Here is a 115,343-nt window from a genome sequence, read left to right as displayed (position 1 = left end):
AGTAGCCTACTTGGTCAGCGACCAACCCGCCTCGCGCCTGAGACTCAAGCGTAGTCGAAAAGCCCGCTGCCCCTGGCAGCTCCCCTGCCGCGAAGCGCTATCAGCCGATGGCGCTCAGCAGTTTTTCCCATTCCTTATTTTCTTTCTTCGATACGCCGCCGAGCAGGTCGATAGCCTGGCGCAGACGGAAACGAGTCAGGTCCGGGCCAAGGATCTCCATGGCATCGAGCACCGACACCGAGCTGGCCTGGCCAGTGATCGCGGCGAACATCAGCGGCATCGCGTCACGCAGCTTCAGCTCCAAGGATTCGACCACTGCCTGAATGGTCGCGGTGATGCTGTCTTTCTCCCACTGGCGCAGGCTTTCGAGCTTCCACAAGATCAACTGCATCAGTTGCCGCACCTGATCGCCAGAGAGCTTCTTGGATTCGAACAGCTTGGCATCCGGGGTCACGCCACCGGCGAAGAAGAAGCCGGCCAACGGTGCGATCTGACTGAAGGTCTCCACCCGCCCTTGCACATGAGGCGCTATCTTCATCAGGTACTCAGGATTCAGCGCCCAGGTCTGCACACGGCTGGCGAACTCTTCCACCGGCAGGTCACGCAGCCACTGGCCGTTGAGCCAGGACAGTTTCTCGATATCGAAGATCGGCCCACCCAGGGATACCCGCGAAAGATCAAAGTTATCGACCATTTCCTGCAACGAGAACTTCTCGCGCTCGTCCGGCATCGACCAACCCATGCGCCCCAGGTAATTGAGCATGGCTTCCGGCATGAAGCCCATGCGCTCATAAAAGGTCACAGAGGTCGGATTCTTGCGCTTGGACAGCTTGCTCTTGTCCGGATTGCGCAGCAATGGCATGTAGCACAGCTGCGGCTGCTCCCAGCCGAAGTACTCGTAGAGCAGGATCAGCTTCGGTGCCGAAGGCAGCCACTCTTCGCCACGCAGCACGTGGGTGATGCCCATCAGGTGGTCATCGACCACGTTGGCCAGAAAGTAGGTCGGCAGGCCATCGGTCTTCATCAACACCTGCATGTCCATGCGATCCCACGGGATCTCGACATCGCCACGCAGCAGGTCTGGCACCACGCAGACACCTTCAGTCGGCACCTTCATGCGGATCACGTGAGGCTCGCCGGCCGCCAGACGCTGGGCCACTTCTTCCTTGGACAGCAGCAAGGCACGGCCGTCATAACGCGGGGTTTCGCCACGAGCCATCTGCTCGGCGCGCATCTGATCCAGCTCTTCAGCAGTGCAGAAGCACGGGAAGGCGTGGCCCAGGTCCACCAGTTGCTGAGCGTACTTCTGGTAGATGTCGCCGCGCTCGCTCTGGCGATACGGACCATGGGGACCGCCCACATCCGGCCCTTCGCTCCAGTTGATACCCAACCAGCGCAAGGCATCGAAAATCTGCTGCTCGGATTCGCGAGTCGAACGCAACTGATCGGTGTCTTCGATCCGCAGGATGAACTCACCGCCGTGCTGCTTGGCAAAGCAATAGTTGAACAAAGCGATGTAAGCGGTACCTACGTGGGGGTCCCCGGTAGGCGATGGCGCGATGCGCGTGCGGACGGTGGTCATGGCATGTCTCGAAAAGATAGAAAAACGAGGAATAAAACAGGGGGCGAATGGTAACAGGCGACCCCGGCCCGGCTCCAGTGAGGAGGGCATTTAAGCCAAGGTTGCGACTACAGACCGCTGCCGAGCCCATGAATGGCCAAATATCAGCACCTGGCATTTACCACCCACGAGCTATCTGACAGATTCGCCCACTGATAAATTTCCTTACACTTTTTGACTACAGCCTGCCCATGCCTGCCCAACTCAAGCGTCGCCTGTTCGTTTTCCTGTCCCTGGTGCTACTGGTCGTCCTGGGCTTCCTCGCCCACTGGTGGTTTCATGGGCGCTTTTATGAAACCACCGACAACGCCTATGTGCAGGGTGAAATCACCCGGGTCTCCAGCCAACTCAGTGCACGGATCGACGAAGTCCTGGTGCAAGACAACCAGCATGTGGCCAAGGGTCAATTGCTGGTACGCCTGGAGGGCAAGGATTTCCAACTGGCGGTGGACCGCGCCCAGGCCGCCCTCGCCACCCGTGAAGCCGAACGCCTGCAAGCCCAGAGCAAACTGACCCAACAAGCCAGCCTGATTGCCGCGAGCCAGGCCCAGGTTGCATCGAGCCAAGCCAGCCTCGGCCGTTCGCAGATCGACCTTTCCCGGGCCCAGGCTCTGCGCAAACCCGGTTATGTCTCTGAAGAACGGGTGACCACCCTGTCCGCCGACAACCATATCGCCCGCTCCCAGGTGACCAAGGCCGAGGCCGACCTGCAAGCCCAGCGCCAGCAAGTCAACGCACTGAGCGCCGAAATCAAGCGCCTCGATGCACAGATCGCCAATGCCCAGGCAGACTTGGCCCAAACCCAACTGAATCTGACCCGCAGCGAAATCCACGCCCCCATCGGCGGCATCATCGGCCAACGCGCCGCACGCAACGGCCAGGTGGTGCAAGCAGGCGCCTACCTGCTGTCGATCGTTCCGGACCAGGACATCTGGGTCCAGGCCAACTTCAAGGAGACCCAGATCGGCCACATGCTGCCCGGACAAAAGGCCGAACTGACCTTCGACGCCTACGGCGACACACCGATCCAGGCCCGGGTCGACAGCCTGTTCGCCGCCTCCGGCGCACAGTTCAGCCTGCTGCCACCGGACAATGCCACCGGCAACTTCACCAAGGTGGTACAGCGCATTCCGGTAAAGCTGACCTTCGCTGCCGATAATCCCCTACAGGGCAAGATCCGCCCGGGCATGTCGGTCACTGTCAAAGTGAATATCAAAGACCCTGTCGATGGCCGGTGATCAACTGCTGCGTCCGCAAGGCGAGCCCAGCCGGCGCGACTGGATCGCGGTGATGAGCGCCATGCTCGGCGCCTTCATGGCGGTGCTCGACATCCAGATCACCAACTCCTCGCTGAAGGACATCCAGGGCGCACTGTCCGCCACCCTGGAGGAAGGCTCGTGGATCTCCACCTCCTACCTGGTGGCGGAGATCATCATGATTCCCCTCACTGCCTGGCTGGTGCAGTTGCTATCGGCACGGCGGCTGGCGGTCTGGGTCTCGGTGGGTTTCCTGATCGCCTCCCTGCTCTGCTCTATGGCCTGGAGCCTGGAAAGCATGATCGTGTTCCGCGCCCTGCAGGGTTTTACCGGCGGCGCGCTGATTCCCCTGGCGTTCACCCTGACCCTGATCAAGCTCCCCGAGCACCATCGGGCCAAGGGCATGGCGATGTTCGCCATGACCGCCACCTTCGCCCCGTCTATCGGACCGACCCTGGGCGGCTGGCTCACGGAAAACTGGGGCTGGGAGTACATCTTCTATATCAATGTACCGCCAGGCTTGCTGATGATCGCCGGTCTGCTCTATGGCCTGGGGAAGAAGGAAGCCCACTGGGAGCTGCTGAAAAGCACCGATTACGTCGGCATTTTCACCCTCGGCCTGGGCCTGGGCTGCTTGCAGGTGTTCCTGGAAGAGGGGCATCGCAAGGACTGGCTGGAATCGAGCCTGATCGTGACCCTGGGCAGCATTGCCCTGATCAGCCTCATCACCTTCGTCATCGTGCAACTCTCCCGGCCCAATCCTCTGATCAACCTGGGCATCCTGCGCAATCGCAATTTCGGCCTGTCGAGCATTTCCAGCCTGGGCATGGGCGTTGGTCTGTACGGTTCGATCTACCTCTTGCCGCTGTACCTGGCGCAAATCCAGAACTACAACGCCCTGCAAATCGGCGAAGTGATCATGTGGATGGGCGTGCCGCAGCTGTTCCTGATTCCGCTGGTGCCCAAGCTGATGCAATTCGTTTCGCCAAAATGGCTATGCGCCCTGGGATTTGGCCTGTTCGGGCTGGCGAGCTTTTCTTCCGGGGTGCTCAACCCGGACTTCGCCGGGCCGCAGTTCAATCAGATCCAGATCATCCGCGCCCTGGGCCAGCCGCTGATCATGGTCACCATCTCGCTGATTGCCACGGCTTATATACAACCCCAGGACGCGGGATCGGCTTCCAGCCTGTTCAACATCCTGCGCAATCTCGGCGGTGCCATTGGCATCGCCCTGCTGGCAACATTGCTGGACGCCCGAACCAAGACCTACTTCGACTATCTGCGTGAAGCGTTGGTACCGAGTAATCCCCAGGTGGCGGAACGCCTGGCGAACCTCACCGACAAATTCGGCAATGAAACCGCGGCACTGGGCAAGCTCAGCGAGATCACCCATCAGCAGGCGATGATCATGGCCTACAACGACGCCTTCCACTTTGTCGGCATCGCCCTGGGCATCAGCATGCTGGCGGTGCTGTTGACCAAAGCCCTACCCAAGGGTCTGAAGGCAGGAGAAGCCCACTGACCCACGAATTGCCTGCTGGGGCTGGCTTGCCAGCGAAGAGACTCTCGATCCATGCACAGAACTTGAGCGCCTCTTCGCCGGCAAGCCGGCTCCTACGAGGGATTAAGCGGCGTTAAACGGTGAGCAAGCGCTCGCGCAACTTGGTGATTTCGTCGCGCATCTGCGCCGCCGCTTCGAACTCCAGGTCCCGGGCCAGTTGGTACATTTTCTCTTCGAGCTGGCGAATGCGCTTGGTGATCTCGCTGGGCGAACGCAGTTCGTTTTCGTAGCGGGCACTTTCTTCGGCGGCCTTGGCCATGCCCTTGCGCTTCTTGCTGCGCGACCCCGGCACTGTGGCGCCTTCCATGATGTCGGCGACATCCTTGAACACCCCTTTGGGGGTGATGCCGTTGGCCAGGTTGAAGGCAATCTGCTTGTCGCGCCGGCGTTCGGTCTCGCCAATCGCCCGCTCCATAGAGCCGGTGATGCGGTCAGCATAGAGAATCGCCCGGCCATTGAGGTTACGCGCGGCCCGGCCGATGGTCTGGATCAGCGAACGCTCGGAACGCAGGAAGCCTTCCTTGTCGGCATCGAGAATCGCCACCAGGGACACTTCCGGCATGTCCAGGCCTTCACGCAGCAGGTTGATCCCCACCAGCACATCGAAAGTGCCCAGGCGCAGATCGCGAATGATTTCCACCCGCTCCACGGTGTCGATGTCCGAGTGCAGGTAACGTACGCGCACGCCGTGGTCGGCCAAGTAATCGGTGAGGTCCTCGGCCATGCGCTTGGTCAGGGTGGTCACCAGCACTCGTTCTTCCACCGCCACGCGCTTGGTGATTTCCGATAGCAGATCGTCCACCTGGGTCAGGGCCGGGCGCACCTCCACTTGCGGGTCCACCAGACCGGTGGGGCGTACCACCTGCTCCACCACGCGCCCGGCGTGTTCAGCCTCATAGTTGCCCGGGGTGGCGGAAACAAAGATGGTCTGCGGGCTGACTCCTTCCCACTCATCAAAACGCATCGGCCGGTTGTCCAGCGCCGAAGGCAGGCGGAAGCCGTATTCCACCAGGGTTTCCTTGCGCGAGCGGTCGCCCTTATACATGGCACCGACCTGCGGCACGCTGACGTGGGATTCGTCGATCACCAGCAACGCATCCGCCGGCAGGTAGTCGTACAAGGTGGGTGGCGCGGCACCGGCGGGACGGCCGGAGAGGTAGCGCGAGTAGTTCTCGATGCCGTTGCAGTAGCCCAGTTCGAGAATCATCTCCAGGTCGAATCGGGTGCGTTGCTCCAGACGCTGGGCTTCCACCAGCTTGTTGTTGGAGCGCAGGTATTCCAAGCGTTCCTGCAGTTCCACCTTGATCCCCTCGATGGCGTCCAGCAGGGTTTCCCGCGGGGTCACGTAATGGCTCTTGGGGTAGAAGGTGAAACGCGGCAGCTTGCGAATCACTTCGCCGGTCAGGGGATCGAAGGCGCTGATGCTTTCCACCTCGTCGTCGAACAGCTCGATGCGGATCGCTTCCAGGTCGGATTCCGCCGGGTAGATGTCGATCACATCGCCGCGCACACGGAAGGTGGCGCGGGCAAAGTCCATGTCGTTGCGGGTGTATTGCAGGTCCGCCAGACGCCGCAGCAAAGCGCGCTGGTCAAGTTTGTCGCCGCGGTCCACGTGCAGGACCATTTTCAGGTAGGTTTCCGGACTGCCCAGACCATAGATGCAGGACACCGTGGTCACGATGATCGCGTCCTTGCGCTCCAGCAACGCCTTGGTGGCAGACAGGCGCATCTGCTCGATATGGTCGTTGATCGAGGCGTCCTTCTCGATAAAGGTGTCCGAGGACGGCACGTAAGCTTCGGGCTGGTAGTAGTCGTAGTAGGAAACGAAGTACTCAACCGCATTGTTCGGGAAGAAGGCCTTGAACTCTCCGTACAACTGCGCGGCCAAGGTCTTGTTCGGCGCCAGCACCAGGGTCGGGCGCTGTACCTGGGCGATCACGTTGGCGATGCTGAACGTCTTGCCCGAACCGGTCACACCGAGCAGGGTCTGGTGCGCCAGCCCGGCCTCGATGCCTTCGACCATCAGACGGATGGCTTCCGGCTGGTCGCCGGCGGGCTGGAAGCGGGTGACTAGCTGGAATTCGGACATAACGTACCTCTGGGATCATTCGTGCGCGGCGATACCGTACAGGAACGAGAAAGACCGCGTACGACCCATGTCGCCGAGGAAAAAACGGGAATGTGCTAGATGTGGAGCCAAATACTACGGCTTTCAAGGGAAAGGCCTGACACCCGCTAACACCCAGGATGTTGCAATAAGACTAACGGTCGAAAAATAAAGCGAAAAACTTGCCGCAAAAGGTCAATCGGCTGTCGCCCGCCGCGATGATGGCCTCTATACTAGCTCCCCGTTTGTGCACCGCTCTAGTGCATTCGGCTGGAGCGCGACACGTCCCTCCACACTCCATTCAGAGCCGCCGTAAAAATGAGCCTGTTCTCCGCTGTCGAAATGGCACCACGCGATCCAATCCTGGGCCTCAACGAAGCATTCAACGCCGACACCCGTACCAACAAGGTCAACCTTGGGGTGGGCGTGTACTGCAACGAGGAGGGACGCATTCCACTCCTGCGCGCCGTTGTCGAAGCCGAGACGATTCGCGCCGCTCAACACGCTTCCCGCGGCTACCTGCCGATCGACGGTATCGCTGCCTACGACCAGGCGGTACAGAAGCTGCTGTTCGGCAACGACTCGCCCCTGCTGGCCGCTGGCCGCGTAGTGACCACCCAGGCCGTCGGCGGTACTGGCGCACTGAAGATCGGTGCCGACTTCCTCAAGCAACTGCTGCCCAACGCCGTGGTCGCTATCAGTGATCCAAGCTGGGAAAACCACCGCGCGCTGTTCGAAACCGCCGGCTTCCCGGTGCAGAACTACCGTTATTACGACGCCAGCACCCACGATGTGAACCGTACCGGTCTGCTGGAAGACCTCAACGCCCTGCCGGCCCAGTCGATCGTGGTGCTGCACGCCTGCTGCCACAACCCGACCGGTGTCGACCTGAGCCCTCAGGACTGGAAAAACGTCTTGGAAGTGGTCAAGGCGAAAAACCTCGTGCCATTCCTCGACATGGCCTATCAGGGCTTTGGCGACGGCATCGACGAAGACGCCGCCGCAGTGCGCCTGTTCGCAGAGTCGGGCCTGACCTTCTTCGTCTCCAGCTCGTTCTCCAAGTCGTTCTCGCTGTACGGCGAGCGTGTCGGTGCCCTGTCCATCGTCAGCAGCTCGAAGGAAGAAAGCGCTCGCGTGCTGTCCCAGGTCAAGCGCGTGATCCGCACCAACTACTCCAACCCGCCAACCCATGGCGCAACCATCGTTGCCGCAGTGCTGAACAACCCGGAACTGCGCGCCCAGTGGGAGCAGGAACTGGCGGAAATGCGCCTGCGGATTCGCGGCATGCGCACCCAGATGGTCGACTTGCTGGCCAAAGGCGCCCCTGAGCACGACTTCAGCTTTGTCGGTCGCCAATGCGGCATGTTCTCCTACTCGGGCCTGACCGTTGAGCAAGTGACCCGCCTGCGCAACGAGTTCGGTATCTACGCCCTGGACACCGGCCGCATCTGCGTGGCCGCGCTGAACCAGAACAACATCGACGTGGTGACCAAGGCCATCCTGCAGGTGATCTGATTCACCGCAGCGCTAACAAAAGGGGAAGCCAACAGGCTTCCCCTTTTTTTTGTCGGCGTCGCGCCATTCCCCTGCCTGGCCCCACAGCCTCTAGACTGTGACCCTGTGTTCCCCTGCTGATCGAGAAACCGATGAAAAACGATGACCTGCGGGCCGACCGCGACGAACTGGAGCATTACCTGCCCCGTTCGCAAAAACGCGAGAAAAGCCTGGTACTGCAAATTGCTCTCGGCGTGTTTCTCGGCGGGCTGGCCTTGTGGCTGGTGCAACTGGCGGCCAGCTCGCTGATGGCCAAGCTGATGCTCGGCACCCTGACCTTTGGTGGCTGAGCAGCCTCAACCCTTCAGTTCAGCCAAGCGTTGGCTGGCGGCATCATCAAAGGCCACGTACAGCGCCTCGGCCACCTGGCTCTTGATGGCCTTGGCACTTTCCAGCCCGAGGACAAAACCTTCGGCCTTACCGCCGGCACGATTCAGATCGGGCGCCGATCCGGCCTGAACAATGGCGTCCAACAGCTTGCTGGCCTGAGGCCCCACCCCTTTGGGCAGATTGATCTGCTCGATGCTCATGACAGCACCCCGCAGCGAGGTGCGAAAAACCGGGAAGGAACCTGGGACAAATCGAAGCGAATCATAAAGGTTTACCTCTGCGACTTAAGGCCGGCAGCGCGTGAAACCACTTCCGGGGAGCCATGGTAGCCCCTATCGGATCACGTATAGGCCCGCTAGCCGATAAAACCCTCGAAGTAATGTCAGCAGATCATTCAAATCCTCGCTGCACTGAAAAAATATTCACGGCTTGTTGACTTCCCTTTCTGAATCAGTAAGATACGGCGCATTCCGCGATAGCTCAGTTGGTAGAGCAAGTGACTGTTAATCACTGGGTCCCTGGTTCGAGTCCAGGTCGTGGAGCCAGACAAGGTTCCAGAGAAGGCTTCCAAAATCTCTGAACCACCCGAAAAACCCGCCTTCTGGCGGGTTTTTTCGTTTTGGCGTTCCGTCGGATTCCGGTGGGTACCAGCCGTTTTAAGGGTAGAGTTTGGGATAAAGGTCAGTTCGATAATAGGGAGTACCCTTATGTCGCGCACCACTGCTCCACTCTCCGATTCCGCTTGCCGTTCGGCCAAGCCCACAGACCGCGCCTACAAGCTTTTCGACGGCGACGGCCTTTACCTTCTCGTCCAACCCAATGGCCGCAAAGGCTGGCGTCTCAGATACGTTAAACCTGATGGCCGGGAAGGACTGACCTCATTCGGCAACTATCCCATCGTTAGCCTCGCAGATGCGCGCCGCAAGCGCTTGGAGGTCAAGCGAATGCTGGCGGATGGCATTGATCCCATAGGAGCCAAGAACCAAGCCAAGACGCAAGCCCTGATCAAAGGCCGCACCTTTGAAAGCGTTGCCCTCGGCTGGCACACGGAAATGTCAGCCAAGTGGGCACCAGACTATTCCAAGACAGTGATGAGCCGCCTCAAAACCCATCTCTTCCCGCTAATCGGCGCCCGCGCCATTGTCGACCTAGACACCCACGACCTTATGCAGCCCTTGGAAGCGATCAAGAAGCGCGGAACGATAGACATTGCTTTAAGGGTACAAAACTACCTGCAGAGCATCATGCGCGAAGCAAAGCGCCTCCGGCTTATCACCGTGAACCCTGCGTATGACCTCGTAGGCTCGATCAAAGCCTCGCGAGTCGTCCACCGCCCCGCTTTATCCTTATCGCGCTTGCCTGAATTGCAGGAACGGATCGACACCCATAAAGGCCGCGCACTTACCCGGCTGACGGTCTTACTCTCGCTGCACGTGTTTGTACGCTCCAGCGAGCTGCGCTTCGCCCGCTGGAGCGAGTTCGACCTCAAGCGTGGCGTCTGGGAAATACCCGACACGCGACCAGCGTTGGAAGGCGTACCCTTTTCCACAAGGGGTACGAAGATGGCCGGGGACATCCACCTTGTACCCTTATCACCGCAAGCGGTCGCCCTACTCGAGCAGATCCACGCAATCACAGGCAAATTTGACTTGGTGTTCGCAGGCGATACCAAGTCTTGGAAACCGATGTCCGAAAACACTGTGAACAGCGCGCTTCGGAAGATGGGTTACGACACCAAAACTGAGATCTGCGGCCATGGCTTTCGTTCGATGGCCTGCAGCGCACTGATCGAGTCGGGTTTGTGGACGGATACAGCCATCGAGCGGCAGATGAGCCACAAGGAGCGCAACAACGTCCGAGCGGCCTACATCCACAAGGCCGAGTTCATCGAGGAGCGCAGGCTGATCATGAACTGGTGGAGTCGCTACCTTGAGGCTAATCAGCAGGAGCATGTCAGCCCACGCGAATTCGCCAATCAGACGGGTGTGAACGTCACTCGACTAAAAGCAAAACATGGCGCAACCGAGTAAGCGATCGGTCTTCATATCTCGGTGATCCGCTTGTCCACGCAGGTCCATCCAAAGAGGGCTGCAAAGCCGCCCTCTTTGGATGGACCTCACTTAAAAAATCTTAAAACTCCCGCAATCGTCTTTTGGAAACCACGAACTTCCATAGACGGCTAATGTCATTTTCAGCCGCAGAGTTCTCGGAAAATCGAGCCTTGACCCTGTCTATCCGTGGGCGTAGAAAAGATCGTACAAGTGCTGTCGTTGACAGCAACCCAGGTAGCCAGAACCTTTGAGGCTACGCCACTCAGTGGTGGTTCTCCCCCAAGTGCGATTAGCGTCCGGCGGCTCGCACAGTCACAGCGATGTGATGGATGCCTACTTCTACCAGAGTGCCCACTGCGGCAACTCATACCTCTACATTCCTGCCCTGCAGCAACCTATCCGCTTGGCCATTTCACTGCGCCAACCTGCGTTCGTCTCTTACTTCCTGGAAGAGACGAACGCTCCTACCGCTGCTGCAGCCCAACTCGTACAAGGCTTTGCGGCATTCCCCCTCGTGACAATCGGCGTGACAAACACCGAAGTCACCAGCAACAGCGATGCAGATGATGGTGCCGCAGCCCACGGAATGGACTGCACCTGACTGACAGTCAGGCATGCCCCGGTCATCGCACCACTGCCTTCACTCGACTCAGGATCTCGCGGCACTTGGTCTCGTCAGTCAGTGCAGCCTCCACCCGCCCACTTCTTCGGAAGTGCTCAGGAGGCCAGATCATGAGATGCCCATGCTCCCGGTCGTAAGGAGCCGCCAGTCCCGCGTTAGTGGACAACCCTCACAGGTCGCAGGGGCCTTGATCCCTGATAACACTCAACTTCCGTGGCGGGATGACGTGGGGAAGGTTTTAAGGGTTTGGCTTCGAGAGGAGTTTGATCATGGCATTGGTCGGTAGACGGGATGGGCGCAATTTCGGCTATGGCCGGCAGCTGAGCTATGCCGGGCCGCAGGCACTGCGTGATCTTTTTGGCGGCGGTCATTATGGCACGGTCAAAGCGCACAGTGATCGGTGGCAGGCGTTTGTACGCTGGTGTCGGTCGGAGGATGGTCCCGGGTTTAACGATGCGCGAAAAATTGATCGGCAGACCTTGCTAAACTACGCCGGACATCTGCGGCAGCAAGTTGAACAAGGGGCTATCTGCATCGCCACCGCGCAAAATCGGTTGTCCAGCGTGAACCGAACCATGGCCGCGCTTCGCGGTGATCAGTATGTGAAGGTGCCGAGTCCGAGCAAGGCCCTGGGAATGCGGCGCACCAGTGTTCGTCGTTCGGTGCCGCAAGGCCAAGACCGCGAACACGTGAAGCGGATCGTCGACGTGCTCTGCGAACACCAAATGCCGCGCGACGCGGCCATCGCTCAGTTGGCGCGAGCAACCGGTATGCGCTTGCGCGAGACCATCTTGGCCGACCTTCCGCGCCTCAAACGTGAGGCCGAACAATACGGAAAAATCAACATCCAGAATGGCACTAAGGGTGGCCGTTCAGGTGCGTCGGCACCCCGCTGGATCACAGTAGATGATCATATTCGTGATGCGCTGAGATTTGCCGAACAGGTCTCGCCTGGCGGTAGCCACAACCTGCTTGCACAAAACGAGAGCTACCTCGATTTTCAACGGGAAATCGTCCGCCCTGCCCGGGACATCCTCCATCAGCACAACCTCAATGGCTTCCACGAATTACGGGCGGCCTATGCGTGCGAACGCTATGAGCAGATCACCCATTACCTAGCGCCCATCAACGGTGGCAGGTGCAGGCACCTCGATCCGCGCCTTGATCGAGAGGCACGTTTACAAATCAGCTATGAGCTGGGGCACGGCCGCATCGGCGTGGTATCGGCGTATATTGGTGGTCGAGCATGAGCACGGCATTCGATATGGAACTCTTCCTGGCGAGCGTCTTGACTGGGTCACATACCACACGCCAACGCCACCTGCGTCAGGCGAAGACTATCCAAACAGCAGTCGCTGAGCGCTGGCAACGCGACAATCCATGGACTTGGCAGAGAAAACACCTTGCGTGGTTTTTGACTCACCACCTAAACCAGCGCACTGAATCGACGCGCTATTACTATTTGCTGACCATGCAATTACTCACTTATCGCCTAGGAAAATCCTGGCAGTTCAACCGCTAGGCGAAGGTCATAAATCACCAAAAGCAGACATTTTCGATCTGCCGCCGATCGCTATACGAATGGAAAACTCAGCGTTCATGCCGCAGCGCATCAACCACGACGCCGAACGCTGACGACTGCTCACGCCGGTTGGGGTAGTAGAGATGGTAGCCAGGAAATGGCTGACACCAATCCTCCATCACCCGAACCAACGCTCCCTCGGCAATTTCCTTCGCTACCATGTCTTCCGGCAAAAAAGCCAAACCACAGCCAGCTACCGCCGCGCGCAAAATCGGCACGCTGCTATTGAATGTCCATTGACCTTCGACACGTGCTTTGAGCTCGTGGCCGCCCTTTTCAAAGTCCCATTGCAGCAGGCTACCGTGGGTTGGCAAGCGCAGGTTGATGCAGTTGTGTGCCGCTAAATCTGCAGGGGCTTCAGGTGGGGTGTACTTGCGGAAGTATTCGGGTGATGCCACTACCGCCATGTGCAGCCGAGGGCCGATAGGTACGGCGATCATATCCTTTGCCACTTGGTCGCCCAGTCGTACGCCAGCATCGTAGCGCTGGGCGACGATGTCGGAGAGGGCGTAGTCCACGGTGATTTCCACGTGGATATCCGGATAGCCAGGAAGCACCTTCAACAGCTTTGGCCAGAGAATGTTGTTGGCTGCATGTTCGGACGCTGAAATGCGTACGGTGCCCGACGGGGTATCGCGAAACTCGCTGACTGCCGCCAATTCCAATTCGATCTCTTCGAACCGTGGAGCCATGGACTTGTACAAGCGCAAACCCGCTTCAGTGGGCGATACACTGCGCGTTGTCCGAGTCAGCAGGCGCACACCAAGGCGCGATTCAAGGGCGCGCATGGTGTGGCTAATTGCAGATTGCGAAACGCCTAGCTGAGCAGCAGCGCGGGTAAAGCTGCCTTCGCGAGCGATGATCACGAAGGCTTGCAGATCGTTGAGATTGGCGCGGGACATTGATGAGGACCCTTCATAAAGGTGCGCTGAATTGTCCTATCTAACCATGTCTCGAGTGCTTCGAGACAGTTGCAATCCTCTCAACATGTATCAATGGTTACTTCGCGAGGGTTCTTGCGTAAAACGGCGTGAGTTTGCTCAGTGCGGCGTCGACGTATTTGGGTACCCAGTAGGTTTCGATATGGGTTGCGCCTTCAATCTTGAAGAACTCTTTGTCCTTGGTGCCAGTGGCTTTGGCGAATGCATCCTCAGTCATGTACAGGCTATCGGCCTTGGTGCCGGCGATCATCAACAATGGTTGGCCAATCAGTTCGATTTGGTTGGTAGCGTCGAAGCGCATCAGGTCGAGCAAGCTGCTGGTGGTGTACTTGAAGGTCGAGTTCGGGTGCGCGTGGGTTTTCCAGTAGTACTCGTAACCTTGGCGGTAGAGATCAAACGGCAATTTGGCAATCTGCTCATCGGTCAGGTTGGCATCGCCCGAGTAACGAACCTCGCCACCGGCAGCTTCCAGGGCGCGTGCCTCAGACGCTTGCTTGAGGCGATCCTGTATGGTGTCCAGTTGGGAGTCGACGTAGCCGTTACGGCGCACACGGCCTGAGTTGAACATGCTGATTGTGGCAATCGATTTGAAGCGCTTGTCGGTCTCGGCAGCGGCCAGGGAGTAACCGCCCCCGCCGCAGATGCCGAGCAGGCCCAGACGCTGAGCATCAACTCCGGCGTACTGGGTAATGAAGTCCGCCATGCCGTGGATATCTTCGATACGGTTGGCTGGTTTGTCGACGCTGCGCGGTTGGCCGCCGCTGCCACCTTGATAGGCCGCATCGGCGGTAATAGTGATGTAGCCCTGTTCGGCCAGGCGCTGCGCGTACAGCCCCGCGACTTGCTCTTTCACACCGCCGTTAGGGTGCGCCACCACAACGGTGGGGTAGGCCTTTTTCGGGTCGTAGCTGGCCGGGGTGTAAACGTTGGCGACGATGTCCAGGCCGTTGAGCTTGTAGGTCACCGGATGGATGTTGACCTTGCCCGGCTCATTCTTGGTAATCGCACCGTCATAGACCAGCGTGAACGGGTTCTTCTTGTAGTCAGCCGCCATGCTCTTGCCGGCCGAAATGCCGATCATCGCGGCCATAAAAGTGGCTTTGAGAACAGTGTTTCTCATACGATTTCTCCAAACGATTGAAGTGTGAAGTAGCAGGTTTTTTTCTGATTCGGCAGGCCTGCATTCCAGATCAATTCAGATGTTTCTCGGCAAGGAACTTGGCCACCAAGTCCGCGATCTGAATGTTGTTCAGGTCTGACATAGGAAAGTGCGTGTTGCCCTTGATGCCAATTTCCGGAAGATGAATTAGCTTCACGTCACCGCCGTGTTTGTTAACGCTGTCGCGCCACAGCCGCGCCATCGCGAGTCGGGCCCGCCAGCTGTCTTGGGCCGGTAGGTCGATGGCGTGATCAGGAATGTTGTCACCGTAGAGGATCAGGATCGGAATCCGCGTCAATGCCATGAACTGGCTCATCGGCACCTCAGCGCCTTGCACCGTGTCGAAAGCGCTGGGTATCGGTGCCGGAACCTCTCCTGAAGGAAAGACAAAGCTGCTACCCGGCTCGAACGCGACGATGGCTTTCACCTTGTCGTTCTTGATCGCGGTGAGCCAGCCGGGGCCGCCGCCCTGGGAGTGAGTGAATAAAATGCCGGGGCCGATCCGGTTGAACGCAGCGGATACTCCATCGGAAACCACGTCCATATCGAACGGACCTGTGTTGGGGGTCATGGCGCGAAAGAACTGGTCGCGTGTTTGCTCATCGCGCGCGACCTGCACGCCATCAAAGTAGTTGGGCCACAAACCGATGCGGAACTGGTTAAACCACAGCTGTTCGTCCGGCGTGGGCTTGAGCGTTGCCTCTACCATGCTGCGACCGGCGTTACCGCGGCGGGGTTGGTCGATCAGGTACACGCTAAACTGACGGCGCAGAAAAATGTTCTGGAAGCCTTCGCGGCCATCGGCTGTGGTTTCCCAGGTTTTGGAAAACTGGCCGGCACCGTGCCACATGACGATCGGCAGTTTTCGCGCGTTGACCGGCAATTGGTAAAACACATAGGCGTGATCGCCATGGTAGGTCTGGCCATCGGGCGCCATGGGTTTGCGCGGGTCGAACGTACCCGGTGCAGTGATCAGGGTGCCGCCGGCGGCGAAGCTGCCTTGCTCCTGAATCTGCAACGGCGCGGCGGTGTTGCCAGGGCTGCTGATAGGCGCCGCACAGGCGGCAAGTAGGCACGTGATAGCGAGGGTCAGAACGTTCCTTGTGCTCTTCATGTTCAACTACCCGACGCCGCAAGGGCTTGAGTCAGCGCCGCACTCGCACGCGTGGCGACTGCTTCGTCTGCGTGTTTGGCGAGTATTTCGGTCACCTGGCGCAGTTGGCCAGCACTCAGGCCGACCCGCATGCTCGCCAGCATATGGGAGCGCAGCTGCGGCTCGGCACCCGGCGTTGCAGCCAAAGCGCCGACGGTGGCCAGTTCACGGCTTTGCCAGTCCAGGTTGTCACGCTCGAAGATGTCGCCGAACAGATGGGCCTGCAGGTACTGGTTGATGACCGGCGCAAAGTCGAACACCGGACTTTTCACCGCTCCACCGGATATGCGGGTCTGGTTAACAGTACCGACCTCAACCAATTCCTGGCCCGTTGGGGCGGGCCGACTGGGTTCGCGTCCTGTTACATCCTGAATACCTCGCGCTTTGCGCGCATCAACGACCTTCATCAGTTCGCCCAGCGCATTCAGGCTGCGTGGGAAGCCCGCGTACGCATAGAGCTGCACCAGAATTTCCTTGGCCTCACTGATGGTCAGGCCCGCATCCAATCCTTGATTCAACGCCTGGTTAAGGCGGGGAATGTCGCTGGATGCCATAAACGCAGCGATCAATGGAATGGCCTGTTGTCTGCTCGACAATGCTTCGGAGGGCGGTGCTGTATTGGCTGGGGTAGACGGTGCCACGCTTTCTTGGGCGACAACGCCGGGAACGTCCCCCAAGCCAAGGCACAATGCCAGGAAAGCGGCAATGGAGCGGGTTTCGCGATATCTCAGGGCACGCAAGATCGATGCAGTCATTTTGGCGCGCCTCCGTACTCGGCATCGGAGACCTTGTCGCCCCAGGTCACGGCGCTGCCATCCAGGGATTCTGCCAACGCGATATGGGTCATAGCTGTGGTAGCGGTAGCCCCATGCCAGTGACGCACGTTGGCCGGAATCCATACGGTGTCGCCTGGGCGAATTTCCTGGCGGGGGCCGCCTGCCTGCTGCACATAGCCCACGCCAGCGGTGACGATGAGCGTTTGGCCCAGCGGATGGGTATGCCAAGCCGTGCGTGCTCCAGGCTCGAAGGTCACTGTACCGCCGCCAATGCGTGCGGGAGCATCGCCCTTGAATAGGCCATCAACCCGCACGGTGCCGGTGAAGTTGTCAGCAGGGCCTTGAACGGAAGGCTGAGTGCCAACACGGGTGACGCGAACTTCCTTGGTGTCCTCGGCTGTGGCTTCGCCAGCCATAAGCGAAAGGGCAACCAGTGGGGCGATCAGGGGGTTCATAGCCGTAACTCCTGGCAGGGAAGGGATCAAAGCCCAGTCATCTTCAGTACGGCCTCAGGCAGGCGTTCGCCGAGGACCTGGACCTGCGAGATCTGCTCACGGATCGCACGCAGCTCATCGCGGCTCAATTCCAGCTCGATAGCGCCAAGGTTTTCATCAAGGCGATGCTGTTTCGTGGTGCCGGGGATTGGCACGATCCAAGGCTTCTGTGCCAGCAGCCAAGCCAATGCCACTTGGGCAGGCGTGGCATTTTTGCGCTGTGCGACTGCTTTCACCACCTCGACCAACGCCAGGTTGGCCTTGCGTGCCTCTACGGAGAAGCGCGGTACGAAGTTACGGAAGTCCGATGCATCAAACTGGGTGTTCTCATCGATCTTGCCGGTGAGAAAACCGGCGCCAAGTGGGCTGAACGGCACGAAGCCGATGCCCAACTCCTCCAGCACGGGCAGCAGCTCTTGCTCAGGGCCACGCCAGAACAACGAGTACTCGCTCTGCACCGCAGACAGCGGCTGCACCGCGTGTGCGCGGCGGATAGTCTCGACACCGGCTTCAGAGAGGCCAAAGTGTTTTACCTTGCCTTCAGCGATCAGGTCTTTGATTGTGCCCGCGACCTCTTCGATGGGCACCGCAGGATCGACACGGTGCTGGTAGAACAGATCGATACGGTCGGTGCGCAGTCGCTTCAACGCGGCGTCAGCCACTGCGCGGATATGCTCCGGTCGACTGTTGAGGCCAGCCCCTCGGGCGCCGGAAATCAAGTCGATGTCGAAACCGAATTTGGTGGCGATCACCACCTGGTCGCGGATTGGCTGCAGGGCCTCGCCGAGCAGCTCTTCATTGCTGAACGGTCCGTAGGCCTCGGCGGTGTCGAACAGGTTCACGCCACGTTCGTGGGCGGTGCGGATCAGTTTGATCATGTCCTGCTTGTCGGCGGCCGGGCCGTAGACCTGAGTCATGTTCATGCAGCCAAGACCGAGTGCGGACACTTCCAGGCCATTGCCCAAAATGCGGGTTTTCATTGGTGTCTCCTAGTTGGAAATGGGGGGGCGCAGCGGGTCGATGACTTGCGTCGCACGTTTAACGTTTGAAGTTGCTGTCGCTTATCCATTCGTTCACGCACTCCATGGTTTTGCGCTCTTGCTCGCCCTCCATCACGAACCCCACCAGCACCTTGGCCTTGGGTGCGTGACGGTCGAGCACGGCACGGCTGTTGCCTAAGCCATAGCCGCCATGGGTGTTGAATGGAATGATGGTCTTGCCCGCAAGGTCATGTGCCGAAAGAAACGCGCGCACCACTGGGGGCATGGTTTCACCCCAGATGGGAAAGCCGAGAAACAGGGTGTCGTACGCGTCCAAGTTGTGGACCCTGCTTTCCAGTGCCGGCTCGAAGCCGCTATCGCGCTCCCGGCGCGCCTGTTCCACCGTTTGCAGGTAGTCCTCAGGGTAGGCGGTGGCAGGGCGAATTTCGTACAGGTCAGCACCCAGGCCGCGCTGGATAAGCCCGGCCACGACCCGCGTGTTGCCAGAACGAGAGAAGTACGCCACCAAGGTGCGAGAGCCGGAAGGTGCAGAGCGCTCGTCGCTGGCGTCCGTGCTGGCCCGCGCCAGAAACGGCGAGCTGGCCAACGCAAAAACTACCGTGCGGCGTAGCGAGTCGTGGTCGTTCATTCAGCCTCCCTTAGCGTCCGACACGCGCTTTAAGCGCCTCGGGGTAGCGGTCACCTTGAATGCTGATCTGCGATAAGGCGCAGGCGATGGCTTCCAGCTCCGCTTCGGTAAGGTTGACCGACGCACTGCCGATGTTTTCTTGAAGGCGATGCAGCTTGGTCGTCCCCGGAATCGGTACGATGCACGGCGCCTGGGCGAGCAGCCAGGCGAGGGCGATCTGCGCAGGGGTTACCCCTTTTTGCGCGGCGATCTCGCGCAGTCGGATGACCAGGTTCTGATTGGCCAGCAGCGCCTCCTGGCCAAAGCGTGGAACGACGCTGCGAAAGTCATCGCTGCCAAACGATGCGTCGGATGAAATAGCACCGGTGAGAAAACCTTTGCCCAACGGGCTAAACGGTACGAAGCCGATGCCCAGCTCGGAGAGGGTTGGGAAAATCTCCAACTCGGGCTCTCGCCACCACATCGAATATTCACTTTGCAGCGCCGTGACCGGTTGCACGGCGTGCGCTCGGCGGATGGTCTGTGCGCCTGCTTCCGAGAGGCCGAAGTGCTTCACTTTGCCTTCTGCGATCAGGGCTTTGACGGTGCCGGCAACGTCTTCGATGGGCACATCCGGATCGACCCGATGCTGGTAAAGAAGATCGATGTAATCGGTCCTGAGCCGCCGCAGCGAGCCCTCAACGGCCTCGCGAATATGCTCTGGGCGGCTGTTGAGAATCTGCTGTTTGTTGTCCGCGCCAAAGGTGAAACCAAACTTGGTGGCGATCACCACTTGATCGCGCACGGGCGCCAAGGCCTGCCCCACCACGTCTTCGTTCAAGTAGGGGCCGTACACCTCTGCGGTGTCAAAGAAGGTAACGCCCAGGTCCACGGCGGCGCGGATCAGGGACACGGCATCCTGGGTGTTCGTGGCCGGACCATAGCCGTGGCTCAGGCCCATGCAGCCCAGGCCAAGGGCCGAGACTTCTAACGAACTGTTGCCCAAATAGCGCTTTTGCATTGCGTTCTCTCCCGGCGTAAGCAAACCCGCCTGGCCCTTGAGCCAAGGTGGGGGAGGGTTGCAGTCACTCGGCTGCAACCTCGATGGGAGGACGTTAAGTGATGACCTGCGATTGGACTACCCGGGTAAAACGGCAAGGACATATGAAGAGAACTAATCAATCCGAAGCTCCGTCGCTGCAAGCGCTGATGCACCGGGGCATTCATGAGCAGTGCTCATTTCCCCTTGCGGGATTAAGGGGTTAATCGAACATTCAGTAACACTTACGCTGGCGAGCTACTTACCGGCTATAGGCAAATTCCATGTCATCTCTTGGCCCTGCCGAGACAGAACGCAACGCTGGCAGCCCATCGGACGTGCCGCGCACAACCAACAACGTGCGGTTGATGCTTAACCTGAGTGCGTTGATGTCGTTCGCCTCGATTTCTACTGATATGTATCTGCCTGCCCTGCCCGCCATTAGTCGCGCGTTGCATACCGATTCAGCGGGCGTTGAGCTGACGTTTTCCGCCTTCCTGATCGGGTTCAGCCTTGGCCAGTTGATATGGGGGCCAATCAGCGACCGGTTTGGACGCAAGTTTCCGATCCTTATTGGGATGGTCCTTTTCATCATCGGCTCGGTTGGCTGTGCGCTGTCGACGACAGTCACTGAAATGATGGTGTGGCGGGTGGTTCAGGCACTGGGCGCCTGTGTGGGGCCGGTGCTGTCGCGGGCAATGGTGCGCGACCTGTACGGCAGGGAACAGTCGGCGAAGATGCTGTCGACGCTGATTTTGATCATGGGCGTAGCTCCGATTGCCGGCCCGCTGGTTGGCGGCCAGATCCTGTTGCTGTGGTCGTGGCCGGCAATCTTTTGGGCACTGGCTATCGTCGGGCTGGTGACGCTCTTTTCGTTCGGCAGGCTGCCAGAGAGTCTCCCTCCCAAGCACAGAACGCGTGAGCCACTGCGGCATACGTTTGCCACTTATCTGCAGCTAATCCGCGATCCTCGTCTGATCGGCTACGCGTTGTCGGGCGGATTTTTTTACGGCGGTGCCTACGCGTTTATCGTCGGAACACCGTTCGCCTACATCGACTTCTACCAGGTGTCACCTCAGGCCTACGGGTGGCTGTTCGGGGTAAATATCGTCGGCATGATGATCGCCAATTTCATCAATGGCCGATTGCTGAGCCGCATGAGTAGCGAGCAGCTTTTCTATCGCGGCGCATGGACGTTGGCTTTTTTCGGTGTGGTGCTCAGTGTTTGCGTGTTGTTTGGTTGGGGTGGGATTTGGGGCTTGGTCATCCCCATATTTTTCTACATGTCCATGAACGGGCTTATCGTCGCCAATTCCGTCGCGGGCGCGTTGGCCTTCTTTCCCCACAGAGCGGGTTCTGCTTCGTCGCTCGTCGGGGCCATGCACTACGGCAGCGGCATTTTCAGCGCAGCATTAGTCAGCTGGTTGGCGGATGGAACGCCGAAGGGCATGGCGCTGGTGATGGGTGGGGCTGGCATCGGCTGCCTGGTGGCGGCGTTGTGGTCGAAGGGAGCTCGCGGAGAGAGGTCCTGACCCAATCGCCATGTCCATCGATGCTGAAACCGAGCACAAATTGAACAATTGTTCTTATCGGGGTAAATCTCAACTGTCCTTCTGGCCGATTGCTTTCCTGTCACAACTCAACAGTTCGGATTGCCGTGCTCATGGGGATCCAAAGAGTTTGTATAAAATCCGGGCTTAATTAGGATAATAGTAGGGGTAAAGATTTTGGAGATCAGCACAATTTTATTGGAAAACAGGTACTTATTTTTCTATTCGAGTCCAGGTCGTGGAGCCATATTCCTATACTGATTTGCCTTTTTCATCATGAGAGCGCCCTGCTCTTTCGGCCAATCAGCTCAAGCAAAACTCCCCAACGAATAAATAATCCGCCTGTCAGTCAGACCTGCGGATGCATCAGCGTTGCACGGCAGAAACTCCCTCGCCCCCCCCCTGTTGCATTACCGCAAAGGCCTGACGTAGGCTGTGCGCCTCTCTATCCAAGCAGCCAGACGATGTGATGTTTCTGCCAGCACAGTCACCGTGCCCCTCCCCCTCGATGAGCCCCTCGGCAACCCTGGCTGTTGCCCAGCATGACTGCGCGATCAATCGTCGGCGCCGTAGCGTCCTGTTTGCCTTCACCTTCTCTCCGCACCCGGGCACTCGCTAGCCGCGATTGAGCCTGGCACCGCGCCGCCACCTTTGCGCCGGTTGCAGGAGCTGACTCGCTAGCGAAGACGTCCTGACGAGCAACTACCACTCGATGACTGCTTCGCCGGCAAGCCGGCTTCTACGCCAATGGCACATGCCCGGCCATCGCCCGTATCTCGGCGTGCGTTGTTACGCAGCGTGCGCAACACCTCTATTGTTTGCCGCCTGAACCTTCAGGCGCGAGTCTTGATCATGAACAAAGCCTTGCTAGCCGCCCTGATCCTGGGCATTTCCATTGTCGGCCTGAGCATCGGTTCCACAGTGCCGATCCTTGCCCTGCGCCTGTATCAGGCCGGCGCGTCGAACAACCAGATTGGCATCATGTCAGCCCTGCCTGCGGCGGGCATGATGCTTTCGGCATTCCTGGTCAATGCCCTGTGCCAGCGCCTGACCCGGCGCCAGATCTACCTGCTGTGTTTCAGTTTCTGTGCCCTGAGCGTGGCAGCCCTGGAACTGCCGGGCGCCAGCCTCTTCAGCCTGGGATTGGCCCGAGTCGCCATGGGACTTGGGGCGGGGCTGATCATCATTCTTGGGGAAACCTGGGTCAATGAAATGGCCGAAGACGCCACCCGCGGCCGCTTGGTGGCGGTCTACACCACCTGTTTCACCTTCTTCCAACTGCTGGGCCCTGGCCTGGTGTCACTGCTGGGCACCGAGGGACCGCTCGTACTCGCCATTGTCAGCCTAGGTTATGCCGTGGCGATCGCCGTGGTCTGGCTGACTCTGCCCCAGGAAGACACCCCAAGCCCTCACGAGGAAAGCCGGACCTTCTCGGTGCTGGGCTTTATCCGCATCGCCCCGGCGCTGTGCGTGGGCATATTGTTCTTCGCCTTCTTCGACAGCGTGGTGCTGTCACTATTTCCGGTGTACGCGGCTACGCATGGCTACAGCATCAAACTGGCGGCACTGATGGTGACCATCATTCTCCTGGGAGATACAGCGTTCCAGTTCCCCCTGGGCTGGCTCTCGGACAAGCTGGGGCGCCCGGGGATCTACCTCGGCTGCGGCATCATCGCCCTGCTGATCGGCCTGTGCCTGCCGCTGTTGATGGCGTCCCCCGGCCTGCTCTGGCCGAGCCTGGTCATCCTCGGCGCGGCGGCGGGCGGCATCTACACCCTGGCGATCGTGCTGATCGGGCAATCCTTCAGCGGAGCGGATCTGGTGACCGCCAATGCCAGCGCCGGTCTGCTCTGGGGCATCGGCAGCCTGCTGGGACCGCTGCTCAGTGGTGCCGCCATGAGTGGCGGCAGCTATGGCTTGCCCCTGACCCTGTCGGCCGCTGCCGCAGTGGTGGTGGTATTTGCTCTGTCCCTGGTGCGCCAGGGGCAGTTCAGCAAAGTCACGGAGTAAGTCACGCTTCTCGAAGAGGCGGCCTGGAAACATTCACAGGCGGCCTCTTTGTCATTACCATCGCGCCATCCGAATCCCCTGATGGAAACTCTGCGATGGACCGACCTCTGCGCCTGCTGTCCCTGTGCGGGCTGTTGTCTGTGTTACCCCTGCCGGCCCTGGCCGCCTCCACGGTGGATTGCGCCACTCTGAGCGACAACGCCTCCCTGGAAGCCGGCGAATACAGACCGCCCCTGGAAGCCAAGGTCATAGGCGAAGGACGGCTGCACTTTCACAGCGCGCCGAACGCCGCCTGCGTGAACCAGAAACTCTATGTGATTCCGGGCGACGGCCTGACCCTGTACGCCTCTACCGACAGCGGCTGGGCCCAAGTCATGTACATCGCCAAAAACGGCGAGGACTACAGTGGCTGGGTCGAGGAAAAACGCCTGCAACTGGGCGGTCACTACGGCGGCCCACAGCTGCCGGCCGAGGTCACGGCCTTTATCCAGCGTCACGAAGATTGCCAGCACTTTGCCGGCGAGGAAGCGTATGACGAGGAGCGCCGGGCCGAATTGGAGAAAGCCGTCAATGACGTCTGCGTCGGCCATGATCGCCAGCTCGCAACCTTGCGCGGGCAGTACAAGGACAACCCCGAGGTCTTGCAAGCCCTGGAGCCCCTGGACAACCTCGAATAATCACTCTTCCATAAAAAACGGCGCCTTTCAGGGCGCCGTTTTTTATGGCGAAACGATTGCACTCAGTGCGTGGTTTGCGCACTGCCTCGAGCATGGCTCGGTGCCGAACCGTCTCCTGGCGAATTCGACGACTGCCCCGAAACCTCAGCCACCAGCGGCACTTCATTGCCTTCGGCATCGTGCAGCTTGCCACCGCTGAAGTAGTCCCCTTCACGCAGCACGGCGATGTCCTGGAAGCGCAGGCTGCGCTCGGTGCCGGCGACGAACACCGACTGCTGGTCAGAGTTGCCCGCGGTGAAATGGTTGAACGCCAGGTTCAGCAGGATCGCCATGATCGCCGACGAGCTGATGCCCGAGTGGAAGATCGTCGCGAACCAGCTGGGGAAGTGATCGTAGAAGCTCGGCGCAGCAATCGGGATCATGCCGAAGCCGATGGAAGTTGCGACGATGATCAGGTTCATGTTGTTGCGGTAGTCGACCTTGGACAGGGTACGAATGCCACTGGCCGCCACGGTGCCAAACAGTACGATACCGGCACCGCCCAGCACCGAGGTGGGCACCGCAGCGATCACCCGCCCCATGAAGGGCAGCAGGCCGAGGATCACCAGAAACACGCCCCCGGTAGCCACCACAAAACGACTCTTGATTCCGGTGACCGCCACCAGCCCGACGTTCTGGGCAAAAGCACTCTGAGTAAAGGAACCGAAGATCGGCGCGATCATGCTCGACAGCATATCGGCACGCAGGCCATCTCCCAGGCGCTTGGAGTCGACCTTGGTATGGATGATTTCACCCACCGCCAGGATGTCCGCCGAGGTTTCCACCAGAGTCACCATGACCACGATGCACATCGACAGGATCGCCGCGACATGGAAAGTCGGCATACCGAAGTGGAACGGCGTGGGCAGGCCGAACATCGGCCCCTGGGCAACACCGGAGAAGTCCGCCATGCCCAGAAACACCGCGATCACCGTACCAATGACCATGGCCAGAAGAATCGACAGCCGGGAAATCGCCGCGCTGCCGATCTTGCTCAACAGCAGCACCAGCACCAGGGTGAGAGCCGCCAGACCGATGTTCGACATGCTGCCGAAATCCGCCGCGCGGCTATTGCCGCCCATGGCCCAGCGCGCCGCCACGGGCATCAGCGTCAAGCCGATGGTGGTGATGACAATGCCGGTGACCAGCGGGGGAAAGAACTTGGTAATGCGAGAGAACACCGGCGTAATCAGCAGGCCGATCAGCGAAGCCGCAATCACCGCCCCCAGAATTGACTGGAAGCCGCCCTCCCCGCTGCTGGTGACAATCGCCACCATGGTCGAAACGCCCGCAAAGGACACCCCTTGAACCAACGGCAGCTTGCAGCCGAAAAACGGCACACCAAGCGTTTGCAGCAAGGTTGCCAGCCCCCCTGCGAACAACGAAGCGGCGATCAGCAGGCCGATTTCCGCCGGCGACAGACCGGCTGCCTGGCCGACGATCAGTGGCACCGCAACGATACCGCCATACATGGTCAGAACGTGTTGCAGGCCATAAGCCATATTCGCGGCAATACCCAAATTTTCATCTTCGGGACGTTGCTGTGAAACCTGGGGCGTATTCATGGTGTGGGGTTCCCTGTTTTTGTTATGCGCACACTGTATGCAACAACAAAGACAACTGTCCATAGGATTGTATACAGTTTATCGGTCAACCTTCGGGCACTTTCCCCCTGCTGATTCACCGATAAAAAGCCCTGCTCGGACTGCGTGGATCACCCTCTTTCCAGCCTGAAAGGCCGCCCCAGAGCCACCACTCAACATCGGATTCACAGGGGCTGTGCAGCGCCCCTCCCCCCCCTCGACCCCAGACCCACCTTCTGAAACGCAACGCAAAAAAAAGGTCGATCCATTGGCTGGATCGACCCTTACTGCACACAAAAAGACGAATCAGTTGGCCGGCACGCGGATCTTGTACACATTAGGTGCGATACGAATCCACTGATCGCTGACCAGCGGATAGACCCGGGTCCGCGCCGACAAGCGCAGCAGCTGCGAGTTGATGTCGGCCAGGGTCTTCACGTTGCCGTCACGCTGATAGCTCAGCATGTTGTCGCGCACATTGATGATGGTGTTCCAGGTGTCCTTGTTGTTGATGATGTACTGGGCATTGGTTTCGAATTGCTCACCCGGGTCATCATTGCGACCATTCGGACCGAGAAACAGGTTCCAGGGCATCCAGGTGTAGAAGCCATGGAAGGTGTCCCAACCCAGAGGCCGTGGCGGCACGCCCGCATTGGCCCGCACCACGCCCCGACCGATCTCCTCGAGCAAAGTCTTGGCCTGGTCATAGTCCGCCGCTACCGGCGGGGTGACGTTGACCCGATTGTCCTGGCCATAGCTGAGGAAACGCCCGCCAAAACCGTCCCAGAAGCCCTTCAGCTCCTTCAAGTGCCCACGCTGCACCACGGACATGTAGAAATCCCGCAGTTGGTTATAGGCGATGATGTGGTGCCGGCTCACCGGCACCGTGAACGCTGGCCCGACTCCGGAAGTCTTGAGATCGGCGCTGTAGTTGTCGGACGGTGGATAGGGCGACCCGGCCCGGGCGTCCATGCTCAAGTTGTAGTTGCCGTCGGGGTTGGGGACCGCGAAGCTGCTGGTGGAACACAGGCTGACCACTGCCAGCAGCGCGGCGAACAGCCCCTGCTTGAAACGCCGCAGCGGTGTTGCGGTACTGCTGGACACCGTGGATCGATATATTTTCTGCATGATTCTCTCCATAGAAAATTGCCGGTTTGCCGGTGGATTCTATGGAGCGCCAGTCTGGGAATTTAATCGGGAAGCACTTCCGTATTCGGCTCCCACCCCCGGTGCGGCAGGTCGTGATCAGTCCTCCAGCAAGCCTTCGAGCACTCGCGACAGCTCGGGATGCTCCGGCAGACGCAAGGCAAACTCGTCTCGCAACAACTGCATCAGTTCCCCCGCATCGGTGATCTGCCGCCGCTCGCTGGGCAGCCCCATGCGATGCAAGGCGTAGTTGCCGTTATTCAGGGTTCGACGCACCCCCGGCCCGATCAGCGCCACCTTCAACTGGCCGAGGAAAGGTGAATCACGGTGAGTCGAGACGTACCAGTTGCCCATTTCGTAGTCCACATCGCCCTGTATCTGCAGATCGAAGACGTACAGGGCCCGCCACTCATCCATGACCTTGGCGCGCAGGGTGTAACTGCCGTCTCGCTGGGTAATGCGATAGGGCTCGTGGGGCGTCGCCTGCTCTGCTTCGGTATCCAGCAGCAAGGGCGCCGTGGGCACCATGCCGCCGAAGCCGACATCGGCGATGTAGCGCTGTCCGTCCAAGTGCACCAGCGTCAACCTGTGACTGCGCGCGGTGAGCGCATCTTCCGGCCCCCCCATGACCACCCGCCCGGTGATGCCTCGGGCCTCGTAGCCCAGATGCTGCAACAACACCAGGAAGGTCTGATTGAGTTCATAGCAATACCCACCGCGCCCTTCTTGGAGAATCTTGCGTTCCACCGTACCCAGGTCGATGGGCACCGGCAGCCGCAACAAGGTGGAAAGGCTCTCGAAGGCAAACTCGCAGACATGCCGCCATTGCAGCTCCCGCAGGGTTTCCAGGGTCGGCGGCGGCGCGCTGGGGTAACCCAGTCGGCGTAAATAGAGGTCAATGTTCATCAGGTGCGGCTGGCTCATGCACAAATCCTTGAAATGAGTGTCGCGCAGGGCTGCGGAGAATCTTGTGCCGATCCGTTTGTCCAGCACCGGCCCCTGCCAGGTCGAGGATATGTATAAGCCAGAAACGGGGTAATCCAACAATCGATTCGGCTGATATTTTTTATCGCATTGGCCCCGGATTGGCTCTTGCCAAGGCCTGGCGGTGATTCTGTAATAGCCAGCGCCCTGCCCCTTCGCCCCACCTGGAGAGCCACACGCCATGCCACCATTGGAAGGCCCGCGGATCATTCTGCGTCCCCTGCAAGCCAGCGATGCCGACGCCCTGGTCAATGCCGCACAAAACGGTGAACTGTGGAACCTGCCCTTCACCGTGGTGCCCTCTCCCAGCACCATCGATCATTACCTGGAGGTGGCGCTCAAGGGGCGCGAGGCCGGCAGCGTGCAACCCTTTGTCACCTTGCTCAAGTCCACAGGCGAAGTCATAGGCTGTACCCGCTTCTGGAAGATCGACCCGAACAACCGCAAGCTGGAAATCGGCAGCACCTGGATCGCCAGCCGCTGGCAGCGCAGCTTCGTCAACACCGAGGCCAAGTACCTGATGCTGCGTCACGCATTCGAAGACATGTCCTGCGTACGGGTGCAGTTCACCACCGACGAAATCAACCATAAATCCCGCGCGGCGATCCTGCGTCTCGGCGCACACCAGGAAGGCATTGTGCGTCACGAGCGCATCATGCCCGATGGCCGCAAGCGAAACTCCGTACGGTTCAGCATCATCGATGATGAGTGGCCCGCCGTACGCCAGCATCTGCAACACCTGCTCGGCCAGTCCTGGCCGCGCTGAATCTCGGCAATCACCTACAAGGATGCAGTCATGTCTACCCCCCTCTCCTTTCGTCAAGGCCGCCTTGAGGACGCCCTGTGTATCAGCGGCCTCGCCACCCAGGTCTTCCTCGACACCTATGCCACTGACGGCATGCGTGCCGATCTGGCCGAGGAAGCCTTGAGCGTCTACGCGCCTCAGCAGTTCCAGCAGCGCCTGGCGGACCCTCACAGAATCCTGCTGCTGGCAGAACGCAATGAACACGTGCTGGGCTTCGTGGAAATCGCCAACGGCACCCGGGCGCCCCAGGCACATCTGGCTCAAGGAATGGAGTTGGTGCGTTTGTATGTACAGCGACACGCTCATCGACAAGGCGTCGGCCAAGCGCTGTTGCGGCAAGCCGAAAACTTCGCCCGGACGCAACGGGCACCCTGCCTGTGGCTCACCGCCTGGTCGGAAAATCATTCGGCGCTGGCCTTCTACCGGGCCCAGGGATATGACGCTACAGGCACCACCACCTATGAGTTTGGTGGCAATACCTACGCCAATCAGATCTTTTGCAAAGCCTGGCAATGACTCAACGGTCGGAGCGCTGTAGCAGGTCCTCGGCGCTCTCCACAGCCAGGGCCATCACCCGGTTGCGACCCGTGGCCTTGGCCTGATACAGCGCAGCATCCGCCCGCTCAATGAAGACCTCGATGCTGTCACGCCCCGAGGGCACGAAGGAGTAGCAGCCCAGGCTGATGGTCACGCGCCCCACTGGAGAGCCGGAGTGGCTGATGTTGTGCTCCATGACGCTCTGGCGAATCTGTTCGGCCATGGCCAGGGCACCGTGTATATCGGTATCGGGCAGCAGCACCGCGAACTCTTCCCCGCCATAACGCACGGCCAGATCGGTCTTGCGTTGACAGCATCCCTTCAGCGCCTGAGCCACTTGCGCCAGACAATGGTCGCCGGCCACATGGCCGTAGGTGTCGTTGTAACGCTTGAAGTAATCGATATCGGCCATGATCAGGCTCAGCGCAGTGCCCTGCCGTGCCCCACGACCGAACTCGATCTCCAGGGAGCGTTCGAACAGACGCCGATTGCCCAGACCGGTCAGGCTGTCATGGGTGGCAATCACCTCCAACGCCTCCTGGGCCTTGCGCAGGTCGGTTTCGATCCGCTCGTTGTTGCGCACCTGGCTCACGAACACCCAGCCGAACAGCCCCACTCCCAGCAGCACCAGAGCGACGATGGCTGTGGATTGATAGGCCGAGGCGTACCAGCCCTTGAGAATAGAATCCTTGGAGTTTGCCGCCGCCACCACCAGCGGATACGCCTGCAACTGGCGATAGCCATACAAGCGCGTCACCCCATCCACGATCGAGGTGATCATGGCGTTGCCGGAGGTGGCCTCGGGCAGGTACTTGCTGAAGATCTCGCCCCGGGACAGGGAGGCGCCCACCTGCCGCTCCTCGAACGGCCGCCGTGCGATCAGGGTGCCATCGGACAACGCCAGGAACATCACGCCCTGCTCGTCGATATTGAAGCTTTTGAAGAATTGGTCGAAGTACGCCAGCTTGATGCCGGCCATCAGCACTCCCTGGAAATTCCCGTCCTGGTCATTGATCCGCCGCGAAATGGGGATGATCCACTCGCCATTGGCGCGACTGCGAATCGCCGGGCTGATATGCGCCTGCAGCGAAGCGTTCTGCTGGTGGAACCTGAAGTAGTCGCGGTCCGCCACATCCTTGCCGTGAGGCGAATCGTTAAAGGAACTGACAACCCACTGGCCTTCCTTGTCATAGAGAAACACCCCGCTGAGCTGCACCAGGGCCTGTACCCGGCGGGCAAAGATCTGTTGCAGGCGCTGGCGCTGACGGGGCCCTTCACCGATGGCCTGGATCCACTCGGAAAGGCTCATCAACACTAGGTCGGCTTCCATGAAGGTGTCCTCCGCCTGCTGGGCAATGGCCCGAGTCAGGTTGGTGGAGTTGACCTCTGCCTGCATCAGGTCATGGCGCCAGGACTGCTCCAGCTGGAGGTAGAGCAAACCGCACAGGCACAGGAACACCGTGGCGATGAAGGCCACCGCGGCCTTGAGCAGCGGCAAACGCTTCAGGGTGCCGCCCGGGGCGTGTTGAGAATCGTAAATGGGGACAGGCAAAAGGATCGTCCTGACGGGAAAGGCCTGAGCTACAGGGCAGATCCCTGGTTGTTTTCGAGACTGGCTCAATGACCAGCTCCCTGTAAAGCATCGGTTCCGTGGCATTCGAACGCAGGCTGGGGCCGCTCGCAACCGCATTCGATCTTGCCCCACCCAGGGGTTATCGGCCGCAGAAGGCGATGCCTAAAGCGCGGATCGCCGGCTGGAACAATATTCGACGATGACCTGAGTCAGCGCCGCCACAACGGCCGGGTCCGCGTCGGGGGCAGTAAACAGTCGAAACTGAGCCTGAGGCAACTCTGGCAAACCGTATTCCGCCCCCAGTGCACAGAGCCCGGCTCCCAACTGACTAACCGCCATGGGCGCCACGGCGAAGCCCGACAGCACCGCTGCACGCAAGGCCGAATTGCTGCTGCAGAGCATGGCGGTACGCTGGGCAATGCCGGCTTTGGCCAACCGCCCCAAGGCCACCGCCCGATAAGGACAAGGCTCAGGAAACAGCGCCAGAGGCAAAGGCTCGGGCAAGGGCGTCACTGATGGCGGCAGACCGGCCCAGACCAGGGGTTCGGACCAGAGCAACTGGCCCGGCGCTGCTGTTTCGCACAAGGACCCCACCACCAGCTGCAAACTGCCCTGGGCCAGAAGATCCAGGAGGGTACCAGGAATGCTCACCTGCACATCAAGCTGGATCCCCGGGAACTGCCCGGCAAAACCCAGCAATGCACGCAGCAGACGGGGCTCGGCAAAATCCTCCGACAATCCAATTCCTACACGTCCGTGGAACGGCACCCGGGTCAACTCGGTCCAGGCGTCGCGGTTCAACGCCAGAATGGCCCGGGCGTAGGCCATCAGCCGCTCGCCATCGGCTGTCAGTTGCTGTGAACGGGTGGTGCGTTGCAACAGCGGCTTGCCGACCTGCTGTTCCAGGCGCCGCAGATGGCCGCTGACCGCCGACTGGGTCAAATGCAGTTTGTGCGCCGCACGACTGAACCCCTGCTCATCGACAACCGCGACAAAGGTGCGGAGTAGCAAGGCATCAAACATATTTCAATACGCCATCAATAAGACTACAATCGACAATTTATATTTAAAAAACAACTATGTTGCAATAGCGGTCATCCCTGCCCACCAAGAGACTCGTTCATGACCCGGCTTCTGCACATCCAATGCTCCCCTCGCTTGCGTCGCTCCGCCTCCCAGGAAATCGCCCGCAGTTTTATCCAGCGCTATCAACAACAGGTACCCGACACCCAAGCCAGCACCCTGGACCTGTGGAGCCTGGAACTGCCGGAGCTCGATCAAACGGCAATGGACGCCAAGTACGCCCGACTCGCCGGCCAGCCGTTGAATGCTGGCGAGCAAGCCGCTTGGGACCGACTCCAGGAACTCGCCGCCCCTCTGCATCAAGCCGACCTGCTGGTGCTCTCCGTACCGCTGTGGAATTTCAGCATTCCCTACAAGCTCAAGCATTTCATTGACCTGGTATCGCACCAGGGAGTCCTCTTCAGCTTCGACCCCGAGCACGGGCTGCAGGGCCTGTTGCGCAACAAGACAGCGGTGGTGAGCTACGCCCGCGGCCTGGATTTTTCAGCCCAGTCGAACACTCCGGCCCAAGCGTTCGATTTCCAGAAACCCTACATCGAGGCCTGGCTGAACTTCATCGGCATTGCCGACCAGCACTCGCTGGTGGTGGAGAAAACCATTCTCGGGCCTGACATCGACCAGGCCTCCCGGCAAGCGACCGCGCGCCAGGCACAAGACCTGGCCGAGTATCTGGCAGCACGCCGCCCCTGATCCCCGTAAAAGGCCGGTGGAGCAGTTGACAGCTTCCGCCGGTTCCCGACCTGCCTGCGCCCCCTCACCCAGACGGAACTCCTTCCGCTTCTTCGTCTTTTCTCAACAGGCATCCCCTCATCGACGTGGGTCATCAAAAAGCTCACAAAAACACCGTCGAATCATGCATTTGTGGTCTATACACAACTCATAAAATATTCGATTCAAACCGCCGTCCCGTTCCTGTGAATTTCCAGGTCGTACGGATGGCGGTGTTGGAAGCTGATCACCAAGGAGCGGACGTTGATTGGGGGTAACACGCTTAACCGTTTCACGTTCAGGCCCTGGCACCATCGGGAACTGCTATTGGCACTGATCGAGCGTGAGGTCACAGGCCGCTATCGAGGATCGATCGCCGGCCTGCTCTGGTCCTTCCTCAACCCTCTGCTCATGCTGCTGGTGCTCACCGGCATGATGATCTTCAACCTATTTTCAGAATGCATCAGCCGTGCACCGGGACTGATCCCGAGTAACGTCAACTACGTGAAAGAAGGCCCACCAGGGGTTTGCCGATGTGCTCTGATCCAGTGATCAAGACCCAGGGCCTGGGCAAGTGCTATCAGATCTACGACCAGCCTCGGGATCGTCTGCTGCAATTGCTGCTGCCCCGCGGCAAACAGCGCTATCGCGAATTCTGGGCCTTGAAAGAGGTCTCCCTGGAGATTCGCAAAGGCGAAGCCCTGGGCATCATCGGGCGCAACGGCAGCGGCAAATCGACCTTGCTGCAACTGATTTGCGGCACCACCGGTGCCTCTTGCGGCAGCCTGACCCGCCACGGCCGGATCGCTGCCTTGCTGGAGCTGGGCTCGGGATTCAATCCGGAGTTCACCGGCCGCGAGAACGTCTACCTGAACGGTGCGGTGCTGGGGCTCAAGCGCGCGGAAATCGAAGCACGTTTCGAGGAAATCGCCGCCTTCGCCAATATTGGTGAGTTCATCGACCAGCCCACCCGGACCTACTCCAGCGGCATGCAGGTACGCTTGGCCTTTGCCGTCTCGGTGTGCGTGGAGCCGGACATCCTGATTGTCGATGAAGCCCTGGCCGTCGGCGACGCGTCCTTTCAGTTCAAGTGCCTGGAGCGCCTCGAGCGCCTGACGCGGCAAGGCATGACCCTGCTGTTCGTGTCTCACGACATGAGCCTGATCAAGCGCTTCTGCAACCGCGCTGTGTATCTGCGCAACGGCGAAATCCGCGCCAGTGGCGCGCCGGAAACGATGGCCGAGCTCTACCTGCTGGACATGCGCGACGAACAGCGACGCTGGGCCAGCGCCGGCGCCGTCCAGGTCACGGCCAAGACAGCGCTCAACCCGGAACACGGCATAGCTTTTGGCACCAATGAAGGACGCATCACTTCGGCGGTCTTCAGCAACACCGGGGCGTTGTACTCGAGCTTTGTCCATGGCGACACCATCGAGATCGCCATCGACACGCTCGTCAGCGACACCGTCACCCGCCCCAACATCAGCCTGACCATCCAGGAGGCCAGGCTGCTGGTGATCAGCGGAATCAATGCGCCTCTGCAGAGCAGCGCCTCGGAAGATGGCTGGCGCCGCGCTTCGATCCGTCTGCAGTTCGCAGCCAACCTGGCTGCCGGGCGTTACCACATCACCCTCAAGCTGATGGATGGCGAAACGGAAGAAACCTCCCACCTGATTGAAAAGCAGGTCGCCCTCCTGGCCTTCGACACTCTGCCGGGCAACAAGCACTTTCTGGGCATGGTCGACTTGCACATCAAGCCCGTCACCCGCGAAGGGCAAACAACCAGGACGATCGAGGAACACTCATGAAGGACAAGGAGTGGCAGGTAGCGATCTTCGGTACCTTTGACGTGGCCAACTACGGCGATCTGTTGTTTCCCCTCATCGCCGCAGCCGAGTTGCAGGCGCGCTTGGGCACTGTGCACCTGCATGCTTTCTCCTATAACGCCCGCACCACACCACAGTGGCCCTACACCGTCACCTCGGTCAGCGAGCTGCCCCGGTTGATCGAGACCCTGGACGGGGTACTGATCGGAGGGGGGTTCATCATCCGCTTCGACAAACTGGTGGCCCCGGGGTATTACCCGCCAGACCCGCAGATCCACCATCCCACGGGTTATTGGCTGTCCCCCGCACTGATTGCCCTGCAGCACGATGTACCACTGATCTGGAATGCCCCGGGCATGCACTGCAACAACGTGCCGACCTGGGCGGTCCCTCTGGTCAAACGGGCCCTGGAACTCAGCCCCCACGTACAAGTACGGGATACCTTGTCTCAAGACACCCTGTCGGCGCTGAGCGATCAGGCCCGGGTCGAGGTACTGCCGGATACCGCATTCGGCCTGCCCAACCTGATCGACCTGCAGCAGCCCTCCGTGGAATACCGCCAACTCTGTGAACAGGCCGGCTTGCACGGGCCCTATCTGGTGTTGCATGCGATTGCCGGCCTGGAGGGGTTCCTGCAACTGTGGAAAACCCACAACCCGCTGTTTGCCCAGTGGCAGTTGCTGCTGTTGCCCATCGGCCCGGTACTGGGAGATCACGAATCGATTCTTGGCGACGACCTGCCAAGGGCCATATGCCTGCCCACTTGGCCAGCACCGCTGCTGCTGGCCGAAATCCTCGGCCACGCCCAAGGCGTGATCGGCCACAGTTACCACCTGGCGATCACCGCCCTGGCCTTCGGTGTGCCCCTTTTCAGCTCGGCCCGCCTGGACCTGGGCAAGTACACCGCCCTCAGGGACTACGAGGGAATCCATCCCCTGCACGCTGTTCAAGAGATAGATCCCCAGTGGTTCCTGGAGCGCCTAGTGCGGCGTACGCCCTGCCCGCGCCGGGTCGATGCCCGAGAGCAATTGCAGCGCCATTGGGATCGAGTGGCCGAACTCATCAGCCAGGGCCGCCGCCCCACCCGCCAGTCAATGGACCGACTCTGGCAGACACTGCCTGGACTACTGGAAGAGAGTCATCTGGACTGGCGTGAGGAATGCCTGGAAAAACAGGCTGAGCTGGAGGCAATGCACAAGCAAATGGAACAGTTGAAACAACAACAGTGGCAACAACAGGAACTCATGGGACACGCCTGCGGCGAACTCGATCGGGTATATCGCTCCAGCTCCTTTCGCATCACTGCGCCACTGCGTTCCCTTCGACGCCGTTTCAACCATCTACTGGGAAGATGAACAGGATGCTAGATCTGACGATGCTCACCAAACGGCCGTTGCACAGCCAACCTTTTCGCTGGGGCCAGATCGATGGTCTGTACACAGCGCAAGACGCTGCTGCGTTGGCAGCGACCTACCCCCATGACGCCTTCAAGCGGGTCTATGGATATGGTGGCGAAAAAGACTATGAGTACCAGGCGCGGCAATTGGTGGAAATGGGCACTGGGCGCATCGTCCACCCCGAAGGGCTTAGCCCCGCATGGCTGGCGCTCGCTACAGAACTGACCTCAGCGGCCTATTGTCTGGCAATGTCGACACTGACTGACCTGGACCTGCGCACAGCCCCCATGGAAATCAATGTATTTCACTATGGACCGCAGGCCTGCCTGGGCCCCCATCCCGACCTCAGCGACAAGCTGGTGACCCATATCCTGTATTTCAACGAATCCTGGGACATCAAAGAGGGTGGCTGCCTGAACATCCTCGGCTCCGCGGATCCGACAGATGTGGTAGCAGTGATCCCGCCTCTGGTCGGTAACTCTGCCGTCCTGGTGCGTGCCGAGCATTCATGGCACGCCGTATCGCAGGTAGTGGACAACTGCCGGACCTCACGCCGCAGCATGACCGTGACCTTCTACCGTGCCGGCTCTCTCAGCTCGATGTGGCCAGCCGATGAACAGACTTCTCTGCATGACTATGAAGGGCCTCATGACTAAACCCTGCGCAAACCTGAATGGCAACGTCATAGCCCTAAAGGAAACCGGGAATGTCACGGCCTGACCCCAAAGCGATGTTCAGGCACCTGCACAACACCTATCGGAGACTGCCACTGCCCTATCCTCTGCGTGCCTTGCTGAGCCGAATTTATCGCCAAATGTCGTCAATGCGGCGAGCACTGCGCCGCCAGGCAATAACCGACCGTCTGTTTCAACCTCCCCTTTGCCCCTTGCAGGAGCCGCTGGAGAATTCGCCCGACTACATATTCTGGGGCGTCATCGACTGGGATTTTCGACACCAGCGCCCGCAACACCTGGCCGAGCAGTTGAGCCTTGGCGGACGCCGCGTGTTCTACATCGCGGCCGCTCTGGAGGATGACCCACGCGACGGTTTTACGCTGCGCCCTCTTGATGAAACGGGGCGCCTGTTCGAAGTGCGGCTCTTTGCCCACACCGCGCCGATCATTTACCACGCAGTACCGGATGAAACCTTGATCTGGCAGTTGCGGCGCAGCGTCGGTGAGCTCCTGAGTTGGGCGAACTCGCCCCAGGTGGTATCGCTGATCCAGCACCCTTTCTGGGCTCCCGTGGCTGGAGTGCTGCCCAACAGTCGCGTGGTCTATGACTGCATGGATCACCATCAGGGGTTTGGCAACAACGCCGCGCAGTTGCAACAAGTGGAGTGCAGTCTGATCCGCGAAGCCGATGTGGTGCTGTTTGCCTCGGCATGGCTTGAACAGCATTGGCACCCGCAGATTCCAAGCACACCTGCCCAGCAGCGAGCGGTTCTGCGAAACGCCGCCGACTTCGACTACTTCTCAACACCCACGGAGCACTGCTATCAAGATCCGGAGAAACGCCCTGTAATCGGCTACTACGGTGCATTGGCCCATTGGTTCGACGTGGACCTAGTGTCTGCCATAGCCGAAGCATTTGCCCACTGCAGCGTACTGCTGATCGGCGCTGATACCGCGCGTATCGGCGCACGGCTGCGGGGTCACACCAATATCAAGCTCACGGGCGAGATTCCTTATGCGCAGCTGTCCGCGTATCTGCAGGCTTTCGACGTCTGCATCCTGCCGTTCCGTATCGAACCGCTGACCCTGGCCACCAACCCGGTCAAGGTCTATGAGTACCTGAGCGCCGGTAAACCGGTAGTGACGGTGGATCTCCCTGAGCTGCACGAGTTCAAGCAACAGGTCGCCATCGCCGAAGACACGCCGGCTTTTATCAATGCCATCGCCCGAGCGTTGCAGGAGCCTGGATGCAGTGCTGCTTCTCGGCAACGCCAGGCCTTTGCCGCGCAGCAGACCTGGCAGCACCGGATACAGGTCCTACTCGCCCTGACTGAGAGCGTTGACCCGCAACCGCTGGTGAGCGTGATAGTGGTGACCTACAACAACCTGGCCTTCACTCGGGACTGCCTGGCGAGCCTGGCCGCCGATCCCCTGGGCGAGCCGCTGGAAGTCATCGTCGTGGACAACGCCTCCACCGATGGCAGCGTCGAGTTCCTCCAGCAGTGGTCAGCGAGCAGCGGACACTCGCTGATTCTCAACAGCAGCAACCTGGGTTTCGCCGCCGCCAACAATCAGGGCCTGGCCCTGGCCAAGGGCGAGTTCCTGGCACTGCTCAACAATGACACCCAGGTCACCTGCGGCTGGGCACAGACCCTGCGCCGCCACTTACAGCGCGACCCTGGGCTCGGTCTGATCGGACCGGTTACCAACAACATCGGCAATGAAGCAAAGATCGACATCCGCTATCAGGACTCACGGGAGATGGCCATCCGTGCCCGCCAATACACCTGGCGCCACGCCGGCCTGAGCGTGCCTTGCGCCACCCTCGGTTTCTTCGCGGTGATGATGTCCAGGTCGACCTATCAGCGCATAGGCCCCCTGGACGAAGCCTTCGGGCTGGGCTTTTTCGAGGACGACGATTATTGCCGCCGGGTCGAGCAAGCCGGCTTGTCCTGTGCCTTCGCTGAGGACGTGTTCGTTCATCACCACCTGTCCGCGTCCTTCGAGCAGATGCCCGAGAACCAGCGCCAGCAACTGTTCAACCGCAACAAGGCTTTCTATGAAGCCAAGTGGGACCGCCCATGGGTCCCGCACGCCTCCCGGGAGGAGCCATGAGACTGGTCTATCTGTCGCCTGTCAGTTGGCACAGTTTCGACCAGCGGCCCCATGAACTGGTTCGACAGTTCCATGCCAGCACCCAGGCTCCGGTGCTGTGGATCGAACCCTATCCCACTCGCCTCCCGGTTCCCCGTGACCTGTTGCAGCAGCACTCGCCCGCCCCTCCCAGTGAACCTCTGCCTGACTGGCTGACCTTGATCCGCCCTTGGGCCCTACCGATAGAGCCCCTGCCCGGTTCGGGGTGGTTGAATCGACTGTTCTGGGGACGCCTGATGCAGCAGGTCAGGGACTTCGCTCAGGAACCGACCCAGCTAGGCATCGGCAAGCCCTCGCGACTGGCCCTGCAACTGCTGCGTGAGCCGATCTTCGTCGGCAGTTTCTATGACGTGATGGACAACGTGCCGGCTTTCTATAGCGGCTGGTCCCGGCGCGCCATGCAGCAACGCCAGCTCGAAACGGCCAGAGCCGTGACCACCGCCCTGACCTCCTGCTCGAGCCTGCAGCACTATTGGTTGCAGCAACAGGTCAATGCACGCCTGCTGCTCAATGGCTGTGCCAGCGAACGGCTGCCGTCCCTGCCACTGTGCCGATCCACGGCCCATGCGGCTCGCCCCGTATTCGGCTACATCGGCACCCTCGCCAAGTGGTTCGACTGGGACTTCATCCTCGCCCTGGCCCAGGCCTTCCCCGAAGCCGAAGTACGCCTGATAGGTCCGCAACACGGCGCCTCTCCCGTCGTACTACCCGCCAATGTCCTGCGCTTACCGGCGCTATCGCACCCAGCCGCATTGGTGGCGATGAGCGAATTCGACGTCGGGCTGATTCCGTTCAAGAGAAACGACATCACCCGCTTTGTCGATCCGATCAAGTACTACGAATACCGAGCCCTGGGCCTGCCGGTGGTCAGCACCGTCTTTGGCGAAATGAACGTTCGCCGCCACACACCAGGAGTCTTTCTCAGTGACACCGCCGCGGACATCGCCCAAGTGATGCGCCAAGCCCTGGCGTTCAGCGAGCCGCTGGCGAATACCCTGCAGTTCCGCGAGGCCAACTCCTGGGCGAAACGTTTCGAGGTGGCCCATGCCGCAATCCTGTGATGTGGTGGTCCGCGCCCTCAACCTGTCGGGCCTGGCCTGGCTATCGCCCCGCTTGTTTTCCGACTTTCTCCAGCACCGCGAGCCCTGCCGGCCCGGCCAACCAACTTCGAAGCCATTTCCGGCGCCTGCATGCTGGTCAAGCGCATAGCCCTGGACAGCGTCGGCGGCTGGGACGAAGGTTCTTTCCTGGTGCATTTGCGCGGGGGTATGGCTGAGGTTCGGCGTCATGGTCGGGTATTACTCCGCGGTGCGATTGGGGCGGATAGTTGGCGTAACTCGTTAACTTGCCAATCACCACCCGTCGATCCCGGGGACAAACAAATTGCCCCTGCGCTTTCCTGATAAACTCCGCGCTATCAGATTTTTTTGTTCACGATGCGAAGAAGCTTGCTTCATTTGCCGCCGTAACGTCTCAAAGCAGAACCTCATGCCCTTGAACACCGAAGCTTCCCTACAGCAAACCTTTTCCCGTCGTTTCTCCGTGGCGCCGATGATGGATTGGACCGACCGTCACTGCCGATTCTTCCTCCGTCTACTGTCCAAACACACCCTGCTCTACACCGAGATGGTCACCACCGGCGCCTTGCTCAACGGCGATCATGAGCGCTTCCTGCGCTATCACCAGTCCGAACATCCTCTGGCGCTGCAACTGGGCGGCAGTACTCCAGCGGATCTGGCGGCCTGTGCGCGCATGGCCCAGGAGCACGGTTATGACGAGGTCAACCTGAATGTCGGTTGCCCCAGCGATCGGGTGCAGAACAATATGATCGGCGCCTGCCTGATGGGGCATCCGGCGCTGGTGGCCGATTGCGTGAAGGCCATGCGCGATGCGGTGTCGATTCCGGTGACGGTCAAGCATCGAATCGGGATCAACGGTCGCGACAGTTATGCCGAACTGTGTGATTTCGTCGGCCAGGTCCAGGATGCCGGCTGCACCAGTTTTACCGTGCATGCGCGAATCGCGATTCTCGAAGGGCTCTCGCCCAAGGAAAACCGGGATATTCCACCACTGCGCTATGACGTGGCGGCACAGTTGAAAGCGGATTTCCCGCAGTTGGAAGTCATCCTGAACGGTGGAATCAAGACCCTGGAGGCCTGCCATGAACATCTGCAGACCTTTGACGGTGTGATGCTGGGTCGCGAGGCTTATCACAATCCCTATCTGCTGGCCGAGGTGGACCAACAGCTGTTCGGCAGCACCGCACCGGTAATTTCCCGGGCCGAAGCTCTGGCGCAACTGCGACCTTATATTGCCGAGCATCTGGCTTGTGGTGGCGCGATGCACCACATCACTCGCCATGTGCTGGGACTCGGAACCGGGTTCCCCGGGGCTCGCAAGTTTCGCCAGTTGTTGTCGGTGGATATTCACAAGACCAAGGACCCGTTGGGCCTGCTGGATCAGGCTGGGCAACTGCTTGAAGGGCGTTAACCGTCAGCCGGGTTGAACCTGATCCGGCTTTTGGTATCTCAATTACCTGAATCACGCCCCTGCATTCAAACACCTGTTTTCAGGTCACAGCCCTCGGGGCCGCTGTAAGCCTTCCGCGCCCTTGAGCGCCTGACAGCGCTCGGGTAATGTCATCAGACCCATAGGACAGAGCACGCTCATGACTTCCAAGCTGGAACAACTGAAGAAAATCACTACCGTGGTAGCCGATACCGGCGACTTCGACGCCATCGCCCGGGTCAAGCCGGTGGATGCCACCACCAACCCTTCGCTACTGCTCAAGGCCGCGGCCATTCCTGGCTATGCCGACCTGTTGAACGCTTGTGTCAGTGACTGCAAGGGCGATGTTGGCCTGGCCAGCGATCGCTTTGGCGTGGCTGTCGGCCAGGAGATTCTCAAGGTCATTCCCGGTCGCATTTCCACCGAAGTGGACGCTCGGCTGTCGTTCGACACCGACGCGATGCTCAAGCGTGCCCATCGCTTGGTCGAACTCTATGAAAAAGCTGGCGTAGGGCGCGATCGAGTGCTGATCAAGATCGCTTCCACCTGGGAAGGCATCCGTGCCGCCGAGAAGCTGGAGCGCGAAGGCATCCAGACCAACCTGACCCTGCTGTTTTCCTTCGCCCAGGCCGTGGCCTGCGCCGAAGCCGGAGTTTTCCTGATCTCGCCATTCGTGGGTCGGATCTACGATTGGTACAAGAAAGCCAACGGCAGCGACTACACCGGCGCCGATGATCCGGGCGTACAGTCGGTAACCCGCATCTACAACTACTACAAGGCCAACGACTACAAGACCGTGGTCATGGGTGCCAGCTTCCGCAACCTGAACCAGATCGAGCAACTGGCCGGCTGTGACCGCCTGACCATCAGTCCGGACCTGATCGAGAAGCTCGCAGCCGACACTGGCAAGCTAGAGCGCAAGCTGAGCCCGGGCAAGCCCGGCGAAGCCCGTCAGAGCCTGAACGAATCCCAGTTCCGCTGGGCCTCCAATGAAGACGCCATGGCCACCGAGAAACTGGCCGAAGGCATTCGCCAGTTTGCCCGTGACCAGGAAAAGCTCGAAGCCCTGCTGGCTGCCAAGCTCTGATTGCTCAGTGGTAACGCAAAAAGGGCGAACCCTCACGGGTTCGCCCTTTTTTATGTCGTGCGTTTCAGCGAATCAGTGACGCTCCAGGGCGTTCACCAGATCGTGGAAGGCTTCGCGGTTGGAGTCGTTGAGGCCCATCAGGATCTTGTGAGCCTCCAGGACCTTGATCCGCACTACTTCTTCCGACTGGTCCTGGGAAGGCAAGTCAGCCAGGCATTCCGGGCAAGGAATCGGACGATCGACGATGTTGAACACCTGATCGAAACCCATGGACTGCAACAGCCGGGTAATGTCTTCGTGGGTGGTGACGACGGTGGGCAATAGACCTACCTTCTGCCGCGACAGAATCGACAACTTGGCCAGCAGGCCCAGAGTGGTGCTGTCGATGCTGCGGGTTTCAGTCAGGTCGATCACGATCGCCGAGAAGTTCAGCGCAGTGAAAATCCGCTCAATAGTTGCATCCAACGCCGAACACAGGGTCAGGCGCACTTCACCGATGAACTTCAGAACGAAGGTGCCGTCCTGCTCGGCGAACTGGATTCTACCGGTACTCATTAAAGGTTCCTGCTCAACACTAACAGGGCGATATCATCCGGCATCTCCCCTAGCGTGGCCAATCCAAAAACTTGCCGCAGGCCATCCAGGCTGCCGCCCGCCGCTCTCACCCGTTCAGGCAAGGCCGCTTCTTTTTCTTTGAGTGTAGGTTCGGGCAAAAGGTCCAGAATGCCGTCGGACATCAGCGTCAGGCTGAACACCGGGGGCAGTTCCAGAATGTGGTCCTCATAGGTAGCCTCGTTGAACAGGCCCACCGGCAAACCACGCCCTTCCAGATAACGCACACTGTCTGGGGTATACAACACCGGCAACGGCAAGTGCCCACCAATGCTATAGGTCAACAAACCAGTCTCCTCGTCGATGACTCCACCGACCATCGTGACGTGTTTGCCCAGCTTACAACTGATCAGGCCACGGTTGATATGGCCCAGTACTTCCGAAGGCTTGAATTCCGGCAAGGTACCGTTGCGCTTGGATTCGAACAGCAGGCGCGTGGTCATGAACTTCAACAGCACGGTGACGAAGGCTGATGACGCACCATGGCCGGAAACGTCAGCCAGGTAGAAGGCTACCCGACGCTCGTCGACACGGAAGTAGTCGACGAAATCCCCCGACAGGTAGAGCGAAGGGATGATCTGGTGCGCGAAATGAAACTCATCGATCGACCAGGGACTGGTGGGCAGCATGTTCATCTGCACCTGGCGACCGGCGTTCTGATCTTCCTGAAGCAGATTGAGGCTGGCCTCGAGTTCGCGGTTGGCGGCTTCGAGCTTTTCTCGATAACGCTGGTTTTCCAGCAGCAGGCGCGCACGATCCAGGGCTCGACGCACCGAGTGCTCGAGCACGGCCAAGTCTTCCAGAGGCTTGATCAGGTAGTCCGCCGCACCCAGGCGCAGCGCTTCAACCGCGTCGTTCATCACGCCCGCGCCCGAAACTACTATCACCGGGGTTTGCGGCGACAACTCGGTCACTTGACGGATAAGTTCGAGACCGCCCATCTGCGGCATGCGCAGATCGCAGATCACCAGATCGGGGTTGTCGCGCTGGAATACCTGAAGACCCTGCTGGCCGTTAGCAGCCTGCAGTACGCTGAAGCCACTGTCTTCCAAATAGGCCGCGAGACTCGCGCGTACTACTTCGTCGTCATCGATTATCAGCAGCGTGGCACTGGTTTTTTGCATGTGGGCAAACGGCGCCAGAATTAGGTTGGCGTAGGTGGCTCGGCCCGGGAGGCTGGCGCACGCTACTGGATTCGCTTTCTAGCCACTCTGGAAGTGGAGCCAGGACCTTCAGCCCTGCACGCCCGCTTATCAGAGGTGCCCTTCTAAGGCGCAGACGGTACTCCCATCCGCGGGGCGTTTCAAGCTCATGCCGATGGTCGCCTGACGTCTTTACACCGCAAATCACCGGGAGTTATAAAAACCGCTAAAACCGCAACTCAATCGCAGGATGGAACCCATGAATCAAAACCAGCGTGACTACAGTGAAAAGCGCGATTACATCCGTATGCGGGTGGATGCCGAGGTCACGCTGATCCACCAGGGACAGGTGATAGAAGCGGTCTGCATTGACCTTTCCAGCAGCGGTATGCAGGTCCAGGCACCCCGCTCATTCCAGGTCGGCGACCAACTGAGTGTGCGTATCGACTCGGAGCACGCAGCCCTCAGAGGCCTGGAAGCGGAGACGGAAGTGGTCTGGGTCAACTCACAGGAGGGTGGAAGCCAGAAACTTGGGCTTACAATCCTTAAGATGAAGTAAAACGTCTCCCCCATGAAAAAGGCGGCCTGAAGGCCGCCTTTTCAGTTTCTGCTGGACAATCGCCTGATCAGAAGTCGTCTTCGACCTGACCATCCTTGACCTTGAATTCGCGGTTCTGCAGATAGGCATTGCGAATGAAGGTATAGCGATCACCGCGGATCAGCTTGTCCGCAGCCAGCAGGCTGGCACGAGTATCAACCACGTTCACGCCCATGGTGATGTTGCGCGCGGGAATGTCGTTCATGTAGCGATAAGGCAAGGTGTAGCTGTCCACATACTTGGCCGGCGCATCACGCAGGGTACTAGGGCCCAGCAACGGCAACATCACGTAGGGACCGCTCCCCACGCCCCAGTAGCCGAGGGTCTGTCCGAAGTCTTCGTCGTTGCGCTGCAGCCCCATCTTGGTACCGACGTCAAAGAAGCCCGCCAGACCCAAAGTGGTGTTCATCAGCAGGCGCGCAGTATCCACACCGGCGGCACGGGGCTTGGCCTGGAGGACGTCGTTGGCCAGGTTGCCGACGTCACCGAGGTTGCGGAACATGTTGTGGATGCCGTCTTCCAGAAACTGCGGCGTTACAGCCTGATAGCCTTGAGCCAATGGCTTCAGGGCATAAGTGTCGAGGGTGTCGTTGAACGTGAAGATGGGACGGTTGATGCTTTCCCATGGGTCCTCTTCGGCCGCCTGGGCGACCAGGGGAGCCAGCGTCACACCGGCACTCATACATAGCGGAACTAGATAACGGCTCCAGCGCATAGCAGGAAACTCCTTGGATTGTTCTCTCGTGGGGCTATGCCCTGAGGTTAGGCTCAGGAGTATAAAACGGATAGGCCTGTTTAGGCAGCATCACTGCAAGCAGCCTTCACGCATCAGTCAGTCAATCCTGTTCGCATTCACCTCACTGTCACCTGCATGTCATCTTCCCCGGCTAGCCTCGAAAGGAATTTCAAGGACGTTGATATGCCCCACGCCGATGCCTTAGCCCAGACTGCAGCGCCTTTGACCGCCGTGCTCTTCGGCCTCAGTGGCTGCCTGGTGGATTTCGGTGCGCGCTCGCGCCTGCAAACCACCACGCGCCCTGGCCCGGAACAGGCCCGCACCACTCCCGGTGCGCTGGATACCTTGCGTGATCTGCAACAACTGGGCATTCCCTGTGCCTGGCTCGAGCAACTACCCTGCGCCAGCAGCAGCCACCTGGCAGCCGCCCTGCCCGACTGGATCAAACCCACTCCCGCCGTCCCCGCTCCCTGGCCCGCTCCCGACGCCTGCTGGCAGGCACTGATGACCCTCAAGGTGTCCCACCTCGATGGCTGCGTACTGGTCAGCGGCGAACCACAACTTCTGCAGTCGGGGCTCAACGCCGGTCTCTGGACCATTGGCCTGGCTTCCTGCGGCTCCCTGTGCGGCCTGACGCCCAGCGAATGGCAAGCGCTGAGCGAGCAAGAGCGCGAACTCAAGCGCGGCAAGGCCACCATGCAACTTTTCGGTCTGGGGGTGCACTCGGTTATCGACCACCTGGGGGACTTGAACACCTGCCTGGCGGACATCGAACTGCGCCGGCTCAAAGGCGAAAAACCCTGACATAAGCCTGTTGATCAGGATCATGCACAGTGCCTGGGAGTGGATTACTCTAAGCCGTGGGCATGGACCTTTGCCTCAACCGCGCGGTCCATCCCTGTGCCTATCAATAAAGGGAGAACGCCATGCCTGCCCGCGAACTGCAAGAACAACTCGATACCCTGCGCGAGCAATTGGAGCAGAACCCACCGCTTTCGGAAGCCGAGCGCGCCAATCTGCAGGAACTGATGCAGCAGATCGAGCTGCAACTCAAGCTGGAGACCAGCACCCACGACGCCAGCCTCGCCGACGGCGTCAACCTGGCAGTGGAACGCTTCGAACTGGAACATCCGGCCATCGCCGGAACCCTGCGCAATATCGTCCAGACCCTGGGCAACATCGGTATCTGATGGCGCCCGACAACACCACCCCATAAAAACAAAGCCCCGCATCATCTGCGGGGCTTCTGCTTACTGGCGAACCAATCGCTGATTGGCGAACTCCGCCGTTTCGGTACTGCGGTACGGATTGATATCCAGCCCGCCACGACGCACATAGCGAGCGTAGACGGTGAGTTTCTCGGGTTTGAGCAACCGCTGCAGATCAAGGAAGATCCGCTCCACGCATTGCTCATGAAAGTCCGAGTGCTGACGGAAACTCACCAGATAGGCCAGCAGGCTGGCGTGATCCAGCGCCGCACCACGGTACTCCACCACGACACTGCCCCAGTCCGGCTGGCTGGTCACAGGGCAATTGGATTTGAGCAAGTGGCTGTGCACGCTCTCCTCCACCACTTGCGAGTCATCGCAACGCAACAGTTCCGGTCGCGGATGCTCATAGCTGTCGACGCTGATATCCAGCTCGTCGATGCAGATGCCTGGCAGTGCCACTACACCTTGCGCCTCGACCTCCCCAAGGCTGCGAATACGCACACCCACAGGCTTGCCTGCCGCGGCTGAGAGATCCTGACGCAAAGTCGCCTCAAGCGTCGTTCGATCAGCGAATGGAGTCTGGTTCAGCGAATTGAGGTACAGCTTGAAAGACTTGGACTCGATGATATTCGGCGAATCAGCAGGAATGCTGAATTCGCCAATGGCCACCACCGGCTTGCCCGAAGGCAGCAGCCAGGACAATTCGAAGCAGTTCCAGAAATCCACTCCCTTATACGGCAGGGTATCGGCACTCAAGCCCAGCTCGGCCCATTTCGCCGCCCGAGGAATCGGGAACAGCAGGGATGGCGTGTAAGTGGAAACGTATTCACTGGACTTGCCCAGCGGCGAATGTTCGGCTGCGGGATGCATGGCGGAAACCTGACTGAAGAATCAGCGGATTCTACCAGCCTTTGCTTCCACCTTTGAGCCCCGAGCGCTTACGGACTGACCGTCAGCTTGCCGACCATGCCCGCCTGGTAGTGCCCGGGAATATTGCAGGCGAACTCCAGGCTGCCGCTTTTGCTGAAGGTCCAGGTCAGCTCGGCCTGCTTGCCCGGCTCCACCAGCACACTGTTGGGATCATCATGCTGCATGCCGTGATCCATGCCCGCCATGGAGCCGTGCCCCATGGCTGCGTGATCCATGGTTTTCATTGCCGTAGGCGTAAGCATCCCGCTTTGCTGCATCTTGAGCATCTCCTGCTGGTGCTCGGCATGCATCGCCGCATTGCCCAAGTTGAACTCATGGAGCAGCTGCCCCTTGTTGATCAACACAAAACGTACGGTCTCGCCGGCCTTGATCTCCAGGGCCTTGGGACTGAACGACATATCGCCCATCACCACCTCGACAACCCGAGTGGCCTTAGCGGCCGCGGCCGGCTGACCGAAGTCATAAGAGGCTGCCGGTGATGCCCATAGCGGAACGCTCAACAGCATCAGACAGCCTCCCACGGCCGAGCGGCTTCGCAACAACAGGTTTTGCAGATTCATCATCAGGCTCCAACAAGATCAGGATTGAGCATGTGGCAAACTCTAACGGCCCAGCGCTGCCAGCCAGCTGACGGCTAGATTACAACTTTGTCAGTTTGATCTGCCCAGGGGCCCCGGCAAGGTATAAAGCCCGGGCTCCACAAGCCACGAGTGCCACCATGAAACTGTTGATCGTCGAAGACCAGCCGAAAACCGGCCAGTACCTGCGCCAAGGCCTGAGCGAGGCCGGCTTCAATGCCGAGCTGGCGGCAGATGGCAATACCGGCCAGCACCTGGCGCTGACCGGTGACTACGCGCTGTTGATTCTCGACGTGATGCTTCCGGGGCGCGACGGCTGGCAGATCCTCCAGGCCGTACGCAGCGCCGGCCTGGACATGCCAGTGCTGTTTCTCACCGCCAGGGACGCCGTGGAGGACCGAGTCCACGGCCTGGAGCTGGGAGCCGACGACTATCTGGTCAAGCCCTTCGCCTTCTCCGAACTGCTGGCCCGGGTTCGCAGCCTGCTGCGCCGGGGCAGTGTGATTGCCCAGGAAACCACTCTGCAACTGGCTGACCTGCGCCTGGACCTGATCCGCCGCCGCGTAGAACGCAGCGGCCAGCGCATCGATCTGACCGCCAAGGAGTTCGCCCTGCTGGAAATGTTCCTGCGACGCCAGGGAGAAGTCCTGCCCAAATCGCTGATCGCCTCCCAGGTCTGGGACATGAACTTTGACAGCGACACCAACGTCATCGAAGTGGCGATCCGCCGCCTGCGCCTGAAAATCGATGACGATTACCCGAACAAGTTGATCCATACCGTACGCGGCATGGGTTATGTGCTCGAAGAGCATCCGGCCTGATGCGCCGCCTGTCACTCAGCGCACGCCTGGCGCTGCTGTTCGCCGCCTGCACTGCCGTGGTCTCGTTGTTGGCAGGGGTGCTGTTCAGTCGCGCCAGCGAAGCCCACTTCATCGAGCTGGACCAGCAACTGCTGGACGGCAAGCTGATCGCCCTGCGCAGCGTCTTGCGGGATGTGACCGAGGCCAGGGATTTTGCCCGGCATCAGGCAAGGCTGCAGGATGAGCTAAGCCATCAACCGGACCTGGCCCTGCGGATCATCGGCAGCGACGGCCAGCTCTGGTTCGACAGTGCTCCTGCCCTGCCCGCCTCCTTGCCCAGCGACACCGGCCTGCACAGCCTGAATCTGAGCAGCGCCGCCTACCGGATCTACACCGCGCCGCTCAAGCCAGATCAAGCCGACTCGCCACGGCTGGCCCTGCTGCTGGATATCACCCACCACCAGCACTTTCTGCAGCGCATGCAGCATCTGATCTGGCTCACCGTAGGCCTCTCGGCCCTGGCCACTGCCCTGCTTGGCGCCTGGTCCGCCCGCAGCGGTCTGCGCCCCTTGCGCCGCATGAGCGCAGTGGCCGCAGGAGTATCCGCCAGTTCCCTGACCCAGCGCCTGCCCCAGGCACAGATGCCCGCCGAACTGGCCGACCTGGCCAGCAGCTTCAACGCCATGCTCAGCCGCCTTGAGGAATCCTTCCAACGCCTTTCGGCCTTTTCCGCCGATATTGCCCACGAATTACGCACGCCCCTATCGAACCTGCTGACCCATACCCAAGTCACCCTGACCCGTCCGAGACCGATCGAAGACTACCGCGAAGCCTTGCACAGCAACCTCGAGGAACTGCAGTGGATGGCACAACTGGTCAACGACATGCTGTACCTGGCCAAGGCCGACCACGGGCTGCTGGCCCCGAAACGCGAAGCACTGGAGTTGGCCGAGGAAACCGACATGCTATTGGAGTTCTATGGGCCTCTGGCGGAAGACACGAACGTCAGCCTGAGTCGTGAAGGCCATGCCGGCTTTGTCGGCGATCGCAGCATGCTGCGCCGAGCGCTGTCCAACCTGCTGGACAATGCCCTGCGCTTCACTCCCCCTGGAGGATCGGTCCAGGTACGGATCAGCGACAGCCCACAGAACTTGAGCCTGAGCATCGAAAACAGTGGAGAGGGTATTGCCAGGGAGGTACTGCCGCGCTTGTTCGACCGCTTTTACCGGGCAGACCCGGCGCGGCGCGAGGGCAGCAGTGAACATGCGGGATTGGGGCTGGCGATCACGCAATCGATCATTCGTGCCCATGGCGGGCAGATCCGTTGCGAATCAGAGGCGGGCTGGACCCGCTTTGTGATCGAGTTGCCGAGCAAGCGTTAAGAGCCGGCTCCTACACCAATCAGGCAGGAGCCGGCTTGCCGGCGAAAGCGGATCTCAGGAATACCGCAAAGCGTGAGCCGGCTCGACTTTGGACGCGCGCCAGGCCGGATACACAGTCGCCAGGAAACTCAGAACGAAGCCGGCACCGCAGATCAGCGCCACATCCCCACCCTGCAGTTCGGAAGGCAGATTGCTGACGAAGTACACGTCGGAACTGAAAATCTGCTGGCCGCTGATCCGCTCCAGCCAGCCCACCAGCTCGCTCACGTTCAACGCCGCAATGACCCCCAGCACGCCACCAATCAAGGTACCGACAATCCCGATTACCGTGCCCTGAACCATGAAAATCGCCATCACTTGCCGCGGCGTGGCGCCAATAGTGCGCAGGATCGCGATGTCCGCGCCCTTGTCGTTCACCACCATGATCAGGGTGGCAATGATGTTGAACGCTGCCACTGCGACAATCATCAGCAGCAACAGACCGATCATGGTCTTTTCCATCTTCATCGCGCTGAACAGGCTGCCTTGGGTGTGGGTCCAGTCATCGGCCCGGAAGTCCGCACCCAAGCCCTTGGCGATATCCACCGCTACCTGTGGTGCGGCATACAGATCCTTGACCGCCAGGCGCACGCTCTGCACCTGATTGGGCTGCCAGTGCTGCATCTGCGCCGCATCGGCCATATGGATCAGGCCCATGGAGCCATCCAGTTCGGCGCCCACCTTGAACACCCCCACCACGTTCAGGCGCTGCATACGCGGGGTGATGCCCCCTGGCGCCGTGCTCACTTCAGGCACGATCAGGGTCAGCTTGTCGCCGACATTCAAGCGGAAACGCCGGGCCGTGATCTCGCCGATCACCACGCCGAATTCGCCGGGTTTCAGGTCTTGCAGGCTGCCCTGGACAATATGCTGGGCAACGATAGACACCTTGCCCTCCTGGGCCGGATCGATACCGCTGATCTGGATCGGTTGCATCGCCCCCTTGTAGGAGAGCATGCCCTCCATCTCGGTAAAGGGCACCGCCGCAGTGACTTCCGGATTCTTCAGCGCCGCAGCGGCTACTGGCTGCCAGTCATCGATGGGCTTGACCCCCACGATGGTGGCGTGAGGCACCATACCGAGGATGCGCGAGCTCATTTCCCGCTGGAAGCCGTTCATCACCGACAGCACCACGATCATCGCCAGCACGCCCAGGGCGAGGCCGATCATCGAGGTCATGGAAATGAACGAGACAAAACGATTGCGCCGCTTGGCGCGGGTGTAGCGCGTGCCGATAAAGATCGATAAGGGTCTGAACATGGGCAAGGCACCCTGGAAAAATTAATGACCCGGTGTCGACGGACAAGCCGCCGACACCGCGTGCGGCCGCATCAGATGGCGACCAGGTGACCTTCTTGCAGGTGCAGTACGCGATCCATCTGCCGGGCCAGGTTCATGTCGTGCGTCACCACCAGGAAGGCGGTACGCATCGAAGTGCTGAGCTCCAGCATCAGGTCCTGAATGCCCTGGGCAGTATGGGAGTCGAGGTTGCCGGTGGGTTCGTCGAGCATCACCAGCCCCGGCTGGTTCACCAGGGCCCGAGCGATGGCTACTCGCTGACGCTCACCGCCGGACAGCTCGGCCGGCTTGTGCTCCAGGCGATGACCCAGGCCGACTCGCTCCAGCAGCGCGGTTGCACGCTGACGGGCTTCAGGGATCGGCGTGCGGCCGATCAGCAGCGGCATGCAGACGTTTTCCAGAGCGGTGAACTCTGGCAACAAGTGGTGGAACTGATAAACAAAACCCAGAGCACGATTGCGCAATTGACCACGGGCCTTTTCACCCAGTGCCGAAAGCTCCTCGCCGGCCAGCCAGACACTGCCTTTGGTCGGTGTATCCAGACCGCCCAGCAGGTTGAGCAAGGTACTTTTGCCAGAACCGGACGTACCCACGATGGCCACTCGCTCCCCCGGATGCAGCTCCAGTTGCAGGCCGGAAAGGACCACCACAGACTCCGGGCCTTCCTCGTAGGACTTGCCCAGGTCACGGCAGCTCAGGATTGCTTTTTCACTCATGCCCAACTCACTCATAACGTAGCGCCTCCGCAGGCTGGGTGCGCGCTGCACGCCAGGCTGGATACAGGGTGGCGAGGAAACTCAGGACCAACGCCGCACCGCAGACCATCAACACGTCCTCGGCCATCAGTTGCGACGGCAGGTAGTCGATGAAGTACACGTCGGCGTTCAGGAATTTGTGTCCGATCAGGCCTTCGAGGGCGGAGATCGCGGCGCTGACATTCAACGCGGCAAGCATCCCCAGCACAGCGCCGATCAGGGTACCGACCACACCGATCACCGTGCCCTGGACCATGAAGATCGCCATGATGGTGCCCGGCGTGGCGCCCAGGGTGCGCAGAATGGCGATGTCGCCCTTCTTGTCGTTCACCACCATCACCAGGGTCGAGATAATGTTGAACGCAGCCACCGCGACGATCAGCAGCAACAGCAGGCCGATCATGGCTTTTTCCATGCGGATGGCCTGGTACAGGTTGCCGTGGGTACGGGTCCAGTCACGGGCGTAGAAATGATTCTCACCCAGTTGCTGGGCGATTTCCCAAGCAGTGCGTGGAGCCTGGAACAGGTCGTCGAACTTCAACCGCAGGCCCTGGACCTGATCCGGCTTCCAGCGATGCAGGCGCCCCAGGTCTTCAAGGTTGGTCAAGCCCAGGTAGCCGTCGATCTCGCCAGCGCCAACGTGAAAGATGCCCACCACGGTAAAACGCTTCATCCGCGGGAACATGCCGGCGGGGGTTACCGTGACCTCCGGGGCAACGAAGGTCAGCTTGTCTCCCAGGCCAACACCCAGCTTGGCGGCCGCCTTGTCGCCGATGACGATACCGAAACTGCCAGGAGCCAGAGCATCCAACTGCCCCTGCTGCATGAAGTGGTCGATGATCGACACCTGCCGCTCTTTGCCAGGATCTATGGCGTTGAGCAGCACCTTCTGCACCTGGCCATTGTTGGTCAGCAGGCCCTGCATCTGGGTGAAGGGTGCCACCGCCAGCACTTTCGGGTTCTGCTTGACCTTGTCGGCCAGGCTTTGCCAGTCGCTGATGGGTTCACCGGATTCGATGGTGGCGTGGGGAACCATGCCCAGCACGCGGGTGCGCATCTCATGATCGAAGCCGTTCATCACCGACAGCACCACGATCATCACGATCACGCCGAGGGCGAGTCCGATCATCGAGGTCAGGGAAATGAATGACACAAAATGATTGCGACGCTTTGCACGGGTGTAACGCGTGCCGATAAAAGCAAACAGAGGTCTGAACATGTCGGGGCTTGTGCAGAGGAAAAGAAGACGTCCTTGTGGCGGGGCCTGGTAAGCAGCTTTACACTCAGACCACTGCCTCTACCATGGGTTCGCCATGTCGACATTAGATGAAGAAGATCGCCGCGAATACTACCGTATCGAGGACACGATCGCACTGGAAATTAGCCCCTTGTCCGCCCACGACGCGGCGAGCAAGGAAGTGTTGCAGGATGAGTCTCCGCTGTTCAATTTGCTCAGCGAACTGCACCTGAGTGAATTCGAATCCCAGCACCTGCTGCGCCAGGTCAGCGAGCGCGATCGCACCCTGGCCAGCTACCTCAAGGCCATGAACAAGCGCATCGACCTGCTCAGCCAGGTGGTGGCGCAGACGGTGTTCGGCAAGTTCGGGGAGCCGCAGCGGGTCACCCTTTCCGAAGGCGGCATCGAGTTCAACCACCATCTTAGTTATCCCAGCGGCAGCCAACTGGCAGTGAAACTGCTCTTGATGCCGCAAGCCCTGGGCCTGCTGCTGCGAGCTCGGGTCACCCATTGCGAGCCACACAGCTTCGGCACCTTCGAGATCGGCACCGAATTCGAAGCATTGACCGATGCCCAGCGCCAGCTACTGGCGCGCTATATCCTGCAAAAACAGGCCCAGCAACGCCGCCTGGCCCGGGAACAGAGTGATCCCGCCGCTGGTTGAGCCGCAAGCCTGACCCCTCTTAAGGAACAACATCCGTGAAGGAGCAATTGTGACCCTGATCTATGGCCATCGCGGCGCTAAAGGCGAAGCACCGGAAAACACCCTGACCAGCTTTCAGGAATGTCTCAAGCACGGCGTGCGCCGTTGCGAGCTCGACCTGCACCTGTCCATGGACGGCGAGCTGATGGTGATTCACGACCCGACCCTCAAGCGCACCACCGACCGGCGCGGCAAGGTGGTAGAGCATTCCGCCGCCGAACTGGTGACCTACGATGCGCGCAAAGGCGGCCCGGGCTGGGTCAACCCCTGTCCCATTCCGCGCTTGGAAGAACTGTTCGAAAAATGCGATTTCGAACACTGGCAGCTGGAGGTCAAGAGCGCCTCGCGCACCCGCGCCGCCACCACCGTGCTGGCAATTCGGGAAATGGCCCAACGCTTCGGCCTGCTGGACAAGGTCACGGTGACCTCAAGTTCTCGGGAAGTGCTGAAAGCCGCAGTCGAGCTGACCCCGGACCTGTCTCGCGGGCTGGTAGCCGAATACGCCTGGCTCGACCCATTGAAGGTCGCCCAGAGCTATGGCTGCGAGATTCTTGCGCTGAACTGGACCCTGTGCACCCCGGAGCGGCTGCAACGAGCGCAGCGTCAGGGCTTGCATGTGTCGGTGTGGACAGTCAACGAGCCTGCGCTGATGCGCAGGCTCGCCGACTTCGGCGTAGATAGCCTGATTACAGACTTTCCCGGTTTGGCCAGCGCCACTCTCGAGAATTACTGAAATCGGTCTCCCCGGCCGGCTCAGGCCACCGGCCGGAGCCGCTCAAAAAAGCCGGTTGAGGCCGTCGTACGCCGCTACCCGATAGGCTTCGGCCATGGTCGGGTAGTTGAAGGTGGTGTTGACGAAGTACTTCAGGGTATTGAGCTCGCCCGGCTGGCTCATGATCGCCTGGCCGATATGCACGATCTCCGAAGCCTGGTAGCCGAAGCAGTGCACGCCAAGGACTTCCAGGGTTTCGCGGTGGAACAGGATCTTCAGCATGCCTTGCGGCTCGCCGGCGATCTGCGCACGGGCCATGCCCTTGAAGAACGCCTTCCCAACTTCGTATGGCACCTTGGCTTGGGTCAGCTCCTGCTCGTTCTTGCCGATGGAGCTGATCTCGGGAATGGTGTAGATCCCGGTCGGTACGTCGTTGACGAAGCGCCAGCTACCGTTGTCGACAATGCTGCCGGCAGCGGAGCGACCCTGGTCATGGGCGGCACTGGCCAGGCTCGGCCAGCCGATCACGTCACCGGCGCCATAGATGTTTGGCACGCAGGTGCGATAGTTCTCGTCAACTTCGATCTGGCCGCGGCTGTTGACCTTGACGCCGATATTCTCCATGCCCAGCTTGTCGGTGTTGCCGGTACGGCCGTTGCACCAGAGCAAGGCATCGGCCTTGATCTTCTTGCCCGACTTCAGATGCAGGATCACTCCGTTGTCGACACCCTCAACGCGGTCGTATTCCTCGTTGTGGCGCACGGTGATGTTGTTGTTGCTGAAGTGGTAGCTCAGGGCCTGGGAAATCTCCGAGTCCAGGAAACTCAGCAACTGGCCACGGTTGTCCACCAGCTCAACCAGCACGCCAAGACCACTGAAGATCGAGGCGTATTCGCAGCCAATGACCCCGGCGCCATAAACGATAAGTTTGCGCGGGGTGTGGCCGAGGCTGAGGATGGTGTCGCTATCGTAGATACGCGGGTGGCTGAAATCGATGTCCGCCGGGCGATACGGGCGCGAGCCGGTGGCGATGATGATGTGCTTGGCTACCAGCTTTTCCACCACGCCATTGGCACAGACCACTTCCACGGTCTGCTCGTCGGCAAAGCTGCCAGTACCGAAGAACACATCGACCCGGTTGCGGGCGTAGTAACCGGTGCGCGAAGCCACTTGTTTGGAGATGACCTTCTCGGCGCTCTTGAGCACGTCCGGGAAAGAGAACCAGCGCGGCTCGCCAATAGCCCGGAACATCGGGTTGGTGTTGAACTGCATGATCTGCCGGACCGAGTGACGCAGGGCCTTGGACGGAATGGTACCCAAGTGGGTGCAGTTACCGCCGACCTGGCGACGGCTATCGACCATCGCCACTTTGCGTCCTGCTTTCGCGGCGTTCATTGCCGCACCTTCTCCAGCGGGGCCTGAGCCCAGCACCACTACGTCGTAGTTGTAGACAGCCATGCGTACTCCTCAGAACAGGCCGAGATGCCCTTCTGGCATCTCCGGCTAAATCATGCCGCGGCCAGCGACATGAAGGATCAATTTGGCTCGGTTACGAACCCGGGCACAGTCTATAGAAGCGTCAACGCCGCGCACATTAACCCTTGGTCGCGTCGTAGGCTACTTTTGCCTGCACTACAGGACCCACAAGCGTGCGCAGAGTTATTGTTTTTGCCCGCCCAGAAACGCATCGAAGGCCGGGTTGCTGCGTGTGACGAAACCTTTATCGGCACGCATCACAAAAAATGCGCCAATGCGGTGTTTTTCCGCGTAGTCCCAGCCCGCTTCGGGCCCAAGAATCAGTAACAGCGTCGACAGGCCATCGGCCATGAGTGCCGAAGGATGAATCACTGTCACTGAGGCCAGCTTGTGAGTGATGGGCTTGCCGACCCGGGCATCGAACGTATGGGAAAAACGCTGACCGTCCTGCTCGAAATAATTACGGTAGTCGCCGGACGTGGATACGCCATAACCGTCCAGGGCGATCACCCGCTGGGCCACCTGCTGGTCGTCCCGCGGCTCCTCCAGGGCGATGCGCCAGGGCGAGCCGTCCACCTTGTGGCCCACCGCCTTGAGCTCGCCGGTGGCCTCAACCAGAAAGTTGTCGACGCCCAATTCCGTGAGCCGGGCAGCCATTCGATCCACAGCGTAACCAGCGGCAATGCTGTTGAAATCCACCTCCACGGCCGCGTCCTTGCACAGCTGCGCACCCTCGATACGCAAGTGTCCATGCCCAACCCGCTGCTGTACCTGCGCCAACGCCGGGGCACTGGGGACCTTTTCCTCACGCCCCTGGGGGCCAAAGCCCCAGAGATTCAGCAAGGGCTCCACTGTCAGGTCGAAGGCCCCGTCACTGTCACGAGACAACTGTTCGCCGACACGCACCAACTGCAGCACCGGCTCTGGCATCGACTGGCAGCTGTTGGCCGGCAGCTCATTGAAACGCTCGATATCCGAGTCACTGCGATAGGTGGACACCTGCCGGTCGACCTCAGCGAGGATCCCGTCGATTTCGCGCTTGACCAAAGACACTGCCGGGCCATTGGAATGACGCACGTACTGTACGGAGTAGGTGCTACCCATGGTCGGACCAGAGGTGCTTTCCAGGCGATCGCCACCGCATCCCTGCAAAAGCACTGCCGCCCCCCACAATGCGCCCCCTAGATACCGACACTTACCCAACAAGGCTATCCCTCCTGATCAACCGCCCCGGAGGGTCGATTCGCCACACAAGACGCCATTATGCGACAGACGGAACCTGCTCGCGCGCCTCCCCTCACCCCTCGTTTACTGCATAAGCCTTGACCTAGAGCCATCAAACCCATCCAAGAGTTTTTGTTGCCTGAAGGCCCTCATACACATATGGTTACAAAACTGTTCAGCGTGCAGCCTCGAGCCCCGACTTTGCAGTAAGGGACGCATAACGACCAGGGATTGCTAACAAGACAGCCAAAGTGAGTGAAAAAATGTCCACGACCACGGGCAAAGGCAAGGCGATCTTTCGCGTTGTCAGCGGCAACTTTCTCGAGATGTTCGACTTCATGGTCTATGGCTTCTACGCCACTGCAATCGCCAAGACCTTCTTTCCTGCCGACAGCGCCTTCGCCTCACTGATGCTGTCCCTGGCCACCTTTGGCGCCGGCTTCCTGATGCGCCCCCTGGGGGCGATCTTCCTCGGTGCCTACATCGACCGTCACGGCCGCCGCCAGGGCCTGATCATCACCCTGGCACTAATGGCCGCGGGCACCGTGCTGATTGCCTGTGTGCCGGGCTACGCCACCCTCGGCATCGCCGCCCCGCTGCTGGTGCTACTGGGTCGCTTGCTGCAGGGCTTCTCCGCGGGCGTGGAGCTGGGCGGCGTGTCGGTGTACCTGGCCGAGATCTCGACGCCAGGCCGCAAGGGCTTCTTCGTCAGCTGGCAATCGGCAAGCCAACAGGCGGCCGTGGTGTTTGCCGGCTTGCTGGGGGTGGGTCTGAACCACTGGCTGAGCCCCGAACAAATGGGTGAATGGGGCTGGCGCGTGCCGTTCCTGGTGGGCTGCATGATTGTTCCAGCGATCTTCATGATCCGCCGCTCTCTCGAGGAAACACCCGAGTTCCAGGCCCGCAAACATCGCCCTACCTTGCAGGAAATCATCCGCTCCATCGGCCAGAACTTCGGCATCGTCATCGCCGGCATGGCCCTGGTGGTAATGACCACCGTGTCCTTCTACCTGATCACCGCCTACACCCCGACCTTCGGCAAGGCCGAGCTGCACCTGTCGGACTTCGACGCCCTGCTGGTGACCGTGTGCATCGGCCTGTCGAACTTCTTCTGGCTGCCGGTCATGGGCTCGCTGTCGGACAAGATCGGCCGCAAGCCACTGCTACTGGGCGCGACCATCCTGGCCATCTTCACCGCTTACCCAGCGCTGTCCTGGCTGGTAGCCAACCCCAGCTTCAGTCACCTGCTGATCGTCGAGCTGTGGCTGTCCTTCCTTTATGGCTCGTATAACGGCGCGATGGTGGTGGCGCTGACTGAAATCATGCCAGTGGAAGTGCGCACCACCGGCTTCTCCCTGGCCTACAGCCTGGCCACTGCGACCTTCGGCGGCTTTACTCCAGCGGCCTGCACCTACCTGATCCATGTACTGGGTAACCAGGCAGCACCGGGCATCTGGCTCAGTGGCGCGGCGGTGCTGGGGCTGATCGCTACCCTGGTACTGTTCCGTGGCAACCGCCACGAACTGCGTACCGCGCAAGCGGCTGGCGGCGCCTGATACACAGCTTCGCCGGCAAGCCGGCTCCTAAGGGATCATGCCGGCGTGGCTTGTCGGCGAAACCTGCGGGAACGACGTTGTTGCAAGAATCGACTTGCCGGCGATAGCCGCAAACAAAAACGCCCCGACGAGTCGGGGCGTTTTCATTTCAGCTGTCGCTTAGCGTGGGAACGCTGGCGGGTTGACCCCAGCCATGTCTTCCATCACGCGTACTACCTGGCAGCTGTAACCGAACTCGTTGTCGTACCAGACATACAGAACAACGCGGTTGTCCTGAACGATGGTCGCTTCAGCGTCGACCACACCGGCGTGACGCGAACCCACGAAGTCGGTGGATACCACTTCCTGCGAGTTGACGAAGTCGATTTGCTTGTGCAGATCAGAATGCAGCGCCATGTAGCGCAAGTACTCGTTCATCTCTTCACGAGTGGCGGCTTTCTCAAGGTTCAGATTGAGAATAGCCATCGACACGTTTGGCGTCGGAACGCGGATCGCGTTACCGGTCAGCTTGCCGGCCAGCTCAGGCAGGGCCTTGGCAGCAGCGGTAGCAGCACCGGTCTCGGTGATGACCATGTTCAGCGCAGCGGAACGACCACGGCGATCGCCCTTGTGGAAGTTGTCAATCAGGTTCTGGTCGTTGGTGTACGAGTGAACGGTTTCGACGTGACCATTGATGATGCCGAACTTGTCATTCACAGCCTTCAGCACCGGCACGATGGCGTTGGTGGTGCAGGAAGCGGCGGACACGATCTTGTCGTCAGCGGTGATCTCGGCATGGTTGATACCGTGCACGATGTTCTTCAGCTTGCCTTTGCCAGGCGCGGTCAGAACAACGCGGTCGATACCCGGGCAGGCCAAGTGCTGACCCAGACCATCGGCGTCACGCCATACACCCGTGTTGTCCACCAGCAGCGCGTCTTTGATGCCGTACTGGGTGTAATCCACCTCGGTCGGGTTCTTCGCGTAGATCACCTGGATCAGGTTGCCGTTGGCAGTGATGGTGTTGTTTTCTTCGTCGATGGTGATGGTGCCGTTGAACGAACCGTGCACCGAATCGCGACGCAGCAGGCTGGCGCGCTTGGTCAGGTCGTTTTCGGCGCCTTTGCGCACGACGATGGCACGCAGACGCAGGCCGTCGCCACCACCGGTTTTCTCGATCAGGATGCGCGCCAGCAGACGGCCGATACGACCGAAACCGTACAGCACCACGTCAGTGCCTTTGCGAGCCGAAGCATTTTGCTGACCAACCACATCAGCCATTTCTTCGCGAACGAACTGCTCGGCGCTGCGGCCATTGCCTTCGTTACGGAATTTGAACGCCAACTTGCCCAGGTCTACCGAAGCCGCGCCGAGCTTGAGCTCGCTCATGGCTTTAAGCAGAGGGAATGTTTCGTGGACGGAGAGTTCGCTATCGTCGGAGGAACGGTGGCGAGCAAAGCGGTGGGCTTTGAGAATCGCGATGACAGACTGGTTGATCAGGCTGCGGCCATAGATCGAGCTCACCACATTGTTATTGCGGTAAAGCTGACCGATAAGCGGAATCATCGCTTCTGCGAGTGCTTCACGGTCGATCCATTCACCAAGACACTGGTCGGGCTTCTGAGTCACGGGAACCTTCCACATGTAGGGGCAGAAAAAAGGGGCTACATTATGACGCCGAGTCCCTCTCGTAGCAATGCGCGCCTGTCGTGCAGAAGGTAACAAAAAGCCCTTGCAAAAAAATATCACTGCGCTACAGCCCAGTAAAACCGGGGCTTCCAGCACCGTCAATTTTTTGAACATGCCGGCAACCTGTCTGTAACCCTCCGTAACACCAGCCCGATCCGGCACTACATTTCGCTGTAAAAAGCGCATTTTGTTGTCATAGCCACTACATTTCCCCTAACCGGCGTAATAGACGCATCAGCCACTGACAGTGGCCGCCCGGGACCGTTACAATTACCGACTTTGTCGCAACGCTTGGAGCTTGACCGTCCGTGCCCGTCCTGCGTCTACCGCTACTCCCTGCCGCCGCCGGTAAACAGCATTGGGGCAATCTGCCCGGTGCCGCCCTGAGCCTGGCCATCGCCGAAGCCGCCAGCGCTGCCAAGCGCTTTACCCTCCTGCTGACTGCCGACAGCCAAAGCGCTGACCGGCTGGAACAGGAGCTGAGCTTCTTCGCCCCGGATCTGCCGGTGCTGCATTTCCCCGATTGGGAAACCCTGCCCTACGATCTGTTCTCGCCCCATCAGGACATCATTTCCCAGCGCATCGCCAGCCTGTATCGACTCCCGGAACTGGAGCACGGTGTGCTGGTGGTGCCGATCACCACCGCCCTGCACCGCCTGGCGCCGACCCAGTTCCTGCTGGGCAGCAGCCTGGTGCTGGACGTTGGCCAGAAGCTCGATGTGGAACAGATGCGCACCCGCCTGGAAGCCAGCGGCTACCGCTACGTCGACACTGTCTATGAACACGGCGAATTCACCGTGCGCGGCGCCCTGATCGACCTGTTCCCCATGGGCAGCAAGTTGCCTTACCGCATCGACCTGTTCGACGACGAAATCGAGACCTTGCGTACCTTCGATCCGGAGAACCAGCGCTCCATCGACAAGGTCGACTCGGTGCGCCTGTTGCCGGCCAAGGAATTCCCTCTACAGAAAGAAGCGGTGACCCGTTTCAAGGCGCGCTTTCGCGAACGCTTCGACGTGGACTTCCGCCGCTGCCCGATCTTCCAGGACCTGAGCAGCGGGATTACCCCGGCCGGTATCGAGTACTACCTGCCACTGTTCTTCGAAGACACCTCGACCCTGTTCGACTACCTGCCCCAGGACACCCAGGTGTTCTCCCTGCCGGGCATCGAGCAGGCCGCCGAAAACTTCTGGAACGATGTGCGCAACCGCTACGAAGAGCGCCGCGTCGATCCATCGCGCCCCCTCCTGCCTCCAGCAGAACTGTTCCTGCCGGTGGAAGACTGCTTCGCCCGCCTGAAAAACTGGCCGCGCGTGGTGGCCAGCCAACAGGATATCGAGACCGGCGTCGGCCGCGAACGTTTCCCAGCCCACGAATTGCCCAACCTGGCCATCGAGGCCAAGGCCAACCAACCGTTGGCAGCGCTCTCGGGCTTTCTTGACGAATTCCCCGGCCGAGTGCTGTTCACCGCCGAATCCGCCGGCCGCCGGGAAGTGCTGCTGGAGTTGCTGGAACGCCTCAAGCTGCGGCCGAAGACCGTCGACAGCTGGCCGGATTTCGTCGCCAGCAAGGAGCGCCTTGCGATCACCATCGCTCCACTGGACGAAGGTTTGGTGCTGGACGATCCGGCCCTGGCCCTGGTGGCGGAAAGCCCGTTGTTCGGTCAGCGAGTGATGCAGCGCCGGCGCCGGGAAAAACGCGCCGATGCCAACAACGACGCGGTGATCAAGAACCTCACCGAGCTGCGTGAAGGCGCGCCGGTCGTGCACATCGATCATGGTGTCGGCCGCTACCTGGGGCTGGCCACACTGGAAATCGACAATCAGGTCGCCGAATTCCTCACTCTGGAATACGCCGAGGGCGCCAGGCTCTATGTGCCCGTGGCCAACCTGCACCTGATCGCCCGCTACACCGGCAGCGACGATGCACTCGCCCCACTGCACCGCCTGGGATCGGAAGCCTGGCAGAAAGCCAAGCGCAAAGCCGCCGAACAGGTGCGGGACGTGGCGGCCGAGCTGCTGGACATCTACGCCCGCCGCGCCGCCCGGGAAGGCTATGCCTTTGCCGACCCTAAGGCCGACTACGCCACCTTCAGCGCCGGCTTCCCCTTCGAGGAAACCCCGGACCAGCAAAGCACCATCGAGGCCGTGCGCGAAGACATGCTCTCGGGCAAACCGATGGACCGACTGGTCTGTGGCGACGTGGGCTTCGGCAAGACCGAAGTGGCCATGCGCGCCGCTTTCATTGCAGTCCACGGCGGCAAGCAAGTGGCAATCCTGGTGCCTACCACCCTGCTCGCCCAACAGCACTACAACAGCTTCCGCGACCGTTTCGCCGACTGGCCGGTGACCGTGGAAGTGATGAGCCGCTTCAAATCGACCAAGGAAGTGAATGCCGCAGTGGCGGACCTGGCCGAAGGCAAGATCGACATCGTCATCGGCACCCACAAGCTGCTGCAGGACGATGTGAAGATCAAGAACCTGGGGCTGGTGATCATCGACGAAGAACACCGTTTCGGGGTGCGCCAGAAGGAACAGCTCAAGGCCCTGCGCAGCGAAGTCGACATCCTCACCCTGACCGCTACGCCGATCCCTCGGACCCTGAACATGGCGGTCTCGGGCATGCGAGACCTGTCGATCATCGCCACGCCACCGGCGCGACGCCTGTCGGTGCGCACCTTTGTCATGGAGCAGAACAAGAGCACGGTCAAAGAGGCTCTGTTGCGAGAACTGCTGCGTGGCGGCCAGGTGTACTACCTGCACAACGACGTGAAAACCATCGAGAAATGCGCCGCCGACCTGGCGGAACTAGTGCCCGAAGCACGGATCGGCATCGGCCATGGGCAGATGCGCGAACGCGAACTCGAACAGGTGATGAGCGACTTCTACCACAAGCGCTTCAACGTGCTGATCGCCTCGACCATCATCGAGACCGGGATCGACGTGCCGAGCGCCAACACCATCATCATCGAGCGCGCCGACAAGTTCGGCCTGGCCCAACTGCACCAGTTGCGTGGCCGGGTCGGCCGTAGTCACCACCAGGCCTACGCCTACCTGCTGACACCACCGCGCCAGCAAATCACCCCGGACGCCGAAAAGCGCCTGGAAGCTATCGCCAACACCCAGGACCTGGGGGCCGGTTTCGTGCTGGCCACCAACGACCTGGAAATTCGTGGCGCCGGCGAACTGCTGGGCGACGGCCAGAGCGGGCAGATCCAGGCTGTGGGCTTCACCCTTTATATGGAGATGCTCGAGCGCGCGGTGAAAGCCATCCGCAAGGGCGAGCAGCCGAACCTCGACCAGCCTCTGGGGGGCGGCCCGGAAATCAACCTGCGCCTGCCGGCACTGATTCCCGAGGACTACCTGCCGGATGTCCACGCCCGCCTGATCCTCTACAAGCGCATCGCCTCGGCGACCGACGAGGACGGCCTGAAGGATCTGCAAGTGGAGATGATCGACCGCTTCGGCCTGCTGCCCGAGCCCACCAAGAACCTGATCCGCCTGACCCTGCTGAAACTCCAGGCCGAAACCCTGGGAATCAAGAAGGTCGACGGCGGCCCTCAAGGCGGGCGCATCGAGTTTGCCGCGGATACTCCAGTGGACCCATTGGCGCTGATCAAACTGATCCAGGGCCAACCCAAACGCTACAAATTCGAAGGTGCAACCCTGTTCAAGTTCATGGTGCCAATGGAACGCCCGGAAGAGCGCTTTAATACACTGGAGGCGCTGTTTGAACGCCTCACCCCGAAAACTGCTTGAAGGACGCCCCATGCGCCTATTCCGCTCCCTGACCCTGCTCCTGACTCTGGTCGCGCCGATGGCGTTTGCCGACGACCTGTATCAGGTGGAAATGATCCTTGTCCGGCAGAACGCCGAGCCGCAGATCCTCAGCCGTGCCGCCCCGGAAGACTGGGCCACCGGCGCTCAACATCTGAGCCCGGACAGCCAGCGCACCCCATCCCTGGGCGGGATCGTCGAGAAGCTCAATGCCAGCGGCAACTACAGCGTGCTGCTGCACAAGGCCTGGCAGCAGACCCTGGGGGAAACCCCGGTCAAGGTGGCCCTCAGCGACGGGCCGGAACAATTCGGCCAGTTCCCCATCGAAGGCACCCTGAACCTCAAGCTCGGGCGCTTCACTGATGTGGACGCGGATTTCTGGATCAACCAGATCGACAGCAATGGCCTGGTGACCCGTAGCGAGCGCCTGAAGCAGCAAAGTCACACCAAGAACGGTCAGCTCAACTACCTGGATAACGGCCATCTGGCGCTGCTGATCAAGATCACCTCGCTCACCGCACCGGCACCTCGCCCTGCTCCAACTGAAATACCGGACTGATCGAAGTCCCTATGACCCCACCCCTGACCAAACCCCTGGCCCCATCCTGGGTCAATCGCTTCAAGGAACAAACCTTGGAGCGCGGCCGGCGCTACACCCTGGAAAGACGTGTACGCATCGTTACCGCTGGAGACAGCGCTATCACCGCCAGTTGCGAAGGCTCCGGAGGCAATGTCTATCGGCAGAACATCAGCCTGCGGGAATCGAGCAAGGGCAACCTGCTGCTGATCGACGCCCATTGCACCTGCCCGGTCCGCAGCAACTGCAAACACATCGCCGCCGTGCTGCTGCAAGTGGAAGAAACCCTGGCCTTCCCCGCCGCAGCCAAGGATGCCGAACTGCTGGAAAAACTCTCCGCCGTCCTCGACAGCCGCCGCCCCGCCGCCCTGCCACAGCACTTGCTGGATGATGTTCAACCCGTACCGCGCCTGTGGCTGGCAAGCATCGAATTCAGCGCCTTCGAACCACGCAACGGCAAGATGCAACGCTATATCCAGCACCGTGCCGCACTGTCATTCAACTACATGGGCGAGTACGTCAGCGGCCAGAAGAATGCCGATGTGATCATCCGCCAGGAACATCAGACCCTGCGCATAAAGCGCCACCCCGAGCTGGAACAAGGCTGGCGCGAACAGCTGCGAAACCTGGGCTTCAAGATCGCCACTCGGCAGAGCAAGGCATTACCGGAAAGCGCCGGCGAGTTGTTCGAGATGGTCAACGACAGCGCCTGGCTGACCTTCACCCTCAATGAGCTGCCCAAGCTGCGCAACCGGAACTGGGAGCTGCAGATCGACGAAGGCTTCGGCTTCGACCTGACCGCCGTGGACGACTGGTACGCCAGTGTCGACGAAGCCCCTGGGCGCGACTGGTTCGACCTGGAGCTGGGGATCATCGTCAATGGCGAGCGTCTGAGCCTGCTGCCGATCCTGCTCAACCTGATGCGCTCCCACACCGAGATCCTCAACCCGGAGCGCCTGGCCAGGCGCCGTGACGACGAGTTGATCCTGGTGAACATTCCCAACCGACCCAACTCCTTGCACGGCCCGCTGCAAGTGGCACTGCCCTACGGCCGCCTGAAACCGGTGCTGGCAACCCTGGGGGAGTTCTATCTGCAGGAGCCCGGAGAAACCACCCTGCGCTTGAGCAGCGCCGATGCCACACGCCTGAACCCACTGCAGGACCTGCCGCTGCTCTGGGAAGGCGGTGAACATATCCGCACATTTGCCCAGCGCCTGCGCGACATCAAGGACTACTCGGCGCCGGTACCGGAGGGGTTGAATGCCACCCTGCGCCCCTATCAGCAGGAAGGCTTGAGCTGGATGCAGTCCCTGCGCCAACTGGAAGTGGGCGGCATCCTCGCCGATGACATGGGCCTGGGCAAAACCCTGCAGACCCTGGCGCATATCCTCAGCGAGAAAAACGCCGGCCGCCTGGACCGCCCTTGCATGGTGGTCATGCCCACCAGCCTGATTCCCAATTGGCTGGACGAAGCGGCGCACTTCACTCCCCAGCTCAAGGTGCTGGCACTGTATGGTGCCGGGCGCAAAAAACACTTCAAGCAGTTGGCCGAATACGACCTGTTGCTGACCACCTACGCATTGCTGCCCAAGGACGTCGAGCTGCTGGCAGCCCAGCCCTTGCACATGCTGATTCTGGATGAGGCTCAATACATCAAGAATCCGTCGAGCAAGGCTGCCCAGGCCGCGCGGGAGCTTAATGCCCGACAGCGTCTGTGCCTCTCCGGCACGCCCCTGGAAAACCATCTGGGTGAACTCTGGTCGCTATTCCACTTCCTGTTGCCGGGCTGGCTCGGCGACGCCAAGAGCTTCAACCGCGACTACCGAGTGCCCATCGAAAAGCACGCCAGCGAAGTGCGCCTGCAGCACCTCAACGGCCGGATCAAACCCTTCCTGCTACGCCGTACCAAAGAGCAGGTGGCCACCGAGTTGCCGCCCAAGACCGAGATCATCCATTGGGTCGAGCTCAACGAGGCGCAACGTGATGTCTACGAAACCATGCGCCTGGCCATGGACAAGAAAGTCCGCGACGAGATCACTCGCAAAGGCGTGGCGCGCAGCCAGATCATTATCCTCGAAGCCCTGCTCAAGCTGCGCCAGGTGTGCTGCGACCTGCGCCTGGTCAACGACTCGCCCCCGGCACGGGGCAGCTCGTCGGGCAAACTCGACAGCCTGATGGAGATGCTTGAGGAGCTGTTCGAAGAAGGCCGGCGCATTCTGCTATTTTCGCAGTTCACCTCGATGCTGAGCCTGATCGAAGCCGAGCTCAAACGACGCAAAATCGCCTACGCCCTGCTCACCGGCCAGACCCGGGACCGGCGCACGCCAGTGCGGGATTTCCAGAGCGGCAAGCTGCAGATCTTTTTGATCAGCCTCAAAGCCGGCGGCGTAGGTCTCAACCTCACCGAGGCCGACACCGTGATCCACTACGATCCATGGTGGAACCCGGCGACCGAGAGCCAGGCCACCGACCGTGCCTACCGCATCGGCCAGGAAAAACCGGTGTTCGTCTACAAGCTGATTGCCCGGGGCACCGTGGAGGAGAAGATCCAGCTCCTGCAACAAGAGAAGTCGGACCTGGCGGCAGGCGTGCTGGACGGGCGCAAGGCCGGCGACTGGAAGCTGCAGAGCGAAGACATCGAAGCCCTGTTCGCCCCGCTGCCGGACAAGAAAGCCGGCCGCTGACCCAATGTGGGCACCCGGGAGTTGCTCCTGGCGCCCATTTAGTCAGGCGTCCTCAGTCAATCAACTGGGCAGCCCTCAACGCCTCCAGGGCCTTGAGCCAGCGAGGGTCCTGCTTGTACTCGACATTGGCAAACGCCTGGCCACGCATCCGTGCAATGCGCGGCGACGGCTGCACTTTAAGGCGTTGAGCCGCGCTCAATGCCAACTCGGCCGCAGCACGGTCATTACACACCAGGCCCATGTCACAACCGGCGCCAAGAGCAGCTTCGATCCGGCTCGCGGCATCCCCCACCACATGAGCGCCGGCCATGGACAAGTCATCACTGAAGATCACCCCGTCAAATTGCAGTTCGCCGCGCAGGATGTCCTGCAACCAGCGCCGAGAGAAACCGGCCGGCTGGGGGTCGACTTGCGGGTAGATCACATGAGCCGGCATCACTGCCGCCAGCTGCTTGCTCAGACGAGCGAACGGCAGCAGGTCCTTGGCGCGAATCTCATCCAGGCTGCGCTCGTCGTTGGGGATCGCTACATGGGAATCGGCCTCGGCCCAGCCATGTCCGGGGAAATGCTTGCCCGTGGCCGCCATCCCGGCGCTGTTCATACCGCGGATAAAGGCCCCGGCCAACAGCGCCGCGCGCTCCGGATTCCCCTCGAAAGCCCGACTGCCCACCACCGCACTACGCTGATGATCAAGGTCCAGGACCGGAGCGAAGCTCAGATCCAGCCCCACCGCCAGCACTTCAGTGGCCATGATCCAGCCACACTGTTCAGCCAGGTACTCGGCATTCGGGTTGTCCGCGAGTGCGCGCATGGCCGGCAGACGAACAAAGCCCTGGCGTAGCCGCTGCACCCGGCCGCCTTCCTGATCCACCGCCAACAGCAGGTCTGGACGGATGGCGCGGATCGCCGCACTGAGCTCGCGCACCTGGCGCGGATGCTCGATATTGCGAGCAAAGATGATCAATCCACCCACTTCCGGCTGACGCAGGAGTTGGCGATCTTCAGCCGTCAGCCAGGTACCGGCGACGTCCACCATCAAGGAGCCTTGCAGGCCAACGGTCATAAAATTTCCTTAAACACAAATGCGCGCGCCATCAACGATGGCTTCCTGGAGACGCAGGCAGGGCCGCATCCGCGATGGGCACGACCGAACCGATCGACATCGACGAGAGGAAAGCACAGGGGGTAAAAACGAGAATCGGCATGGGCGGCTAGCTTAGCGGATGTAAGCTGTCGCGCCCACCCGTGAGGTCAAGCCTTGGCGACTGCCGGGGCCGACTTGCTACGCGGCTTGAGCTGAGCGCTAGCCATGGCTTCGTCCGTGACCCCGGTTTCGGCACGCATGCCGGCAGCGAGGAACGGCACCATCAGCCGCATCACCTGCTCGATGGAGGTATTGACCCCGAAATCAGTCTCGGCGATGGCGCGCAGCGCCTTGATCCCGGACATGCTGAAGGCCGCAGCACCCAGCATGAAGTGCACACGCCAGAACAATTCGATGGGAGGAATACGCGGCGCTGCTTCGTTAACCAGCAACATATAGCGGCGGAATACTTTGCCGTACATGTCTTCCAGATAACGCCGCAAATGGCCCTGGCTCTGACTAAAGGCCAGTCCCAGCAGACGCATGAAAATCGACAGGTCGTTGCCGCTGCGAGGCTGCACCACCAGCGCCTGCTCGACGAGGATTTCCAACAGTTCCTCAAGACTCGGCTTGCTGTCCGGTTTTGACTGACGCCGCTCCAGCTCGCGATCAAGACTGATGCAGAAAGGCCCAAGAAAGCGCGAGAAAACTGCCTGGATCAACGCCTTCTTGGAACCGAAATGATAGTTGACTGCCGCCAGGTTGACCCCGGCCTTGCTGGTGATCAGCCGCAACGAGGTTTCGGCAAAACCTTTTTCCGCGAACAACTGCTCGGCAGCATCGAGAATGCGTTCAACGGTTTCCGACTGGGCCATGGCTACTCCGCCTGACAAACACTTGTTTGAAACATACGTTTCAGGCTCTGCAATGTCAAGCCTGCCAGCCTCTGCAGAGACCGTTCGGCGCGCTATTTAATCATACCTGCCGACCTCTGTAGCCAGGCATCGGCGACGGATTCCACCATCAGGATGACGACCGCCCGGCCGACCCGGGAAAAAGGAGGATTGCCAAGTGACGTTCACTGTATATAATCCCAGTCACTGTATAAAAAGACAGAGCGATCGACATGCTAAAACTGACGCCACGCCAAGCTGAGATTCTGGCTTTTATCAAACGCTGCCTTGAAGACAACGGGTATCCCCCCACACGCGCCGAGATTGCCCAGGAGCTGGGCTTCAAGTCGCCCAACGCCGCCGAAGAACACCTCAAAGCCCTGGCCCGCAAAGGCGCCATCGAGATGACTCCGGGAGCCTCTCGCGGCATCCGTATCCCCGGCTTCGAAGCCAAAACCGACGACTCGCTGCCCATCATTGGTCGTGTTGCCGCCGGCGCCCCCATTCTGGCCCAGCAGCACATCGAAGAGTCCTGCAACATCAATCCGACCTTCTTTCACCCTCGCGCCGACTACCTGCTTCGGGTCCAAGGCATGAGCATGAAGGACATCGGCATCTTCGACGGCGACCTGCTCGCGGTGCACACCACCCGCGAAGCCCGCAATGGCCAGGTTGTAGTCGCACGGATCGGCGACGAGGTAACGGTCAAACGCTTCAAACGCGAAGGCAGCAAAGTCTGGCTGATCGCCGAGAATCCGGAATTTGCCCCCATCGAAGTCAACCTGAAAGATCAGGACCTGGTGATCGAAGGCTTGAGTGTCGGCGTCATTCGCCGCTAAAGGAGGCTCCATGCAGTTCCCCCAGACACCACAGCAAGCACAACTGCCACTGTTCGAAGCGTTCCTGGCCCAGCCACTGGCGCCTGTACTCAAGGAAGCAGTCGAATCGCCCTGGAACAAAGATCCAGAAGCCTTCAGTGAACTGTCGTTACGCGGCGCCACCGGGAACTGCCTGAACCTTCTGGCCCCCATTCTCAGGGAGCTGAGCCAGGATCAGGACGCTCGCTGGCTGACCCTGATCGCCCCTCCATCCAGCCTGACCCAGAGCTGGTTGCGAGAGGCTGGACTGAATCGCGAGCGCATCCTGCTGCTGCATCCACGGGGCAATCAAAGCCCGCAGCAGCTGGCCTGTGAAGCCTTACGACTGGGCCGCAGCCATACCGTGGTCAGTTGGCTGAACCCGCTAAGCGGCAGCGCCCGGCAACAACTGATCAGCGCCGCACGCACGGGTGATGCGCAAAGCCTGAATATTCGCCTGGGATAAACACCGGGAAGTCGCTGTAAATGCGCTTGAATGACGCGAGGCTTCTCCAGGATTGAGAAGCCGAAATAAATATGACGAATAACCGGAAGAAAACCGATAAACGGGCTTAGTGGAGAACCCGTGGACCGTCTTCTTTATCGATTTCACCTTCAACCAGGCGTCCGGCCATCTGCACGCCGACGCTCAACATGGCCTTGGCCACTTCCACATGCTGACCTTGCAAAAAGGCTTTGGCATCCTCGGAGAAATCCAAAGTAACCAGAGAACCCTCGTCCTCAGCTCTGCGCAGCTCGATACGGCCGTCTGGCAATTCGACAATTTCTAGAAAGGACGTTGGCATAAAGGTCTGGTCTCCACGAAAGGCGGGGATTATATCAGTCATAACCCCAGCCTCGCTCAGGATCTTGCATGGCAGCGGCTACTGCTCGACGCTCCCCTTCCCTTCTCCACCCGATGAACGCTAACCCGAACCTGCCACAGAGGCGCAGCAGAGCCCCTCAGAAATTCGGCTTGTATTCAAAACCCGCCGACGCCTGGCTGTCGGAAAACGGCGTGACCCGTGACTTTCTCAGGGTCAACCGATTGACCAGCGAGCCGGGAAACAACTGAATGCTGTTATTGAAATGCTCCACATTCAGATTGAACAGTGTAATGGCGCCGCTGACATTGCTTTCCTGCTCGGCAACTTCACGCATCAAGTTGTTCATCAGCCCAGCGGAATTGAGCTCAGGATAGGCTTCAAACGCCAGATTCAACCCTCCCAGCAACGCCTTGGTACCCTGATCCACCGACTTCAGCGCATCGCCATCCGCCACAGACGGCAAGCTGGCGATAGCGCCACGGAGCCCGACTATTTTCTCCAGCAACTGGCTCTCATAAGCCTGAAAACCGGCCACTTGCGGCTCAAGCACATCTAGCACCTTGATCTTCTGCCTCTGGTAGGTCAGCACATCCGACCAGGCCCCCTGCACACGGTTATATGCACCGACGATCTTGTTGTAATGCACATAGGCAAGAACACCCAAGACAATCGCAATGACTACCAACAACTCCATAACCTACTGCTCCATATCATCAGTGACTGTCAGCGGAAGCTCGAAATTGTTGTCCTGCAACTCCGCCAACTCGTGCACAAGGGCCAGAACCGGAAACAGGTTCGGCAATTTCAGCCCCTGCTCGATCTTTGCGTAGAAGCCCGGCAGATCCTCTAGGGCTCCCGGGTCCTGATAGGCCATGACTTCGGCATCATCGAAGCTCAGGCACAAGTGGCCCTGGCTGGAAAACTCCAGATTCACGTTCTTCAGCCGCTGGCAAAGACTCAGCAAGAAAACCAGGGTGGTGGGCGTTGCGAACCTCGCGCAGGCCAGCTCGCTATCGCCACAAAACATGAAAGTCCTGTTGAAGGCATCGAAGGTGGTCTCGAAAACCTTGCGCTTGGCAACTTTCTTATCCGGGAGATTGCTGCGCACTGCCACGCCCTTCACCCAGGGGAAGTCCACTACCAGGCTGAAGCGATCGAAGCTCTCGTACACCCGCTCGGACTCGCCATCGGATTTGTTCTTGATATGAGAGTTCACATAACGCAGGTGGTGAAAGACAAAAGACAGCTCATGCCGAGCTCCCTGATAGGTTCCCTTGGCCGAAGCCTCGATGCGACGACTGTCATTGCCACGGTCATAGTCGTCAAACTCATCACTCAGCTGACTGAAACGCTCATCAGCTGATCCACCCGGGTCCCACAGACCATTACTGAGGAACGAACACTTACGAGCTATCTTCTTCGGCAGCTCGTCAAAGGCTGCCTTACGGCTCATCCAGATGTACAGACTGGCAAAACCCAGGCACGCCGCAACAAACACCATCGGGATCACACCGGCCATCGCAGGCACGGCCGCAGCAATAGCCAGCATCAACAGCACCAGGGGCTGGGCATGATCGAACGCCAACCCCCCCTTGAAGGTACGGAGCTTGTCGATGACCTTCAGCAGATCCTCGTTGGACCTGGCGCGCGCAACTTCCGAATCGCAGTTGGCCAACAACCGGACCAGCTCGGCATCATGCTTGAGAAACTGCATCACTTTTCCTTGATCAATTCGCCGGGTTCAGCAGCCTGTGGAACGCTAGCAGGAACAACATGACCGTCGTGCTGCTGGGCCAGCCGCTCTATCAGCCCCAACAACGGATACAACTTCGGCAACTCGATGCCAGCCTCGATCCGCTCACGAAAGACCGCCAGATCACTCAACAACCCCGGATCGAGATAAGCCATGGTGTCTTCATTGTTGAAGCTCAGGCAGAGCCGTCCCTGGCTGGAGAACTCCAGATTGACCCCATGGAGCTGACGCGAAAGCTCCATCAACAAATCCAGCGTCGCAGGCCTGGCGAAGTGCTCGCAAAGGGCCGAGTCCATGCCGCGCAGCACAAAGGTTTGATTGAAATCGTCGCGGTCGGTCTTGAAGGGCTGTCCCGACAGCTGTATTTCCAAGGGACTGGATCGAACCGCAATCTCCCTCACCCAAGGAAAATCCACCACCAGACTGTAGCGGTGGTAGTTCGTGTAAACCGTCCTGAAGTCTCCGCTGGCCCCGCGCTCGCGACTGGAGATCACATATCGTAGATGGTGATACTCGAATGCCAGCGAATGCCACTCTCCTCGATACACCCCCTGGAGCGAGTCCAGGATACGGCGCCGCTCACTCTCGCTGCCCCGCTGGTAATCGGTGAACTCGTTGTCCAGTCTCTTCAGGCGCCAGTCAGCGCTACTGTCGAGTTCGCTCAAATCGTTGCCCAACATCATGCACTTGCGGGTAATGCTCGCCGCCAGATCCGTCAACGTCCCAGAGACGCCTTTGCTGACCCGGTAGCTGAAGAAACAAAGAGCCACAAACACCCAGAACATCCCGCCCATGCCATCCATCAACAACCCAGCCGCGAGCGCGGCAAACGCCAGCACCAAGAGCGTTATTGATTGCACATGATCGAATTCCAGGCCGCCGGGGAATATCTCCAGCCGGTCGAGCACTTCCAGCAGATCCGCCTTGGACTGAGCGTTGATGACTCGCATCTGGCAATCGCTCAGCAGGCGAACCAGCGCCTGGTCACGCAAGAAGAACAACATGAATCTTCCTTGATCAATTAAACGCGCCGCGCATCAAGCGACGCTAAGGTTCAACACTCGTTCAAGCCGTCACGAAAGCGAATGGCCAGGGCCTTGAGGTTTTGTCGCCAGCTTTCCAGCTCTTCACGACTCAACTCCTCTTCCGACTCCTCTTCATTCAGGTTGACCGCCACAATCAGCGGCTGAGTCACGTCCCCCTTGGGCTTGTGCGGCGCACGCGGCGGCTGGAACAGCTCCCCGTAAGCGGACAACAATTGCGCCAGCCAGGTTTGCGGGCTATGCGCCAGTTCCACCAATTCCGCCAGTTCGGGAATGGCAATGCTCTGCAGCACTTCACGATTGAGGATCTGCTCGACCCGGGGAGCATTGGCCTGGGGCAAGCGGTAGAAGCCGGCAATCTCGTGACAAAGCCCCAGCAAGGCTCCATAGAGATGAAACAACACCGACTCGCGCCCGGCCTGGACCAGCGCCTGGGCGTTCATCGCCCGCCCCTCTTCAGCCCGACCCAGGGCTTCCAGGGACAAGCCGGCAAAGTAGATCTTCTGATTGGTACGGGTATAGAGCTCGTGGGCCATATAGGCAGCCTCCACTATAGGAAGAGAACCGGATGCGGATGGCACAGTTTCAAGGATCACTCCAACTTGCCGCAAGACAAAAGAAAGGCCGCATGACACCCGAAGATGTCATGCGGCCTTTTTCATCGATGTGCCAGAAAACAAGTCCCCCAGCACGACAGTCGCTTAGCGCTTGTCTTCGACCTTCCAAGTGCCACCATCGTAGAAGGCACGCCAGCCGGTAGGCTTGCCATCGACCTCGGTCTGCACGTACTGCTCCTTGGTCTTGCGGCTGTAGCGCACCACGGCTGGACGACCATCCGGGTCCTTCTTCGGCGCTTCGCAGAGGAAGTGATACTTCGGATCGATCTCATCCTTGTGCGGGATCAGCTCCAGCACCAGCGGTGCACGGGTCTCGCGGTTCTTCGGGAACTGGCTGGCAGCCAGGAACAGGCCCGAAGCACCGTCGCGCAGGATGTAGGTGTCGTTGACCTTCTCGCATTTCAGCTCAGGCATCTTCACCGGGTCCATCTTCGGCGGCGCCGCATCACCGCTTTTCAGCAGCTTGCGGGTGTTCTTGCAGGTCGGGTTGGTGCAACCGAAGAACTTGCCGAAACGACCTGTCTTGAGCTGCATCTCGCTGCCGCACTTGTCACATTCCAGGCTCGGACCTTCATAGCCCTTGATCCGGTAGCTGCCCTCTTCGATCTCGTAGCCGGCGCAATCCGGATTGTTACCGCAGATGTGCAGCTTGCGCTTCTCATCCAGCAGGTAAGCATCCATCGCCGTACTGCAGATCGGGCAACGGTGCTTGCCGCGCAGTACCAAGGATTCAGATTCACCCTCGTCGTCCGCAGCGATCTCGTCGCCCGGCACCAGGTTGACGGTGGCCTTGCAACGCTCTTTGGGTGGCAGGCTGTAACCCGAGCACCCCAGGAACACGCCAGTGGAGGCGGTACGAATCTGCATCGGCCGACCACAGGTCTGGCACGGAATATCGGTCATCACCGGCTGATTGGCACGCATGCCGGTTTCAGCGCCCTCGGCCACTTCGAGCTTCTTCTTGAAGTCGCCATAGAACTCGTCAAGGACGTTTTTCCAGTCGCGCTCGCCTTGAGCCACGTCATCGAGGTTCTCTTCCATACCGGCAGTGAAGCCGTAGTCCATCAGGTTGGAGAAGCTCTCGGAGAGACGCTCAGTGACGATATCGCCCATCTTTTCCGAATAGAAACGACGGTTGTGCAAGGTCACGTAACCGCGATCCTGGATAGTGGAAATGATTGCCGCATAGGTCGAAGGACGGCCAATACCGCGTTTTTCCATTTCCTTCACCAGGCTGGCTTCGGAGTAACGCGCCGGCGGTTTGGTGAAGTGCTGGCTCGGGTCGAGCTTGATCAACTTCAGCACTTCGCCCTGAGCCATGTCCGGCAATACGTCGTCGTCTCCCGGCTTGCTGATCTGCGGCATGACCCGGGTGTAACCGTCGAACTTGAGGATGCGGCCCTTGGCGCGCAGTTCGAAGTCACCAGCAGCGACGCTGACGGTGGTGGACAAGTATTGCGCCGGCAGCATCTGGCAGGCGACGAACTGGCGCCAGATCAGCTCGTAGAGGCGCTCAGCGTCACGTTCCATGCCCGACAGCTTGCTTGGATGGGTATTCACGTCGGACGGACGAATCGCTTCGTGCGCCTCCTGAGCCCCTTCCTTGCTGCTGTAGACGTTAGGCGAGGCCGGCAGGTACTTATTGCCGAACTCATCTTCGATATAGGTCCGCGCCATCGCCACGGCATCAGCCGAGAGGTTGGTGGAGTCGGTACGCATATAGGTGATGTAACCAGCCTCATACAGACGCTGGGCCATCATCATGGTCTTCTTCACCCCGAAGCCCAGGCGATTGCTCGCGGCCTGCTGCAGGGTAGACGTAATGAACGGCGCCGACGGCTTGCTGCTGGTGGGCTTGTCTTCACGCTTGGCGACGCTGTAGGCCGAAGCCTTGAGCTTCTCCAGGGCAGCCATCGCCTGTGTTTCATTGAGCGGTTTGAAGGCCTCGCCGTTTTCACGGGCTACTTCAAAACGCACATTCGAGCCCTTGGCTGTGCCCAGGTCGGCGTGTACTTCCCAGTATTCTTCAGGGATGAAGGCACGAATCTCACGCTCACGCTCCACCACCAGCTTCACCGCAACCGACTGCACGCGGCCGGCAGACAGGCCACGGGCAATCTTCGCCCACAGCAGCGGCGAGACCATGTAGCCCACCACACGATCGAGGAAGCGACGAGCCTGTTGGGCGTTGACCCGATGAATATCCAGCTCGCCCGGCTGGGAGAAGGCTTCCTGGATCGCCTTCTTGGTGATTTCGTTGAACACCACGCGCTTGTAGCGGCTGTCGTCACCGCCGATGGCTTCCCGCAGGTGCCAGGCGATGGCTTCCCCTTCGCGGTCCAAGTCCGTTGCGAGATAGATGGTGTCGGCATCCTTGGCAAGGCGGCGCAGCTCTTCAATGACCTTTTCCTTGCCAGGAAGGATTTCGTACTTGGCCTTCCAGCCGTGCTCGGGGTCGACGCCCATGCGTGACACCAGCTGCTTGCGCGCTTTTTCCTTCGGCGACAAGGCCGGGGCTTCGCCCGCAGCGGCCTTGCCACGCTTGGCGGCTGGCTCTTTGGCGGCACTCGCCGAACCGCTGGTGGGCAGGTCTCGGATATGGCCGATACTCGACTTCACCACGTATTGGTTGCCCAAGTACTTGTTGATGGTCTTGGCCTTAGCCGGGGATTCCACAATGACCAGCGATTTGCCCATGGATCAGAAAATTCCTGAATTCGAGAAGTGAAAGGCGGTTGGCGCCTGACGCGGCCCCGCTATATATAGTGGCAACAAGGTGAGGTCAAGCGCAGGGTACTGCGCGACCTGCGCTCAAGCCGGTGAAAAAAGACTGAGTTCGGCCTGCACCAAAGCAAAGCGTGGGACCTGCTCGCCGTCAACTTCGACCGACTCCAGGAACATGCTCAAGGGGCGTACCCAAAAGCCGTAATCCCCATACAGGGCTTGGTAAAACACCACTTCTTCTTCCGTTTCCGAGTGCCGCGCCACGCTGAAAACGCGGTACTGCGGCCCCTTGTAATGCTGATAGAGCCCGGGTTGTAACTGCATGCTCTGGCCCTCGTGCAATTCTTTTCAAAATAAAAACAAATAAATCTACAGAAAAACAAAAACCGGGGCACAGGGCCCCGGCTTCCATCAACCCAACGCTTAAACGCGTTCGAAGACGGTCGAGATGCCCTGGCCAAGGCCGATGCACATGGTGGACACACCGAAGGTGCCGCCATTCTGCTTCATGACGTTGAGCAGGGTCCCGGAGATACGCGCACCGGAGCAACCGAATGGGTGACCCAAGGCGATCGCGCCGCCGTGCAGGTTAACCTTCTCGTTCATCTTGTCGAGCACTTTCAAATCTTTCAGCACTGGCAGGGCCTGTGCGGCGAAAGCTTCGTTGAGCTCGAAGAAGTCGATATCGTTGATGCCCAGGCCCGCGCGCTTCAGGGCTTTCTGCGTGGCCGGTACTGGACCATAGCCCATGATGGCCGGATCCACACCCGCCACCGCCATGGAACGGATCACTGCCAGCGGCTGGATGCCCAGATCCTGGGCACGCTGGGCCGACATCACGATCATGCACGAGGCGCCGTCGGTGATCTGCGACGAAGTACCGGCAGTCACGGTACCACCTTTAGGGTTGAACGCCGGCTTCAGGGCCGCCAGGCTCTCTAGGGTGGTCTCGGGACGGATGGTTTCGTCGTAATCGAACAGTTTCAGGAAACCGTTCTCGTCGTAGCCCTGCATCGGGATGATCTCATCCTTGAACTTGCCTTCCACAGTCGCCTTGTGGGCGAGCTGGTGGGAACGCACGCCGAAGGCGTCCTGCTGCTCACGGGTGATGCCGTGCATCTTGCCCAGCATCTCGGCGGTCAGGCCCATCATGCCCGAGGCTTTGGCCGCGTACAGGGACATGTGCGGGTTCGGATCGACACCGTGCATCATGCTCACGTGACCCATGTGCTCGACGCCGCCGACCACGAACACGTCACCGTTGCCGGTCATGATCGCTTGCGCAGCGGTGTGCAGGGCACTCATGGACGAGCCACACAGGCGGCTGACGGTCTGGCCAGCCGAGGTGTGCGGGATCTGGGTCATCAGCGACGCCATGCGCGCGATGTTCCAGCCCTGCTCCAGGGTCTGGTTGACACAGCCCCAGATCACGTCCTCGACTTCCGCCGGGTCGACCTTGCTGTTGCGTTCCAGCAGTTTGCTGATCAGGTGCGCCGACATGTCTTCGGCGCGGGTGTTGCGGTGCATGCCGCCCTTGGAGCGGCCCATCGGAGTACGACCGAAGTCTACAATCACGACGTCTCTAGGATTCAAGCTCATATGTTCACTCTCGCTCTAGTGTGGGCGCTTAACCGAAGAAGCTCTGGCCGTTCTTGGCCATTTCACGCAGCTTCGCGGTCGGGTGGTACAGCGCGCCCAGATCGGCGTACTGGTCGGCCAGGGCAACGAACTGGGCAACACCGATGGAATCGATGTAGCGCAGCGCACCGCCACGGAATGGAGGGAAACCAATGCCGTAGACCAGGCCCATGTCCGCTTCGGCAGCGGTTTCGACGATGCCGTCTTCCAGGCAACGAACGGTTTCCAGGCACAGCGGGATCATCATCCAGTTGATGATGTCTTCGTCGGTGACTTCACGCTGCTCGTAGACAATTGGCTTGAGCACTTCCAGTACCGATGGATCGGCGACCTTCTTCTGCTTGCCCTTCTTGTCGGTTTCGTAGGCGTAGAAACCCTTGCCGTTCTTCTGTCCCAGGCGCTTGGCCTCATAAAGCACGTCCACGGCCGAGCGGCGGTCGTCCTTCATGCGATCCGGGAAACCTTCAGCCATGACGTCGCGACCGTGGTGGCCGGTGTCGATACCGACCACGTCCATCAGGTACGCCGGGCCCATTGGCCAGCCGAATTTTTCCATGATCTTGTCGATGCGCACGAAATCCACACCGGCGCTGACCAGCTTGGCGAAGCCGCCGAAATACGGGAACAGCACGCGGTTGACCAAAAAGCCCGGGCAGTCGTTGACCACGATCGGGTTCTTGCCCATTTTCTTGGCGTAGGCAACGGTGGTGGCAACGGCCAGCTCGCTGGACTTCTCGCCACGGATCACTTCCACCAGCGGCATCATGTGCACCGGGTTGAAGAAGTGCATGCCGACGAAATTTTCCGGACGCTTGAGGGCCTTGGCCAGCAGGCTGATGGAAATGGTCGAGGTGTTGGACGCCAGGATGGTGTCTTCCTTGACCTGACCTTCCACTTCAGCCAGCACGATCTGCTTGACCTTGGGGTTCTCGACTACGGCTTCGACCACCAGGTCGACGTTGCCGAAATCACCGTAGGACAGGGTCGGACGAATGCCATTGAGCACTTCGGCCATCTTCGCTGCGGTCATGCGGCCTTTATCAACGCGGCCTACCAGCAGTTTCGCGGCTTCTGCCAGACCCTGCTCGATACCGTGCTCGTTGATGTCCTTCATCAGGATCGGCGTGCCCTTGGAGGCAGACTGATAGGCGATACCGCCGCCCATGATGCCGGCGCCCAGCACGGCAGCCTGCTTCACATCCTTGGCGATCTCGTCGTAGGCCTTGGCCTTTTTCTTCAGCTCCTGATCGTTCAGGAACAGACCGATCAGGCTCTGTGCGGCAGAGGTCTTGGCCAGTTTGACGAAGCCGGCGGCTTCCACTTCCAGAGCCTTGTCGCGGCCAAAGTTGGCGGCTTTCTGAATGGTCTTGATCGCTTCCACCGGCGCCGGGTAGTTCGGACCCGCCTGGCCGGCAACGAAACCTTTGGCGGTTTCGAAAGCCATCATCTGCTCAATGGCGTTGAGCTTGAGCTTTTCCAGCTTAGGCTGACGCTTTGCCTTGTAGTCGAACTCGCCGGAAATGGCGCGCTTGACCAGGGCCAGAGCGGCATCCTTGAGTTTATCGGGAGCAACCACAGCATCGACGGCACCGACTTTCAGCGCGTCTTCAGCACGGTTTTCCTTGCCAGCAGCGATCCACTCGATGGCGTTGTCGGCACCGATGATGCGCGGCAGACGCACGGTACCGCCGAAGCCCGGGTAGATGCCCAGCTTGACTTCCGGCAGGCCGATCTTGGCACTGGCAGCCATGACGCGGTAATCCGCGGCCAGGCACATTTCCAGACCACCGCCCAGGGCGATGCCATTGATCGCGGCAACGGTCGGCACGTTGAGGTCTTCGAAATCGCTGAAGATCTTGTTGGCTTCGAGGTTGCCAGCCACCAGCTCGGCATCCGGCAGCTTGAAGTTGTCGACAAACTCGGTGATGTCGGCGCCGACGATGAACACGTCCTTGCCACTGCTGACGATCACGCCCTTGATCGAAGCATCTGCCTTGATGGTGTCAACAGCCTGACGCAATTCATTCAGGGTTAGACGGTTGAACTTGTTGACGGACTCACCCTTGAGGTCGAAATTCAATTCGACGATGCCACTTTCAAGAGCCTTAACCGTGATGGCTTTACCTTCGTAAATCATCAACTGATCTCCACGATATGGAAGCTGAACAGTACACGTCGGACGCTGACTTCTGGCTTGGCACTAACGTCACCGTCGATGCTAACGCCAATCCGCCAGGCACACCCGCCAACGCGATAGTCGGGATTCTGTATAGAGCCGCCTGCGATGCAAACGCTCATTTCATACGCCCGTTTGATTTGGGTACGCCACATTCAGGGAAAATCCGACAATTGTCAATCGTACAAAACGCTGTTTGAAACGCGACTTTGCGGTCACTTCACTGCTCCCCGGACGATCAACACGACCCTGCATTCATCGCCATTCATAGGATCAATATTTAGAAAAATCGCCCTAAATCGTCCGCCCACAGGGAACGATAACGACTAAGCTGGGGATATATCTGAAGAAAAGATCAGAAAGTTTTTATCGAATAGGGGCACAGCCCAGACAGCAAGAAGCCACCCGAGAGTGGCTCAAACAAGATTACCGGCCTGCCTGGCCATCCCGCCCGATGCTGAGTCGGGCTTTTTATTACCAAACACCCACGATTGCGGCGGGTGCCCTCCTCCATGGCTTCAGGCCAAGGCCTTGAGCACCGAGGCGATATCCTGCAGGACACTGACCTCGCCGCGCTCGCTCCAGTACAGGGCAATCAGCTGCCTGTCCGCTTCAACCTTGAAGACCCCTGGCGGCAAGGTCTGCAGATGCTGGAGCAGCGACTCATCGACACAGGGCTCACGCCACTGATTGACCCAGCTCCCGGGGGCTATCTGCCAGTAACTCCAGCAGGCCGATTGTGCGCCGCGCCTCGGCCGGTGGTATTGCGGGCAAGGATTGGGCGGCTCCTGAGCCAGCCAATGCGGCCATTCCTGGGGTGCCAGTTGCATGGCCAACCCCATGCGCCGCGCCTCCATGCGCAAGGCGATCAAGCCGCTCTGGCGGCGCGAGGGCCGCAGCCACGCCAACGGGCTCAGAACCACCGCAAGGATTGACACCACTATCCAGACCGTCATATCAGTACTCTCGATTTTTTGATGAGCGGGGCCTGGGTGAAACCAACCCGCTTGAAACCAGCCATACTTGAAGCTATTGCAATCCTCAGGAGGAGCGCCTCATGTCCTACCACCATATTCTGGTCGCCGTAGATTTAACCGAAGAGTGCGATCCTGTTATCCACCGCGCTCGCGAGCTGTCGGTGAGCAATGGGGCCAAGCTGTCCCTGGTGCACATCGTCGAACCGATGGCCATGGCCTTCGGCGGTGACGTGCCCATGGATCTTTCGCAACTGCAGCAGCAACAGTTCGACCAAGCCAAGGAACGCCTGGATCGACTGATCCACAAGTACCCAGAGCTGACCAAGGAATACAGTCACCTGACTTATGGACAGCCGCGCCAGGAAATACACCATCTGGCCAAGGAACAGGAATGCGACCTGATTGTGGTGGGCAGCCACGGCCGTCATGGCCTGGCCCTGCTGCTGGGCTCCACCGCCAATGACGTCCTGCACGGCGCACCGTGTGACGTGCTGGCTGTGCACCTGGCCAAACGCTAAGCCCTCGCCCGACAGCTGCCAAACCGGTAACTGCTGCGAAAAAAAGCCCGACGCTGAAGTCGGGCTTTTTTATCACTCGCCAGTCACTCAGGCATCCAGTTCGGCCCAGCGCTCGACCATCTGCTCCAGCTCGGCATTCAACTGCTCCAACCGGGCAATGACCGCAGCGGTTTCAGCCGCCGGGCGCTGATAGAAGCCGGCATCGGCCATTTCCGCCTCGACCCCGGCGATCTGTTGCTCCATGGCATCGATCTGCCCCGGCAACGCCTCAAGCTCACGCTGCAATTTGTAGCTGAGCTTCTTCTTCGCCGGAGCCTCCTGCACAGGGGCTGGCGCTGCGGCTTGCACCGGCGCAACCACGGCGGAATTCAGTTCGGCCTTGCCGGACTTGTTCTCGGTAACCCCCAGCAACCGCGGCGAGCCGCCCTGGCGCAGCCAGTCCTGATAACCGCCAACGTACTCGCGAACCTTGCCTTCACCCTCAAAGACCAGGGTGCTGGTCACCACGTTGTCGAGGAAGGCCCGGTCGTGGCTGACCATCAGCACCGTGCCCTGGAAGGTCAGCAACACCTCTTCCAGCAGCTCGAGGGTTTCCACATCAAGGTCGTTGGTCGGTTCGTCGAGGACCAGCAGGTTGGCCGGCTTGCTGAACAGCTTCGCCAACAACAACCGGGCACGCTCACCGCCAGACAATGCCTTGACCGGCGTACGAGCACGTTGCGGGCTGAACAGGAAGTCACCGAGGTAGCTGAGGACGTGACGGCTCTGCCCATCGATCTCGATGAAGTCACGACCTTCGGCAACGTTGTCGATCACGGTCTTTTCCAGGTCCAACTGATGGCGCAACTGGTCGAAGTAGGCCACGTCGATCCGCGTCCCCTCTTCCACCTTGCCGCTGCTAGGCACCAGGCCGCCGAGCATCAGCTTGAGCAACGTGGTCTTGCCGGTGCCGTTGGCGCCCAGAAGGCCAATGCGGTCGCCGCGCTGCAGGACCATGGAGAAGTCCTTGACCAGGAACGGGCCGTCCGGGTGAGCGAAGCTGACATTCTCCAGCACCATCACCTGTTTGCCGGACTTGTCGGCGGTTTCCAGCTGGATATTGGCCTTGCCGGTACGCTCGCGACGTTCGCTACGCTCCACGCGCAGCGCCTTGAGGGCCCGCACACGACCTTCGTTACGGGTACGCCGGGCCTTGATGCCCTGGCGAATCCACACTTCTTCCTGGGCCAGACGTTTGTCGAACAGTGCGTTGGCGGTCTCTTCAGCCGCCAACATGGCTTCCTTGTGTACCAGGAAGCTGGCGTAGTCGCCGTTCCAGTCGATCAGGCCACCGCGGTCCAGTTCGAGGATGCGGGTGGCCAGGTTCTGCAGGAAGGAACGGTCGTGGGTAATAAAGAGGACGGCGCCCTGGAAATCCTTCAGCGCCTCTTCCAGCCAGGCAATGGCGCCGATGTCCAGGTGGTTGGTCGGCTCGTCGAGGAGCAGCAGATCTGGCTCGGATACCAGGGCCTGCGCCAACAGCACGCGACGCCGCCAGCCACCGGACAACTCGGCGAGGGTCTTGTCGGCGGGCAGCTGGAGGCGGCTCAGGGTGCTGTCCACCAGTTGCTGCAGGCGCCAGCCGTCACGGGCTTCGAGGTCGTGCTGGACGTGCATCAGTTTTTCCAGATCGGCATCGGTGACGATGTTCTGGCTCAGATGGTGGTACTGGGCCAGCAGCTCGCCAACACCGTCCAGGCCCTGGGCAACCACGTCGAACACGGTCCGCTCGTCGGCCACAGGCAGTTCCTGGGGCAATTCGCCGATCTTCAGACCGGGTGCGCGCCATACGGAGCCGTCGTCGGGCTTCTGATCGCCCTTGACCAGCTTCATCATGCTGGATTTGCCAGTACCGTTACGGCCGATGATGCACACCCGCTCACCACGGGCGATCTGCCAGGACACCTTGTCCAACAACGGCATGGCGCCGAAAGCAAGGGACACATCGCTGAATTTGAGCAGGGTCATGTTCTTCTCCAAAAACTGGGCGCGCATTCTACCTGACTTGCGCCCTCAGAAGGCCCGCTATTTCGCCACCGGCGACCCCAAAGGCACTTTTGTTGCCAACTGATGCCAAGGGCTCGGCAAAGCTTTCACCGGTTGCTGGCAAAAGGCTAAGCTAGTGAACAATCAGTGTTGGCCCTGTCGGCACTTGTCATGATTTCTCTGCCCGGATGTCTCATGCGCAGTCGCCTTTTCAGCCTTTTATCCTGTCTGCTTCTTTCCGCCACTGCCGTCCAATCCACACAGGCGGCGGACCTGACCCAACAACGCCAATATTACGATGAAGCCAAGCGCGCCCTGGCCAAGGGCGATTCAGGCCCTTACTTCCGTTATGCCGATGCCCTGCGCGACTACCCGCTGGAGCCTTACCTGGCCTATGACGAACTTACCGCCCGCCTGAAGAGCGCCAGCAACGCCGAGATCGAGAAATTCCTCGCCGAACATGGCGACCTGCCTCAAGCCAACTGGATGAAACTGCGCTGGTTGCGCTGGCTGGCGGAACGCGGCGACTGGGCCACCTTCACCCGGTATTACGACCCAAAACTCAACTTCACCGAGCTGGACTGCCTCAACGGCCAGTACCAACTGGGCCATAACCTCAAGGCCGAGGGCTACGCCGCCACCGAAAAGCTCTGGCTGACCGGCAAATCCCAACCGGCCGCCTGTGACGCGCTGTTCGCCCAATGGGCCGCCGAAGGCCAACTGACCGAACAGAAGCGCTGGCAGCGGGCCAAGCTGGCGGCCGAAGCCCGCAACTATCCCCTGGCCAACAGCCTGGTCAAGAGCATGACCACCCTCGCGCCCCAGGGCCGCCTGCTGGTGGACGTGGCACAAAAACCGGAGCTACTGAGCCAGCCTTCGCGCTTCCAGCCCGCCGATGAAGCGATGTCCGACGTGGTCGGCCTGGGCCTGCGCCGCCTGGCTCGCCAGGACCCGGACAAGGCCATGGCCCTGCTGGACGGCTATGCCAGCAGCATGCACTTCTCCCGTGACGAAAAAGTGGCCATTGCCCGCGAAATCGGCCTGACCCTGGCCCGGCGCTTCGATAGCCGCGCTCTGGACGTCATGACCAAGTACGACCCCGAGCTGCGGGACAACACCGTCTCCGAATGGCGCCTGCGCCTGCTGCTGCGTCTGGCGCGCTGGGAAGATGCCTACCAGTTGACCCGCAAGCTGCCTCAGGACCTGGCCAGCACCAACCGCTGGCGCTACTGGCAGGCGCGCAGCCTGGAACTGGCCCAGCCAAAGAACCCCCAGGCCCTGGTGTTGTTCAAAGGCCTGGCCCGGGAGCGTGACTTCTACGGTTTCCTCGCCGCCGATCACGCCAAGGCCCCTTATCAGCTGAACAACCAGCCGCTGATGTTGAGCCAGGCGGTCATCAACAAAGTGCGCAATACCCCAGGCGTGCGTCGCGCCCTGGAGTTTCATGCCCGAGGCCAGATCGTCGACGGTCGCCGTGAGTGGTACCACGTCAGCCGGCACTTCAACCGCGACGAAATGGTGGCCCAGGCCAGGCTGGCCTACGACCTGAAATGGTACTTCCCGGCCATTCGCACCATCAGCCAGGCCCAGTACTGGGATGACCTGGACATCCGCTTCCCCATGGCTCACCGCGACACCCTGGTGCGCGAAGCCAAGGTCCGCGGCCTGCATTCCAGCTGGGTGTTCGCCATCACCCGCCAGGAAAGCGCCTTTATGGACGATGCCCGTTCCCACGTGGGCGCCAGCGGCCTGATGCAATTGATGCCCGGCACTGCCAAGGAGACCGCGCGCAAGTTCAGCATTCCCCTGGCCTCTCCCCAGCAAGTGCTGGACCCGGACAAGAACATCCAACTGGGTGCGGCGTACCTGAGCCAGGTCCACAGCCAGTTCAACGGCAACCGGGTACTGGCATCTGCCGCCTATAACGCGGGGCCTGGACGGGTGCGTCAATGGCTCAAGGGCGCCGACCATTTGAGTTTCGACGTGTGGGTGGAAAGCATTCCCTTCGACGAAACCCGCCAGTATGTGCAGAACGTGCTGTCCTACTCGGTGATCTACGGCCAGAAGCTCAACTCGCCACAGCCGCTGGTCGACTGGCATGAGCGCTACTTCGACGATCAGTGAAACCAGCCTCCCCACAAGCCCGCAGTGATGCGGGCTTTTTATTGGGCTGCCACCCCCACGGGAGCTGGCTTGCCAGCGAAGAGGCCTTCGAGCTCGGCGCCAACCTGATGGCCGCTTTCGCCGGCCAGCCGGCTCCTACACAGATGCCTGAGGGCCGTCGTTGAATTGCAGGGCCGCCAGGCGCGCATACAGCGGGTTGCTGGCAATCAGTTGCTGATGAGTGCCCACGGCCACCAGCCTGCCCTGGTCCATGACCGCAATCCGGTCGGCATTTTTCACCGTGGCCAAGCGATGAGCGATCACCAGGGTGGTACGGTTCTTCATCAGGCTGGGCAAGGCTTGCTGAATCAGATGCTCACTCTGCGCATCCAGGGCGCTGGTGGCCTCGTCCAGCAAAAGGATCGGCGCATCCACCAACAGCGCGCGAGCGATTGCCAGGCGTTGTCGCTGTCCGCCGGAAAGCCCCAGCCCGCCATCCCCTAGATGAGTCTGATAACCCTCTGGCATCTGCTCGATGAACTCGTGGGCATAGGCGATCTTCGCCGCGTCCTGGACCTGGCTCAGGGTCGCATCAGGATTGCCGTAGCGAATGTTCTCTTCGATGCTGCCGTAGAACAACGCCGGACTCTGCGACACCAGGGCAAAACAGCGCCGCAGATCCAGCGGATCGAGCTGGGTCAGGGGCACGCCATCCAGCAGTATCCGCCCCTGCTGCGGGTCGTAGAAACGCAGCAGTAGATCGTAGAGGGTGGATTTGCCCGCCCCCGACGGCCCGACCAACGCCAGGGTTTCTCCGGCATGGATCTTCAGGCTCAGGCCATCGACGGCGTAGCGGTCCGGCCGTGACGGATAGGAAAAGCCCAGGCCGTCCAGTTCCAGATCACCCCGCACGCGTGCCGGTAAGCTCACCAGGCCGCTACTGGGTGCCTGGATGATGTTGTCCGCCCGCAGCAGTTCGGCGATCCGCTCCGCAGCCCCAGCAGCGCGTTGCAGTTCGCCTATGACCTCACTCAAGGTGCCGAAGGCGCTACCGACGATCAGGCTGTAGAACACGAACGCCGCCAGCTCACCACCGGAAATGCGCCCGGCGATCACATCCATGCCACCGACCCAGAGCATCACCCCCACCGCGCCCAAGACCAGCACGATCACCAGGGTGATCAACCAGGCACGTTGGACAATACGCTTGCGCGCGGTATCGAAGGCCTGCTCCACCGTCACGGCAAAACGCTGCTCGTCCTGGGCCTGGTGGTTGTAGGCCTGGACCGTCTTGATCTGACCAAGCGTCTCGGACACATAGCTGCCGACATCGGCGATCCGGTCCTGGCTCAGCCGCGACAGACTACGCACCCGACGGCCGAAAATCAGGATCGGCACCAGCACCAGAGGCAAGGCCACCACCACTATGCTGGTGAGCTTGGGATTGGTGACGAACAGCAAGACGATCCCCCCCAACACCATCAGCGCATTACGCAGGAACAACGACAACGAAGAACCGATCACCGACTGCAGCAAGGTGGTGTCCGCCGTGAGTCGCGACTGGATCTCCGAACTGCGATTGTTCTCGTAGAATCCGGGATGCAGGTAGATCAGGTGATTGAACACCTGGCGCCGGATATCCGCTACACAGCGCTCACCGATCCAGGACACCAGATAGAAACGCACGAAAGTGCCTACCGCCAGGGCCAGGACCAGCAGCAGGAACAGAGCAATGGACTGATTCAGCAAATGCGGGGACTGGGTCATGAAACCCTGATCCACCAAAAGGCGAATCCCCTGCCCCATGGACAGGGTGATGCCCGCAGTGACAATCAATGCCAGCAAGGCACCAAGCGCCTGCCAACGGTAGGGAGCGATAAAACGGCTGGCCAGATGCAACGCCCGGCGATGACGAGAAGAGAGCATGCAGTTCATCCATTGGCGCACCGGCGACCGACCCGTTGTAGCGGCAGCAACGAGAGGAATTCGCAGGAACTTTGCTAAATCACAATGAGTCAGGTTGATTATGACCGCTGACACTAGAGCCTAGAGATTATCGGTCTAATCTGTGGCTGGCACTCCCCGGGCATTTCTGTTGGAGTGAAGTCGCCGGGCCAGCCCTTGTGGAGTTCTGTAACAGCTTGGTCACCCGGCCATTCTAGAGTAAGCACACAACCTGATGAGGAGACAGGCCATGTCCTTGCAACACAGCAGCAATGACAAGATTCAAGTGATCCGTACCCAGCCGAACCAGTCTCTGGGGTGTGCCATCATCGACGCCCAGGGTCGCGAAGTACCTATTACTGAAGACATGATCCAGAACGCCTGCCGCGAACTGGAAAAGCGACTGGTCAAGCCTGCTCAGCAAGATTGACACTCAGCCTCACGTCCTCTTGACCCGGCCAGACGGCCGGGTTTTTTATGCGCGCGCAATACTGCTTGCACGGGTTCAGAGTTCGCTGGCGCCCAGGGCTCGGACGATCTGGCTCAGAGCTGGCGAATCACCCTGAATCCGTACTTGCAGCCCGTCGATCTCGCGACGCTCCGGATAATGCTTGCGCAGGCCATCAAAGGCGCTGCGTTGCTGGGCGACATCATCCGCCAGGCTGCGGCGAAAATCCGCATCATCACGGCGCGGGTCGTACACCGCCCGACAGATCATCGCCAGGGCCCAGGCCGGGTCGGCATTGGCATTCAGGCTGACTTGCGGCACCCACGGCGCCGGCAGCAAGGTGGCCAGGCTGACCTGTTCGGCCTGACCGAGGAAGCGGCAATAGGCCTGGTAGATCTGCGCCGTGCCACGCTGCTTGCCATCCAGGCTGTAGCCGGCGATATGGGGCGTAGCCAGCACGCAAAGGTCCGCCAGCTCGCGATCCACTGTCGGCTCCTCTTCCCAGACATCCAGCACCGCCTGCAAATCCTCACGCTGCAGCAACACTTCACGCAGCGCCTGGTTATCCACCACCGGGCCACGGGCCGCATTGATCAGCCAGGTACCTTGCTTGAGCTGATTCAAGCGCTGCCGATCCAGCAGGTGCCAGGTGGAATGCTCGCCCTGCCGAGCCAGTGGCGTATGCAGGCTGATGACGTCGCAACGCTCGATCAATTGCTCCAGGCTGACGTAGTCACCGCCTTCCGCTGCCTGTCGCTGCGGGTCACAGACCAGGACCTGCCAACCCAGACCACGCAGGACCTTGATCAAACGCCCGCCGACTTCACCGGCCCCCACCACGCCGTAACAGCGTTGAGCCAGGTCCGCCCCTTCGATTTCGGCCAGGGTCAACAGACTGCCCAGCACATAATCCACCACACCACGGGCATTGCAGCCCGGCGCACTGGACCAGCTGATCCCCGCTTGCTGGAAGTAGTCCAGGTCCAGATGATCGGTGCCGATGGTGCAAGTGCCGACAAACCGCACCGGACTGCCTTCCAGCAATTGGCGGTCGACTTGCGTCACCGAGCGCACTAGCAACACATCCGCCTGCTCCACGGTAGCCCGATCAATGGCGCGCCCGGGGAAACGCCGGATCTCGCCGAAACCGGCAAAGAACTCTTCGATCAGGGGAATATTTTCGTCGGCAACAATCAACATGGCAGGCTCCTCGTGCGGAGCCGCAGTGTAGGCGCAGATGACAGGGCGAGCCAGCACGGCTTGAGGCCGAGCGCTCATTTCCCGGCGGCGGGCCATTACAAATCCACAACACTGGATTTTTTCCTGACCAGAGTGTCAACGCGTAGACTGTCGCGTCCCGCGCAACACACTTATGGACGCTACGCCCCGTGAATTCCGTGACCGACACCCCCTTCACCCCTGCCACCAGCCGCCCTGCCCGGGTCGGGCGCGAACTGCGCGACCTGCTGCGCCTGGCCTTGCCCATCATGATTGCCCAGGTGGCCACCACCGCCATGGGCTTTGTCGACGCCGTCATGGCCGGTCGGGTCAGTCCCCGGGATCTCGCGGCCGTAGCCCTGGGCAACTCGATCTGGATTCCGGTGTTCCTGCTGATGACCGGCACTCTGCTGGCCACCACACCCAAGGTGGCGCAGCGCTTTGGTGCCGGCACGCTGCATGAGATCGGTCCGCTGGTGCGCCAGGCCTTGTGGCTGGCTGTAGTGACCGGCATCTCGGCCACGCTGATACTGATCAGCGCCGAACCGATACTGCACCTGATGAAGGTCGACCCGGAACTGATCAAACCCTGCATGGGCTATCTGCACGGCATCGCCAGCGGCCTGCCGGCAGTCGCGCTGTACTACGTGCTGCGCTGCTTGAGCGACGGACTGGGCCGCACAGTGCCGAGCATGGTCATCGGGCTTTGTGGCCTGGCCCTCAACATCCCCATCAACTACATCTTCATCTATGGTCACTTCGGCGTGCCGGCCATGGGTGGCGTCGGCTGTGGCTGGGCCACGGCGATCGTGATGTGGGTCATGATGCTGGGCATGGCCGGCTGGGTTCACTGGGCGCCGGCCTATCGCAAGATCCAGCTGTTCAGCCAGTTCGACTGGCCACAATGGGCGGTGATCAAGCGCCTGGTGAGTATCGGTCTGCCCATTGGCATCGCGGTATTCGCCGAGTCGAGCATCTTCGCGGTGATTGCCCTGTTGATCGGCAGCCTGGGAGCCACAGTAGTGGCCGGACACCAGATCGCCCTCAACGTCAGCGCCCTGATGTTCATGATCCCCTACTCCCTGGCCATGGCCGTAACGGTACGGGTCGGCCAGTCTCTGGGGCGCCAGCAACCGCGCGACGCACGCTTCAGCGCCGGAGTCGGCATGGGCGCGGCACTGGCCTACGCCTGCTTGTCGGCGAGCCTGATGTACCTGCTGCGCGAACCCATCGCCTCGATCTACACCAACGACCCGATGGTGATCCAGGTGGCCTCGATGCTCATTGTGTACTCGGCGTTGTTCCAGTTTTCCGATGGCATTCAGGTCACCGCCGCCGGCGCACTGCGGGGCTATCAGGACACCCGGGTGACCATGATCCTGACCTTGTTCGCCTACTGGGGGATTGGTTTGCCGGTGGGCTACGCCCTGGGCCTGACCGATTGGTTCGGCGCGGCGCGGGGCCCGAGCGGTCTGTGGGAGGGGTTGATTGCCGGTTTGACCTGCGCAGCGCTGATGCTGTTGATCCGCCTGACACGCAGTGCGCGCAAGCAGATCCGCATCGGCCGTTCGGCGGGTTAATCGAGCTTCTTGCGAATCCAGTAGAGATAGGTGCCAGCCTCTTCCTGCTGCGCCACCAGTTCGTGATCAAGGAACACACAGAACTTGGGAATGTCGCGGCGGGTGGAGGGGTCGGTAGCGATCACTTTCAACAACCCGCCGGCGGGCAGGTCACGAATGTGCTGGTGCAGCATCATCACCGGCTCGGGGCAATTGAGACCGGTGGCGTCGAGGGTGCCGTCAACCGGCGTATCGATGATTTGACTCATGGTTCACTCCTGAAACAGGCGGCCATTGTCGCGCAATGGCGCCATCCGGTCATCTGTTGCGGTGATCCTGCGGGCGTCACCACAACACCCCGCGCCCGCAAGAGCTGGCGGGTGTAGGCGCTGGCTTGCCAGCGAAAACGTCCTCCTGGGCAACACAAGGCTCCAGGGCCCTTTCGCCGGCAAGCCGGCTCCTACGGGGCGTTGCGTGGTATGGCGGGGCTACGCCGATTTGGGCTTTTTCACATCCAGACGGCGCAGGTGGCAAGTGACTTCCTCGCGGTCGTGATACAGCTGCTTGCAGCCGATCGCCACACGAATCCCCCGCGCTTTGAAGCCCTCTTCAATCCGCTCCAGCAAACGCTTCACTTCGGCGTAACGCTGCTTCATCGGCAGTTTCAGGTTGACCACGGCCTCGCGACAATGACCCTCGCCGATCCAGGTTTCCAGAAGTGCGGCGTTGCGCGCCGGCTTCTCGACGATGTCGCAGACCATCCAGTCCACCGGCTGCCGTGGTTTGAAGGTAAAGCCGTCCGCCATCAGGTGCTGCACCAGGCCGGTGTCCATCAGGCTTTCGGCCATCGGGCCGTTATCGACGGCCGTCACCAGCATGCCGCGATTGACCAACTGCCAGGTCCAGCCGCCCGGCGCCGCGCCCAGGTCGACTCCGGTCATGTCGCTGTGCAGACGCTCGTCCCACTGATCCCGGGGGATGAAGTGATGCCAGGCCTCTTCCAGTTTCAGGGTCGAACGGCTTGGCGCTTCCCGCGGGAACTTCAACCGTGGAATGCCCATCGGCCACATGGCCGAGTTGCCGGCATCCGCCAGTCCGACAAAGACTTCACGCCCACTCTTGAAGGTCAACAGCAAGCGCGGCTTGGCGGCATCCTCCACCAGCTTGCCGGCAGCAGTCAGGGCCTTGCGCAGCGGACCTTCGAACTTCTTGCAGAAGTTCGACAGTTCCTTGCCGTCGTTGGTGTCCACCACTTCCAGCCACAGGCTGCCGCACTGGGGGAAGTGGGCCAGATGGGCGAGGATCACACTGATGCGGTCGGTTTCCGGCAGCTCGACGAAACCGCCACGGGCCCACTGCCGGGGGAAGATCAGGTCGGCAAAGTGCAGCCCCTGCATCAGGCGCTGGGTGCCGTCGTCCTCGGTACAGATGAACTCGGCGCAGGCGGTGCTGGGTTTGGCCTTGGCGTAGCCGGCAACATTCAGCCGGGCCGCGTGGTCGGCGATCTCGGAGCAGACTTCACCCTCGAAACCGGGCCGGCAATGGATAAACAGGGTGTTCATTGAATCTCCTGGGCAAATGGCGACGAATCGATGCGCAAACCTGCCCTGTAGCAAAGCCTGTCACGAAAACCGGCGCATGATAACCGAGTTCGGAACCTTGGACTGAACCCAGGAGTCCAGTGATTAGCTATAAGCCCCAAACAGAGCTAGGTTAACTCTCTGTCCGTATCACAGGCCCGTAGCCGTGCGGGCCACAAGGAGTCATTCAATGCCATCCCTCGATAGCCTGAAAACCCTTAAAACCCTAAAAGTCGACGACAAGACTTATCACTATTTCAGCCTGCCGGACGCCGCCAAGAGCCTGGGCGATATCGACGCCCTGCCCATGTCACTAAAAGTCCTGCTGGAAAACCTACTGCGCTGGGAAGACGACAAGACCGTCACCGGTGCCGACCTCAAGGCCCTCGCCGCCTGGCTCAAGGAGCGTCGCTCCGACCGGGAAATCCAGTATCGCCCCGCTCGTGTCCTGATGCAGGACTTTACCGGCGTGCCCGCCGTGGTCGACCTGGCCGCCATGCGCGCCGCCATGGCCAAGGCCGGTGGCGATCCACAACGGATCAACCCGCTGTCACCCGTGGACCTGGTGATCGACCACTCAGTGATGGTGGACAAGTTCGCCAGCAGCAGCGCCTTCGAACAGAACGTCGACATCGAGATGCAGCGCAACGGCGAACGCTATGCCTTCCTGCGCTGGGGCCAGAGCGCCTTCGACAACTTCAGTGTGGTACCGCCGGGCACCGGCATCTGTCATCAGGTCAACCTGGAGTACCTGGGGCGCACGGTCTGGACCAAGGACGAGGACGGCCGCACCTACGCCTTCCCCGACACCCTGGTGGGCACCGATTCCCACACCACCATGATCAACGGCCTCGGCGTGCTGGGCTGGGGCGTGGGCGGGATCGAAGCAGAGGCGGCGATGCTGGGCCAGCCGGTGTCCATGCTGATCCCGGAAGTCATCGGCTTCAAACTCACCGGCAAGCTCAAGGAGGGCATCACCGCCACCGATCTGGTGCTGACGGTGACCCAGATGCTGCGCAAGAAGGGCGTAGTGGGCAAGTTCGTCGAGTTCTATGGCGATGGCCTGGCCGACCTGCCCCTGGCAGACCGCGCCACCATTGCCAACATGGCCCCGGAATACGGCGCCACCTGCGGCTTCTTCCCGGTGGATGAGATCACTCTCGACTACCTGCGCCTGTCCGGGCGCCCGAGCGAACTGGTGAAACTTGTCGAGGCCTACAGCAAGGCCCAGGGCCTGTGGCGCCTGCCGGGCAAGGAGCCGGTGTTCACCGACAGCCTGGCCTTGGACATGGGCACCGTGGAAGCCAGCCTCGCCGGACCAAAACGGCCGCAGGACCGGGTTGCACTGCCCAATGTGGCCCAGGCTTTCACGGACTTCCTCGACCTGCAGTTCAAGCCCACCAGCAAGGAAGAGGGTCGCCTGGAAAGCGAGGGCGGCGGCGGTGTCGCCGTGGGCAATGCCGATCTGGTGGGAGAAACCGACTACCAGTACGAAGGCCAGACCTACCGCCTGAAAAACGGTGCGGTGGTCATTGCCGCAATCACCTCCTGCACCAACACCTCCAACCCCAGCGTGATGATGGCGGCCGGGCTGGTGGCGAAAAAAGCTGTAGAGAAAGGCCTGCAACGCAAGCCCTGGGTCAAGAGCTCACTGGCCCCTGGCTCCAAGGTGGTCACCGACTACTACAAGGCCGCCGGGCTCACGCCTTACCTGGACCAGTTGGGCTTCGACCTGGTGGGTTATGGCTGCACCACCTGCATCGGCAACTCCGGTCCGCTACAGGAGCCGATCGAGAAAGCCATCCAGCAAGCCGACCTCACCGTGGCTTCAGTGCTGTCGGGCAACCGCAACTTCGAAGGCCGGGTGCACCCGCTGGTCAAAACCAACTGGCTGGCCTCCCCGCCCCTGGTGGTGGCCTATGCCCTGGCCGGCACAGTGCGTATCGACATCAGCAGCGAACCGCTGGGTCAAGACAAGAACGGCCAGCCGGTGTACCTGCGGGACATCTGGCCCAGCAGCAAGGAGATCGCCGAGGCTGTGGCCCAGGTCAACACGCGGATGTTCCACAAGGAATACGCCGAGGTGTTTGCCGGTGATGCCCAATGGCAAGCCATTGACGTGCCCCAGGCCGCCACCTATGTCTGGCAGGACGACTCCACCTACATCCAGCATCCCCCTTTCTTCGACGACATTGCCGGCCCCCTGCCGGAAATCAAGGACGTCAGCGGTGCCCGGGTACTGGCGCTACTGGGGGACTCAGTGACCACCGACCACATCTCTCCCGCCGGCAATATCAAGGCCGACAGCCCTGCCGGCCGTTACCTGCGGGACAAGGGCGTGGAACCCCGGGACTTCAATTCCTACGGCTCGCGTCGGGGCAATCACCAAGTGATGATGCGCGGCACCTTCGCCAACATCCGCATCCGCAACGAAATGCTCGGCGGCGAAGAAGGCGGCAATACGTTCTACATCCCCAGCGGCGAGAAAATGTCGATCTACGACGCAGCCATGAAATATCAGGCCTCGGGCACGCCGCTGGTGGTCATCGCCGGTCAGGAGTACGGCACCGGCTCCAGTCGTGACTGGGCCGCCAAGGGCACCAACCTGCTGGGGGTCAAGGCGGTGATTGCCGAAAGCTTCGAGCGTATTCACCGCTCCAATCTGGTGGGCATGGGGGTCTTGCCCTTGCAGTTCAAGCTCGACCAGAACCGCAAGAGTCTGAAACTCACCGGCAAGGAGACCCTGGACATCCTTGGCCTGAGCGATGTGGAACTGACTCCACGGATGAACCTGCCCCTGGTGATCACCCGCGAGGATGGCAGCCAGGAGAAAATCGAGGTGCTGTGCCGCATCGATACCTTGAACGAAGTCGAGTACTTCAAGTCTGGAGGGATCCTGCACTACGTGTTGCGACAGCTGATTGCATCCTGATCCGCTACGAAACCAGACACCGCCTTAGGGCGGTGTTTTTCGTCGGGCTGTCGTACAAAACTCAGCTGGTTATACTTGCCGCCCGCCGAAGCTGACTCACCGGTCGCAATGGCGACTACAGATCCGGCGCTGAACAACGTTTCTGCAACACCCCTTTCTTTTGCAACAAGGATTCCACATGACCGCTTTGCCATGGATGTATCTGGCACTCCTTTCTATTGGCTACGCACTGGCTCTGAGCTACGGGCAACTGGGACTGCTGGCCGCCCTCTCGATCTTCCTGCTGCTCTGCGCCGGATTCGCCGTACGCCAGCAACGCAGCCGCATCGGCCAATACCTGGGCCACGGCCTGTTCGTGGTGATCGCCCTGGCCCTGGCCATGCACTGGCTGCCAGGCTTTTACAACGGCCGGGCCATTGATCCGCAGCGTTTTACCGACGACGCCGTGCCCTTCTCCATGTACCTGAATCAGGACAAACCGCTGATCGGCTTCTGGCTGCTGCTGGTCTGCCCCTGGATCGTCGGTCGGCGCTCGCTGCGCCTGTCGCTCTACGCCACGGTGCTGGCCCTGGCGGTGTGCGCAGTCGCCGCATTGGGTGGCGCATTGCTGCTGGGAATCATCAGTTGGGCGCCGAAATGGCCGGATCAGGCCTGGTTGTGGGTATTGAACAATCTGCTGCTGGTGACCCTGGTGGAGGAAGCGCTGTTCCGTGGTTACATCCAGGGCGGCCTGGGCCGGAGGTTCAAGGCCCTTCCCTATGGCGAGAACCTGGCACTGCTGTGTGCGGCCCTGCTATTCGGCCTGGTACACCTGGGTGCTGGCTGGCAATGGACCCTACTGGCGGCCATCGCCGGGGTCGGCTACGGTCTGGCCTATCGCTTTGGTGGCCTGGGTGCGGCAATCGCCACTCACTTTGCTCTCAATCTGCTGCATTTCGGCTTGTTCACCTATCCGATGCTCGCCGGATAACCCAGCGAAAAGTTGTCAAAACCAGTACTTCAGGACAATTGACTATCAAGGAAGAAGGTCAATGATTAGCGCCTCGCCAAAGCCACCGGAACCTCGGTGGCGCATTTTGCAAGCGACAGCTTCTGCCAATGAGACCCAGCGCCGATTATTGAAAAATAATTTCAATAATCGGCTGAAGCGGCCGACAACCCATCAAAGCCTTGCGGATTGAAAAACCATGCGTAATAACCAGCCTGTCACTCAGCGCGAACGTACCTTCCCGGCTCAACAACGGTTGATTTCCACCACCGACGCCAAAGGCGTGATCACCTACTGCAACGATGCTTTTGTCGAGATCAGTGGGTTCTCCCGTGAAGAACTGGTTCGCGCGCCGCACAACCTGGTCCGTCACCCTGATGTACCCGCGGCAGTGTTCGCGCACATGTGGGGCACCTTGAAACAAGGCCTGCCATGGATGGGCATCGTCAAGAACCGCTGCAAGACCGGCGACCACTACTGGGTCAACGCCTATGTGACACCAGTGTTCGAAGGCAACCAGGTGGTGGGCTACGAATCGGTACGGGTCAAGCCCACTGCCGAACAGGTGCGCCGCGCCGAAGCCCTCTATCAGCGCATCAACCAGGGCAAGTCGGCCATTCCCAAGCGTGACAAGTGGTTGCCGATCCTTCAGGACTGGCTGCCGTTCATTCTGGTCAGCCAACTGAGCTTCATGATCGGCGCCTGGCTCAACTCCCACTGGGGCTTTGCCCTGGCCGCAGCCCTCTCGGTGCCGCTGGGCCTGTTGGGCCTGAGCTGGCAGCAACGAGGCCTCAAGCGCCTGCTGCGCCTGGCCGAACAAACCACTTCCGACCCGCTGATCGCCCAGATGTACACCGACAGCCGTGGCGCCCAGGCGCGCCTGGAAATGTCGATCTTGAGCCAGGAAGCCCGCCTGAAGACTTGCCTGACCCGCTTGCAGGACACTGCGGAGCACCTCAACGAACAGGCCCGACAGTCCGACACCCTGGCCCACAACAGCTCCAGCGGCCTGGAACGTCAGCGGGTCGAGACCGAGCAGGTGGCCACAGCGGTCAACCAGATGGCCGCCACCACCCAGGAAGTGGCCAGTCACGTACAACGCACCGCTGACGCTACCCAGGAGGCCAATCGTCTCACCGGTCGCGGCCGGGATATCGCCGGGGAAACCCGCGAAGCCATCCAGCGCCTGTCGGTGGTGGTGGGCGAAACCGGCCTGACCGTGACCCAACTGGCCAAGGACAGCGACGAGATCGGCGGCGTAGTGGATGTGATCAAGGGCATCGCCGACCAGACCAACCTGCTGGCCTTGAACGCCGCCATCGAAGCGGCGCGCGCTGGGGAAATGGGCCGCGGCTTTGCCGTGGTCGCCGATGAAGTGCGCCAGCTGGCGCAACGCACCAGCGAGTCCACCGGACAGATCCACACCCTGATCGCCAAGCTGCAACAAACCGCCGCCACCGCAGTGCAAACCATGGATGCCGGTCACCGTCAGGCCGAAGAAGGCGTGGCCCGGGTGCTGGAAGCCGACCAGGCGCTGGTGGGCATCAGTGAAGCGGTGGCCAACATCACCGACATGACCACCCAGATCGCTGCAGCCACCGAAGAGCAAAGCTCGGTGGCCGAAGAAATCAGCCGCAACATCAGCACCATCGCGCAACTGGCGGACCAGACTTCGGAGCAGGCCCAGCACTCGGCCGAACTCAGCGAAGCCCTGACCCGCACGGCGCACACGCAGTACTCGCTGGTGGAGCGCTTCAACCGCTGAGTCCCTGGACTGGCGACAAAAAACCGGAAGCCAAGGCTTCCGGTTTTTTTATGCCCGCAAACCCGCCCAACAAATGTTGGAGCGAGCTTGCTCGCGATAAATCTTCACCGCGATACAAGTTCGAGGACCGAGTGAACGCTTCGCGAGCCAGCTCGCTCCTACAGGATCAGGTCGGCGCTTGCAGGAACGCAGCGACCTTGGTCGCCGCGGACTCCAGGTGCTGCTCGTGGGTGAAACCGGAAGCCTTCAGGGGCTTGAGATCGTGATCAGCGGCCGTCAGCCAGTACAACTCGATAGCAGGTGCCAGTGAGTAGGCTTCGACCGCCTGGCGATTACCCAGGGCGTCACGCTCGCCCTGCACGATCAGGGTCGGCGTCACCAGTTCGGCCAGGTGCGCCACTCGCGGCTTCTCCGGCTTGCCGGCGGCATAGAAGGGATAGCCCAGGCACACCAGGGCATCGGCAGCCAGCTCATCGGCCAACAAGCTGGCCATCCGCCCGCCCATGGACTTGCCGCCCACCGCCAAAACCCCAGTGACATAAGGTCGCACCAAGGCATGCACCTCGCGCCAGCACTCCAGAAGCTTGGGTGCCGGGTTGGGCGGTCGCTTGCCACCGTCCAGGCGCCGCTGGGCCATGTAGGGAAACTCGAAGCGCAAGACGTTCACCCCATGCCCGGCAAGGCGTGCAGCGATGTCGCTCATGAACCCGCTGTCCATTGGCGCGCCGGCACCGTGGGCCAGGATCAGGGTCGGTGCCTGCAACGGGTCGGCAACAGCGGCGACCTCCCATAACCAGCCCCGCTCGCGCACGCACTGCGCCCATTGATCCCCGTCAATACTGGCCTTGTGCTCATTGCTCATGCTTGCCTCGCTTTTAGTCTGCCTATAACTCCAGACGAAGTGAGCGCGCCTTGCCGTGCGCAGTCGCTTTCACTTCAGCTGAACCGTGGATGGGGAACCATGAACACTTCTATCAGTACCGCCTACAACTACAAGGTGGTCCGCCAATTCGCCATTATGACGGTGGTGTGGGGCATCGTCGGCATGGGGCTCGGGGTTTTTCTCGCTGCCCAGTTGGTCTGGCCCGAACTCAACTTCGATCTACCGTGGACCAGCTTCGGCCGTCTACGTCCGCTGCACACCAACGCAGTGATCTTCGCCTTTGGCGGCTGCGCACTGTTTGCCAGCTCGTTCTACTCGGTGCAACGCACCTGTCAGACCCAGTTGTTCGCGCCGAAAATCGCCGCGTTCTGCTTCTGGGGCTGGCAGCTGGTCATCCTCTTGGCGGCTATCAGCCTGCCACTGGGCTACACCAGCTCCAAGGAATACGCCGAACTGGAATGGCCGATCGATATCCTGATCACCATTGTCTGGGTGGCCTACGCCATCGTGTTCTTCGGCACCCTGGTGAAGCGCAAGACCAAGCACATTTATGTGGGTAACTGGTTCTTCGGCGCCTTCATCATCACCGTGGCCATCCTGCACATCGTCAACAACCTGGAACTGCCGGTCAGCTTCACCAAGTCCTACTCGGTGTATGCCGGTGCGACCGATGCAATGGTGCAATGGTGGTACGGCCACAATGCCGTGGGCTTCTTCCTGACCGCGGGCTTCCTGGGGATGATGTACTACTTCGTACCCAAGCAGGCCGAGCGTCCGGTTTACTCCTATCGCTTGTCCATCGTGCACTTCTGGGCACTGATCACCCTGTACATCTGGGCCGGTCCGCACCACCTGCACTACACCGCGCTGCCGGACTGGGCACAATCCCTGGGGATGGTGATGTCCCTGGTACTGCTGGCGCCAAGCTGGGGCGGCATGATCAACGGGATGATGACCCTCTCGGGCGCTTGGCATAAGTTGCGCAGCGACCCGATTCTGCGCTTCCTGGTTGTGTCGCTGGCGTTCTACGGCATGTCGACCTTCGAAGGTCCGATGATGGCGATCAAGACCGTCAACGCCCTCTCCCACTACACCGACTGGACCATCGGCCACGTACACGCCGGCGCTCTGGGCTGGGTGGCGATGATCTCCATTGGCGCGCTGTACCACCTGATCCCGAAAGTCTTCGGTCGCGAGCAGATGTACAGCGTCGGCCTGATCAACACCCACTTCTGGCTCGCCACCATCGGTACCGTGCTCTACATCGCTTCGATGTGGGTCAACGGCATCGCCCAGGGCCTGATGTGGCGTGCAGTCAACGAAGACGGCACCCTGACCTACTCGTTCGTCGAAACCCTGGTGGCCAGCCACCCAGGCTTCATCGTGCGACTGGTGGGTGGTGCGATCTTCCTCAGCGGCATGTTCCTGATGGCCTACAACACCTGGCGCACCGTACGTGCCGCCGTGCCAGCCGAAGTCAACGCCGCTGCGCAGATGGCCTGAGGAGTCCGCCATGAAACACGAAACGATTGAAAAAAACGTCGGCCTGCTGATGCTGCTGATGGTCTTCGCGGTGAGCATCGGCGGTCTGACCCAGATCGTCCCGCTGTTCTTCCAGGACGTCACCAACAAGCCGGTGGAAGGCATGAAGCCCTACACCGCCCTGCAACTGGAAGGCCGTGACATTTACATCCGCGAAGGCTGCGTACAGTGCCACTCGCAGATGATCCGTCCGTTCCGCGCTGAAACCGAACGCTATGGTCACTACTCGGTGGCCGGTGAAAGCGTCTGGGACCACCCGTTCCTGTGGGGTTCCAAGCGTACCGGTCCGGACCTGGCCCGTGTCGGCGGCCGCTACTCCGATGACTGGCACCGTGCGCACTTGTACAACCCGCGCAACGTCGTGCCCGAGTCGAAGATGCCGGCCTACCCGTGGCTGGTAACAGCACCGGTGGACAGCAGCCATACCGAAACCAAGCTCAAGGTCATGCGCACTCTCGGCGTGCCCTACACCGACGACGACATCGCCGGGGCCACCGCCTCGCTCAAGGGCAAGACCGAGATGGACGCCCTGGTGTCCTACCTGCAAGTGCTTGGCACTGCGATCAAGAGCAAGAGGTGAGCCATGGGTTTTGAACTCGATAGCGGCATGATCCGCGGGCTCGGGACCCTGGTGGTGATGATCGCCTTCATCGGCCTGTCGATCTGGGTATTCAACGCCAAACGCAACCCCGAGTTTGCCCAGGCACGCCTGCTGCCCTTCGCCGACGATCCGGCGCCGGGCGCGGCGCACGCCGGCCATTCATCTGATGACGCTCAACCTCAAGAGCCTGCGACAAGGAGCATTCGGCCATGACCACCTTCTGGAGTACGTGGATCTGCGTACTGACCATCGGCAGCCTGATCGGCCTGACCTGGCTGCTGGTCGGCACCCGCAAGGGTGAAACCAAGGGCAGCGTGGACCAGACCATGGGCCACGCTTTCGATGGCATCGAGGAGTACGACAACCCCCTGCCGCAATGGTGGTTCCTGTTGTTCGCCGGGACCCTGGTGTTTTCCGTGGGCTACCTGATCCTCTACCCGGGTCTGGGCAACTGGAAAGGCATCCTGCCGGGCTATGAAGACGGCTGGACCCAGACCAAGGAATGGGAAAAGGAAATGGCCAAGGCGGACGTGAAATTTGGGCCGATCTTCGCCAAATTCGCTGCCATGCCCGTGGAAGAAGTGGCCAAGGACCCACAAGCACTGAAGATGGGTGGACGCCTGTTCGCTTCCAACTGCTCGGTGTGCCACGGCTCTGACGCCAAGGGTGCTTTCGGCTTCCCCAACCTGGCGGACGACAACTGGCGGTGGGGCGGCAGCGCTGACACCATCAAGGCCACCATCATGGGCGGCCGCATGGCGGCCATGCCGGCCTGGGGTGAAGTGCTCAAGGAAAACGGGGTGAAGAACGTTGCGGCCTATGTTCGTCATGAACTGGCCGGCCTGCCTCTGCCTGCAGACAGCGATGCTGACCTGCTGGCCGGACAGCAAGCATTCAGCACCACTTGCGTAGCCTGCCACGGCGCCAACGGCAAGGGCACCGAGATCATGGGCGCGCCCGATCTGACCCAGCCTGCCGGCTTCATCTACGGCACCAGCCTGGCGCAACTGCAACAGACCATCCGCCACGGTCGCCAGGGCCATATGCCGGCGCAGAGCGAACTGCTCGGCAATGACAAGGTGCAACTGCTGGCCGCCTACGTGTACAGCCTCTCCCACGGCAACAAGCAACAAGCCGCAAACGACCAGTAAGGCAACATCCGCAGGCTGCAGGTTTTCAACTTGCAGCCTGTCACTTGAAGTTCCCCCTGCCTCTTTGCGACCAAGTGTCGCACCCCTCTCCCCCGCCGCGTTTGCACTGATCCGAATCAGGTCTAAGCTTGCCCCGAAGCGCACTGGCAATGACCGGTCACAGGCCATCGGTATCCTAGACGTTCGAAGCTTTCGCTCGATGACAGGCCGCAAAGGCTGGTTTATACCGGCTGTCGACTGGCTTACCGCCTGTCAGCTGATCCGCGGGCTTCCACACACCCGGTTACATCTGACCTGACACCCCGAGTTTTTTGTCCACTGCGACATTTTGTCCGAGGGCATTTTTTGTCCCTACTCGGCATAGGGAAAGGCCGCAGAATCAGGCATGGAACGCATTGACCCAGGTCATGGCGCGTTGCAATGACCCCCTGCTTTCTCCATACTTGCGGCCGATTTTTATCCCTAATAAAACACCCAAACCGTGGAACCTTAGAATGAGCACAGCAATCAGTCCGACTGCTTATAACTATAAGGTAGTCCGCCAGTTCGCCATCATGACGGTGGTCTGGGGGATCCTTGGCATGGGGCTCGGTGTCTTCATCGCCTCGCAACTGGTCTGGCCGGAGTTGAACTTCGGTCTGCCATGGACGACCTTTGGACGCCTGCGCCCGCTGCACACCAACCTGGTGATCTTCGCCTTCGGTGGATGTGCATTGTTTGCCACCTCTTACTATGTCGTGCAGCGAACCTGCCAGACGCGACTGATTTCCGACAGCCTTGCGGCCTTCACCTTCTGGGGTTGGCAAGCGGTGATCGTCGGTGCGATCGTGACCCTGCCACTGGGTTACACCACCACCAAGGAATACGCCGAACTGGAATGGCCTCTGGCTATCCTGCTGGCGATCGTCTGGGTCACCTACGGCCTGGTGTTCTTTGGCACCATCACCAAGCGCAAGACCAAGCACATCTACGTCGGTAACTGGTTCTACGGTGCCTTCATCGTGGTGACCGCGATGCTGCACATCGTCAACCACGCCTCCCTGCCGGTCAGCTTCTTCAAGTCCTACTCGGCCTATGCCGGTGCGACTGACGCCATGATCCAGTGGTGGTATGGCCACAACGCCGTGGGCTTCTTCCTGACCACCGGCTTCCTGGGGATGATGTACTACTTCGTACCCAAGCAGGCCGAGCGTCCGATCTACTCCTATCGCCTGTCCATCGTGCACTTCTGGGCGCTGATCACCCTGTACATCTGGGCCGGTCCGCACCACCTGCATTACACCGCTCTGCCGGACTGGGCCCAGTCCCTGGGCATGGCCATGTCGATCATCCTGCTGGCACCCAGCTGGGGCGGCATGATCAACGGCATGATGACCCTGTCGGGCGCCTGGCATAAGCTGCGCACCGACCCGATCCTGCGCTTTTTGGTGGTATCCCTGGCGTTCTACGGCATGTCGACCTTCGAAGGTCCGATGATGGCGATCAAGACCGTCAACTCGCTCTCGCACTACACCGACTGGACCATCGGCCACGTACACGCCGGCGCTCTGGGCTGGGTAGCGATGATCTCCATCGGCGCCCTGTATCACCTGATTCCGAAAGTCTTCGGTCGTCAGCAGATGCACAGCACCGGCCTGATCAACACCCACTTCTGGCTGGCTACCATCGGTACCGTGCTCTACATCGCCTCGATGTGGGTCAACGGTATTACCCAGGGTCTGATGTGGCGTGCAATCAACGATGACGGCACCCTCACCTACTCCTTCGTCGAAGCGCTGCAAGCCAGCCACCCGGGCTTTATCGTCCGTGCTCTGGGCGGTGCGTTCTTCGCCACCGGCATGCTGATCATGGCGTACAACGTGTTCCGTACCGTTCGCGCCTCGAACCCGGCTGAAGCTGAAGCCGCCGCTCAGATCGCTGTAGTTGGAGCTCACTGATGAAGCACGAAGTAGTCGAGAAGAATATTGGCCTGCTGGCCTTCTTCATGGTCATCGCCGTCAGCATCGGCGGCCTGACCCAGATCGTTCCGCTGTTCTTCCAGGACGTCACCAACAAGCCGGTGGAAGGCATGAAGCCGCGCACCGCACTGGAACTGGAAGGCCGCGACGTGTACATCGCCAACGGCTGTGTCGGCTGCCACTCGCAGATGATCCGTCCGTTCCGTGCTGAAACCGAACGCTACGGTCACTACTCGGTGGCCGGCGAAAGCGTCTGGGACCACCCGTTCCTGTGGGGTTCCAAGCGTACCGGCCCGGACCTGGCCCGTGTCGGCGGCCGCTACTCCGATGACTGGCAGCGTGCGCACCTGTACAACCCGCGCAACGTTGTTCCCGAGTCGAAGATGCCGGCTTATCCGTTCCTCGTAGAAAACAAGCTCGACGGCAAAGACACCGCGAAGAAAATGGAAGTCTTGCGCACGCTCGGCGTCCCTTACACCGACGAAGACATCGCCGGTGCCAAGGATGCCGTGAAGGGCAAAACCGAAATGGACGCGCTGGTGGCCTATCTGCAAGGCCTGGGCACCATCATCAAAAGCAAACGGTGATCTAGATGGATATCGGGATGATTCGTGGCCTGGGCACCCTTGTTGTGATGGTGGCCTTCATCGGCTTGGCGCTCTGGGTGTTCAGCCCCAAGCGCAAGTCCGAGTTTGAAGACGCGACCTTGCTGCCGTTCGCGGATGATCCCGACGCCATCAAGCACGTCGAGCAAGCTTCTAGGAGTAACAAAGAATGACTACGTTCTGGAGTCTGTACGTCACAGTCCTCAGTCTGGGTACCATCTTCGCCCTGACCTGGCTGCTGCTGTCGACCCGCAAGGGCCAGCGCACCGAGCAGACCGACGAGACGGTCGGCCACTCCTTCGACGGGATCGAGGAGTACGACAACCCCCTGCCGAAGTGGTGGTTCATGCTGTTCGTCGGCACCATCGTCTTCGCCCTGGGTTACCTGGTGCTGTACCCGGGCCTGGGCAACTGGAAAGGCGTCCTGCCTGGCTACAACTACCTCGATAACGAGAAGCAGACCCCGTTCGCCAACGGCCAGTCCGGCTGGACCGGCGTGCATGAGTGGGAAAAGGAAATGGCCAAGTCGGACGCCAAGTTCGGTCCGATCTTCGCCAAATACGCCGCCATGCCTATCGAAGAAGTGGCCAAGGACCCGCAAGCCCTGAAAATGGGCGGTCGCCTGTTCGCTTCCAACTGCTCGGTCTGCCACGGTTCCGACGCCAAGGGCGCCTATGGCTTCCCCAACCTGACCGACGCCGACTGGCGCTGGGGCGGCGAGCCGGAAACCATCAAGGCCACCATCATGGGCGGTCGCCACGCGGTGATGCCCGCCTGGGTGGACGTGATCAAGGAACAGGGCGTCAGTGACGTTGCCGCTTATGTCCTGACCAACCTCGACGGCCGCAAACTGCCGGAAGGCATCAAGGCCGACCCGGTCAATGGCCAGAAGCTGTTCGCCGCCAACTGCGCGGTCTGCCACGGTCCGGAAGGCAAAGGCACCCCAGCCATGGGCGCCCCGAACCTGACTCACCCGGCAGCGTTCATCTACGGCTCGAGCTTCGCCCAACTGCAGCAGACCATTCGTCACGGCCGTCAGGGCGTGATGCCTGCTCAGGAACAACTGCAAGGCAATGACAAGGTTCACCTGCTGGCGGCTTATGTCTACAGCCTGTCCCACGGTGACAAGCAGGCCGACGCCGAGTAAGAGCGACGACTGAAAGCAACACTCAACGGCCCCGCCAATCAGCATTGGCGGGGCCGTTTTGTTTGCGCCTTACATCGGCTGAGCTCGACGGTGGATCACCCTTCGCGGCAACCCGGCAGTAACGTTTCTACAATATGGAGGACTTCGAGGCCTGCTGCGTAGGCCTGATCAACCCATGGAAGAATTGAACGGCGCGCCGTGCAAAACGGTCCATAATCCACAAGTCAATTGATTCAAGTCATTACACCATCAGTTGATTTCCCCCAACGCGACCAAAGGTCGCACCCTTGCGCTAGAGCTACAGGCGTATCATTGCGCCACTGCAACACCCCTTTTGACCCCGGCCGGCATGTACTGGCCGAGGCATTTTTCCACTGCCGTGGGATGCAATGATGAGCAACCAGATTCCCGTACAAGACGTTACCCCGCCTGCCAAAAACGCGACCAACAGCGTCGACCTCTACGCCTCCAGGGAAAAAATCTACACCCGCGCCTTCACTGGCCTGTTCCGTAACCTGCGCATACTGGGCGGCGCCGGATTATTCCTGCTGTACTTCGGCACCGTGTGGCTCAACTGGGGTGGCCACCAGGCTGTCTGGTGGAACCTGCCGGAACGTAAATTCTTCATCTTTGGCGCCACGTTCTGGCCCCAGGACTTCATCCTGCTCTCGGGCCTGTTGATCATTGCCGCTTTCGGCCTGTTCTTCATCACCGTCTATGCCGGACGTGTCTGGTGCGGCTACACCTGCCCGCAGAGCGTCTGGACCTGGATCTTCATGTGGTGCGAAAAAGTCACCGAAGGCGATCGCAACCAGCGCATCAAGCTGGACAAGGCGCCCATGAGCGCCAACAAGTTCCTGCGCAAGCTCAGCAAGCACAGCCTCTGGCTACTGATCGGTTTCGTCACTGGCATGACCTTCGTCGGCTACTTCTCGCCCATCCGCGAACTGGTCATCGACTTCTTCACTGGCCAGGCCGATGGCTGGTCGTACTTCTGGGTGGGCTTCTTCACCCTGGCCACCTACGGCAACGCCGGCTGGTTGCGCGAGCAAGTGTGCATCTACATGTGCCCCTATGCGCGCTTCCAGAGCGTGATGTTCGACAAGGACACCCTGATCGTTTCCTATGACCCACGCCGTGGCGAAAGCCGTGGCCCACGCAAGAAAGGCGCCGACTACAAGGCCCAGGGCCTGGGCGACTGCATCGATTGCACCATGTGTGTCCAGGTCTGCCCCACCGGCATCGACATCCGTGATGGCCTGCAGATCGAATGTATCGGCTGCGCCGCCTGTATCGACGCCTGTGACAGCATCATGGACAAGATGGAGTACCCCCGCGGGCTCATCAGCTACACCACCGAACACAACCTCTCCGGACAGAAAACCCATAAACTGCGTCCGCGCCTGATCGGTTACGCCCTGGTGTTGCTGGCCATGATCAGCCTGCTGGTCACCGCGTTCTTCATGCGTTCACTGGTGGGCTTCGATGTCAGCAAGGACCGGGTGCTGTACCGCGAAAACTCAGAAGGCCGGATCGAAAACGTCTATAGCCTGAAGATCATGAACAAGGACCAGCGCGACCACACCTACGTGCTCGATGCCGCTGGCCTGCCGGACCTGAAGCTGCAGGGCAAGCGCGAGATCCATGTGGTGGCCGGCGATATCGTCAGCATGCCAGTGGAACTGTCCATCGCTCCAGAGCAACTGCCATCGACCACCAACGAGGTGAAATTCATCCTCAAGGATGCCGACGATGACAGCGTCCACGTTGAAGCCAAGAGCCGGTTCATCGGCCCACAAATTCGTTAAGAGCCAAGAGAAGTGATCATGCCCGCAGCTACCACCACCAGCCCCTGGTACAAACACCTCTGGCCCTGGATCATCATCGGCATCCTCGCCTGCTCGGTGACCCTGACCCTGTCCATGGTGACCATTGCCGTGAACAACCCGGACAACCTGGTGAACGACAACTACTACGAGGCCGGCAAGGGCATCAACCGCTCCCTGGACCGCGAGTTGCTGGCCCAGACGCTGAAGATGCGCGCCAACGTGCACCTCGACGAACTGACCGGCGAAGTGGAGCTGCGCCTGAGCGGTAACAGCCAGCCCAAGACCCTGGAGCTGAACCTGATCTCGCCGACCCAGCCGGAGAAAGATCGCAAGATCAACCTCACCCGCAGCGAAACCGAACAAGGTCGCTACATTGGCCAGTTGACCGATCAGGTCGAAGGCCGGCGCTTCGTCGAACTGCTGGGAGTCGAAGGCGACAAGACCTGGCGCATGTTCGAAGAGGAACAAGTCAGTCACGACAAGGACCTGCTGCTGGGCGATGAGCCGCTGCAAGGGGCGGAAGACCTGAACTGATCAACACCTGTCGTCCATCGCCGGCGCGCCGCCTTTGCCCTCACCCGGGTTGCAGGCGACTTGCCGGCGATGAGTTTTTCCCCGACCACAAAGACCGCCGATGACCACGCCACTGCCTTGCTACCACTGCGCCCTGCCGGTTCCCACCGGCAGCCGGTTCACCGCCGTCGTGCTCGGCGAATCCCGGGAGTTCTGCTGCCCGGGTTGCCAGGCGGTCGCCGAGGCCATTGTCGCTGGCGGCCTGGAGCATTACTACAGCCACCGCAGTGAAGCCTCGGCCAACCCCGAAGCCTTGCCTGTGCAGTTGCTGGATGAGTTGGCGCTATACGATCGTGCCGACGTGCAACAACCCTTTGTCCGCCACGAAGGCGAGCTGGCGGAAACCACTCTGCTCATGGAAGGCATCAGTTGCGCCGCCTGTGGCTGGCTGATCGAAAAGCATCTGCGTAGCCTGCCGGCAGTGGTCGAGGCCCGCCTCAACCTTTCCAACCACCGCCTGCATGTGCGCTGGGCCGATAGCCAGCTCCCGCTGAGCCAAGTCCTTAGCGAGCTACGACACATCGGCTACGCTGCCCACCCCTATCAACCGGACCGCGCCTCTGAACAACTGGCCAGCGAGAACCGCCTGGCGCTGCGCCAGCTGGGGGTCGCCGGGTTACTGTGGTTCCAAGCGATGATGGCAACCATGGCCACCTGGCCGGAATTCAATATCGACCTGAGCCCGGAGCTGCACACCATCCTGCGCTGGGTTGCGCTTTTCCTCACCACCCCCATCGTGTTCTACAGCTGTGCACCTTTCTTCAAGGGCGCCATGCGCGACTTGCGCACCCGTCACCTGACCATGGATGTTTCGGTGTCCCTGGCCATCGGCGGAGCCTATCTGGCCGGGATCTGGACTGCCATCAGCGGCGTCGGCGAGCTGTATTTTGACGCCGTGGGCATGTTCGCCCTGTTTCTGCTGGCCGGACGCTACCTGGAACGCCGGGCCCGGGAACGCACTGCAGCAGCCACCGCACAACTGGTCAACCTGCTGCCAGCCTCCTGCCTGCGCCTGAGTGAAGACGGCCAGAGCGAACGCATCCTGCTCACTGAGCTGCGCCTGGGGGACCGGGTGCTGGTGCATCCCGGCGCGGTACTGCCGGCGGATGGCAAGATCCTTGACGGCCAATCGAGCATCGACGAGTCCCTGCTCACTGGCGAGTACCTACCCCAGCCCCGCAGTCAGGGCGACATGGTCACCGCAGGCACGCTGAACGTCGAAGGTGCATTGACGGTGGAAGTCCAGGCCCTGGGCCAGGACACCCGGCTGTCAGCCATCGTGCGCCTGCTGGACCGGGCTCAGGCAGAGAAACCTCGACTCGCGGAGGTCGCCGACCGCGCGGCCCAGTGGTTCCTGCTGTTCTCGTTGATCGCCGCTGCGGCCATCGGCCTGCTGTGGTGGCAACTGGACGCCTCGCGCGCCTTCTGGATCGTCCTGGCCATGCTGGTTGCCACCTGCCCTTGCGCGCTGTCCCTGGCCACTCCAACGGCCTTGACCGCCGCCACCGGCACCCTGCACAAGCTCGGCCTGCTGCTGACCCGCGGCCATGTGCTCGAAGGCCTGAACCAGATCGACACGGTGATTTTCGACAAGACCGGCACCCTCACCGAAGGACGCTTGGCACTGCGCGCCATTCGCCCCCTGGGTTGCGTGACCAGCGATGACTGCCTGAGCCTGGCGGCGGCCCTGGAGAACCGCTCCGAGCACCCTATCGCTCGGGCTTTTGGCCGCGCCCCAGTGGCGGCCGAAGAGGTCACCAGCAGCCCGGGACTGGGCCTGGAAGGTCTGGTGGGCACACAGCGCTTGCGCATCGGCCAGCCGGCATTCGTCTGCGAACTCAGCGGCTGCCCGGTGCCCTTGATGCCTGATGAAGCCGGCCAGTGGTTGTTGTTGGGTGACAGCCTGGGCGCCCTCGCCTGGCTGGTGCTCGATGACCGGCTGCGCAGCGACGCCCCAGCCCTCCTGGCCACCTGCAAGGCTCGCGGCTGGCATACCTTGCTGCTTTCCGGGGACAGCTCACCGATGGTGGCCAGCGTCGCCGCCGAACTGCAGATCGACGAAGCCCGTGGCGGCCTGCGCCCGGATGACAAGCTGCAGGTACTGCAACAGCTGCATCAACAGGGCCGCAAAGTGCTGATGCTCGGCGACGGGGTCAACGATGTGCCGGTACTAGCCGCCGCCGACATCAGCGTGGCCATGGGTTCGGCCACTGACCTGGCCAAGACCAGCGCCGATGCAGTGCTCCTGTCCAACCGCCTGGACGCACTGGTGCAGGCCTTCAGCCTGGCCCGTCGGACCCGCCGGGTAATCATCGAGAACCTGCTCTGGGCCGGGCTGTACAATGGCCTGATGCTGCCGTTCGCCGCCCTGGGCTGGATCACTCCGGTCTGGGCTGCGGTCGGCATGTCCATCAGTTCCCTGACCGTGGTGCTTAATGCCCTGCGCCTGACCCGCATGCCGCGGTCAGCCGACAGCGCCGGCGCCCCCGAAACCCGCCTGTTGCCGGCCTGAGCCGCCGGGCCTGGAGTCCAGATGCCAGCTCTTTATGTGATGATTCCGGCCGCCCTGCTGATCGTGGCCATCGCCATCTACATCTTCTTCTGGGCCGTCGACAGCGGTCAGTACGACGACCTCGACGGCCCGGCCCACAGCATCCTATTCGACGATCAGGACCCTAGCCACACCGCAGCGGTGGACGAAGCCAAGGGCCAGACAGACAACGACGCCGAGCCGGTCAAGAAAGCGGAACCACCCCATGCTTGAGCTGGCTCCCCTACTGGTTTCGGCGGTGATCCTTGGCTTGCTGGGTGGAGGGCATTGCCTGGGCATGTGCGGTGGGCTGATGGGCGCTCTGACCCTGGCCATTCCCCAGGACCAACGCAGCCGGCGTTTCCGACTGTTACTGGCCTACAACCTCGGACGCATCCTCAGTTATGCCCTGGCCGGCCTGCTGCTGGGTCTGGCTGGCTGGGCCGTGGCCAGCAGTCCGGTGGCGCTGTTCATGCGGGTACTAGCTGGCTTGTTGTTGATCGCCATGGGCCTGTACCTGGCCGGCTGGTGGAGCGGCCTGACCCGTATCGAAGGCCTTGGACGGGGCCTGTGGCGGCATATCCAGCCAGTCGCCAACCGCCTGCTGCCGGTTTCCAGCCTGCCTCGCGCACTGCTCCTGGGTGCGCTCTGGGGCTGGCTGCCTTGCGGTTTGGTGTACAGCACCCTGCTGTGGTCGGCGAGCCAGGGCAACGCCCTGGATAGCGCTCTGCTGATGCTGGCGTTCGGCCTCGGCACCTGGCCTGTGCTGTTGGCCACTGGTCTTGCGGCGGAACGGGTTACCGCCCTGCTGCGCCGTCGCAGTGTGCGCATGGCCGGAGGACTGTTGGTCATGCTGTTCGGCATCTGGACCCTGCCGGGGCCTCATCAGCACTGGCTGATGGGCCACTGATCCCTGGAAAGGGCCCGGCTACAGGGCTTGTACGCCCCGTCGGCGCTACCTCAGCGGCTCCCGAACACCCTTGATACAAATCAAGATGGCCGCAGCCCTAACCCCCTAGACTCGCGAACACTGCCAGCCTATCCGGGGGAATTCCCGCATGCTCGACGCCATTCGTTGGGACACAGATCTGATCCGCCGCTATGACCTGGCGGGACCACGCTACACCTCATATCCGACCGCGGTGCAATTCAACAGCCAGGTCGGCGCCTTCGATCTGCTGCACGCCCTGCGCGACAGCCGCAAGGCCCAGCGTCCGTTGTCGCTTTACGTGCACATCCCGTTCTGCGCCAACATCTGCTACTACTGCGCCTGCAACAAGGTCATCACCAAGGATCGCAGCCGCGCCCTGCCCTACCTGCAACGCCTGGAACAGGAGATGCAACTGATTGCCTGCCACCTGGCGCCCAACCAGCGGGTCGAGCAACTGCACTTCGGCGGCGGCACCCCGACCTTTCTCAATCACGATGAGCTGCGCCAACTGATGGCGCTGCTGCGCAAGCACTTCAACCTGCTGGACGATGACTCCGGGGACTACGGCATCGAGATCGACCCCCGAGAAGCCGACTGGTCCACCATGGGACTGCTCCGGGAGCTGGGCTTCAATCGGGTCAGCATTGGCCTGCAGGATCTGGACCCGGCGGTACAACGGGCGGTCAATCGCCTGCAGAGCCTGGAGGAAACCCGGGCCGTGATCGAAGCGGCCCGCACCCTGCAGTTCCGCTCCATCAACATCGACCTGATCTACGGCTTGCCCAAGCAGACCCCAGAGCACTTCGCCCGCACCGTGGAAGAAGTGATCAGCCTGCAACCGGATCGCCTCTCAGTCTTCAACTATGCCCATCTGCCCGAGCGCTTCATGCCGCAACGGCGGATCAATGGCAATGAGCTGCCGGCTCCGGCAGAGAAACTGGAGATGCTGCAACGCACCATCGAGCAGTTGACGGCAGCCGGTTATCGCTACATCGGCATGGACCACTTTGCCCTGCCCGACGACGAGCTGGCGATCGCTCAGGAAGAGTCGACCCTGCAACGCAACTTCCAGGGTTACACCACTCATGGCCATTGCGACTTGATTGGGCTGGGAGTATCGGCCATCAGCCAGATCGGCGATCTCTACTGCCAGAACAGCAGTGACTTGACCCAGTATCAAAATGCCTTGGCGGGCGCACAACTGGCCACTAGTCGTGGTCTGGTATGCAACGCCGACGACCGTCTGCGCCGTGAAGTTATTCAACAACTGATCTGCAACTTTAGTCTTAAGTTCGAAGATATAGAGAAGGCATTCAATATCGACTTTCGCGGCTACTTCAACGAACTATGGCCGGACCTGCAGGAGATGGCCGACGATGGCCTGATTCAACTCAGCGCCGAGGCCATTACCGTACTTCCGGCAGGACGCCTGTTGGTGCGTTCGGTGTGCATGATCTTCGATGCGTATCTGGGCCAACAGAATCGCCAGCGTTTTTCCCGGGTCATCTAGGACTTCATGATCAGGGAAGCGGCTTTCATCACCTGCTCGGGGCTCAGGCCTGCCTCTTTCATCGCCTTGGCCAGGGAGGCATTGGCCGTCAGCAAACCGCTGTTCAGGGCCGCCAGGGCAGACTGCAGGCTGCCGATCCGGGCCTTGGCCTCTTCCGGGCTCAGGCGTTTGTCGGCCATGACCGCCTGAAGCCGGGCAAGCTTCTCAGTAATCTGTTGTTGCAATTTTCTGATCATCTTGAGGAGTTGTTGAATATTTTCGGGCAGGCCGCTTTCCTCGATGTCACGGTCATCGCCCGCAGCACTGGAGGATTTCTGTAGTCCAACACCCGACAGCGACACTTTGACGCCCTCTCCGACCACAGATTCAGCAACTAGTGGAGAGCCCTTTAGTTCATCGTCATCAATGCCTTTCGAGGTCTCGGAAAGTAGCTGCAAGTTGTTGCTGCCATTAGTAATACCGCCAACAGAGGACATAGTTGCAGCTCTCCAAGTTACTTTCGTTAACAGGTTATCGACTCATAAA

General features: G+C 60.5%; 101 protein-coding genes, 1 tRNA gene and 1 pseudogene. 57 read left to right on the top strand and 46 right to left on the bottom strand.

Annotated elements, in window-relative coordinates:
- Nucleotides 1–100 precede the first annotated feature (100 nt).
- Complete coding sequence (gene gltX / locus FW796_RS25005; protein WP_446440215.1) at nt 101–1,582, bottom strand: glutamate--tRNA ligase; 1,482 nt, start codon at nt 1,580–1,582, stop codon at nt 101–103.
- A gap of 230 nt (nt 1,583–1,812) precedes the next feature.
- On the opposite strand from gltX, the gene FW796_RS25000 reads away from it, so the two are divergent.
- Both FW796_RS25000 and FW796_RS24995 read left to right on the top strand, forming a co-directional pair.
- Entirely contained in the window at nt 1,813–2,859 is a 1,047-nt protein-coding gene (locus FW796_RS25000; RefSeq protein WP_346631710.1) for an HlyD family secretion protein, read from the top strand.
- Nucleotides 2,860–2,908: 49 nt separating this feature from the next.
- Nucleotides 2,909–4,399: an MDR family MFS transporter gene (locus tag FW796_RS24995; protein ID WP_446440219.1), complete on the top strand. Its 1,491-nt coding sequence runs from the start codon at nt 2,909–2,911 to the stop codon at nt 4,397–4,399.
- A 112-nt stretch (nt 4,400–4,511) separates the two neighbouring features.
- On the opposite strand, the gene uvrB is transcribed toward FW796_RS24995, so the two are convergent.
- Nucleotides 4,512–6,527 (bottom strand): excinuclease ABC subunit UvrB, encoded by a 2,016-nt coding sequence (uvrB, locus tag FW796_RS24990; RefSeq protein WP_346631711.1) that lies wholly within the window; start codon nt 6,525–6,527, stop codon nt 4,512–4,514.
- Between the two features lie 336 nt (nt 6,528–6,863).
- Here uvrB and FW796_RS24985 point away from each other — a divergent pair, with 336 nt between their 5' ends.
- On the top strand, nt 6,864–8,060 hold the full coding sequence (locus tag FW796_RS24985) for an amino acid aminotransferase (protein ID WP_346631712.1): 1,197 nt from the start codon (nt 6,864–6,866) through the stop codon (nt 8,058–8,060).
- Nucleotides 8,061–8,191: 131 nt separating this feature from the next.
- The gene (locus tag FW796_RS24980) at nt 8,192–8,389 is read left to right on the top strand and encodes a hypothetical protein (protein WP_253167079.1); all 198 of its coding nucleotides are present in this window, start codon (nt 8,192–8,194) and stop codon (nt 8,387–8,389) included.
- Between the two features lie 6 nt (nt 8,390–8,395).
- On the opposite strand, the gene FW796_RS24975 is transcribed toward FW796_RS24980, so the two are convergent.
- Nucleotides 8,396–8,629 carry a hypothetical protein gene (locus FW796_RS24975; protein ID WP_346631713.1) on the bottom strand — a complete coding sequence of 78 codons (234 nt, stop codon included), beginning with the start codon at nt 8,627–8,629 and terminating at the stop codon, nt 8,396–8,398.
- Nucleotides 8,630–8,898: 269 nt separating this feature from the next.
- Between FW796_RS24975 and FW796_RS24970 the strand changes: the two genes are divergently transcribed.
- The 5 genes from FW796_RS24970 (at nt 8,899) to FW796_RS24950 (ending at nt 12,624) form a co-directional block, all read left to right on the top strand.
- A tRNA-Asn gene (locus FW796_RS24970) sits at nt 8,899–8,974 on the top strand.
- Nucleotides 8,975–9,136: 162 nt separating this feature from the next.
- On the top strand, nt 9,137–10,459 hold the full coding sequence (locus FW796_RS24965; RefSeq protein WP_446440214.1) for a tyrosine-type recombinase/integrase: 1,323 nt from the start codon (nt 9,137–9,139) through the stop codon (nt 10,457–10,459).
- Nucleotides 10,460–10,805: 346 nt separating this feature from the next.
- Nucleotides 10,806–11,081, top strand: coding sequence for a hypothetical protein (locus FW796_RS24960; RefSeq protein WP_169878021.1), 276 nt, complete (start codon nt 10,806–10,808; stop codon nt 11,079–11,081).
- Nucleotides 11,082–11,371: 290 nt separating this feature from the next.
- Nucleotides 11,372–12,352 (top strand): integrase domain-containing protein, encoded by a 981-nt coding sequence (locus tag FW796_RS24955; protein WP_446440213.1) that lies wholly within the window; start codon nt 11,372–11,374, stop codon nt 12,350–12,352.
- Nucleotides 12,349–12,624, top strand: a complete 276-nt coding sequence (locus FW796_RS24950) for a hypothetical protein (RefSeq protein WP_236380697.1) — start codon at nt 12,349–12,351, stop codon at nt 12,622–12,624. The genes FW796_RS24955 and FW796_RS24950 overlap by 4 nt, the downstream gene beginning before the upstream one ends.
- A gap of 68 nt (nt 12,625–12,692) precedes the next feature.
- On the opposite strand, the gene FW796_RS24945 is transcribed toward FW796_RS24950, so the two are convergent.
- The 8 genes from FW796_RS24945 to FW796_RS24910 form a co-directional block, all read right to left on the bottom strand.
- Nucleotides 12,693–13,586 (bottom strand): LysR family transcriptional regulator, encoded by an 894-nt coding sequence (locus FW796_RS24945; protein WP_169878018.1) that lies wholly within the window; start codon nt 13,584–13,586, stop codon nt 12,693–12,695.
- Between the two features lie 97 nt (nt 13,587–13,683).
- Nucleotides 13,684–14,745 carry an alpha/beta hydrolase gene (locus FW796_RS24940; RefSeq protein ID WP_169878017.1) on the bottom strand — a complete coding sequence of 354 codons (1,062 nt, stop codon included), beginning with the start codon at nt 14,743–14,745 and terminating at the stop codon, nt 13,684–13,686.
- 70 nt (nt 14,746–14,815) lie between these two features.
- On the bottom strand, nt 14,816–15,898 hold the full coding sequence (locus tag FW796_RS24935; protein ID WP_169878016.1) for an alpha/beta hydrolase: 1,083 nt from the start codon (nt 15,896–15,898) through the stop codon (nt 14,816–14,818).
- Nucleotides 15,899–15,900: 2 nt separating this feature from the next.
- A complete protein-coding gene (locus FW796_RS24930) occupies nt 15,901–16,692 on the bottom strand; it encodes a carboxymuconolactone decarboxylase family protein (protein WP_236383515.1) in 792 nt (263 codons plus the stop codon).
- Nucleotides 16,689–17,168, bottom strand: coding sequence for a (R)-mandelonitrile lyase (locus FW796_RS24925; RefSeq protein WP_304997783.1), 480 nt, complete (start codon nt 17,166–17,168; stop codon nt 16,689–16,691). The genes FW796_RS24930 and FW796_RS24925 overlap by 4 nt, the downstream gene beginning before the upstream one ends.
- A gap of 26 nt (nt 17,169–17,194) precedes the next feature.
- Complete coding sequence (locus FW796_RS24920) at nt 17,195–18,187, bottom strand: aldo/keto reductase (protein WP_169878013.1); 993 nt, start codon at nt 18,185–18,187, stop codon at nt 17,195–17,197.
- Nucleotides 18,188–18,245: 58 nt separating this feature from the next.
- On the bottom strand, nt 18,246–18,836 hold the full coding sequence (locus tag FW796_RS24915) for a flavodoxin (protein WP_236309684.1): 591 nt from the start codon (nt 18,834–18,836) through the stop codon (nt 18,246–18,248).
- A 10-nt stretch (nt 18,837–18,846) separates the two neighbouring features.
- Nucleotides 18,847–19,836 (bottom strand): aldo/keto reductase, encoded by a 990-nt coding sequence (locus FW796_RS24910; RefSeq protein WP_446440212.1) that lies wholly within the window; start codon nt 19,834–19,836, stop codon nt 18,847–18,849.
- A 302-nt stretch (nt 19,837–20,138) separates the two neighbouring features.
- Between FW796_RS24910 and FW796_RS24905 the strand changes: the two genes are divergently transcribed.
- The 3 genes from FW796_RS24905 to FW796_RS24895 all read left to right on the top strand — a co-directional run bounded on the left by FW796_RS24905 (nt 20,139) and on the right by FW796_RS24895 (nt 24,091).
- Nucleotides 20,139–21,386 (top strand): Bcr/CflA family multidrug efflux MFS transporter, encoded by a 1,248-nt coding sequence (locus tag FW796_RS24905; protein ID WP_372812811.1) that lies wholly within the window; start codon nt 20,139–20,141, stop codon nt 21,384–21,386.
- Nucleotides 21,387–22,256: 870 nt separating this feature from the next.
- On the top strand, nt 22,257–23,414 hold the full coding sequence (locus FW796_RS24900; RefSeq protein ID WP_346631714.1) for an MFS transporter: 1,158 nt from the start codon (nt 22,257–22,259) through the stop codon (nt 23,412–23,414).
- Between the two features lie 95 nt (nt 23,415–23,509).
- Nucleotides 23,510–24,091, top strand: a complete 582-nt coding sequence (locus tag FW796_RS24895; protein ID WP_346631715.1) for an SH3 domain-containing protein — start codon at nt 23,510–23,512, stop codon at nt 24,089–24,091.
- A gap of 62 nt (nt 24,092–24,153) precedes the next feature.
- Here FW796_RS24895 and FW796_RS24890 read toward each other — a convergent pair whose 3' ends face one another.
- The 3 genes from FW796_RS24890 to FW796_RS24880 form a co-directional block, all read right to left on the bottom strand.
- Nucleotides 24,154–25,695 (bottom strand): nucleobase:cation symporter-2 family protein, encoded by a 1,542-nt coding sequence (locus tag FW796_RS24890; RefSeq protein WP_346631716.1) that lies wholly within the window; start codon nt 25,693–25,695, stop codon nt 24,154–24,156.
- 324 nt (nt 25,696–26,019) lie between these two features.
- Nucleotides 26,020–26,841, bottom strand: a complete 822-nt coding sequence (locus tag FW796_RS24885) for a hypothetical protein (RefSeq protein ID WP_346631717.1) — start codon at nt 26,839–26,841, stop codon at nt 26,020–26,022.
- 117 nt (nt 26,842–26,958) lie between these two features.
- On the bottom strand, nt 26,959–27,783 hold the full coding sequence (locus FW796_RS24880; protein ID WP_346631718.1) for an arylamine N-acetyltransferase family protein: 825 nt from the start codon (nt 27,781–27,783) through the stop codon (nt 26,959–26,961).
- A 241-nt stretch (nt 27,784–28,024) separates the two neighbouring features.
- Here FW796_RS24880 and FW796_RS24875 point away from each other — a divergent pair, with 241 nt between their 5' ends.
- Nucleotides 28,025–28,609, top strand: a complete 585-nt coding sequence (locus FW796_RS24875; protein WP_446440211.1) for a GNAT family N-acetyltransferase — start codon at nt 28,025–28,027, stop codon at nt 28,607–28,609.
- A gap of 30 nt (nt 28,610–28,639) precedes the next feature.
- Nucleotides 28,640–29,164 (top strand): N-acetyltransferase family protein, encoded by a 525-nt coding sequence (locus FW796_RS24870; protein ID WP_446440210.1) that lies wholly within the window; start codon nt 28,640–28,642, stop codon nt 29,162–29,164.
- A gap of 1 nt (nt 29,165) precedes the next feature.
- On the opposite strand, the gene FW796_RS24865 is transcribed toward FW796_RS24870, so the two are convergent.
- Both FW796_RS24865 and FW796_RS24860 read right to left on the bottom strand, forming a co-directional pair.
- Nucleotides 29,166–30,737, bottom strand: a complete 1,572-nt coding sequence (locus FW796_RS24865; protein WP_346631721.1) for a sensor domain-containing diguanylate cyclase — start codon at nt 30,735–30,737, stop codon at nt 29,166–29,168.
- A 183-nt stretch (nt 30,738–30,920) separates the two neighbouring features.
- Nucleotides 30,921–31,781 carry a LysR family transcriptional regulator gene (locus tag FW796_RS24860; protein WP_446440209.1) on the bottom strand — a complete coding sequence of 287 codons (861 nt, stop codon included), beginning with the start codon at nt 31,779–31,781 and terminating at the stop codon, nt 30,921–30,923.
- Nucleotides 31,782–31,880: 99 nt separating this feature from the next.
- Here FW796_RS24860 and FW796_RS24855 point away from each other — a divergent pair, with 99 nt between their 5' ends.
- The 9 genes and pseudogenes from FW796_RS24855 to tal all read left to right on the top strand — a co-directional run bounded on the left by FW796_RS24855 (nt 31,881) and on the right by tal (nt 42,194).
- Nucleotides 31,881–32,531 carry an FMN-dependent NADH-azoreductase gene (locus FW796_RS24855; protein WP_346631723.1) on the top strand — a complete coding sequence of 217 codons (651 nt, stop codon included), beginning with the start codon at nt 31,881–31,883 and terminating at the stop codon, nt 32,529–32,531.
- Between the two features lie 282 nt (nt 32,532–32,813).
- Nucleotides 32,814–33,062, top strand: a pseudogene (locus FW796_RS24850) (ABC transporter permease); the annotation flags it as partial.
- A 20-nt stretch (nt 33,063–33,082) separates the two neighbouring features.
- Entirely contained in the window at nt 33,083–34,357 is a 1,275-nt protein-coding gene (locus FW796_RS24845) for an ABC transporter ATP-binding protein (RefSeq protein WP_446440208.1), read from the top strand.
- Entirely contained in the window at nt 34,354–35,730 is a 1,377-nt protein-coding gene (locus FW796_RS24840) for a polysaccharide pyruvyl transferase family protein (protein ID WP_446440207.1), read from the top strand. The genes FW796_RS24845 and FW796_RS24840 overlap by 4 nt, the downstream gene beginning before the upstream one ends.
- Before the next feature lie 5 nt (nt 35,731–35,735).
- The gene (locus tag FW796_RS24835) at nt 35,736–36,428 is read left to right on the top strand and encodes a 2OG-Fe(II) oxygenase family protein (RefSeq protein WP_446440206.1); all 693 of its coding nucleotides are present in this window, start codon (nt 35,736–35,738) and stop codon (nt 36,426–36,428) included.
- A gap of 50 nt (nt 36,429–36,478) precedes the next feature.
- A complete protein-coding gene (locus FW796_RS24830; protein ID WP_446440205.1) occupies nt 36,479–38,560 on the top strand; it encodes a glycosyltransferase in 2,082 nt (693 codons plus the stop codon).
- Entirely contained in the window at nt 38,557–39,660 is a 1,104-nt protein-coding gene (locus tag FW796_RS24825) for a hypothetical protein (RefSeq protein WP_346631728.1), read from the top strand. Before FW796_RS24830 ends, FW796_RS24825 begins: the two co-directional genes overlap by 4 nt.
- Nucleotides 39,661–40,087: 427 nt before the next feature.
- On the top strand, nt 40,088–41,089 hold the full coding sequence (gene dusA, locus FW796_RS24820) for a tRNA dihydrouridine(20/20a) synthase DusA (RefSeq protein WP_404938897.1): 1,002 nt from the start codon (nt 40,088–40,090) through the stop codon (nt 41,087–41,089).
- Nucleotides 41,090–41,267: 178 nt separating this feature from the next.
- Nucleotides 41,268–42,194, top strand: a complete 927-nt coding sequence (gene tal / locus FW796_RS24815) for a transaldolase (RefSeq protein WP_317072265.1) — start codon at nt 41,268–41,270, stop codon at nt 42,192–42,194.
- A gap of 72 nt (nt 42,195–42,266) precedes the next feature.
- Here tal and rssC read toward each other — a convergent pair whose 3' ends face one another.
- Together rssC and rssB are read right to left on the bottom strand one after the other, a co-directional pair.
- Nucleotides 42,267–42,749 (bottom strand): anti-sigma factor antagonist RssC, encoded by a 483-nt coding sequence (gene rssC / locus FW796_RS24810; protein WP_102863752.1) that lies wholly within the window; start codon nt 42,747–42,749, stop codon nt 42,267–42,269.
- A complete protein-coding gene (gene rssB, locus FW796_RS24805) occupies nt 42,749–43,930 on the bottom strand; it encodes a two-component system response regulator RssB (RefSeq protein ID WP_346631764.1) in 1,182 nt (393 codons plus the stop codon). The genes rssC and rssB overlap by 1 nt, the downstream gene beginning before the upstream one ends.
- A gap of 277 nt (nt 43,931–44,207) precedes the next feature.
- On the opposite strand from rssB, the gene FW796_RS24800 reads away from it, so the two are divergent.
- On the top strand, nt 44,208–44,507 hold the full coding sequence (locus FW796_RS24800; protein ID WP_346631765.1) for a PilZ domain-containing protein: 300 nt from the start codon (nt 44,208–44,210) through the stop codon (nt 44,505–44,507).
- Between the two features lie 67 nt (nt 44,508–44,574).
- Here the strand turns inward: FW796_RS24800 and FW796_RS24795 are convergent, their stop codons facing one another.
- Nucleotides 44,575–45,261, bottom strand: a complete 687-nt coding sequence (locus FW796_RS24795; protein WP_346631766.1) for an MlaA family lipoprotein — start codon at nt 45,259–45,261, stop codon at nt 44,575–44,577.
- Nucleotides 45,262–45,465: 204 nt separating this feature from the next.
- Between FW796_RS24795 and FW796_RS24790 the strand changes: the two genes are divergently transcribed.
- Both FW796_RS24790 and FW796_RS24785 read left to right on the top strand, forming a co-directional pair.
- Entirely contained in the window at nt 45,466–46,086 is a 621-nt protein-coding gene (locus tag FW796_RS24790) for an HAD family phosphatase (RefSeq protein ID WP_446440204.1), read from the top strand.
- Between the two features lie 122 nt (nt 46,087–46,208).
- Nucleotides 46,209–46,472, top strand: a complete 264-nt coding sequence (locus FW796_RS24785; RefSeq protein WP_102863756.1) for a DUF4404 family protein — start codon at nt 46,209–46,211, stop codon at nt 46,470–46,472.
- A gap of 60 nt (nt 46,473–46,532) precedes the next feature.
- Here the strand turns inward: FW796_RS24785 and queF are convergent, their stop codons facing one another.
- Together queF and copI are read right to left on the bottom strand one after the other, a co-directional pair.
- Nucleotides 46,533–47,363 carry an NADPH-dependent 7-cyano-7-deazaguanine reductase QueF gene (gene queF / locus FW796_RS24780; RefSeq protein ID WP_402891288.1) on the bottom strand — a complete coding sequence of 277 codons (831 nt, stop codon included), beginning with the start codon at nt 47,361–47,363 and terminating at the stop codon, nt 46,533–46,535.
- Between the two features lie 68 nt (nt 47,364–47,431).
- Nucleotides 47,432–47,983, bottom strand: coding sequence for a copper-resistant cuproprotein CopI (gene copI / locus FW796_RS24775; RefSeq protein ID WP_446440203.1), 552 nt, complete (start codon nt 47,981–47,983; stop codon nt 47,432–47,434).
- 158 nt (nt 47,984–48,141) lie between these two features.
- On the opposite strand from copI, the gene FW796_RS24770 reads away from it, so the two are divergent.
- On the top strand, nt 48,142–48,822 hold the full coding sequence (locus tag FW796_RS24770; protein ID WP_446440202.1) for a heavy metal response regulator transcription factor: 681 nt from the start codon (nt 48,142–48,144) through the stop codon (nt 48,820–48,822).
- Nucleotides 48,822–50,183: a heavy metal sensor histidine kinase gene (locus FW796_RS24765; protein WP_446440201.1), complete on the top strand. Its 1,362-nt coding sequence runs from the start codon at nt 48,822–48,824 to the stop codon at nt 50,181–50,183. The genes FW796_RS24770 and FW796_RS24765 overlap by 1 nt, the downstream gene beginning before the upstream one ends.
- A gap of 54 nt (nt 50,184–50,237) precedes the next feature.
- On the opposite strand, the gene FW796_RS24760 is transcribed toward FW796_RS24765, so the two are convergent.
- The 3 genes from FW796_RS24760 to FW796_RS24750 form a co-directional block, all read right to left on the bottom strand.
- Nucleotides 50,238–51,482 (bottom strand): lipoprotein-releasing ABC transporter permease subunit, encoded by a 1,245-nt coding sequence (locus FW796_RS24760; RefSeq protein WP_404938891.1) that lies wholly within the window; start codon nt 51,480–51,482, stop codon nt 50,238–50,240.
- A gap of 71 nt (nt 51,483–51,553) precedes the next feature.
- Complete coding sequence (gene lolD, locus FW796_RS24755; RefSeq protein ID WP_346631773.1) at nt 51,554–52,237, bottom strand: lipoprotein-releasing ABC transporter ATP-binding protein LolD; 684 nt, start codon at nt 52,235–52,237, stop codon at nt 51,554–51,556.
- Nucleotides 52,238–52,244: 7 nt separating this feature from the next.
- Complete coding sequence (locus FW796_RS24750) at nt 52,245–53,495, bottom strand: lipoprotein-releasing ABC transporter permease subunit (protein ID WP_102863763.1); 1,251 nt, start codon at nt 53,493–53,495, stop codon at nt 52,245–52,247.
- A gap of 94 nt (nt 53,496–53,589) precedes the next feature.
- On the opposite strand from FW796_RS24750, the gene FW796_RS24745 reads away from it, so the two are divergent.
- Nucleotides 53,590–54,177, top strand: a complete 588-nt coding sequence (locus FW796_RS24745) for a PilZ domain-containing protein (RefSeq protein WP_346631774.1) — start codon at nt 53,590–53,592, stop codon at nt 54,175–54,177.
- Nucleotides 54,178–54,226: 49 nt separating this feature from the next.
- Nucleotides 54,227–54,949 carry a glycerophosphodiester phosphodiesterase gene (locus tag FW796_RS24740; RefSeq protein ID WP_346631775.1) on the top strand — a complete coding sequence of 241 codons (723 nt, stop codon included), beginning with the start codon at nt 54,227–54,229 and terminating at the stop codon, nt 54,947–54,949.
- Between the two features lie 42 nt (nt 54,950–54,991).
- Here the strand turns inward: FW796_RS24740 and sthA are convergent, their stop codons facing one another.
- Nucleotides 54,992–56,386, bottom strand: a complete 1,395-nt coding sequence (gene sthA, locus FW796_RS24735) for a Si-specific NAD(P)(+) transhydrogenase (RefSeq protein ID WP_011060278.1) — start codon at nt 56,384–56,386, stop codon at nt 54,992–54,994.
- A 201-nt stretch (nt 56,387–56,587) separates the two neighbouring features.
- Nucleotides 56,588–57,508 (bottom strand): FAD:protein FMN transferase, encoded by a 921-nt coding sequence (locus FW796_RS24730; protein ID WP_446440200.1) that lies wholly within the window; start codon nt 57,506–57,508, stop codon nt 56,588–56,590.
- 383 nt (nt 57,509–57,891) lie between these two features.
- Here FW796_RS24730 and tcuC point away from each other — a divergent pair, with 383 nt between their 5' ends.
- A complete protein-coding gene (tcuC, locus tag FW796_RS24725) occupies nt 57,892–59,184 on the top strand; it encodes a tricarballylate/proton symporter TcuC (protein WP_446440199.1) in 1,293 nt (430 codons plus the stop codon).
- A 159-nt stretch (nt 59,185–59,343) separates the two neighbouring features.
- On the opposite strand, the gene FW796_RS24720 is transcribed toward tcuC, so the two are convergent.
- Entirely contained in the window at nt 59,344–60,807 is a 1,464-nt protein-coding gene (locus FW796_RS24720; protein ID WP_346632073.1) for a glyceraldehyde-3-phosphate dehydrogenase, read from the bottom strand.
- A gap of 353 nt (nt 60,808–61,160) precedes the next feature.
- Between FW796_RS24720 and mfd the strand changes: the two genes are divergently transcribed.
- Genes mfd through FW796_RS24705 form a run of 3 tightly spaced genes read left to right on the top strand, consistent with a single transcriptional unit; the run spans nt 61,161 to nt 67,889 of the window.
- Entirely contained in the window at nt 61,161–64,610 is a 3,450-nt protein-coding gene (gene mfd / locus FW796_RS24715; protein WP_446440198.1) for a transcription-repair coupling factor, read from the top strand.
- A 10-nt stretch (nt 64,611–64,620) separates the two neighbouring features.
- Complete coding sequence (locus tag FW796_RS24710; RefSeq protein ID WP_346631779.1) at nt 64,621–65,187, top strand: CsiV family protein; 567 nt, start codon at nt 64,621–64,623, stop codon at nt 65,185–65,187.
- Nucleotides 65,188–65,198: 11 nt separating this feature from the next.
- Nucleotides 65,199–67,889, top strand: coding sequence for an SNF2-related protein (locus FW796_RS24705; protein WP_446440197.1), 2,691 nt, complete (start codon nt 65,199–65,201; stop codon nt 67,887–67,889).
- Between the two features lie 52 nt (nt 67,890–67,941).
- On the opposite strand, the gene nagZ is transcribed toward FW796_RS24705, so the two are convergent.
- Together nagZ and FW796_RS24695 are read right to left on the bottom strand one after the other, a co-directional pair.
- Nucleotides 67,942–68,940 (bottom strand): beta-N-acetylhexosaminidase, encoded by a 999-nt coding sequence (gene nagZ / locus FW796_RS24700; protein WP_446440218.1) that lies wholly within the window; start codon nt 68,938–68,940, stop codon nt 67,942–67,944.
- A 200-nt stretch (nt 68,941–69,140) separates the two neighbouring features.
- Nucleotides 69,141–69,848, bottom strand: coding sequence for a TetR/AcrR family transcriptional regulator (locus FW796_RS24695; protein ID WP_016967101.1), 708 nt, complete (start codon nt 69,846–69,848; stop codon nt 69,141–69,143).
- A 251-nt stretch (nt 69,849–70,099) separates the two neighbouring features.
- On the opposite strand from FW796_RS24695, the gene lexA reads away from it, so the two are divergent.
- Nucleotides 70,100–70,705 carry a transcriptional repressor LexA gene (gene lexA, locus FW796_RS24690; RefSeq protein ID WP_123724029.1) on the top strand — a complete coding sequence of 202 codons (606 nt, stop codon included), beginning with the start codon at nt 70,100–70,102 and terminating at the stop codon, nt 70,703–70,705.
- 10 nt (nt 70,706–70,715) lie between these two features.
- A complete protein-coding gene (gene sulA, locus FW796_RS24685) occupies nt 70,716–71,189 on the top strand; it encodes an SOS-induced cell division inhibitor SulA (RefSeq protein WP_346631781.1) in 474 nt (157 codons plus the stop codon).
- A 106-nt stretch (nt 71,190–71,295) separates the two neighbouring features.
- Here sulA and FW796_RS24680 read toward each other — a convergent pair whose 3' ends face one another.
- The 10 genes from FW796_RS24680 to FW796_RS24635 form a co-directional block, all read right to left on the bottom strand.
- Nucleotides 71,296–71,529 (bottom strand): hypothetical protein, encoded by a 234-nt coding sequence (locus FW796_RS24680; protein WP_011060267.1) that lies wholly within the window; start codon nt 71,527–71,529, stop codon nt 71,296–71,298.
- Nucleotides 71,530–71,686: 157 nt separating this feature from the next.
- Nucleotides 71,687–72,244, bottom strand: coding sequence for a LemA family protein (locus tag FW796_RS24675; RefSeq protein WP_446440196.1), 558 nt, complete (start codon nt 72,242–72,244; stop codon nt 71,687–71,689).
- 3 nt (nt 72,245–72,247) lie between these two features.
- Complete coding sequence (locus FW796_RS24670) at nt 72,248–73,264, bottom strand: hypothetical protein (protein ID WP_446440195.1); 1,017 nt, start codon at nt 73,262–73,264, stop codon at nt 72,248–72,250.
- Nucleotides 73,264–74,307, bottom strand: coding sequence for a hypothetical protein (locus FW796_RS24665; protein ID WP_446440194.1), 1,044 nt, complete (start codon nt 74,305–74,307; stop codon nt 73,264–73,266). Before FW796_RS24665 ends, FW796_RS24670 begins: the two co-directional genes overlap by 1 nt.
- Nucleotides 74,308–74,357: 50 nt before the next feature.
- Complete coding sequence (locus tag FW796_RS24660; protein ID WP_346631785.1) at nt 74,358–74,882, bottom strand: DUF6586 family protein; 525 nt, start codon at nt 74,880–74,882, stop codon at nt 74,358–74,360.
- A 165-nt stretch (nt 74,883–75,047) separates the two neighbouring features.
- Nucleotides 75,048–77,660, bottom strand: a complete 2,613-nt coding sequence (gene topA / locus FW796_RS24655; RefSeq protein ID WP_123724035.1) for a type I DNA topoisomerase — start codon at nt 77,658–77,660, stop codon at nt 75,048–75,050.
- 114 nt (nt 77,661–77,774) lie between these two features.
- Nucleotides 77,775–78,011, bottom strand: coding sequence for a DUF1653 domain-containing protein (locus tag FW796_RS24650; protein ID WP_446440193.1), 237 nt, complete (start codon nt 78,009–78,011; stop codon nt 77,775–77,777).
- Between the two features lie 99 nt (nt 78,012–78,110).
- Nucleotides 78,111–79,286 (bottom strand): acetyl-CoA C-acyltransferase FadA, encoded by a 1,176-nt coding sequence (gene fadA, locus FW796_RS24645; RefSeq protein WP_346631786.1) that lies wholly within the window; start codon nt 79,284–79,286, stop codon nt 78,111–78,113.
- Between the two features lie 28 nt (nt 79,287–79,314).
- Nucleotides 79,315–81,462: a fatty acid oxidation complex subunit alpha FadB gene (fadB, locus tag FW796_RS24640; RefSeq protein WP_402891230.1), complete on the bottom strand. Its 2,148-nt coding sequence runs from the start codon at nt 81,460–81,462 to the stop codon at nt 79,315–79,317.
- Between the two features lie 557 nt (nt 81,463–82,019).
- Complete coding sequence (locus FW796_RS24635; protein ID WP_446440192.1) at nt 82,020–82,457, bottom strand: hypothetical protein; 438 nt, start codon at nt 82,455–82,457, stop codon at nt 82,020–82,022.
- 101 nt (nt 82,458–82,558) lie between these two features.
- Here FW796_RS24635 and FW796_RS24630 point away from each other — a divergent pair, with 101 nt between their 5' ends.
- Nucleotides 82,559–82,996, top strand: a complete 438-nt coding sequence (locus FW796_RS24630) for a universal stress protein (protein ID WP_123724037.1) — start codon at nt 82,559–82,561, stop codon at nt 82,994–82,996.
- Between the two features lie 87 nt (nt 82,997–83,083).
- On the opposite strand, the gene FW796_RS24625 is transcribed toward FW796_RS24630, so the two are convergent.
- Nucleotides 83,084–85,003 carry an ATP-binding cassette domain-containing protein gene (locus FW796_RS24625; protein ID WP_102863783.1) on the bottom strand — a complete coding sequence of 640 codons (1,920 nt, stop codon included), beginning with the start codon at nt 85,001–85,003 and terminating at the stop codon, nt 83,084–83,086.
- Between the two features lie 213 nt (nt 85,004–85,216).
- Here FW796_RS24625 and FW796_RS24620 point away from each other — a divergent pair, with 213 nt between their 5' ends.
- A complete protein-coding gene (locus FW796_RS24620) occupies nt 85,217–87,145 on the top strand; it encodes a transglycosylase SLT domain-containing protein (RefSeq protein ID WP_346631789.1) in 1,929 nt (642 codons plus the stop codon).
- Nucleotides 87,146–87,280: 135 nt separating this feature from the next.
- Here the strand turns inward: FW796_RS24620 and FW796_RS24615 are convergent, their stop codons facing one another.
- Nucleotides 87,281–89,059: an ABC transporter transmembrane domain-containing protein gene (locus FW796_RS24615; RefSeq protein WP_346631790.1), complete on the bottom strand. Its 1,779-nt coding sequence runs from the start codon at nt 89,057–89,059 to the stop codon at nt 87,281–87,283.
- 259 nt (nt 89,060–89,318) lie between these two features.
- On the opposite strand from FW796_RS24615, the gene FW796_RS24610 reads away from it, so the two are divergent.
- On the top strand, nt 89,319–89,498 hold the full coding sequence (locus FW796_RS24610; protein ID WP_346631791.1) for a PA1571 family protein: 180 nt from the start codon (nt 89,319–89,321) through the stop codon (nt 89,496–89,498).
- A gap of 75 nt (nt 89,499–89,573) precedes the next feature.
- Here FW796_RS24610 and pdxB read toward each other — a convergent pair whose 3' ends face one another.
- Complete coding sequence (gene pdxB / locus FW796_RS24605) at nt 89,574–90,716, bottom strand: 4-phosphoerythronate dehydrogenase PdxB (protein ID WP_446440191.1); 1,143 nt, start codon at nt 90,714–90,716, stop codon at nt 89,574–89,576.
- Nucleotides 90,717–90,904: 188 nt separating this feature from the next.
- On the opposite strand from pdxB, the gene FW796_RS24600 reads away from it, so the two are divergent.
- On the top strand, nt 90,905–92,314 hold the full coding sequence (locus tag FW796_RS24600; protein ID WP_446440190.1) for an MATE family efflux transporter: 1,410 nt from the start codon (nt 90,905–90,907) through the stop codon (nt 92,312–92,314).
- Here FW796_RS24600 and tusA read toward each other — a convergent pair.
- Entirely contained in the window at nt 92,311–92,562 is a 252-nt protein-coding gene (gene tusA / locus FW796_RS24595) for a sulfurtransferase TusA (protein ID WP_047302965.1), read from the bottom strand. The genes FW796_RS24600 and tusA overlap by 4 nt on opposite strands.
- Before the next feature lie 219 nt (nt 92,563–92,781).
- Nucleotides 92,782–93,855, bottom strand: a complete 1,074-nt coding sequence (gene rlmM / locus FW796_RS24590; protein ID WP_404938868.1) for a 23S rRNA (cytidine(2498)-2'-O)-methyltransferase RlmM — start codon at nt 93,853–93,855, stop codon at nt 92,782–92,784.
- 208 nt (nt 93,856–94,063) lie between these two features.
- Between rlmM and acnA the strand changes: the two genes are divergently transcribed.
- The 3 genes from acnA (at nt 94,064) to FW796_RS24575 (ending at nt 99,558) form a co-directional block, all read left to right on the top strand.
- Nucleotides 94,064–96,805, top strand: a complete 2,742-nt coding sequence (acnA, locus tag FW796_RS24585) for an aconitate hydratase AcnA (protein ID WP_404938866.1) — start codon at nt 94,064–94,066, stop codon at nt 96,803–96,805.
- Nucleotides 96,806–96,983: 178 nt separating this feature from the next.
- Complete coding sequence (locus FW796_RS24580; RefSeq protein ID WP_346631796.1) at nt 96,984–97,775, top strand: CPBP family intramembrane glutamic endopeptidase; 792 nt, start codon at nt 96,984–96,986, stop codon at nt 97,773–97,775.
- Between the two features lie 217 nt (nt 97,776–97,992).
- Complete coding sequence (locus tag FW796_RS24575; protein ID WP_346631797.1) at nt 97,993–99,558, top strand: methyl-accepting chemotaxis protein; 1,566 nt, start codon at nt 97,993–97,995, stop codon at nt 99,556–99,558.
- 166 nt (nt 99,559–99,724) lie between these two features.
- On the opposite strand, the gene FW796_RS24570 is transcribed toward FW796_RS24575, so the two are convergent.
- Nucleotides 99,725–100,420: an alpha/beta family hydrolase gene (locus FW796_RS24570; RefSeq protein ID WP_446440189.1), complete on the bottom strand. Its 696-nt coding sequence runs from the start codon at nt 100,418–100,420 to the stop codon at nt 99,725–99,727.
- A 99-nt stretch (nt 100,421–100,519) separates the two neighbouring features.
- Between FW796_RS24570 and ccoN (FW796_RS24565) the strand changes: the two genes are divergently transcribed.
- The 14 genes from ccoN (FW796_RS24565) (at nt 100,520) to hemN (ending at nt 114,818) form a co-directional block, all read left to right on the top strand.
- Entirely contained in the window at nt 100,520–101,944 is a 1,425-nt protein-coding gene (gene ccoN, locus FW796_RS24565) for a cytochrome-c oxidase, cbb3-type subunit I (protein WP_346631799.1), read from the top strand.
- A gap of 10 nt (nt 101,945–101,954) precedes the next feature.
- On the top strand, nt 101,955–102,563 hold the full coding sequence (ccoO, locus tag FW796_RS24560) for a cytochrome-c oxidase, cbb3-type subunit II (protein ID WP_123725346.1): 609 nt from the start codon (nt 101,955–101,957) through the stop codon (nt 102,561–102,563).
- A 3-nt stretch (nt 102,564–102,566) separates the two neighbouring features.
- Nucleotides 102,567–102,797, top strand: a complete 231-nt coding sequence (locus FW796_RS24555; RefSeq protein WP_123725347.1) for a cbb3-type cytochrome oxidase subunit 3 — start codon at nt 102,567–102,569, stop codon at nt 102,795–102,797.
- Nucleotides 102,794–103,735 carry a cytochrome-c oxidase, cbb3-type subunit III gene (gene ccoP / locus FW796_RS24550; protein ID WP_123725348.1) on the top strand — a complete coding sequence of 314 codons (942 nt, stop codon included), beginning with the start codon at nt 102,794–102,796 and terminating at the stop codon, nt 103,733–103,735. Before FW796_RS24555 ends, ccoP (FW796_RS24550) begins: the two co-directional genes overlap by 4 nt.
- 494 nt (nt 103,736–104,229) lie before the next feature.
- Nucleotides 104,230–105,672: a cytochrome-c oxidase, cbb3-type subunit I gene (gene ccoN / locus FW796_RS24545; protein WP_159897364.1), complete on the top strand. Its 1,443-nt coding sequence runs from the start codon at nt 104,230–104,232 to the stop codon at nt 105,670–105,672.
- Nucleotides 105,672–106,280, top strand: a complete 609-nt coding sequence (gene ccoO / locus FW796_RS24540) for a cytochrome-c oxidase, cbb3-type subunit II (RefSeq protein ID WP_011060240.1) — start codon at nt 105,672–105,674, stop codon at nt 106,278–106,280. Before ccoN (FW796_RS24545) ends, ccoO (FW796_RS24540) begins: the two co-directional genes overlap by 1 nt.
- A gap of 5 nt (nt 106,281–106,285) precedes the next feature.
- A complete protein-coding gene (locus FW796_RS24535) occupies nt 106,286–106,471 on the top strand; it encodes a CcoQ/FixQ family Cbb3-type cytochrome c oxidase assembly chaperone (RefSeq protein ID WP_011060239.1) in 186 nt (61 codons plus the stop codon).
- The gene (ccoP, locus tag FW796_RS24530) at nt 106,468–107,445 is read left to right on the top strand and encodes a cytochrome-c oxidase, cbb3-type subunit III (protein ID WP_404938864.1); all 978 of its coding nucleotides are present in this window, start codon (nt 106,468–106,470) and stop codon (nt 107,443–107,445) included. Before FW796_RS24535 ends, ccoP (FW796_RS24530) begins: the two co-directional genes overlap by 4 nt.
- Nucleotides 107,446–107,837: 392 nt before the next feature.
- Nucleotides 107,838–109,253, top strand: coding sequence for a cytochrome c oxidase accessory protein CcoG (gene ccoG / locus FW796_RS24525; RefSeq protein WP_446440188.1), 1,416 nt, complete (start codon nt 107,838–107,840; stop codon nt 109,251–109,253).
- Nucleotides 109,254–109,271: 18 nt separating this feature from the next.
- Complete coding sequence (locus tag FW796_RS24520) at nt 109,272–109,808, top strand: FixH family protein (protein ID WP_346631803.1); 537 nt, start codon at nt 109,272–109,274, stop codon at nt 109,806–109,808.
- Nucleotides 109,809–109,908: 100 nt separating this feature from the next.
- Nucleotides 109,909–112,359: a heavy metal translocating P-type ATPase gene (locus FW796_RS24515; RefSeq protein WP_446440187.1), complete on the top strand. Its 2,451-nt coding sequence runs from the start codon at nt 109,909–109,911 to the stop codon at nt 112,357–112,359.
- Between the two features lie 21 nt (nt 112,360–112,380).
- Nucleotides 112,381–112,611 (top strand): cbb3-type cytochrome oxidase assembly protein CcoS, encoded by a 231-nt coding sequence (ccoS, locus tag FW796_RS24510; RefSeq protein ID WP_346631805.1) that lies wholly within the window; start codon nt 112,381–112,383, stop codon nt 112,609–112,611.
- Nucleotides 112,604–113,287, top strand: coding sequence for a sulfite exporter TauE/SafE family protein (locus FW796_RS24505; protein ID WP_123725831.1), 684 nt, complete (start codon nt 112,604–112,606; stop codon nt 113,285–113,287). The genes ccoS and FW796_RS24505 overlap by 8 nt, the downstream gene beginning before the upstream one ends.
- Before the next feature lie 148 nt (nt 113,288–113,435).
- Nucleotides 113,436–114,818 carry an oxygen-independent coproporphyrinogen III oxidase gene (hemN, locus tag FW796_RS24500; RefSeq protein WP_346631806.1) on the top strand — a complete coding sequence of 461 codons (1,383 nt, stop codon included), beginning with the start codon at nt 113,436–113,438 and terminating at the stop codon, nt 114,816–114,818.
- Here the strand turns inward: hemN and FW796_RS24495 are convergent.
- A complete protein-coding gene (locus tag FW796_RS24495; RefSeq protein ID WP_346631807.1) occupies nt 114,815–115,294 on the bottom strand; it encodes a hypothetical protein in 480 nt (159 codons plus the stop codon). The genes hemN and FW796_RS24495 overlap by 4 nt on opposite strands.
- Between the last annotated feature and the right edge of the window lie 49 nt (nt 115,295–115,343).

The organism is Pseudomonas sp. 910_21 (assembly GCF_052850735.1).
Note: the sequence above shows the minus strand (reverse complement) of the source record. Positions and strands in the feature narration are given on the sequence as shown.

Coding starts and splice junctions, on each gene's coding strand:
- gltX (WP_446440215.1), bottom strand. CDS start 1,582: ATGACCACCGTCCGCACGCGCATCGCGCCATCGCCTACCGGGGACCCC.
- FW796_RS25000 (WP_346631710.1), top strand. CDS start 1,813: ATGCCTGCCCAACTCAAGCGTCGCCTGTTCGTTTTCCTGTCCCTGGTG.
- uvrB (WP_346631711.1), bottom strand. CDS start 6,527: ATGTCCGAATTCCAGCTAGTCACCCGCTTCCAGCCCGCCGGCGACCAG.
- FW796_RS24985 (WP_346631712.1), top strand. CDS start 6,864: ATGAGCCTGTTCTCCGCTGTCGAAATGGCACCACGCGATCCAATCCTG.
- FW796_RS24980 (WP_253167079.1), top strand. CDS start 8,192: ATGAAAAACGATGACCTGCGGGCCGACCGCGACGAACTGGAGCATTAC.
- FW796_RS24975 (WP_346631713.1), bottom strand. CDS start 8,629: ATGAGCATCGAGCAGATCAATCTGCCCAAAGGGGTGGGGCCTCAGGCC.
- FW796_RS24965 (WP_446440214.1), top strand. CDS start 9,137: ATGTCGCGCACCACTGCTCCACTCTCCGATTCCGCTTGCCGTTCGGCC.
- FW796_RS24960 (WP_169878021.1), top strand. CDS start 10,806: ATGGATGCCTACTTCTACCAGAGTGCCCACTGCGGCAACTCATACCTC.
- FW796_RS24955 (WP_446440213.1), top strand. CDS start 11,372: ATGGCATTGGTCGGTAGACGGGATGGGCGCAATTTCGGCTATGGCCGG.
- FW796_RS24950 (WP_236380697.1), top strand. CDS start 12,349: ATGAGCACGGCATTCGATATGGAACTCTTCCTGGCGAGCGTCTTGACT.
- FW796_RS24945 (WP_169878018.1), bottom strand. CDS start 13,586: ATGTCCCGCGCCAATCTCAACGATCTGCAAGCCTTCGTGATCATCGCT.
- FW796_RS24940 (WP_169878017.1), bottom strand. CDS start 14,745: ATGAGAAACACTGTTCTCAAAGCCACTTTTATGGCCGCGATGATCGGC.
- FW796_RS24935 (WP_169878016.1), bottom strand. CDS start 15,898: ATGAAGAGCACAAGGAACGTTCTGACCCTCGCTATCACGTGCCTACTT.
- FW796_RS24930 (WP_236383515.1), bottom strand. CDS start 16,692: ATGACTGCATCGATCTTGCGTGCCCTGAGATATCGCGAAACCCGCTCC.
- FW796_RS24925 (WP_304997783.1), bottom strand. CDS start 17,168: ATGAACCCCCTGATCGCCCCACTGGTTGCCCTTTCGCTTATGGCTGGC.
- FW796_RS24920 (WP_169878013.1), bottom strand. CDS start 18,187: ATGAAAACCCGCATTTTGGGCAATGGCCTGGAAGTGTCCGCACTCGGT.
- FW796_RS24915 (WP_236309684.1), bottom strand. CDS start 18,836: ATGAACGACCACGACTCGCTACGCCGCACGGTAGTTTTTGCGTTGGCC.
- FW796_RS24910 (WP_446440212.1), bottom strand. CDS start 19,836: ATGCAAAAGCGCTATTTGGGCAACAGTTCGTTAGAAGTCTCGGCCCTT.
- FW796_RS24905 (WP_372812811.1), top strand. CDS start 20,139: ATGTCATCTCTTGGCCCTGCCGAGACAGAACGCAACGCTGGCAGCCCA.
- FW796_RS24900 (WP_346631714.1), top strand. CDS start 22,257: ATGAACAAAGCCTTGCTAGCCGCCCTGATCCTGGGCATTTCCATTGTC.
- FW796_RS24895 (WP_346631715.1), top strand. CDS start 23,510: ATGGACCGACCTCTGCGCCTGCTGTCCCTGTGCGGGCTGTTGTCTGTG.
- FW796_RS24890 (WP_346631716.1), bottom strand. CDS start 25,695: ATGAATACGCCCCAGGTTTCACAGCAACGTCCCGAAGATGAAAATTTG.
- FW796_RS24885 (WP_346631717.1), bottom strand. CDS start 26,841: ATGCAGAAAATATATCGATCCACGGTGTCCAGCAGTACCGCAACACCG.
- FW796_RS24880 (WP_346631718.1), bottom strand. CDS start 27,783: ATGAGCCAGCCGCACCTGATGAACATTGACCTCTATTTACGCCGACTG.
- FW796_RS24875 (WP_446440211.1), top strand. CDS start 28,025: ATGCCACCATTGGAAGGCCCGCGGATCATTCTGCGTCCCCTGCAAGCC.
- FW796_RS24870 (WP_446440210.1), top strand. CDS start 28,640: ATGTCTACCCCCCTCTCCTTTCGTCAAGGCCGCCTTGAGGACGCCCTG.
- FW796_RS24860 (WP_446440209.1), bottom strand. CDS start 31,781: ATGTTTGATGCCTTGCTACTCCGCACCTTTGTCGCGGTTGTCGATGAG.
- FW796_RS24855 (WP_346631723.1), top strand. CDS start 31,881: ATGACCCGGCTTCTGCACATCCAATGCTCCCCTCGCTTGCGTCGCTCC.
- FW796_RS24845 (WP_446440208.1), top strand. CDS start 33,083: ATGTGCTCTGATCCAGTGATCAAGACCCAGGGCCTGGGCAAGTGCTAT.
- FW796_RS24840 (WP_446440207.1), top strand. CDS start 34,354: ATGAAGGACAAGGAGTGGCAGGTAGCGATCTTCGGTACCTTTGACGTG.
- FW796_RS24835 (WP_446440206.1), top strand. CDS start 35,736: ATGCTAGATCTGACGATGCTCACCAAACGGCCGTTGCACAGCCAACCT.
- FW796_RS24830 (WP_446440205.1), top strand. CDS start 36,479: ATGTCACGGCCTGACCCCAAAGCGATGTTCAGGCACCTGCACAACACC.
- FW796_RS24825 (WP_346631728.1), top strand. CDS start 38,557: ATGAGACTGGTCTATCTGTCGCCTGTCAGTTGGCACAGTTTCGACCAG.
- dusA (WP_404938897.1), top strand. CDS start 40,088: ATGCCCTTGAACACCGAAGCTTCCCTACAGCAAACCTTTTCCCGTCGT.
- tal (WP_317072265.1), top strand. CDS start 41,268: ATGACTTCCAAGCTGGAACAACTGAAGAAAATCACTACCGTGGTAGCC.
- rssC (WP_102863752.1), bottom strand. CDS start 42,749: ATGAGTACCGGTAGAATCCAGTTCGCCGAGCAGGACGGCACCTTCGTT.
- rssB (WP_346631764.1), bottom strand. CDS start 43,930: ATGCAAAAAACCAGTGCCACGCTGCTGATAATCGATGACGACGAAGTA.
- FW796_RS24800 (WP_346631765.1), top strand. CDS start 44,208: ATGAATCAAAACCAGCGTGACTACAGTGAAAAGCGCGATTACATCCGT.
- FW796_RS24795 (WP_346631766.1), bottom strand. CDS start 45,261: ATGCGCTGGAGCCGTTATCTAGTTCCGCTATGTATGAGTGCCGGTGTG.
- FW796_RS24790 (WP_446440204.1), top strand. CDS start 45,466: ATGCCCCACGCCGATGCCTTAGCCCAGACTGCAGCGCCTTTGACCGCC.
- FW796_RS24785 (WP_102863756.1), top strand. CDS start 46,209: ATGCCTGCCCGCGAACTGCAAGAACAACTCGATACCCTGCGCGAGCAA.
- queF (WP_402891288.1), bottom strand. CDS start 47,363: ATGCATCCCGCAGCCGAACATTCGCCGCTGGGCAAGTCCAGTGAATAC.
- copI (WP_446440203.1), bottom strand. CDS start 47,983: ATGAATCTGCAAAACCTGTTGTTGCGAAGCCGCTCGGCCGTGGGAGGC.
- FW796_RS24770 (WP_446440202.1), top strand. CDS start 48,142: ATGAAACTGTTGATCGTCGAAGACCAGCCGAAAACCGGCCAGTACCTG.
- FW796_RS24765 (WP_446440201.1), top strand. CDS start 48,822: ATGCGCCGCCTGTCACTCAGCGCACGCCTGGCGCTGCTGTTCGCCGCC.
- FW796_RS24760 (WP_404938891.1), bottom strand. CDS start 51,482: ATGTTCAGACCCTTATCGATCTTTATCGGCACGCGCTACACCCGCGCC.
- lolD (WP_346631773.1), bottom strand. CDS start 52,237: ATGAGTGAAAAAGCAATCCTGAGCTGCCGTGACCTGGGCAAGTCCTAC.
- FW796_RS24750 (WP_102863763.1), bottom strand. CDS start 53,495: ATGTTCAGACCTCTGTTTGCTTTTATCGGCACGCGTTACACCCGTGCA.
- FW796_RS24745 (WP_346631774.1), top strand. CDS start 53,590: ATGTCGACATTAGATGAAGAAGATCGCCGCGAATACTACCGTATCGAG.
- sthA (WP_011060278.1), bottom strand. CDS start 56,386: ATGGCTGTCTACAACTACGACGTAGTGGTGCTGGGCTCAGGCCCCGCT.
- FW796_RS24730 (WP_446440200.1), bottom strand. CDS start 57,508: ATGGGTAGCACCTACTCCGTACAGTACGTGCGTCATTCCAATGGCCCG.
- tcuC (WP_446440199.1), top strand. CDS start 57,892: ATGTCCACGACCACGGGCAAAGGCAAGGCGATCTTTCGCGTTGTCAGC.
- FW796_RS24720 (WP_346632073.1), bottom strand. CDS start 60,807: ATGTGGAAGGTTCCCGTGACTCAGAAGCCCGACCAGTGTCTTGGTGAA.
- FW796_RS24710 (WP_346631779.1), top strand. CDS start 64,621: ATGCGCCTATTCCGCTCCCTGACCCTGCTCCTGACTCTGGTCGCGCCG.
- FW796_RS24705 (WP_446440197.1), top strand. CDS start 65,199: ATGACCCCACCCCTGACCAAACCCCTGGCCCCATCCTGGGTCAATCGC.
- FW796_RS24695 (WP_016967101.1), bottom strand. CDS start 69,848: ATGGCCCAGTCGGAAACCGTTGAACGCATTCTCGATGCTGCCGAGCAG.
- lexA (WP_123724029.1), top strand. CDS start 70,100: ATGCTAAAACTGACGCCACGCCAAGCTGAGATTCTGGCTTTTATCAAA.
- sulA (WP_346631781.1), top strand. CDS start 70,716: ATGCAGTTCCCCCAGACACCACAGCAAGCACAACTGCCACTGTTCGAA.
- FW796_RS24680 (WP_011060267.1), bottom strand. CDS start 71,529: ATGCCAACGTCCTTTCTAGAAATTGTCGAATTGCCAGACGGCCGTATC.
- FW796_RS24675 (WP_446440196.1), bottom strand. CDS start 72,244: ATGGAGTTGTTGGTAGTCATTGCGATTGTCTTGGGTGTTCTTGCCTAT.
- FW796_RS24670 (WP_446440195.1), bottom strand. CDS start 73,264: ATGCAGTTTCTCAAGCATGATGCCGAGCTGGTCCGGTTGTTGGCCAAC.
- FW796_RS24665 (WP_446440194.1), bottom strand. CDS start 74,307: ATGTTGTTCTTCTTGCGTGACCAGGCGCTGGTTCGCCTGCTGAGCGAT.
- FW796_RS24660 (WP_346631785.1), bottom strand. CDS start 74,882: ATGGCCCACGAGCTCTATACCCGTACCAATCAGAAGATCTACTTTGCC.
- topA (WP_123724035.1), bottom strand. CDS start 77,660: ATGGGCAAATCGCTGGTCATTGTGGAATCCCCGGCTAAGGCCAAGACC.
- FW796_RS24650 (WP_446440193.1), bottom strand. CDS start 78,011: ATGCAGTTACAACCCGGGCTCTATCAGCATTACAAGGGGCCGCAGTAC.
- fadA (WP_346631786.1), bottom strand. CDS start 79,286: ATGAGCTTGAATCCTAGAGACGTCGTGATTGTAGACTTCGGTCGTACT.
- fadB (WP_402891230.1), bottom strand. CDS start 81,462: ATGATTTACGAAGGTAAAGCCATCACGGTTAAGGCTCTTGAAAGTGGC.
- FW796_RS24635 (WP_446440192.1), bottom strand. CDS start 82,457: ATGACGGTCTGGATAGTGGTGTCAATCCTTGCGGTGGTTCTGAGCCCG.
- FW796_RS24630 (WP_123724037.1), top strand. CDS start 82,559: ATGTCCTACCACCATATTCTGGTCGCCGTAGATTTAACCGAAGAGTGC.
- FW796_RS24625 (WP_102863783.1), bottom strand. CDS start 85,003: ATGACCCTGCTCAAATTCAGCGATGTGTCCCTTGCTTTCGGCGCCATG.
- FW796_RS24620 (WP_346631789.1), top strand. CDS start 85,217: ATGCGCAGTCGCCTTTTCAGCCTTTTATCCTGTCTGCTTCTTTCCGCC.
- FW796_RS24615 (WP_346631790.1), bottom strand. CDS start 89,059: ATGAACTGCATGCTCTCTTCTCGTCATCGCCGGGCGTTGCATCTGGCC.
- FW796_RS24610 (WP_346631791.1), top strand. CDS start 89,319: ATGTCCTTGCAACACAGCAGCAATGACAAGATTCAAGTGATCCGTACC.
- pdxB (WP_446440191.1), bottom strand. CDS start 90,716: ATGTTGATTGTTGCCGACGAAAATATTCCCCTGATCGAAGAGTTCTTT.
- tusA (WP_047302965.1), bottom strand. CDS start 92,562: ATGAGTCAAATCATCGATACGCCGGTTGACGGCACCCTCGACGCCACC.
- rlmM (WP_404938868.1), bottom strand. CDS start 93,855: ATGAACACCCTGTTTATCCATTGCCGGCCCGGTTTCGAGGGTGAAGTC.
- acnA (WP_404938866.1), top strand. CDS start 94,064: ATGCCATCCCTCGATAGCCTGAAAACCCTTAAAACCCTAAAAGTCGAC.
- FW796_RS24580 (WP_346631796.1), top strand. CDS start 96,984: ATGACCGCTTTGCCATGGATGTATCTGGCACTCCTTTCTATTGGCTAC.
- FW796_RS24575 (WP_346631797.1), top strand. CDS start 97,993: ATGCGTAATAACCAGCCTGTCACTCAGCGCGAACGTACCTTCCCGGCT.
- FW796_RS24570 (WP_446440189.1), bottom strand. CDS start 100,420: ATGAGCAATGAGCACAAGGCCAGTATTGACGGGGATCAATGGGCGCAG.
- ccoN (WP_346631799.1), top strand. CDS start 100,520: ATGAACACTTCTATCAGTACCGCCTACAACTACAAGGTGGTCCGCCAA.
- ccoO (WP_123725346.1), top strand. CDS start 101,955: ATGAAACACGAAACGATTGAAAAAAACGTCGGCCTGCTGATGCTGCTG.
- FW796_RS24555 (WP_123725347.1), top strand. CDS start 102,567: ATGGGTTTTGAACTCGATAGCGGCATGATCCGCGGGCTCGGGACCCTG.
- ccoP (WP_123725348.1), top strand. CDS start 102,794: ATGACCACCTTCTGGAGTACGTGGATCTGCGTACTGACCATCGGCAGC.
- ccoN (WP_159897364.1), top strand. CDS start 104,230: ATGAGCACAGCAATCAGTCCGACTGCTTATAACTATAAGGTAGTCCGC.
- ccoO (WP_011060240.1), top strand. CDS start 105,672: ATGAAGCACGAAGTAGTCGAGAAGAATATTGGCCTGCTGGCCTTCTTC.
- FW796_RS24535 (WP_011060239.1), top strand. CDS start 106,286: ATGGATATCGGGATGATTCGTGGCCTGGGCACCCTTGTTGTGATGGTG.
- ccoP (WP_404938864.1), top strand. CDS start 106,468: ATGACTACGTTCTGGAGTCTGTACGTCACAGTCCTCAGTCTGGGTACC.
- ccoG (WP_446440188.1), top strand. CDS start 107,838: ATGAGCAACCAGATTCCCGTACAAGACGTTACCCCGCCTGCCAAAAAC.
- FW796_RS24520 (WP_346631803.1), top strand. CDS start 109,272: ATGCCCGCAGCTACCACCACCAGCCCCTGGTACAAACACCTCTGGCCC.
- FW796_RS24515 (WP_446440187.1), top strand. CDS start 109,909: ATGACCACGCCACTGCCTTGCTACCACTGCGCCCTGCCGGTTCCCACC.
- ccoS (WP_346631805.1), top strand. CDS start 112,381: ATGCCAGCTCTTTATGTGATGATTCCGGCCGCCCTGCTGATCGTGGCC.
- FW796_RS24505 (WP_123725831.1), top strand. CDS start 112,604: ATGCTTGAGCTGGCTCCCCTACTGGTTTCGGCGGTGATCCTTGGCTTG.
- hemN (WP_346631806.1), top strand. CDS start 113,436: ATGCTCGACGCCATTCGTTGGGACACAGATCTGATCCGCCGCTATGAC.
- FW796_RS24495 (WP_346631807.1), bottom strand. CDS start 115,294: ATGTCCTCTGTTGGCGGTATTACTAATGGCAGCAACAACTTGCAGCTA.